The organism is Rhizobium sp. LEGMi-198b (assembly GCF_054114205.1).
Map to the genome: position 1 here is coordinate 458,895 of NZ_JBSYVH010000005.1, position 85,061 is coordinate 543,955.

General features: G+C 56.3%; 73 protein-coding genes and 3 pseudogenes (1 of these 76 only partly in view). 37 read left to right on the plus strand and 39 right to left on the minus strand.

Annotated features, from left to right (window positions below; translation table 11 throughout):
* The 6 genes and pseudogenes from ACXHXG_RS21305 to ACXHXG_RS21330 all read left to right on the plus strand — a co-directional run.
* A pseudogene (locus ACXHXG_RS21305) lies at nt 1-36 on the plus strand (asparaginase); its annotated part reaches 200 nt to the left of the window's first position; the annotation flags it as partial.
* 533 nt (nt 37-569) lie between these two features.
* Complete coding sequence (locus ACXHXG_RS21310; protein ID WP_457900614.1) at nt 570-1,826, plus strand: glycosyltransferase; 1,257 nt, start codon at nt 570-572, stop codon at nt 1,824-1,826.
* 334 nt (nt 1,827-2,160) lie between these two features.
* A complete protein-coding gene (locus ACXHXG_RS21315) occupies nt 2,161-3,021 on the plus strand; it encodes an alpha/beta fold hydrolase (protein ID WP_283060893.1) in 861 nt (286 codons plus the stop codon).
* An 810-nt stretch (nt 3,022-3,831) separates the two neighbouring features.
* The gene (locus tag ACXHXG_RS21320; protein ID WP_457900615.1) at nt 3,832-5,988 is read left to right on the plus strand and encodes a prolyl oligopeptidase family serine peptidase; all 2,157 of its coding nucleotides are present in this window, start codon (nt 3,832-3,834) and stop codon (nt 5,986-5,988) included.
* A gap of 317 nt (nt 5,989-6,305) precedes the next feature.
* Nucleotides 6,306-6,710 (plus strand): DoxX family protein, encoded by a 405-nt coding sequence (locus ACXHXG_RS21325; protein ID WP_457900616.1) that lies wholly within the window; start codon nt 6,306-6,308, stop codon nt 6,708-6,710.
* Nucleotides 6,711-7,335: 625 nt separating this feature from the next.
* Complete coding sequence (locus ACXHXG_RS21330) at nt 7,336-8,349, plus strand: helix-turn-helix transcriptional regulator (protein ID WP_457900684.1); 1,014 nt, start codon at nt 7,336-7,338, stop codon at nt 8,347-8,349.
* Between the two features lie 246 nt (nt 8,350-8,595).
* On the opposite strand, the gene ACXHXG_RS21335 is transcribed toward ACXHXG_RS21330, so the two are convergent.
* Complete coding sequence (locus ACXHXG_RS21335; protein ID WP_457900617.1) at nt 8,596-9,069, minus strand: hypothetical protein; 474 nt, start codon at nt 9,067-9,069, stop codon at nt 8,596-8,598.
* Between the two features lie 534 nt (nt 9,070-9,603).
* On the opposite strand from ACXHXG_RS21335, the gene ACXHXG_RS21340 reads away from it, so the two are divergent.
* Complete coding sequence (locus ACXHXG_RS21340) at nt 9,604-10,524, plus strand: sterol desaturase family protein (protein ID WP_457900618.1); 921 nt, start codon at nt 9,604-9,606, stop codon at nt 10,522-10,524.
* 137 nt (nt 10,525-10,661) lie between these two features.
* Here ACXHXG_RS21340 and ACXHXG_RS21345 read toward each other — a convergent pair.
* A pseudogene (locus ACXHXG_RS21345) lies at nt 10,662-11,041 on the minus strand (transposase); the annotation flags it as partial.
* A 221-nt stretch (nt 11,042-11,262) separates the two neighbouring features.
* Between ACXHXG_RS21345 and ACXHXG_RS21350 the strand changes: the two are divergent.
* The gene (locus ACXHXG_RS21350) at nt 11,263-12,237 is read left to right on the plus strand and encodes a LysR family transcriptional regulator (protein WP_457900619.1); all 975 of its coding nucleotides are present in this window, start codon (nt 11,263-11,265) and stop codon (nt 12,235-12,237) included.
* 539 nt (nt 12,238-12,776) lie between these two features.
* On the opposite strand, the gene ACXHXG_RS21355 is transcribed toward ACXHXG_RS21350, so the two are convergent.
* The 3 genes from ACXHXG_RS21355 to ACXHXG_RS21365 form a co-directional block, all read right to left on the minus strand.
* Nucleotides 12,777-13,190 carry a DUF4168 domain-containing protein gene (locus ACXHXG_RS21355; protein ID WP_457900620.1) on the minus strand — a complete coding sequence of 138 codons (414 nt, stop codon included), beginning with the start codon at nt 13,188-13,190 and terminating at the stop codon, nt 12,777-12,779.
* A gap of 271 nt (nt 13,191-13,461) precedes the next feature.
* Nucleotides 13,462-14,490 carry an LLM class flavin-dependent oxidoreductase gene (locus tag ACXHXG_RS21360; protein WP_457900621.1) on the minus strand — a complete coding sequence of 343 codons (1,029 nt, stop codon included), beginning with the start codon at nt 14,488-14,490 and terminating at the stop codon, nt 13,462-13,464.
* A 214-nt stretch (nt 14,491-14,704) separates the two neighbouring features.
* Nucleotides 14,705-15,817 carry a pyridoxal phosphate-dependent aminotransferase gene (locus ACXHXG_RS21365; protein WP_457900622.1) on the minus strand — a complete coding sequence of 371 codons (1,113 nt, stop codon included), beginning with the start codon at nt 15,815-15,817 and terminating at the stop codon, nt 14,705-14,707.
* Between the two features lie 1,138 nt (nt 15,818-16,955).
* Here ACXHXG_RS21365 and ACXHXG_RS21370 point away from each other — a divergent pair.
* Nucleotides 16,956-17,867 carry a glycoside hydrolase gene (locus ACXHXG_RS21370; protein WP_457900623.1) on the plus strand — a complete coding sequence of 304 codons (912 nt, stop codon included), beginning with the start codon at nt 16,956-16,958 and terminating at the stop codon, nt 17,865-17,867.
* A gap of 265 nt (nt 17,868-18,132) precedes the next feature.
* Here ACXHXG_RS21370 and ACXHXG_RS21375 read toward each other — a convergent pair whose 3' ends face one another.
* From ACXHXG_RS21375 to ACXHXG_RS21385, 3 genes are all read right to left on the minus strand, one after another.
* Complete coding sequence (locus tag ACXHXG_RS21375) at nt 18,133-19,122, minus strand: LysR family transcriptional regulator (protein WP_457900624.1); 990 nt, start codon at nt 19,120-19,122, stop codon at nt 18,133-18,135.
* A gap of 113 nt (nt 19,123-19,235) precedes the next feature.
* Nucleotides 19,236-19,826, minus strand: a complete 591-nt coding sequence (locus ACXHXG_RS21380; protein WP_457900625.1) for a NodA family N-acyltransferase — start codon at nt 19,824-19,826, stop codon at nt 19,236-19,238.
* A 570-nt stretch (nt 19,827-20,396) separates the two neighbouring features.
* Nucleotides 20,397-21,152, minus strand: a complete 756-nt coding sequence (locus tag ACXHXG_RS21385) for an aquaporin (RefSeq protein WP_283060905.1) — start codon at nt 21,150-21,152, stop codon at nt 20,397-20,399.
* Nucleotides 21,153-21,809: 657 nt separating this feature from the next.
* On the opposite strand from ACXHXG_RS21385, the gene ACXHXG_RS21390 reads away from it, so the two are divergent.
* Together ACXHXG_RS21390 and ACXHXG_RS21395 are read left to right on the plus strand one after the other, a co-directional pair.
* Complete coding sequence (locus ACXHXG_RS21390; RefSeq protein WP_283060906.1) at nt 21,810-22,268, plus strand: phasin; 459 nt, start codon at nt 21,810-21,812, stop codon at nt 22,266-22,268.
* A 481-nt stretch (nt 22,269-22,749) separates the two neighbouring features.
* Nucleotides 22,750-23,055 carry a DUF982 domain-containing protein gene (locus tag ACXHXG_RS21395; RefSeq protein WP_457900626.1) on the plus strand — a complete coding sequence of 102 codons (306 nt, stop codon included), beginning with the start codon at nt 22,750-22,752 and terminating at the stop codon, nt 23,053-23,055.
* 111 nt (nt 23,056-23,166) lie between these two features.
* On the opposite strand, the gene ACXHXG_RS21400 is transcribed toward ACXHXG_RS21395, so the two are convergent.
* A complete protein-coding gene (locus ACXHXG_RS21400) occupies nt 23,167-24,423 on the minus strand; it encodes an ROK family protein (RefSeq protein WP_457900627.1) in 1,257 nt (418 codons plus the stop codon).
* A 278-nt stretch (nt 24,424-24,701) separates the two neighbouring features.
* Here ACXHXG_RS21400 and ACXHXG_RS21405 point away from each other — a divergent pair, with 278 nt between their 5' ends.
* The 5 genes from ACXHXG_RS21405 (at nt 24,702) to ACXHXG_RS21425 (ending at nt 30,301) form a co-directional block, all read left to right on the plus strand.
* Nucleotides 24,702-26,168: an ABC transporter substrate-binding protein gene (locus ACXHXG_RS21405; RefSeq protein ID WP_457900628.1), complete on the plus strand. Its 1,467-nt coding sequence runs from the start codon at nt 24,702-24,704 to the stop codon at nt 26,166-26,168.
* A gap of 69 nt (nt 26,169-26,237) precedes the next feature.
* Entirely contained in the window at nt 26,238-27,167 is a 930-nt protein-coding gene (locus tag ACXHXG_RS21410) for a carbohydrate ABC transporter permease (RefSeq protein ID WP_457900629.1), read from the plus strand.
* Between the two features lies 1 nt (nt 27,168).
* A complete protein-coding gene (locus tag ACXHXG_RS21415; protein WP_283054622.1) occupies nt 27,169-27,999 on the plus strand; it encodes a carbohydrate ABC transporter permease in 831 nt (276 codons plus the stop codon).
* A 33-nt stretch (nt 28,000-28,032) separates the two neighbouring features.
* The gene (locus tag ACXHXG_RS21420; RefSeq protein ID WP_457900630.1) at nt 28,033-29,058 is read left to right on the plus strand and encodes a Gfo/Idh/MocA family protein; all 1,026 of its coding nucleotides are present in this window, start codon (nt 28,033-28,035) and stop codon (nt 29,056-29,058) included.
* 76 nt (nt 29,059-29,134) lie between these two features.
* Complete coding sequence (locus ACXHXG_RS21425) at nt 29,135-30,301, plus strand: ABC transporter ATP-binding protein (protein ID WP_457900631.1); 1,167 nt, start codon at nt 29,135-29,137, stop codon at nt 30,299-30,301.
* Nucleotides 30,302-30,728: 427 nt separating this feature from the next.
* Here the strand turns inward: ACXHXG_RS21425 and ACXHXG_RS21430 are convergent, their stop codons facing one another.
* The 4 genes from ACXHXG_RS21430 to ACXHXG_RS21445 all read right to left on the minus strand — a co-directional run bounded on the left by ACXHXG_RS21430 (nt 30,729) and on the right by ACXHXG_RS21445 (nt 34,471).
* A complete protein-coding gene (locus ACXHXG_RS21430) occupies nt 30,729-31,445 on the minus strand; it encodes a GntR family transcriptional regulator (RefSeq protein WP_457900632.1) in 717 nt (238 codons plus the stop codon).
* A gap of 275 nt (nt 31,446-31,720) precedes the next feature.
* Nucleotides 31,721-32,224, minus strand: a complete 504-nt coding sequence (locus ACXHXG_RS21435) for a GNAT family N-acetyltransferase (protein ID WP_457900633.1) — start codon at nt 32,222-32,224, stop codon at nt 31,721-31,723.
* Between the two features lie 212 nt (nt 32,225-32,436).
* Nucleotides 32,437-33,105 carry an HAD-IA family hydrolase gene (locus tag ACXHXG_RS21440; RefSeq protein ID WP_457900634.1) on the minus strand — a complete coding sequence of 223 codons (669 nt, stop codon included), beginning with the start codon at nt 33,103-33,105 and terminating at the stop codon, nt 32,437-32,439.
* 79 nt (nt 33,106-33,184) lie between these two features.
* A complete protein-coding gene (locus ACXHXG_RS21445; protein WP_457900635.1) occupies nt 33,185-34,471 on the minus strand; it encodes a DegT/DnrJ/EryC1/StrS family aminotransferase in 1,287 nt (428 codons plus the stop codon).
* Nucleotides 34,472-35,024: 553 nt separating this feature from the next.
* Here ACXHXG_RS21445 and ACXHXG_RS21450 point away from each other — a divergent pair.
* Nucleotides 35,025-36,128: an ROK family protein gene (locus ACXHXG_RS21450; RefSeq protein WP_457900636.1), complete on the plus strand. Its 1,104-nt coding sequence runs from the start codon at nt 35,025-35,027 to the stop codon at nt 36,126-36,128.
* 22 nt (nt 36,129-36,150) lie between these two features.
* On the opposite strand, the gene ACXHXG_RS21455 is transcribed toward ACXHXG_RS21450, so the two are convergent.
* Nucleotides 36,151-36,447 (minus strand): hypothetical protein, encoded by a 297-nt coding sequence (locus ACXHXG_RS21455; protein WP_283054630.1) that lies wholly within the window; start codon nt 36,445-36,447, stop codon nt 36,151-36,153.
* A 390-nt stretch (nt 36,448-36,837) separates the two neighbouring features.
* On the opposite strand from ACXHXG_RS21455, the gene ACXHXG_RS21460 reads away from it, so the two are divergent.
* From ACXHXG_RS21460 to ACXHXG_RS21470, 3 genes are all read left to right on the plus strand, one after another.
* Entirely contained in the window at nt 36,838-37,278 is a 441-nt protein-coding gene (locus tag ACXHXG_RS21460; protein ID WP_457900637.1) for an MreC domain-containing protein, read from the plus strand.
* A gap of 142 nt (nt 37,279-37,420) precedes the next feature.
* Complete coding sequence (locus tag ACXHXG_RS21465) at nt 37,421-38,014, plus strand: hypothetical protein (protein WP_457900638.1); 594 nt, start codon at nt 37,421-37,423, stop codon at nt 38,012-38,014.
* A gap of 32 nt (nt 38,015-38,046) precedes the next feature.
* Nucleotides 38,047-38,640, plus strand: a complete 594-nt coding sequence (locus ACXHXG_RS21470) for a hypothetical protein (protein ID WP_457900639.1) — start codon at nt 38,047-38,049, stop codon at nt 38,638-38,640.
* A 153-nt stretch (nt 38,641-38,793) separates the two neighbouring features.
* On the opposite strand, the gene hypE is transcribed toward ACXHXG_RS21470, so the two are convergent.
* From hypE to ACXHXG_RS21550, 16 genes are all read right to left on the minus strand, one after another.
* Nucleotides 38,794-39,840, minus strand: a complete 1,047-nt coding sequence (gene hypE, locus ACXHXG_RS21475; protein ID WP_457900640.1) for a hydrogenase expression/formation protein HypE — start codon at nt 39,838-39,840, stop codon at nt 38,794-38,796.
* Nucleotides 39,837-40,994, minus strand: coding sequence for a hydrogenase formation protein HypD (gene hypD / locus ACXHXG_RS21480; protein WP_457900641.1), 1,158 nt, complete (start codon nt 40,992-40,994; stop codon nt 39,837-39,839). Before hypD ends, hypE begins: the two co-directional genes overlap by 4 nt.
* On the minus strand, nt 40,991-41,218 hold the full coding sequence (locus ACXHXG_RS21485) for a HypC/HybG/HupF family hydrogenase formation chaperone (RefSeq protein ID WP_457900642.1): 228 nt from the start codon (nt 41,216-41,218) through the stop codon (nt 40,991-40,993). Before ACXHXG_RS21485 ends, hypD begins: the two co-directional genes overlap by 4 nt.
* A complete protein-coding gene (gene hypF / locus ACXHXG_RS21490) occupies nt 41,209-43,482 on the minus strand; it encodes a carbamoyltransferase HypF (protein ID WP_457900643.1) in 2,274 nt (757 codons plus the stop codon). Before hypF ends, ACXHXG_RS21485 begins: the two co-directional genes overlap by 10 nt.
* A 2-nt stretch (nt 43,483-43,484) precedes the next feature.
* Nucleotides 43,485-44,357: a hydrogenase nickel incorporation protein HypB gene (gene hypB / locus ACXHXG_RS21495; RefSeq protein ID WP_457900644.1), complete on the minus strand. Its 873-nt coding sequence runs from the start codon at nt 44,355-44,357 to the stop codon at nt 43,485-43,487.
* Nucleotides 44,357-44,698, minus strand: coding sequence for a hydrogenase maturation nickel metallochaperone HypA (gene hypA / locus ACXHXG_RS21500; protein WP_457900645.1), 342 nt, complete (start codon nt 44,696-44,698; stop codon nt 44,357-44,359). Before hypA ends, hypB begins: the two co-directional genes overlap by 1 nt.
* Nucleotides 44,691-45,800, minus strand: coding sequence for a hydrogenase assembly protein HupF (locus ACXHXG_RS21505; protein ID WP_457900646.1), 1,110 nt, complete (start codon nt 45,798-45,800; stop codon nt 44,691-44,693). The genes hypA and ACXHXG_RS21505 overlap by 8 nt, the downstream gene beginning before the upstream one ends.
* Nucleotides 45,797-46,195: a [NiFe]-hydrogenase assembly chaperone HybE gene (gene hybE / locus ACXHXG_RS21510; protein ID WP_457900647.1), complete on the minus strand. Its 399-nt coding sequence runs from the start codon at nt 46,193-46,195 to the stop codon at nt 45,797-45,799. The genes ACXHXG_RS21505 and hybE overlap by 4 nt, the downstream gene beginning before the upstream one ends.
* A complete protein-coding gene (locus tag ACXHXG_RS21515; protein ID WP_457900648.1) occupies nt 46,192-46,887 on the minus strand; it encodes a hydrogenase expression/formation protein in 696 nt (231 codons plus the stop codon). The genes hybE and ACXHXG_RS21515 overlap by 4 nt, the downstream gene beginning before the upstream one ends.
* Before the next feature lie 346 nt (nt 46,888-47,233).
* Entirely contained in the window at nt 47,234-47,527 is a 294-nt protein-coding gene (gene hypC, locus ACXHXG_RS21520; RefSeq protein WP_457900649.1) for a HypC/HybG/HupF family hydrogenase formation chaperone, read from the minus strand.
* 145 nt (nt 47,528-47,672) lie between these two features.
* Nucleotides 47,673-48,263, minus strand: coding sequence for a HyaD/HybD family hydrogenase maturation endopeptidase (locus ACXHXG_RS21525; RefSeq protein ID WP_457900650.1), 591 nt, complete (start codon nt 48,261-48,263; stop codon nt 47,673-47,675).
* 1 nt (nt 48,264) lies between these two features.
* On the minus strand, nt 48,265-48,981 hold the full coding sequence (cybH, locus tag ACXHXG_RS21530) for a Ni/Fe-hydrogenase, b-type cytochrome subunit (RefSeq protein ID WP_457900651.1): 717 nt from the start codon (nt 48,979-48,981) through the stop codon (nt 48,265-48,267).
* Nucleotides 48,978-50,768 (minus strand): nickel-dependent hydrogenase large subunit, encoded by a 1,791-nt coding sequence (locus ACXHXG_RS21535; protein ID WP_457900652.1) that lies wholly within the window; start codon nt 50,766-50,768, stop codon nt 48,978-48,980. Before ACXHXG_RS21535 ends, cybH begins: the two co-directional genes overlap by 4 nt.
* Nucleotides 50,765-51,877: a hydrogenase small subunit gene (locus ACXHXG_RS21540; RefSeq protein ID WP_457900653.1), complete on the minus strand. Its 1,113-nt coding sequence runs from the start codon at nt 51,875-51,877 to the stop codon at nt 50,765-50,767. The genes ACXHXG_RS21535 and ACXHXG_RS21540 overlap by 4 nt, the downstream gene beginning before the upstream one ends.
* A gap of 95 nt (nt 51,878-51,972) precedes the next feature.
* Nucleotides 51,973-53,991 carry a flavin-containing monooxygenase gene (locus ACXHXG_RS21545; protein WP_457900654.1) on the minus strand — a complete coding sequence of 673 codons (2,019 nt, stop codon included), beginning with the start codon at nt 53,989-53,991 and terminating at the stop codon, nt 51,973-51,975.
* Nucleotides 53,992-54,707: 716 nt separating this feature from the next.
* Nucleotides 54,708-55,730, minus strand: coding sequence for an L-histidine N(alpha)-methyltransferase (locus tag ACXHXG_RS21550; RefSeq protein ID WP_457900655.1), 1,023 nt, complete (start codon nt 55,728-55,730; stop codon nt 54,708-54,710).
* Between the two features lie 745 nt (nt 55,731-56,475).
* On the opposite strand from ACXHXG_RS21550, the gene ACXHXG_RS21555 reads away from it, so the two are divergent.
* The 3 genes from ACXHXG_RS21555 to ACXHXG_RS21565 all read left to right on the plus strand — a co-directional run bounded on the left by ACXHXG_RS21555 (nt 56,476) and on the right by ACXHXG_RS21565 (nt 59,443).
* Nucleotides 56,476-57,654 carry a cytochrome P450 gene (locus ACXHXG_RS21555; RefSeq protein ID WP_457900685.1) on the plus strand — a complete coding sequence of 393 codons (1,179 nt, stop codon included), beginning with the start codon at nt 56,476-56,478 and terminating at the stop codon, nt 57,652-57,654.
* A gap of 34 nt (nt 57,655-57,688) precedes the next feature.
* Entirely contained in the window at nt 57,689-57,907 is a 219-nt protein-coding gene (locus ACXHXG_RS21560) for a ferredoxin (RefSeq protein ID WP_457900656.1), read from the plus strand.
* Between the two features lie 501 nt (nt 57,908-58,408).
* Nucleotides 58,409-59,443, plus strand: coding sequence for a porin (locus ACXHXG_RS21565; RefSeq protein ID WP_457900657.1), 1,035 nt, complete (start codon nt 58,409-58,411; stop codon nt 59,441-59,443).
* Between the two features lie 117 nt (nt 59,444-59,560).
* Here ACXHXG_RS21565 and hemN read toward each other — a convergent pair whose 3' ends face one another.
* The gene (gene hemN, locus ACXHXG_RS21570; protein ID WP_457900686.1) at nt 59,561-60,907 is read right to left on the minus strand and encodes an oxygen-independent coproporphyrinogen III oxidase; all 1,347 of its coding nucleotides are present in this window, start codon (nt 60,905-60,907) and stop codon (nt 59,561-59,563) included.
* 334 nt (nt 60,908-61,241) lie between these two features.
* Between hemN and ACXHXG_RS21575 the strand changes: the two genes are divergently transcribed.
* Complete coding sequence (locus tag ACXHXG_RS21575) at nt 61,242-61,544, plus strand: omptin family outer membrane protease (RefSeq protein WP_457900658.1); 303 nt, start codon at nt 61,242-61,244, stop codon at nt 61,542-61,544.
* Between the two features lie 138 nt (nt 61,545-61,682).
* Here ACXHXG_RS21575 and ACXHXG_RS21580 read toward each other — a convergent pair whose 3' ends face one another.
* The gene (locus ACXHXG_RS21580; RefSeq protein ID WP_260305697.1) at nt 61,683-62,135 is read right to left on the minus strand and encodes an SgcJ/EcaC family oxidoreductase; all 453 of its coding nucleotides are present in this window, start codon (nt 62,133-62,135) and stop codon (nt 61,683-61,685) included.
* A gap of 391 nt (nt 62,136-62,526) precedes the next feature.
* Between ACXHXG_RS21580 and ACXHXG_RS21585 the strand changes: the two genes are divergently transcribed.
* The 3 genes from ACXHXG_RS21585 to ACXHXG_RS21595 all read left to right on the plus strand — a co-directional run bounded on the left by ACXHXG_RS21585 (nt 62,527) and on the right by ACXHXG_RS21595 (nt 66,383).
* Complete coding sequence (locus tag ACXHXG_RS21585; protein WP_457900659.1) at nt 62,527-63,408, plus strand: calcium-binding protein; 882 nt, start codon at nt 62,527-62,529, stop codon at nt 63,406-63,408.
* A 797-nt stretch (nt 63,409-64,205) separates the two neighbouring features.
* The gene (locus tag ACXHXG_RS21590; RefSeq protein WP_260305698.1) at nt 64,206-65,144 is read left to right on the plus strand and encodes a LysR family transcriptional regulator; all 939 of its coding nucleotides are present in this window, start codon (nt 64,206-64,208) and stop codon (nt 65,142-65,144) included.
* A 189-nt stretch (nt 65,145-65,333) separates the two neighbouring features.
* Nucleotides 65,334-66,383: an AraC family transcriptional regulator gene (locus ACXHXG_RS21595; protein ID WP_457900660.1), complete on the plus strand. Its 1,050-nt coding sequence runs from the start codon at nt 65,334-65,336 to the stop codon at nt 66,381-66,383.
* Between the two features lie 555 nt (nt 66,384-66,938).
* Here ACXHXG_RS21595 and ACXHXG_RS21600 read toward each other — a convergent pair.
* Entirely contained in the window at nt 66,939-67,157 is a 219-nt protein-coding gene (locus ACXHXG_RS21600) for a hypothetical protein (protein ID WP_457900661.1), read from the minus strand.
* A gap of 495 nt (nt 67,158-67,652) precedes the next feature.
* On the opposite strand from ACXHXG_RS21600, the gene ACXHXG_RS21605 reads away from it, so the two are divergent.
* The 5 genes from ACXHXG_RS21605 (at nt 67,653) to ACXHXG_RS21625 (ending at nt 73,537) form a co-directional block, all read left to right on the plus strand.
* Entirely contained in the window at nt 67,653-68,243 is a 591-nt protein-coding gene (locus ACXHXG_RS21605; protein WP_260305701.1) for a NodA family N-acyltransferase, read from the plus strand.
* A gap of 336 nt (nt 68,244-68,579) precedes the next feature.
* A complete protein-coding gene (locus ACXHXG_RS21610; RefSeq protein ID WP_457900687.1) occupies nt 68,580-70,340 on the plus strand; it encodes an acyltransferase family protein in 1,761 nt (586 codons plus the stop codon).
* 94 nt (nt 70,341-70,434) lie between these two features.
* Nucleotides 70,435-70,716 (plus strand): acyl carrier protein, encoded by a 282-nt coding sequence (locus ACXHXG_RS21615; protein ID WP_260305703.1) that lies wholly within the window; start codon nt 70,435-70,437, stop codon nt 70,714-70,716.
* Entirely contained in the window at nt 70,717-71,925 is a 1,209-nt protein-coding gene (locus tag ACXHXG_RS21620) for a beta-ketoacyl-[acyl-carrier-protein] synthase family protein (RefSeq protein WP_457900662.1), read from the plus strand.
* 172 nt (nt 71,926-72,097) lie between these two features.
* Nucleotides 72,098-73,537, plus strand: a complete 1,440-nt coding sequence (locus ACXHXG_RS21625; RefSeq protein ID WP_457900688.1) for an amino acid permease — start codon at nt 72,098-72,100, stop codon at nt 73,535-73,537.
* A gap of 497 nt (nt 73,538-74,034) precedes the next feature.
* Here ACXHXG_RS21625 and ACXHXG_RS21630 read toward each other — a convergent pair whose 3' ends face one another.
* The 6 genes from ACXHXG_RS21630 to ACXHXG_RS21655 all read right to left on the minus strand — a co-directional run bounded on the left by ACXHXG_RS21630 (nt 74,035) and on the right by ACXHXG_RS21655 (nt 80,700).
* Complete coding sequence (locus ACXHXG_RS21630; RefSeq protein ID WP_457900663.1) at nt 74,035-75,576, minus strand: SulP family inorganic anion transporter; 1,542 nt, start codon at nt 75,574-75,576, stop codon at nt 74,035-74,037.
* A 4-nt stretch (nt 75,577-75,580) separates the two neighbouring features.
* Nucleotides 75,581-76,273 carry a carbonic anhydrase gene (locus ACXHXG_RS21635; RefSeq protein ID WP_260305708.1) on the minus strand — a complete coding sequence of 231 codons (693 nt, stop codon included), beginning with the start codon at nt 76,271-76,273 and terminating at the stop codon, nt 75,581-75,583.
* A gap of 404 nt (nt 76,274-76,677) precedes the next feature.
* On the minus strand, nt 76,678-77,823 hold the full coding sequence (locus ACXHXG_RS21640) for an MFS transporter (protein WP_457900664.1): 1,146 nt from the start codon (nt 77,821-77,823) through the stop codon (nt 76,678-76,680).
* A 93-nt stretch (nt 77,824-77,916) separates the two neighbouring features.
* Nucleotides 77,917-78,885: a class I SAM-dependent methyltransferase gene (locus tag ACXHXG_RS21645; RefSeq protein ID WP_457900665.1), complete on the minus strand. Its 969-nt coding sequence runs from the start codon at nt 78,883-78,885 to the stop codon at nt 77,917-77,919.
* Nucleotides 78,882-80,114: an STM4012 family radical SAM protein gene (locus ACXHXG_RS21650; RefSeq protein ID WP_457900689.1), complete on the minus strand. Its 1,233-nt coding sequence runs from the start codon at nt 80,112-80,114 to the stop codon at nt 78,882-78,884. The genes ACXHXG_RS21645 and ACXHXG_RS21650 overlap by 4 nt, the downstream gene beginning before the upstream one ends.
* A gap of 142 nt (nt 80,115-80,256) precedes the next feature.
* A complete protein-coding gene (locus ACXHXG_RS21655) occupies nt 80,257-80,700 on the minus strand; it encodes a pseudoazurin (RefSeq protein WP_260305712.1) in 444 nt (147 codons plus the stop codon).
* 395 nt (nt 80,701-81,095) lie between these two features.
* On the opposite strand from ACXHXG_RS21655, the gene ccoN reads away from it, so the two are divergent.
* The 5 genes and pseudogenes from ccoN to ACXHXG_RS21680 form a co-directional block, all read left to right on the plus strand.
* On the plus strand, nt 81,096-82,712 hold the full coding sequence (ccoN, locus tag ACXHXG_RS21660) for a cytochrome-c oxidase, cbb3-type subunit I (protein WP_457900666.1): 1,617 nt from the start codon (nt 81,096-81,098) through the stop codon (nt 82,710-82,712).
* Between the two features lie 7 nt (nt 82,713-82,719).
* Nucleotides 82,720-83,451 carry a cytochrome-c oxidase, cbb3-type subunit II gene (gene ccoO, locus ACXHXG_RS21665; protein ID WP_260305715.1) on the plus strand — a complete coding sequence of 244 codons (732 nt, stop codon included), beginning with the start codon at nt 82,720-82,722 and terminating at the stop codon, nt 83,449-83,451.
* A 9-nt stretch (nt 83,452-83,460) separates the two neighbouring features.
* Nucleotides 83,461-83,613 (plus strand): cbb3-type cytochrome c oxidase subunit 3, encoded by a 153-nt coding sequence (locus ACXHXG_RS21670; protein WP_104825658.1) that lies wholly within the window; start codon nt 83,461-83,463, stop codon nt 83,611-83,613.
* A gap of 1 nt (nt 83,614) precedes the next feature.
* Nucleotides 83,615-84,478 (plus strand): cytochrome-c oxidase, cbb3-type subunit III, encoded by an 864-nt coding sequence (gene ccoP / locus ACXHXG_RS21675; RefSeq protein ID WP_457900667.1) that lies wholly within the window; start codon nt 83,615-83,617, stop codon nt 84,476-84,478.
* Nucleotides 84,479-84,853: 375 nt separating this feature from the next.
* Nucleotides 84,854-85,061 (plus strand): annotated as a pseudogene (locus ACXHXG_RS21680) (cytochrome c oxidase accessory protein CcoG); the annotation flags it as partial.

Genomic DNA, 85,061 nt, shown 5'->3' on the forward strand with positions numbered 1-85,061 from the left:
GCATTTGCAGATTTCGCCTGCGTCAGGAAACCCTGAACCTCAGCCATGCGAGCCGACCGTTGAATGACGGCGGGGCCGTCCGGTGCAACTGCAACAATGATGTAGTGGGCGCAGGCGAACGGAGGAGCGCTGTTGAGACATGCCGCTCGCGGATTGCACTTATTCAAACAATCAATTTTACGCAGTGTCTCGAAGGCCTTAAAAATCGCGGAACGGACGGAGTTTGAAAGAAGCTTAAGCGGGTCATCGGATCCGCGATCTTGGCGCCGATTGCGGACCTTTCGGCAAGTCACTAGAGACGAGTGTCACTGCGTAAGTTCGCAAGACTATCTTGGCTTTGTCGCAGCCGGGCAGGCGCCTAGGCCTGCCCGGCTGAATGCTGCCGCCTCCGGATGCAATTGAGCTGGGGAATCCTTTCAGGTTTAGGGCAGCGGGTTAGAGCGTGCGCGATGGCGGTAAGGGAACGCCAATTAGCGAGAGGATCCCGCTGTATGCCTCGCAATGAGGTCAGCGTATCGACCCTTTGTTGGTGGCAGATGATTGGTTTCGATCCACGATTGAGGTGAGGCATGTTGTATAGCTTCCTGCTTGCGTCCTGGGGGACGTCGGGTAATCTGGGCCCGTTGCTGACTATAGCTCGACAACTACAAAAGCACGGCCATAGCGTCCGCATCATGGCTGATCCAGAGATGCAGCATGAAGTGGCCGCGGCGGATTTCGATTTCGTGTGCTGGCGTCGTGCCCCGACAGGGACAGACGCGGATCCGACTTGCTTTTCAGACATGCGCGACTGGTTCCAAAAGGCGGTGTTCGGCCCTGCGCCAGCCTATGCAGCCGACGTCCAGGATGAGATCGGCCGCATACCGACGGATGCTGTCATTGCCATCGATATGTTGTTCGGTGCCGTGTTGGGCGCCGAAGCCGCTGGCGTGCCCATCGCAATGTTGTCACCCCATGTGAGCCTTCGCCCTTTGCCAGGAATGCCGCCGGCAACCAGCGGATTGGCGCAGCCGGAGACGCTAGAAGAGCGGATCGCGATCGCGGCGGCGAACGAAAATTGGGCTGGCTTCTTAAACGAATTCCTTTCACTTCTAAACGAGGCGCGTGCCGGCCTCGGTCTGTTCGGTTTGGCCAGGACGGTGGATTTATTTGAGTGTGTCGATCGGCACTTGCTCGCGATCAGCCGGACTTTCGATTTTGCGGCCGACCTCCTACCGGACAACGTTCGTTACGTTGGGCCTCTGCTGGAGCAACCAAATTGGTCAAAGAGCTTGAAGGCACCTTGGCCTTCGGACGCCGATCGACCTCGAGTGCTCGTCGCCTGCAGCTCCGGCGCTCAGGGTCAAGACGACTTGGTCCAACGGATCATTAGCGCGCTGGGTGCGCTGGACGTGTACGCGGTTGCGACCATCGGGCCTCATGTTGAGGCGCGGAAGCTGGTTGCCCCCGCGAACGTGCATCTATTGCGCGGCGCACCGCATGACACAGTGATGAAGGAAGTCTGCCTTTTGATAACGCAGGGCGGCCACGGCACCGTCAGCCGGGGGCTGATAAACGGTCTACCGCAATTGGTGCTCCCCAACGGACGCGACCAAGGGGATAATGCTGCACGAGTTGTGTCGAAAGGAGCTGGTCTACGACTACCCCCGAGTGCTAGCGAAGCTGAGATCGCCCATGCCGTCAGTCGGCTGCTACAGGAGCCCCGCTATCGCGATGCGGCACGCCACTTGGGCGATGGCATTAGAGCTGAAATCGCCGCCTCCTGTCTCGTTGATGAATTGGAGGCTATGGCGGCAAATAGACCCATTGTCGGATCGGCGACCTGATGCGGATGGTCTGACCGTGCATTCGGATTGTTCGAATTCATCATCGGTGCCCTCAGATATCTTCCCTACGGGGATTTAGGCATCGATGTCATTCGTTCGATGCTCCCTACCATGCAAGGCAATCTTCGTCGCCCGCTTGGTGCCGCTCACAGAGTTCATCGTGCTCCAGTGTTGCCCCATTTGCCCCGGGGCATTCTCTAATCGATCACATCAGTTTGCGATCGGCAAACCATTGCCCTTGCGGTCCGACTGCCGTCCGTTGGTTGTTCCACTCTCTTTATGACACACACCATCTACCCGTGGCCGGCGAACCCAGAAAAAGGAGCCGAACCTCATGAATGTAGCCGAATTGAGACCCATCCTGATGAACCGCAGCGGGGTGCGCCTTGCGCACTTCGAAGCAATATCGGCTTCGCCCCTAAGTCCCCCGATCGTCCTCATTCACGGCTGGACCGGCGATCACAGGATATTCGCGCCGCAGATCGAATATTTCGCTAAAAGTCGGCACGTCATGGCGGTAAACCTCCGCGGTCACGGAGACAGCGATGCCCCGAAGCAGGAGTACACGATCGAGGGTTTTGCTGACGACGTAGCGTGGCAATGCGGCGAGCGGAACCTGGAGAAACCGCTGATTATCGGGCACAGCATGGGTGGGTCGGTCGCACTCGAGCTATGCGGCCGCCATCCGGAGCTCGCCTCGGGCGTGGTGATGATCGATTCTATCGTCACGCCCCGGTGGGCGCTACGCGACAGACCTGAAATTGGCGAGTTCCTGGATGAAATTTCGAGCTCAAACTATCGGGAGGTATTGCAGAAAAACGCATGGTCGATGGCCCTCAACTACGACGCTCCTTCCAGGCGCGAGAGTATCCACAACACCTACATCCGCGCCTCGTGCGAGAAGACACCGCAGCATGTGGCCTATTCTGCAATGCGCAATTTCATGCTCGACTATGATGCGTCTCCTGCGGCAACGCGTTGCAAGGCCCCGATGGCCTACATCGCTGCCGATGTCCCGGTGGTGAGCGCTGCATGTGATCTCGACTGGCTAGAGGCTCGCTGTTCCCAGCTTGTTTCGGCCAAGACGCTGTTGGCTGGCCATTTCAACACCATCGAGGTAGCTGACCAGGTCAATGCAATGCTTGACCGCTTCTTAGCAGTCGGCCTTAGGCCGCGCCCCACCACCCGTATGTAACGGATATACATGATAGACTATTCTACGATGCTATACCGACCGAGGACAGCCGAATTCGAGTGGGTCCGCAGTCGCGACCGACACGAAATCTGGCGGGGAATGTGAGCTTCTCAAGGGAAGCGGCGCTTGATCGTCGTGCGCCTCGCTCCCCAAGCGCGCCTTAGACGTGATCTGTGTTTCGATGACGCGCTCTATACCGCGGGTCGAGGGCGACCGCCGCACGCGCATCGCCCACAGCGCACCTGTCTTCTTGTCGTTCAACCGCACACCACCGCCATCATCGCCGCATTTGCGTATTCGCCTAACCTTTCACGCCTCCTTTCGGGCGTGGATCGTCCGCACGTTTCCTGGGCGGCCAGCAAGACGGAAATGGTCGATCTCCGCTCCGCGACCAAGTATGTGTTCGCTCGCCATCACCAGGCAGCGCAATCCCATGCGTCAGGCGGCGCGACCATTCCCGAGAGCCTCGTCGAGGCGCACCTTCCCGCCCCTGCACTCTGTTCGGGGACAACAGCAGGCCTGTTGGCCTATGCGCCCATTCGCCCTGGTGGGAAAATCAGTACGCCGATGATCGTCTCAGGCCGTCTGGAAGTGACATCGCCTGGAGCGGTTGCGACATTGCAGTGCCAGTTATCCTACACGGCCTGGCTGTTCCCCGAGAACAACCCTCGAAACCCTAAGGTCTGTTCAAATGCATCTGATTGGCACAGCTCTTGCTGCGACGAGAAGCGGAGCGGTTCGTTTCAACCGCTTAGACGTTGGATTTCGGCGAGGTAAATCATGCGCGGTACGTTTCTGAGTAGATTGGTTATGGCTACGGCTTTGGCGATGGCATTCATCATGGCGGCTTCTGCCAAGACCCCAATGACCACTGTTGCCAAGCCGATCGGTTCTAACCCCAACAGCGCTCCCAAGGAGGCCGCCGACCCTCGAGCCTATCTGAATGAGATCGACGGCGATAAGGCGATGGTCTGGGTCAAGGCGCATAACCAATCAACCGTCGACAAACTGTCGAAGGATCCACGCTATGGCGAATATCAGGCTGACATTCTGACGATGCTGCACGCCACAGATCGCATTGTTATACCCGGCTTCGCGCATGGCGGCATGATCGACAACTTTTGGCAGGACGGCGTGCACGTGCAGGGCCTCTGGCGGCGTACCAATTGGGAAGCCTACAGGTCTGGAAGCCCGCCATGGCACGTCATTCTCGATGTCGATGCGCTATCGAAACTCGAGAACAAGACCTGGGTGCTCAGAAGTCAGAACTGCATGCCGCCCGTCGGCAATTTTTGCCTGCTTAGCTTGTCTGATGGCGGCAAGGATGCAGATGTGGTGCGCGAATTCGACGTTGCCAACGGCGAGTTCGTTAAGGAAGGCTTCGTCCTGCCCGAGGGCAAGCAGTCGGCGACTTGGGTGGACGAGAACACCATCTACGTGACCCGGGAATGGACGCCAGACGAAGTGACGACTTCCGGTTACGGCTACGTCACCAAGGTGCTGAAGCGCGGCCAAAGCCTCGATCGGGCGGTCGAGATTTTTCGCGGCAACAAGAAAGATGTCTCGTCTGGACGCAATGTGCTGCGGGACATCGATGGCAAGTATGTGATGGACTTCTCATATCGCAGCCTCGACTCCTTCAACACGGAATTAGCCTTTTACCCAAACGGTCACACCGATAAACACAAGATCTTTCTGCCACTCCCGACCACCGCCGCTTTTGGCGGCTATTACAAAGGCCAGGCAATCTATCAGTTGAAGTCGGACTGGGCCTCGGCCGAGGGCACCCTCTTCCACAACGGCGCGATTATCGCTTTCGATCTCCGCGCGGCGCTCGCCGATCCGGCGCGCGTCGAACCACTTGTGCTGTTCATGCCGAATGAGCACCAGTCTGTCCAAGGAATTACCCAGACCAAGAACCGCCTCGTGGTGTCGATCCAGTCGGATGTCAGCAGCGAGGTAAGCAGCTTCGATTTCGGCAAGAATGGCTGGTCATCCTTTAAGTTGGGCCTGCCGGAAAATTCGACCCTGTCCGTGATTTCCAGCGACAATGAGAGCGATCACCTGTTCATATTGTCGGAAGGTTTCCTCGAACCCTCCACTCTTTTTTACGCCGATGCTGCAAGCGGCAACGTCGAGAAGCTTAAGTCGAGCCCGGAACGCTTCGATGCTGAAGACTTGCAGGTACAGCAGTTCTGGGCGACCTCACAGGATGGAACGAAGGTTCCGTACTTCCTTGTGACGCGCAAGGACGTTAAGCTCGACGGCACGAATCCGACCATCCTTTATGCCTATGGTGGTTTCGAAATTTCAATGCGCCCTTTCTATTTGGCATCGCTCGGGAAGCTGTGGCTGGAAAAGGGCGGTGCTTTCGCGCTGGCCAATATACGAGGGGGCGGCGAATTCGGACCGAAATGGCACGAGGCCGGTTTAAAAACCAATCGCCAGCGTGTCTATGACGACTTCCAGGCCGTAGCGCAGGACCTAATCGCGAAGAAGGTCACCTCGCCACCGCATCTTGGGATCATGGGTGGTTCGAACGGCGGCCTGCTGATGGGCGTGCAACTGACCGAGCGGCCCGATCTATGGAATGCGGCCGTGGTCCAGGTCCCGCTTCTCGACATGGTCAATTTCACCCACATGTCGGCAGGAGCCTCTTGGCAGGGAGAGTATGGCAATCCGGACGATCCGGTTGAAGGCGCCTTCCTGCGCTCGATCTCGCCTTATCATAACGTCAGGGCGGGTGTGGCCTATCCGGAACCTTTCTTCGAAACCTCGACTAAAGATGACCGCGTCGGTCCAGTGCACGCGCGCAAAATGGCCGCCCTGTTCGAAGATATGGGTCTGCCTTTCTATTATTATGAAAACATCGAGGGCGGCCACGCCGCGGCCGCCAATCTGCTGGAAAGCGCGCGTCTCCACGCACTCGAATACACCTATATGTCTCAAAAGCTCATGGACAATTAGTGAGCATGGACCCTTCCGATTGAACGGATTTGGGATCTGTTTCGAGTACAGGATCGCACGGATGACGCGTGCTTTTTTGGCGGCGGATCCCGACGACAAAACCCGGTTGTATCAAGCGCAAATCCCTCTTCCCCCCTCGGAAAACCTCTCCGAGGTCCTGGGTGAGTCATCGCCTTACGTCTCGCGACAATTCTCTTGGCACGGAATTTGCGCGATTCGATCAACGCAGATTCATTTCCAACTATCCCGGCGCCGCTGATGCGAGTGCCGATCGATCGTGAATTTACGACGAGACAACTGGAAAACTGGAGACGCCTTTGGAGGATGTTTCAAAACGCGCGCGGACGGCACTTGCTGTCCTCAGAATCGTTACCGCGCTGCTGCTCATTGAACACGGCGCCCTAAAGCTGGTCGGCGTCCCCGCATTTGGCATGGGCGGAGCAGGGGACGGAGGTAATTTATCCACTCTGATGCTGATTTTTGGCCTTCGGGAGGTATTCGGTGGCCTGGCTGTGCTGACTGGCCTCCTGACCAGACCGGTCGCGTTCCTTTTGTCAGCGCAAATGGCCCTCGGCTACTGGACCAGCCATTTCTCGGGCAAGGGCGTCTTTCCCGTGCTTGTCGACGGCGATGATACGATCCTGTTTTGCTTCATATTCCTCTATCTGGCGTTTACAGGACCCGGGGCGTGGAGTGTTGACGCAAGGATGAAACGAATATGAGCGACCCTTCGACACTACAGCTTGATGAGTCATATGTCCGGAAACAGCCATTGGTGACTTGCAGCTTTGGGTCCGAAGTCGGGAAGTCACCGTACATTTGGTCAGCAAACATGCGGAAGAGTAACTAACGACTGACATAAAGAAGCCGCCTTCCTTAATCAGAGCTCTCTTGCAAGTCGAACCTCATCGGCGATAGCGCGCGTCTATCGACATTTCCCGGTTGACAAGGTCGACTGCCTGGGGACATAAAAATAAACGACATTAGGTCGACAATAATAACCGCGAGCGAGGTGAAATGCGTGACCGGCGGATGCTTATAGAGGCAACTTTATCAGGAAAGCATGTTCGCTCTGCTGGCACTGTTTGTGCTCGTAATCAGCTAGCTCATTTAGTCCACGTCCAAGAGGCGAAGAACTGACAAAAGATAGCGAAGGCGGATTTCGTGCCTGCCAATATTGGCGTAAGTGTTGGAAGGGAAACAACCGCCTCGTCACTGGAGGTCTCGAGCAGGTAGCCAAGCAAGTTAGGTTCAATTAAAAAATTGGTTGAACGCAACCTCCATGAAATCCGAGAGGTGATCTTGTATGAACCGGCAGGAACGATCTCGCTGGCACCTGGAGAACACATAATGGAAAACAGCGCCGATGCCGTTTTTCGATATCGCGGCTCTACGTTCGACAGCATGATCGAAACCCTTACGGGAGTATTCGGCACATTCGACGCTGAGCTCGTCAGTCGCTCCCAAGACTTCCATTGGGGGATTGATCTTTCGGCTTGTGAAAGCGCCGTATTGATTACCGGCTCCCATCAGGATGGATTTCAGTTCCGCGCGGAATGGTGTTCTGGTGCAACGGAGCATCTATCGATCGTAGTGCCGCGCAGCGGCGGCATGGGGGTTACATACGGTTCGCGCACCGCCGAGGCTGGACAGGGAAAACTTCTTCTTTATAGGAATTTCGAGCCTGACGGCATCGTAATGCACGGGCAATCCAATCTGATAGATGAGTTGGTGCTTGATTGGTCCTTATTCCAACGGACTATCGGCGAAACTTTCGACTTGCCGTTCAATGGCTCCCTCGACCTCTTGCCTGAGCTGGATCTGTCCACGTCAGTTGGCCGGACGATCGGCAATCTCACGGAAACAATCATCGACGGAATACGCGATAATGGTCCGCTTTTGCAGTCTCCTATAGCGATAGCACATATTACGCAGGCGCTCGCCGATGTGGTAATAAGGATGGTGCCTCATCGGCTATTGCATCTGCTGGATAAGCAACCCAACATGATCGCTCCAAGGCATGTTCGACGTGGGATCGAGTTCATGCGCGCCAATATCAATGAGCCGATTACAATGCCGATGGTGGCGGAAGCAGCGGGTGTTTCCACCCGAGCACTCGAAGCTGGTTTCCGCGCTTTTAAGGACACGACACCCGCAGTATATCTACAGATGCTTCGATTGCGGGCAGCACGGGAGGACCTGCTAGATCCAGAGAACCGTATGCTTTTGAAAGATATCTGCCTGAAATGGGGATTCTTTCAGTTCGGGAGGTTTTCCGCAGTTTATCGGGCGCACTATGGAGAAAATCCGTCTGAAACAAGAAAGCGCGCTTGTGGGTTGCGTTATTTTAGAGCCTCCTGACGAAAAAAGATTGCCCGCAAATGGGATGACCGATTGCTTCTGAACGCGAAACGATTGTGCTGTTCACCCCAGCCTTCTTCATTCTTGCCATCGTTCCACAGCGTTGGAACTCCCGTCAGTGAGTGACAAAAATCAGGTCGCAGAGCCGCCAAGGCCCCAGGTCTACCACGCGCATGTTCAATTTGTGCTGAATGCGCAAGTCGCGGACCACAGGGTTCCTTGATCGTCATGGCGCTTTTGAATGGGCTATGCTTTGATGAGCACAGCCTCCTCCTTGGTCTGAAGCGGGACGGTCGTGCTGTAATATGGCCAGATATACGGTCCCCCGGCCCCCTGGTTCAGGTCTTGGTTGATCGCCTGATAGCCGGCGATATGCGGGGGTGAGGACTGGCCGGTCACGAGTAACTGGAGAGCTGTGATGGGCTGTTTGCCAGGTTCGCCGTTTTTCCAGACCATGTAGATGAACTTTCCGCCTGCGCCTTGTTTCAAATCTTGTCCGGTCCAACTCCAACCAGAGGGAGGGTTCGCTTGCGCTTGACTGTAGGCGACAAAGTCGACCGACGTCACCGGATTCTCTTCGCCTAAGGTGTAGCCGATGTAGATGTACTTTCCGCCCACGCCCGTATTCGTGTCGATCGATAGGAATTCCCATGGCGGTTGATATCTCGGCCCGGGATTGTCGTCGACCTGGTTAGTTAATTGCTTAATGGGCGTAGCCATTAGACTCTCCTTGATTGGTAGAGTGATGAGTTGGTTGAGACTCAGTCCACACGCGCTGAATTGCACAATTCATGCCAAGTAAGAATCTAGCGGACACAACGTATAGGCACGAAATCAGCGTACAGTGTCTGTCGACGCTGCTAGGCTTATCGTTGAATGGAATCGTGCGCCCGTCTGGCTTGGCCGATTGATCGTGCGGGAGGCGCCGCGAACCAGAACCGGTAAAACCGTGCGTAAAAGGCGTTCGCTCTTTGCCTTGCGAGGATTGGAATACCGCCTGCTTTCAAAAAGACCAGGCGGTCCCCTGTCGCGCGGTTTCTGCTAGTCGACTTTTTTACCGGGGCCCCTGATATCTCCGCAGATGGACGGCCCCCGAGTGGCAGAACCAGTTCTACCGCTTTAATTCGAGTTGGACCGTGGATTGGCAAGAGCCATTTGCAAAACGAATTGGTGTTATCCAAACAATAGATTTTCAATCGCTGCCTATATCGCATAGGGCAATTACGTCGTACGCCAATTCGTCGGAGCAATCTAATGCACGTTCTCGATTTTGAGGAGATGGCCCAGTTCTTCGTGAAATCGTTCACGCTAGTTGCGATATTCGCTACCATATGCGTCGTACTCGAGGTGATCTTTCCGGCTTATCGATATAGTTTTGCCTCGTACGTTCGCGGCGTGCGGAATTGGATTATTCGCATTGGATGCGGCGCCGTAATATGGCACTTGTACGCGGTGGGTTTGAAATTGTTAGGGATTAAGCCGCTCCTGACGGTCGATTTTGGTGCCTTGCTTCACTCTAACAACCCAATCATTAACACGGGCCTCGCCATCCTTTCAGGTGTGCTCGTCGCAATAGCCGGTGACTTCTTTTATTACTGGATGCATCGCGCTCAACATGCCGTTCCGTTTCTGTGGCGCCTGCATGCTACCCATCACTCAATTCGTGAACTGTCGGCGTGGAATTGCAACCATCATCTTACCGAGCCATTTGTATACGCATTGTTTGTCACCCTACCGCTTACGCTGATTAACTTTGAATCAGGCGTCGTGCCCGTCGTTGCCATGACGCTGATTACCTTTCAGGCCCACCTTTCTCACTCCAGCACACGTGTCAACCTTGGGCCGCTCCGATACATTATCGGCGACAACAAATTCCACCGCATCCACCACTCGATGGAACCGCATCATCGGCATCGAAACTATGGGTTCTTTACCACCGTATGGGACACGGTTTTCCGCACGGCATATTGGCCAAAAAAGGAGGAGTGGCCGCAAGTTGGTCTCCGAGATCAGCCTGAACCGCTCACTGTACGTGACTATTTTATGTTTCCGTTTGATAAGCGACGTTGGATCAGAGCTAAGGTTGGAAATGGTAGGCCGGGAGTTGAGGCTGGCGGATTGAACGCGGCGGAAAGAGATGGACCTGTTCGTCCGGATAGCAGTTCCGCAGCTTAAGGTTCAAAGAGCTGGGTCTGATCTAATACCCGTTGGCGACAAGCCTTGATGGATTATGCATATGCCTGGCAAGAGCATCTTCCCCGTACCCAACGGCGGCGATGCCGCGATCTCGCACACTACCGTCATCGCGAACCACCCTCTGCAACGAGAGCGAGCGCAACAGGCGTTTTTTTGACCCTGATGCTATCTCGAGCGCTTCCTTGAGGATTTCGCCTTCCATCGTCTTCTTGCCGAGGAGGCGCTGCAGCTCTTTCACCTGGTTTTGAAGCGCCCTGTATTCGGATGCCGGGACGACCTCTTCCTGCGATGCGGTGGCAGTCAGCGCACCCTGCGCTGCAAGCTTGCGCCAGGCGAATAACTGGTTCGGCTAAATGCCATGACGTCGAGCAACGATGCTGACCGTGACATCAGGCTCGTACGTCTCCTGGACTATCGCCAGCTTTTCCGCTGTCGACCAGCGACGGCGGCGCTCAGGGCCGGACAGGATTTCTATCTTCGGATTGTGACTAGTCATAATGGGCACATTACTCCTCACACTTAACAAGTGGGAGATCGTGTCCGGGGATTTATGGGGCCACTACATGCTCCGCCGTATTCAATTTCCCGCTCAATATGCAATTTGCGAAGAAAGTTTCCATAGGGCGTCTTTGCGCTGTGAAAACGTCAATTTGTATTACTAATGAGGAGTACTGATAGGTTTGGATGGCGTACATACACGCTGTGGATAGATAAGACATGCGGTTCAATGGCCTTGACCTAAATCTCCTAGTCGCGCTCGACGCCCTGATGAGCGAGCGTAATTTGACGGCGGCGGCGCGCAGCATCAACCTGAGCCAACCGGCCATGAGCGCTGCCGTCGCCCGATTGCGCACCTATTTCGAAGATGAGCTATTTACGATGGCCGGCCGTGAATTTATCCCCACCCGGCGGGCGGAAGGTATCGCGCCCGCGGTGCGCGAGGCTCTGCTGCAGATTCAGCTCTCCATTATTTCCAGGGAGCCGTTTGACCCGGCTCGGTCGGATCGCCGCTTCAAAATTGTGCTTTCCGATTACGTCACACTCGTGTTTTTCGAAAGGATTGCGGAGCGTGTCGCGCGAGAAGCTCCCGGCATCAGCTTCGAATTTCTTCCCCCCGGCGATGACAATGAGGACCTTCTTCGGCGCGGCGACGTCGATCTTTTCATTCTGCCGGAAATATTTATGTCAAACGTCCATCCCCAAGCGAGACTGTTCGATGATGTCCATGTGTGCGTAGGCTGCACCTCGAACAAGCAATTGGAAGAGCCACTCACATTCGAGAGATACATGTCGATGGGGCACGTTGTGGCCAAGTTCTATACACGGAGGCCCGGCCTCGAGGAATCGTGCCTGCTTGAGTACGGTCGCGAGAGACGTATCGACGTCGTCCTACATGGCTTCAGCATGATTCCATCCATGGTTTTAGGCAACGAGCGCATAGGAACCATGCCCTTGCGGCTCGCGCAGCATTTCGCAAGAACAATGCCGCTGCGCATCCTCGAGCTTCCGCTGCCACGCCACCTTCCGTTCACTGAAGCCGTTCAATGGCATGAACTGCACGATAGTGATCCGGGAAGCGTCTGGATGCGCGAAATGCTGTTTGAGGAGGCGGCCCGCATAGGTTCGCCAATTGCCATGACCGCGCCCCTCAGCAACCCAAACCAACACGAACGTTGTCCGGCGCACCTGTGATCCGAAAACTTCATCTTGCCATGGCGGTTATATGGCTGCCATACGCCCGTTTCCGGCGCCGTGCGTTAATGCTGCCGGTAAGCTTGTCCGTACCCACACGGTCTCGGCGACTGCTTTGACGATATAGAATTAGGTTAACACTGGGGATGTCAGTTCAGCGGGCAGCCGCGGGCGATCATCTCTCATCCAATGACCTCGATTTTTACCGGTCTGTCTTTCGCCCAACGATGTGGGAGATGCGACATGGCCGCGCGAGCTTCAACTGGAATGGTCTATTGGACAGTGGCACTTTGAGCTCCATTAGCAGATCCGGATAATGCACACGCGCGGCCGAAGAGTAGATGATGGAGTCCATCGCTCGTATGGTGAGTTGGCCGCCGGCAATTTGCCGCAGAGTATCTTGTTTGACGTGCTCACTGCCCAGTTGAATCAATGTCGCGGACATCGCCATGAAGAACCCTGGTTAATGCCCGGCAAGATTGTAGCAATCAGCGCAGCCAATGGTGAGTGATCGATTTGGTTGGTAACCGTGGCGTTGCTCACTGCTGTGCGGGCGCGGGTTTCTGCAGTTTCTCCTGAACTTTCTTAACGAGAACAGGATCCTTCTGTGCAGCCGCCAGAATTGCGTTGTATTCGTCCACCGAAATATTGGGAGAGGTCTGAACGGCTTGTATCATCTGTTTCCGCGCCTCGCTCCGTAGCTCTTGCTTCGCTGTCTCATCCGCCGCCGCCTCGATCTTGGTCGCGTACTCCTGCCTGATCTTGTCCACCTGGAGATGCGCGACGGTAAAAGCTTCGATCTTTTCGTTACTAATGGCCGCAGCCACACCATTGCCATTTGGTTGTACTTGGGCGGGTTGCGCCGCTTGCTGCGCCAGCGCAGGATTGCTGAGAAATATCAGGCCCAAAACTGCAGCTGTCAATGATGCGGCAGAGATGTAACGATCGATCATTTTAAATTCCTCTCATGTAGTGCGGGGACAACGCTTCTTTCCCACCGTAAAGCCAACAGCGGCGATATAGCCGGCAACGGTTGACGGGGATTCGGCGACAATTTGGCCTTCAACGCTTGCCGTAGGACAATCGCGAGGCGATCTGCTGACTATGGAGGGCCATTTGCCGAGAACTTTGCCATCATTAGCATATTAACCGGATGCGACGGCGAGGATTGTTGCTTGACATCTCGCATCCAATGGGGCGACCAGCACGGCGCAGGAAGACGCATCAGTCAAGACGAGTCATAAATTCGGATTGAATGGTGGCTGCGGTGTAAAGGGAAGCGTCCAGCGGCAGGGTCCCAAATGCAAGTTGACACAGAAGGTAGTTGGCGCCTGCCTCTTCTATCTGGTTCAGTAACGTTTGCCTCACCGACGCCGCCGACCCTGCGACGCATAACTCATTCTCAACTGCCTCGTCGAAAGTCAGCGGCAGGTTTGGTGGAGTCTGCAGGTCATTTAGCTCGTAAAGAAATTTAAAGCTGGTGAGCCAGTGTTCGTAGGCCGACGCTGCGAGCACACAGGCATCGCGATCAGAACGCCCAATCACGATCATGCGAAGCAATCCACGAAATGATGATTGATCATCTTCGCCCGTGTTCTCTTTTCGATGGGCGCGAAAGGCATCAGTAATTCTGCGGACAGAAGAAGACGGTCCAAGGCAGGCGATGTTTGCGCCATTCGCCGCGGCCCAGCGGGCCGACTCGGGTCTACCTGTGGCAATCCACATCGGTGGATGCGGCCTTTGATGAGGTCTTAGTGTCAGTGGTATGCTGCTCAGCTCAAAATGCTGGCCCTTATGGGATAGCGTGCCGCCTCTCATTGCATTAACAAGAATTTCACTGGCTTCCGCATAGCAGCCTGGTGCCGCGTCAGCACACATCCCGAAATAACTCAATTCGATCGGGAGAGAACCGCGTCCAATCCCGACCTCAACTCTGCCGCCGCTCAATTGGTCCAGCATACAGATTTCTTCAAAAGCCCGCAGCGGATGATAAAGGGGCAGCAGCATGACGAGTGGCCCGATACGAATCCAACGCGTACGCTGTGCGACGCTCGATAAAAACAAATTTGGCGATGGCCCTCTCCCATGCGGAGTACAGTGGTGCTCAGCAAGGTGATAAGCATAAAAACCAAGGCCGTCGCACGCTTCGGCTAACCTTAGGCGATCTGAGTATTGCTGGGCTATGTCGCAGCCGTTGTCGTCCAGATGATCGAAGATGCCGAAGGTCAGATTAGAAGGAATGGCATGTCCCATTCGATTGTCTCCAATGTTTGACGAAAGATGTCGATTCAAGCGATCAAGAGGCCGGTCTATGCTCCAGCCATGGTTCTCCAGGACCAGGCCATCCAAAAGCACTACGGCCAGTACAAATCGCAGATACGGGTTGTTTCGATCTCATTTGGTGCGAAGATCCTGATATCGGCCAGGCAGCCTCGGCTGTCTTTATAGTGTGGGTAAAAAACGAAAATTAGCTGTGCTTGACGGGCTGCATCTTCAGGCTTTCAGAAATGTCAGCGGCGGCTGAAAGGAATGCATCCATTTGGGTTTTTGAACCGATGCTTACGCGAATATAATTTTCCAAGCCGTCATCGGGAAAAACGGCCACAAGTATCTTTTGTCTTCTCAACGATGCTTGCCACCACGTGCCGTTTTGCCCAGCTGGTACGCGAGCAAGTAGGAAATTGGCATGAGAGGGGGTCACCGAAAATCCAAGTTTAGAGAGTGTCGCTGTCGTTCGGTGTCTTTCATCTTTGATATGTTTGTGGTTCTCGGCGTAGGCGGCGCGATGCGAGAGGATACTAGCACCGATCGCGTGGGCGATAAGGTTCATATTGAAGAGATTTTGGCTGCTACGCAGCCTTCCGACAAGTTCAGGATGACCCAAGCCGAAACCAATGCGAATACCGGCGGCGGCGTAGCTTTTAGAAAATGTTCTTAAGACCAGCAGGTTCGAATGGCGATTAATAAGTCGTATAGCATCGTCGGGCGCAAAATCGACATACGCCTCATCCAACACTATCAATCGGTCGGATTGCGCGGCGAGCCTGTCGATCTCGGCTATCGGTACAAAGGTTCCGCTCGGGTTATTCGGATTGGCCAGCAGGATGAACTTTGCATCCTTTGCGGGACCGAGAAGCAACTGCTCTGTGGGCAACGAATAAGATTTGCCCCATCCGATTTCGAGAAATCGAGCACCCTGTAACATGGCCAGTTTGCGGTTGAACGAAAAACCTGGCGACATCATCGCCACGCTGTCACCCGGAGCAAGGAAAGCCCTGTAGATGAGCCCCAGCAGTTCCGACGATCCATTGCCGGCGATCACCTGATCGCAGGAGAGGCCATACGCATGGGCGGCCGCTTCCCGCAAGCAGCGGTTATCATCTTCGGGATAAAGATAATGCCGTTTGAGCGCGGCAATCGCGCTTCGCATCACCAGCATTGGCAACGGAAATGGATTCTCATTCGTGTCCAGCTTAATGCAATTGGCCTCCGGAGCCGGCTGTTTGGGCGGAATAGCGTCTAGCTGTTTCACCGTCTGCGAAAGAGCGGAAAGCACGCCTTGCAGTTTTGCATCAGACATATTTTTTCTCCGTTTCAGTTAGTCGAACCCGCTAGCACGTGATCGGCGGTCCCAGCTGAAGCCAATGTGGCTTCGTTCCGCTTCGTCGAGGGCAGCAACGATCATCCTGTCCGCAGATCGCCACGCACCGCTGACCGTCTAAAACCGCAATTTGCCCAAGCCTTCGAAATAAGAGCGGCGCCTTTGGACCAATCGCCTCTCACGGTGCGATCTCAGGGGCCAATGCTGGCAGCTCGCCCCCGCCGTTTTCGAATGCGGCTAACCGGCCCACAGCGTAAAAAGACAAGTGACGGAACCGCAGGCGGGATCGACAGCGTCGGGACTGGCGGCGACGTGCAACTCGCTTGACTGATCACCACGGAAATCTTCATGCGGGGCCTCCTGGAGAATGAAATTACAAACTGAGAGCTGCGGTCTAGACCTCAAAGACGGCCATGAGAGCGAGATTGATACCGTCGGTCGGCGTATTAGGCATCCTGATCTGCCCATACCGCCGCCGACGAGCCGACCATCGCCCTTGGGATCAATGGGGACATCACTGCCGAGGAGGCTTATCGTCATGTGTACCACCACTGATTAGCATTGCCGGACCACCTTCGGTGGAGCACTTCATCGCCTGTTTACTCTTGATCGGCCCATTGGGAAAATCGATTGATTTGATAGGACTCATCCAAATGCCGGATGGTTCCGGCACGCTTCGCCTCAAAGCGGCGGAATCCATCGACCAGCGCGGCAGGCCACGTCGGTTCGTGCCCGGCTGTCCGAGGCGGCGTCAGTCGCGGTAATGCAATAGACTGCCGCCCCTGGCTCATGAGGGCTCCTCGACTCACCGCCTCTTCGATACGGCAATATTCAAACCATGATCGCCTCGACACTCTACCTCTGAGACTGATGTCGGCCCTACCTCACTGTTTTCACTGGAGGATTATCTTATCGTCGAATTAGGTCATCTCCGGCCGGCTCCGCTCGATGGTGTTGGCACCTTTGGCGGCGCTGGCGAGGAGACCGACCGGCTGGACGCCGCGCAAATGCTCACCACCGCAGACTATCGTCGATAAATATATCCGTCGGTTCTTTCTTGGTATTTGGCACGGCTGTTGCGTCGCGTCTCAGGAAGACAGTGCTTTAAGGAAAGGTCATGATGATTCACGTATGCTCGATGGGGATGGTCCTGTGCGGTGGATATCTTCTTGGTGCATCCGCAGGGGGACTCGGCGGCACTGAGAATGGTTTATCTGCGTCGACATTGTCGATGGCTGATATATCCAATTTCGATACTTTCATAGTTCGCAGCCCACCGCCATCACTCGGCCTGGATCCGTTTTATGCCAAATATGCTGACGCGGCGGGCATACCCATTATCTCATCCGAAAAGGTTCCAGACACGGCACTGTTGATCGCACGTGACATTGTCCTCTACATGTTGTCAGAACGTCGTGATGTCCGCGATGCATTAATCCGGGCTGGGGCGCGGGTCGGCATCATGGCAATTGACGAGACGACGACTGACATTCCCGAGCAGCGGGATTGGCAGAAGCCGACGCTCGATGATCCGCGCCTTACCCCAGACGAGCGGCGAAATTACGCCAGCACGATTGCCAAGATGACTGCCCAGGAATACTGGGCCCAAAGGGCGCGCGGCATGGGCGGGCTCTACACGACGGGGGCCGTGGAAAATTTGATGGGCGTGCCCGGCACGCGGTATTACGGAGGAAACATTCTTGTTCACGAATTCTCACATAATATCTTCAACGCGCTTCGCACGGTGGATCCTGATCTCGTTGCACGAGTTGAAAAAGCCTATTTCCACGCCCGCGAGAAAGGGCTCTGGGCGCGGTCGTATATGGAGAACACCGTCGATGAGTATTGGGCCGAGGGCACGCGGTTCTGGTTCAATACGAATATGGCTTACAGCCATGGTGAACTCACCGTAGCCACATCAGACGACTTCGAGGTTCACGATCCAGAGCTCTATAATATCATGGCTGAAGTCTACCGTCATGATCACCACATTCTGGCGGATGTCTTTTACCGGCATTCGGCAAAGTAACGGCTAACGTCGATCGGCCTCGACAACGGCCGCTGCGCCTTCTGCCTGCAACCGCAATCGCGACCCGAGTTATGGTTGCTCGTCCTTCTTGTCTATCGGAGCGCTGCAATACGAATTTCCGTTCAACTGGAGCATTCATGCTATTCTGCTGCGGCCGGACGCAAACTAACCTTGCCACCGGTTAACGCCGCGGGGGTCGAGCCCTGAAATCGGCTAGTGTAAATTTTAAACTGAAGGGCAAGCTAGATGACTTTTCCGGCCGATATCAAGTTCGCCGATTGGAAGTTGGCCGGACAGGGCTGGTGCTAATCCGGGTAATATGGGGCTCGGCCGCGGCAAGCGGCGAAATCATGCGAGACGCCTCCTTGAATATGAGTTCGCGTATCCAGAGGCTTGCCGGATCACTATTGTGCAGAGCGGGCCATTGTACGGCTTCGGTGAACGGAAGGAGTAGTGGCAGCGGAAGCTCAACGATTTGCAAAGGTATCGTTTTTGCGAAATGATGGGCCAGCCGTAGGGGCATTGTTCCTATACGTTCGTTGCCCGAAACCATCGGCGGAATCATGCTGTAGCCATGTACGACGACGTCGATGCGTCTCTTGTGACCATATTCGAGCAAATACCATTCCTCGATGCCAGGCCTACGGACATTCCCGAACTTGACCACAACGTGTCCCATCGACATGTATTTCTCGAATGTGAGTGGCTCTGCCAGTTGCTTGTTCGAGGTGCAGCCTACGCACACGTGGACATCATCGAACAGCCTTGCTCGGGGCTGGGCCTTCGACGCGAACATTTCCGGCAAAATGAGAAGATCGACGTCGCCGCGCCGGAGTAAATCCTCATTGTCGTCGCCCGGGGGCCGAAATTCGAAGCTGACGGCAGGAGCTTCCCGCGCCGCGCGCTCTACGACTTTCTCGAAAAATACCAGCGCGACGTAATCGGAAAGGATAACCTTGAAGCGACGATCCGATTGGGCGGGGTCAAACGGCTCTCTGGAAATAATAGAGAGCTGAACATGGAGCAGAGCATCGCGCACCGCGGGCGCCAGGCTTTCTGCCCTAGGTGTGGGGATAAATTCGCGCCCAGCTATGGTAAACAGCTCATCTTGGAAGAAGGTGCGCAGCCGGGCGACGGCCGCGCTCATGGCTGGCTGGCTCAGGTTGATGCTGCGCGCCGCCGCCGTCAGATTACGCTCGCTCATCAGGGCGTCGAGCGCAACCAGAAGATTGAGATCAAGGCCATTGAACCGCATATCTCTTCATCCGAGGGTGGCCGGCACGATTCTGCCGATCGCCGGACCATATTGCGCTTGGGACACTGAGCTCCACGAGGAGTCTATGCACTTCCGCAAGCGGTCGAGATAGGTCATAACTCCGGTCCGTTCCGGTCGATCATCGTACCGGCGGGCCAGGCGGAGATGGGCTGTCCAATAGGCAGAATGATGACAAGCGGATCCTCGACACGGGTGGGCGGCAAGTCGATACGCGCGTGTGGCAACGTGGATCGCACGCTCACCTGCGACACAACCGTCAGCGGACTGTGTCGGCCAAATCTTTCAATGTGTTTCCGCAGCTCCGGCCGAACCGTACCGAAGGCGAATGGAACTTGAAACTTCTGCAATGTTGGAAGCATCACCTGGATCGAATGGGCGATGCCGAGCCCCTCAAGATCCGGGCGCACTCCATATAAACCCAGTTCAGCCACCAAAAGATCGACCCCGTCAATTTTGATGAAGCGGCGCAGTAAGCCCAGATGGGCCGCAACACCGATCGAGTCGTACGCGATCGCACGAAGCTCAGGTCTTGCGCCGGCCCAGCTTTGACTGCCTTGGAACGGCTTTGCGTTAAAAGCCCCAGTCGGCCCATATGTCTTTCGAAAGAACTCGGCGAGTTCGACATGATCGGAGAGCTGCAACTCATTTTCCCAGCACAATTTCCACTGCACGTCTGCGCGCATAAAAGACCTCTTTTTTGCCGTTGGCCGGACGATGTGCGGCTTAAGGTTATAATTTATATCGCTAGCCTCAAGCGCAGGTTGTATATCAGCATACGTAAGGCCCGATGGCTTTTCCGCCCAGGCTCACGCTCTTCGTCCTATCGTGCCGGGGCGAAGGCGATATTCCTTGACCCCAGCGGCCAATATCATGAGGCAAACCAAAACTGAAATGGCTTTTCTTCATGGAACTATGAGCAGCATTCATAATGCTCAGTGGAATATTCACATAGGCGAAGCCGTACCGCTTTCAGAGGAATTCCTTGCAGGAGCATCGGCCGCAATATCGATCTGACGTCTGTTTTCGGCCGTCGGACTAGGGTCTGAATATGGACCCAAGTTTTTCAGATCATGGCCGCCGTCTGATTTTCTTCTTGTGAAAGAAGATTGATCGCGCGCCTTTAAAAGCGAAATTGGAAGCAGCTTAGGTGACTATCGACGGGGAGAAACCAATTGACATGTAGCCCCAAATGTAATGGCTCGGGGGCAGGGCGCTTGGCGGTCAAAGGGACGTGAGGCGCGTTCAAATCTGGATCAGGGGCGGGACCGGAAGTGGCGAACTGCATCAGCTCTACTTCGCCCCGCAAGAGTGGTGCCGTTGCGCTTCAGCGGATTGCTTGTTGGTCGAAACGCGAGAACTTCACTGAGTTGCAGAAGGCCCGCCGCGACGGCACCGAGCATTGGTGCAATTATGTAAAGCCAGAGTTGAGCGCGCGCCGTCTCCCCTGCGAAGAGTGCTGGGCCGAGCGACCGTGCAGGGTTTACAGAAGAACCCGAAACCGTAATGCCGGCCAGATGGATCGCAACGAGGGTAAGACCAATCGCAAAACCTGCTACAGTGCCAGAGCCATCCTCGGCCGTGCTTTTGAGAAATACCGTCACGAACAGAAACGTGGAGATGAACTCAAACAGGAACGCAGATCTTGCCCCATAGGCTCCCCAGCCATTTTGAGCGAAACCTTCTACCGCAATGTTGTAACCGCCGACTTTGTCCATTGCTATAACGTAGAGTGTGCCTGCTGCTGCGATAGCGCCCGCACTTTGAGCCAAGACATACGCGACGAATTCCCACAGTCCAAACCGCCGGGAAACGAGAAAACCGAGGCTGACGGCGGGATTGAGATGAGCGCCTGATACTGGACCAATCGCGCAGGCCATCGCTACCACTGTCATCCCGAAGGCAAGAGCAACACCAAGGGGGCCTGCCTCCGAACGCATAAAGAGGAGTGTGCCGCAGCCGAAGAAAACGAGCGCAAAGGTCCCTAGCAATTCGCAAAAATATTTATTCATCCTTAACTCCGTTGATTGCATCCCCGCGCATAGTCGTTGCCATCCTCGACATTCTCGCCGCCGGCCGGGATTTTTGACAGGTTATCTATGCGGTGTTCGCCAGAACCCTTTGACACCCGCAGGATCCATCGTCCGGTTCAGGATCTGCGCCCTCTGTCATTGACTTCGAATTTTGCGACGACCAGCCGAGATCAGAACCAGAGCCTTTGCTGCGGCTTGCTCCCGGCGTCCGCTATAGGCACACAAGTTTCGTGCCAAACAAAAAAATGGTTTTACGGCAAAGCGATCAGACTGATGGTCGCTCTGTCTTTGCGTCCAAAAATGTCTTGAGTCCGACAATGAACGACATAGCAGACGCGCTGCAGTCTGGAGATATGCGCTTCTGGAAGGACCTTTTGAAAGCGTGTGCATAGTTGGCATCGAGTTTGCACGTACTCGTCCTTAGGCGGCAAGACGCAGCCAAGGATAGGACCGGTTTCCAAAACCAGGCGGGTACTGGAGCCAATTTCGGATCTCTCGGATCCGGATTCTGAAAAACGCCGTCAAACCGAGTTCTGCATTCGTGCATGTACAAAGGGCAGGCGATACTCTCAGCGTCAGATTTTTCAAGAATATCGCCGTGCCTAGCAACCAACAAAACGTGAGAAGGAAAACGCTATGACCACCAAGGTTTCAGAAAGGTCCTTTGAAACAATCGAAAATTCAGCATCATCGCCCCTCAAGGTGGCCGATCAAATCGGGGCATCCGTCGAAAAGGGGAACAAGCAGTTGACCGAAGCTTTCTTTAAATTCGCCTCGAGCGCTGAAGAGGCACAGAAAGTGCTCACTCCGATCTTCGAAACCGCAACACTAGTCAGTTACGAATTGTCGCTTAAGTCTGTCGCCGCGTTGCAGGCTAATGCGGTGGCCGGTTTCTCGCATTTGCAAGCGTTGCTGGGCGCGAATTCGCCGTCACAAGTCTTCGAACTGCAATCGGCGTTCCTGCACAAGCGCGTAGACACCAGCATCGAGAATGCCAAGGAATTCCGGGCGCTGGCGAGCAAGGCGGTGGCGGAGATCGCTAAGCCGATCAACAATGCTTTTGACAAATTTTTGGCGGACCTCAGACCGGCATAAATTGGCTGGCCACTGCAACAACGCCTATGGGACCTGTTGTACACTCCGCCCTTAATTAGAAGGAAGACGAGCGGTACCCTACGATCCATTTTGTTCGCGATTTCATCAATCGACGGATCATGATCCAAGCTTCGTTTGGAGGGTCTAAGGACGCTCAGACTGCGAAGGGGCAGTGGAAGATGGTAGTGGCGACTCTCCTCTGCGATTGTCAGTAGGCGCGATCTTAGCAAACGAGCGGTTGGTTGGCTGGACCACGCAAATCACAAAAAGGCTTTGCGATTATTGCCGGCGGCCGCGCCAAGATTTCACGGTATCGCGTCGCATCCTAATAAGCGGCGTTTGCGACCCGCTTGGCTTGAGAGTTGCCTCCTGCTGGCTCGGTCAATGCGGCTTTGCGTCGTCGCGACACTTGAACGCTCGGAAGTTATTCCAATATTTGTTGATGACCACAGGTGACGTTGGAAAGGAAAGGAGGAATAGGATGCCGACAACCGATGTTTCCTGGACTCGTCTGGTCACTATCCGACTGCAGTGCGGTCTTGAGCGGACGTTTGCCGGCGTTTACGACGCCTTGGATTTTCTCGAAAACGAATGGCCATTGCGTTATGGCGAACGCCATCAGCGTGCCATTAAGACCTGTCGCGGTGCCCTTAATGGCGCCGTAGCCGCCGTCGTTGCACGAGAGGCATTCATGGCCGCTTGCCTCGAAGCCGGCATGGCGGCCCCTTTGAAAGCCAAGCCGAACGCCCACGCGGGGCGAGCCCCCCGGCGGGCTCTCGTGCAATGATTTGGATGGTCCCGCGTCGCGTAAGGCGGGACTTGCGACGAGGGCCACGAATTCGGACTCATTGTCGATCGGCGTTCCACGAGCCGTGCGGCCGTTACGACCGTATCCTGCCTAGATGACCAGCTTCAGATGGCTGGACAAGACCAAGCCAGCAGCCCCTCGCAACGCGGTATGACCTTCTCCGATGCCATTCACCGTGATCGAAATCTCCTGGTTCGGCCGCTTCCTGACCAGTCGTTCGACATGCTGCTTGACGCGCCCAGCGGCGTCGGCGCCGCCGCCTGCAATGTCCCCATGCAGGACATAGGAGTTGAGCGACAGGGTTTGCTGCAGGTTGAGGATCCCGAACGCGACGTTTCGGGTATAGCGGTCCAGCAGACCGTTCGCAGCTTCGGAGCCTTCTGCTGCCTCATTGACGAGGCGAGCGCAGGTGACGCTTTCGGGGTCTGCGAAGCCAAGTCGAGCCGCTTCACGCCGCAGCCAGGGTAGGGCGGCGACGGTTTCCCAGCATCCGTGCTTGCCGCAATTGCAGAGGTCGCCATCGATCTGCACCACGGTATGGCCGAGTTCGCCTCCGGAACCGGCAAGCCCCCGGTAGACCCGTCCGTCGATGTAGAAAGCGCCGCCCAAAACCTCCCCGGTGTAGATGGCCGCGAACGTCTGCTGGCCACGACCCGGCCCGAACCACCGGTCGCCAACGAGAAGCGCGCGCGGATGATGGTCGATGACAACAGGCAGTGAGAAATGCGCCTGCAGGATATCGACCAAGGGGAGGCCCGTCAGAACGGGCGCAAGATTGACGGCGAGGATCACCCCGTTGTCGCTGTCGATCATGCCTCCTGAGGCAATACCGATCCCGAAGGGCGCCTGGTGCGCTTGGGAAAGCGTCGCGGACAATGTGTCCTTGATGATTGCCAGGAATACATCCCTGTCCCCATGCGGATCGAATTGCGCCTTGGTGAGCGCTTTGATCTCGCCGCTGAGCGTCACGAGGCATGTCTGGATCCTGCCCGGCAAGAGAAGCACGGCGCCGAGCATTGGGGCTTCAGGATTAAAGTAGATCGGACGCGCCGGCTTGCCGCCCTTGAAGTCGGAAGGCACCGCGTCGCCTTCGACGAGCAGGCGCTCCTCGATCATCGGTTGGACGATCCCCGTGATCGTCGTGCGATTGACGCCTGCCAGACGGGCAAGCTCGGCGCGGCTTTTAGGACCGTTGTCGTACAACGCCTGCAGCACCCGGCCGCGATTGATCTCGCCGAGGGTCGACTGCGAAACGAGTGTTACATTGCCACCTTCGCCAGCAAGCGCGTCCTTGTTGGAGGGACCGCGCTGGCCGAGCGAATAGGATGGCTGATTCTCGAACTTCAACTTGCGTCTCCGATTTGCCAGTCCTGTCTTTCTAGCCTGTGGGCGCTTGCTCGACCAGATGGCGCTTTCCTGCTTACTGCGACCCGATCCGGATAGCTGCGAGGTCACGCGGAACATCAAATCGAGACTTCTTGACAGTATCATAAGTTTGTGCGAAGTACAAACAAACTGCTGGAAAGGCAGATCGAGGGGTAACTAATCGAAATCGAGTTCGGCGCCGAGAATGGCTTCCGTCATCGAATGCGGTTGGAATTTTTAGAACAACTGAGGAGGCACACATGATATTCGATATCGGAAATATGTCGCGCAGGAACATGCTGAAGTCGGCGTCTGTCGCGGCTCTCTTGGCATCAAGCGCAAGCTCTCTGCTCACCCCAAAACGCGCAAGCGCCCAAGGCGCCAAAACCGTGCGCGTTCTGTCGGTCGAAGATCCATTCTTCTTCTCGATGAAGGCCATGATCCCGGAGTTCGAGAGGGAAACCGGCATCAAGGTAGAGCTGGAGAGCCTGTCCTATGACGGGCTACAGACCCGTCTGGTCTCTGCGTTTGTCGCCAAGACGTCGGATGCGGATGTCATTGCGGTTGATCAGATGTGGCTCGGCCAATATCTCGACAACGGCTGGATCATTTCGCTCAACGACTACATTGCCAAGGACAAAGACATCGATCTTGCTGACTTCATTCCCGAGGTTTTGTATTCGTCGAACATGTGGCGCGGGCAGATCGGCACGCTTCCGGTGGCAGCCTATGCGCAGGGCGTGATGTACCGCAAAGATATCTTCGCCAGCTTCGGCATCGCCGAGCCGCCGACCAAGGCCTCCGAGGACTGGACTTGGACGAAGTATGTCGAGACGCTAAAGGCGCTCGAAGGCAAGTCGTTCAACGGCAAGGCGCTGTTCCCGACGGTCGTCTGTGGGTCGCAGCCGTCCCCGATCACGCACATGTTCACACAGCTTTCCGCGAGCCACGGCGCGAGCTGGTTCAAGTCCTTCCCGGGCGCGCCTTGGGATTTCTCGCCGCAGCTCACCGGTCCCGCCTGGGCAAAGTCGGTCGAGGTCTACCGGCAGCTCTACAAGCTCTCGCCGCCTGAGGCGATCAACTATGTATGGTTCGATGCCGGCACCCGTTTCGCCAAGGGCGATATCGGCATGTTCTACTGGTGGACGCCGTACTTCTATCTGGTCAAGAATTTGGGCTACATGACCGGCAAGAAGTCGGACGTCATGGACAGATATGCGACCGCGGCGCTTCCGAAGGCCGAGGGTGTGGCGCAGACGGTCAGCCTCGGCGGCTGGAGCCTCGGTGTTCCCTCCAGTTCCGACCGGCAGGACAACGGCTACGCCTTCATCAAATGGGCGACCTCGAAGGCGACACAGAAGAAGATGGCGCAGTGGCCGGACCTTAATTTCCAGTTCTCGGATTTTGCCCGCAAGTCGCTTTATGAGGACGCAGACGTCAAGGCGATCTACCCCTATCTCGATGTCCAGTACGACATGATGAAACAGGGCAACGGCAAGATCACCCGCCCACCGGTCCCCGGTTACACCGCGGTCGAAAGTGTGCTCGGCCTCACGCTCAACCAGCTTCTGACGGGCAGTGAAGATCCGAAAACGGCGCTGGTGCGCACGAACAACCTGTTCGAAAGCATCCTCAAGGGCAATTTGATGATCCCTTATCAGAAGGAAAGCTATACCGACACGCTCGATGGCGCCAAGGACCTGATCGGTAAGCTCGGCAAGGCGTAATAAATTCTTCTGTTGCCGGCGCGGACAAGATCGCGCCGGCAGTCACGTGTGAAGAACTGGACTTCTACGATGCACGCTCCAACCATTCGCTCGCCGCAGGCGCTTGCGCCTGTCAGGCGAGGCTTCGTACGGCGAAACCTGCCCTATTTCCTGATCGCACCTTCAGTGATCATGCTACTGGCGCTGATCGCCTACCCACTGCTCTTTGCGTTGAAATCGAGCTTCTATTTCTGGAACCTGCAGGTCGGCCCGCAGCCTTTGGCCTTTGTCGGCTTCGACAATTACGTCGAGGCGCTCAATGCCTTCGATTTCCGCGCGGCCCTTACTAACACGCTGATCCTGTCGATCCTGGGCACCGCGATCGAGTTCTCGCTCGGCTTGGCGATTGCGCTCGTCCTGCTCAAAGCGCTTCCCGGCATGAATGTCGTGCGCGCGCTTCTGATACTGCCGACCACCATCGCGCCGATCGTCGTCGGCTTCCTGTTTCGCTACCTCTATGACCCGGGCGGCGGCCTTGTAACTTGGGTTCTGCAGTCGCTCTTACTGCCGGTGCCGGCGGAGGGCATTCTCGGCTCGCCATCGACGGCGCTTGCCGCCATTCTCTTCGTCGATATCTGGCAGTGGACACCCTTCTTCGCCATCGTCCTCTATGCGAGCCTGCTTGCCGTTGCCGACGAGATCATCGAGGCCGCCAGGCTCGATCGCGCATCGGCCTGGACGATCCTGATGCGCATCAAACTGCCGCTCATCCGGCGCACCGCCATCATTATCGTGATGCTGCGTTTCATGCAGATCTTCAACACCTTCGACACCGTGCTGGTGTTGACCCGTGGCGGGCCGGGGACGTCGACGCGCACGCTTGGCTATTCGCTCTACGAACAAGGCCTCGTCAACTTCAATGTCGGCCTTGTCAGCGCTCAGACGTGGATCGCGGTGCTGATCGTCAACATCATCGTCGCCCTCTACGTGTTCTTCGCCTTCCGCAATGAGGAGTGGTGACATGAAAAGCCGCACGACCTTCTACACGGCGCTCACCTATGCCGCCGGCCTATTGTGCCTTGCCGTCTTCATCGGCCCGATCCTGTGGTTTCTGGCGCTCGCGATCCGGCCGGCCGAAACGGCGTTTGCGATGCCGCCGCAACTGACCTTCGAGCCGACGCTCGATGCCTTCCGGCATATCCTCGTCGATCCCGGCACCAATGCGCCGCAACTGGTCAACTCTCTCATCGTCGCGATTGGGGCAGTGCTGCTCAATCTGCCATTCTCGGTTCCTGCGGCTTACGCGCTCTCGCGATTCAAGATGCGCGGCAAGAAGAACATCATGCTCTGGTATCTCGGGCTGTTGATGGCGCCGCCGATCGCTTTCCTGATCCCGTATTTCGTGCTGATCACACGCGTTGGACTTCAGGGCTCCTACTTCTCGATGGTACTGGTTCTCCAGACGCTGACGATCCCGTTTTCGGTCTGGCTTATGAAGAGCTTCATCGATGAGGTGCCGGCGGAGCTCGAAGAGGCTGCCCGCGTCGACGGCGCCCGCTGGTACACGATCATGTGGCGGATCACGCTTCCGATCGTTCGCCCCGGCATCATCGTCACCTCGATGTTCGCCTTCGTCTTTGCATGGAACAACGCGGCCTTCCCGCTGGTGCTGAGCTCGCGCTCGACCGCCACTCTTCCGATCGGGACCCTCGGATACTTCGCCACCAGCGGCGTCACCTGGAACTACATCGCCGCGGCCGCCGTGCTCGCGATGATCCCGCCAATGATCATTTTTCTGGTTTTCGACCGCTACGTCGTCCGTGGCCTCACCTTCGGTTCGGTCAAAGGTTGACCCTTTTCTTAGTTCTGAATGGAGCAATAACGAATGAGCAAACTTCGCATCGGCGTTATCGGCGCCGGCCTTTGGGGCAACAATCACGCCCACACCTTCAACGTCCTGCCGGAGACCGAACTTGTCGGCGTATGCGACCTTGACGAGGGCAGAGCGCTTAAGATGAAGGAGAGTTTCGGCGCGGCGGAAGCGTTCACCGACTATCGTAAGCTGATCGCCAGCGATCGCATCGATGCCGTGTCGGTGGCAACACCCGACTTCACCCACACGCCGATCATCCTTGCCGCACTCAAGGCCGACAAGCATGTGCTCAGCGAAAAACCGCTGGCAACGACCGTGAAGGAAGCAGAGGAGATCGCCGAGACCACCGTAAAGTCGAAGGGCAAGCTGATGATCGACTTCCACAACAGGGTGAATCCGATCCTGGCGCAGGTCCGCGACATGATCCAGGACGGTCAGATCGGGCTTGCCAAACACGGCACGGCGCGGCTTTCAAACACGACCTTCGTTCCGTTCGAGATGCTGAGCTGGGCGGCAAAATCCTCGGCACTATGGTTCTTGGGCAGCCATCTGGTCGACGTGCTACGTTTCATCCTCGAAGACGAAGTTACCCGCGTTTACGCGGTGGCCCGTTGCGGGACGCTGTCTGCCGGTGGCGTCGACACCAAGGATTTCCATGCATCGATCCTCGAATTTTCCAAGGGCACCGTCGTGACCATGGAAAACAGCTGGATCCTGTCCCGCGACAACCCTTCCCTCGTCGATTTCAAGATCGAGTTCGTCGGCGAAAAGGGTCAGATCCAGGCTGATCCCACCCATAGTGGCGGTCTTCGCCGCATTGTCGACGGCGGCATGAAATTCCATGATTACATCGGCATGACGCCGACCGGAGCAACACGCATCGGCGGCTTTGTGCAGGAGTCCATCGCCCGCTTCGTCGACAGCGTCGTGCAGGGCGCACCCCTGCTTGCCGACGCGAATGATGGCCTCGCCAACACCAAGGTTCTCGCAGCGATCGAGGAGTCCGTCGCCAGCGGCAAGGCAGTGACCATCGGCTGATGCCGTGACCAATCCCGTGTGGCGTCCACCCGACCGGATGGACTGCCTCGCCTGTTGATACTGGGAGTAGAACTATATGGCGTCCATGACCTTTGAAGGGATTGGGAAAACCTATCCGGACGGTACCGTCGCCGTTGCCAATGTGAGCTTCACGGTCGGCGACGGTGAGTTCGTCGTGCTGGTCGGACCGTCGGGCTGCGGCAAATCCACGCTTCTGCGGATGGCGGCCGGGCTCGAATTGCTCAATAGCGGCCGCCTGCTTATGGACGATCAGGATGTCACCAACACCGAGCCGCAGGACCGCGACATCGCCATGGTGTTTCAGAACTATGCGCTCTATCCGCATATGACGGTCTACGAGAACATGGCCTTCGGCCTGCAGCAGCGCAAAATGCCGAAAGACAAGATCGAAAAGCTCGTCCGCGAAGCGGCGGAGATGCTCGATCTGACGAAGTATCTGCACCGCAAGCCTGGCGCCTTGTCGGGCGGCCAGCGACAGCGCGTCGCTATGGGTCGGGCGATCGTCCGTCATCCGATGGCGTTCCTGATGGACGAACCGCTGTCCAATCTCGACGCCAAGTTGCGCGTCCAGATGCGCGCCGAACTCAAGCTGTTGAACCAGCGCCTGGGCGTCACCACGCTCTACGTCACCCACGACCAGGTCGAGGCGATGACGATGGGGGATCGGGTTGCTGTGCTGAAGCCTGTCGGCGAGGCAGGGGAAAGCAACCTGCAGCAGATCGACACGCCGCAGCGGCTCTACGACCGGCCTGCCAATCTGTTCGTTGCCGGTTTTATCGGTTCGCCGTCGATGAATTTCGTCCGGACCGACCTTCGGGAGGAGGGGGGAATCTTGCACGGCATCATCTCAGGAACCGATATCACCTTTCCAGTTTCAGCGCGGCCTGCGCTCTCTAACTATGTCGGACGCCAGGTCATTGTCGGAATTCGGCCCGAGATATTTGAGGTGTGTCCCGACTCCGAGACGCTATTCAATGAGCCAATTGCCGTTGTCGAGGCGCTCGGCGCCGATACCTTTGTCTTCTTCGATATTGCCTCGCCGCCCGTCAAAGTGAGCGAGGCAGCAGATTCGGAAGACTTAAGGCAAGGAGGCAGGAGCCGTCTGGTGGCGCGCATCCCTCCGGCGTCAACGCCGTTAATCAGCCAGCGGCTTCCGCTGACAGTCGACCTGAAAAAGCTGCACTGGTTCGATCCGCTGACAGGAGCCGCAATTCGCGACTGATGCGTATGAGAAACAATTGCAATCCTTGCCTCCCAGGGCGCTGGGGCTGCCGTGCGGACCTGTCCGACGGCAGCCCCTTTTTTTAGAAAGGAGCGCAGCTTGACATTTGGTGAGCCGTTCGAGCTGAGACAGGATTCGTTGACGCGGACCAGTCAATCCGCCGAGTGTTCATGACGATCTGGAAGCTTTCGCCCATTGAACGTTCGTGCCTTCGCTGGATATCGCTCGGTTGGAGCGTGTCCGAGATTGCACTGCTAGAGGGTAAGAGTGAAGCTGAAATACGATCATACATAAATCGGGCGCTCGTCTCTCTCGGCGCGACTTCATTGCAGGAAGCGCTCACGAAGGTGGATTGTCCCTCCTGAGCGGCTAAGCAATTACGTTTGGTCACAGGCTGAGCTACTCGACGAGGATCACACTTGCGTATTTACAAACTTCTCACCAGCCGAGGAAAACTTGTCGACCGCTGCCTGTTTAGTTCACGTACGACGCGTGCGAGCGCGTTCTGTTCGAGATCAAGGTGACTCATCAATGCCGATTCCACCGCGCCCGTTGCCTTGCTCAATAACGGCATCGCGTCGATCAGCCTTGCAAGGCTTTCTTCGTAGGAAGGGCCAAGCTCCGAGGTAATTATTTCCATCCGGACAGGACGTGAGCAAAAGCAGAATTTGTCGACAATTCTACAAATTTCGCAATTTGCCGACAGCTGGGCGATTTGGGCAAAGACAGTTTCCGCATGCATCGCGAGGTGGTCGCGGGGCGGCTTGTCACGTTCGCCGTCGGTATCCGGCACATGCGGCCGCATACGCCAGAGCGCGTAGGTGAGGGTTTGACGTGCGATACCATATAAGTCCAACAGTGCTCCCTCCACGAGCGGCCTGGTGAAATAGCCTTTCTGAGGGATCGAAAGAATCTTGCCCTCCGCCGCAAGTCGGATGAGTGCTTCGCGTATCGGCGTCCGACCGAGGTCCAGTTCGCAGGCAAGCTCCTGATCACTAAGATGTTGCACCGGCACGCGAGCATAGCTGTAAAGCAACTGAAGAACCGCATTGTAGGCAGCGTCAGCCTTTGCGGGGACCTGTTCATCAGCGGAAGTTGGAACGGCTATTCCGCGACATTGGAGAGCATGCTCGCAAAGCCACATTTTTGGGTTTCCTCTGTCGGTGCAATTTGAAGAACGGATGACGCTTGGCGATTCAATCGCCACAACGCTTTGGGCTGCTTAAAGGATTCGTGGGAGCGTGATTTTTGAAGGCCACTATAGACGACAGTCTGGCTGAGGTCACGCCTGCCATAATCTGATCCGTCCGAAGCACGATTCATGGCGGTCTCCGATATGTTCACGCGGACAGGTCAGTTGAGTCCCGGAGGAGATTTGGGCACCCGCGGACCAACACCAGGCACCCTGGTTCGTCCGACCTAGACTGTACGTGCGCCGAGCAACATCTTTGTCATTAAAGTTGCATCGCCATAAGGTGTCTGTACGTGGTCCATTTCCGACCAGCCATTCTTCGTGTAGAGGAGCTTTGCGCTCTCGGTGGTGAGATAAAGCCTTTCGTAGCCGAGGCGCAAAGCTTCCTGTTCCAGCCTTTTGACCAGCAATGAAGCTGTACCCTTGTTGCGGTGGAATGGATGGACGTAGAGCGATTTCAGCCACGGCGAAAGATCAGGCCTTCCTTTAAAATCATAATTGGAAAGGCTGATCATCCCTGCGGGTCTCCTATCTTCCAGAGCAACCAAAGTCAGCGGTAGAGAACTTCTTGAGGACGCTTGGAATTCACGCTGCGTCTCCTCGAATGATCCATTGGCCTGACAACCCCATTGCCCAAAGGACCAGCTTGCACAAACCGGAACCAGATCGCGCCAATTCTCCAGATACTCAATCACTATTGGAGCTTGAATGTGTGCTTGCTTTTCAGCCATCGTCTTTTCCTATTTGCCAAGTGCCGGGTGCTTTAGATTGAAGCCTTTCCCAAAGAACCTTGCAGCGGGATGACCCTGACGCTGATTGGAATCCGCAACACAAAAGGGACATTTGGGGTCCTCACTTGCGAAACTCTCCAACGCAAAAGCATTGTGCGCCTTTGGTTCGCCCGTTGCGGCTTCAGCCTGCGGGCGGACCATCGCCCAAACCATCAACCTGCAAGAATTTCTGGCAGCGCCGCCATCTGGCTGAATGTTCTCATGGCGCCTGCTTCCAGCAATTTCTCAGCGTGTCCGACAGGACAATGAGAACCGCCGACGAAACCAACTACCCGCATTTGGGCCGCCACCGCCGCCTGGACCCCGGCAACGCTATCTTCGATGACCAAACACTTGTCCGCCGACGTGTTCATTGTCTCAGACGCAAATAGAAAAAGATCCGGGGCGGGCTTGCCACGTGAAACTTGGGAAGCACTGAATACATTTGGCGAAAAATAATCATAGAGGTCTGTTAGCTTGAGCGCAAAATGCAGCTCCTTCAGATTGCTGCTCGATGCCACGCATCGCGCCACATCAATCGCATCCAGAACTTGATTGACGCCTGAGATGGCTTTGAGATCGCTGGCATACCGTCGGCCAATTTCTGCCATAACATATTCATGATGACCCTCCGGCAAGGACAAGCCAGACTCAGCTTCGATGATTGAATAGGTTTGCCGATCAGTCATGCCTGTGAAGCGACGGTTGTAAGTCTCGGCAGCTATATTATATCCGCGCTCTGCCAGTACTTCGACATGCACCGCGGTCGCAATGATTTCGCTGTCGATTAGGACTCCATCACAATCGAAAATCAAAAGTTTTGGCGTTTTGTACGAGGTCATGGGATTACTCCGTTGTCGTTCAAAAACGACATTGCAAGAGAGCCAGCGTGGAGGTGAGTTTGCTTTAGGCCTCGCTCGCCTAGATGGTTGTGGTGATGCTGGAAATCTTTGGGCCAAACTTGGAAAGAGCCTTCCAGACCCGATGAAACGCTTCTGCGTAAAGTTCCATCACCCCGGCTTCATTGGGTGGCGCGATCTCCGATACGCAAAACATCGTATCCAAGAGTTTGACCGTGTTAGGAAAATCGGCGGCTTTCCAATCCTTGGCAATATTCGGCAGATATTCGAACACAGGCTTCCTGAGCCAGATCAAAACGGGCACCCCCTCCGCCTGCAGGAGTTTGACGACGGTATCCCTTGCCGCCGGACCCGGAGCAAAACCGAGAGCTTCCGGTTCGATGCGAAGTGGAAAGCTGAGCATGGACTGATTGCAGTCAGATGGGTCGAAGAGGGGAAATATACCGGAGAGATCCTGGATCATCTCCCATAGAATTTTTCCATTGTTTCTTCGAATCTGAAGTTGTGTCTCAAGGTGTCTCAATCGCATTTTTGCAATAGACGAAGAGAAGACGTTCGGACGATAGTTATATCCTGCTGAAGACGGCGAAAAAGCCCGATCTCCGTTTCGAGATGAACTCGTCAGCGAAACGCAGTCCACGTGTTCAATTAGATATTTGTCCTCGGTAATCACGAATCCGAGCTCGCCTGCTCCAAGGTGCTTGGCGCCGTTGCCGGACAAAGCGAGGGCGTCTGTATCGATGTATGCACCATTGGCGATCGCTTTAATGGCGCCGATCGATTGGCAGACGTCATCAATCATGGCAATCCCTTGGGCGCGCGCGGCAGACCTTGCATGAGGAACACGAATGTTATTCCCGAAGAGATGGGTGATGAGAACCGCTCCGACGCCGGGTCCGAATCGGTCGGCTGCCGCATCTTGATCGATCCCGGCGAGGTTCATGTCGACGTCAACGAAGTCGGGCTGAAGGCCACTGATCGCAATTGGCCCCACCGCGCCCGGCCAATTTAGCGCCGCGGTCACCACGCGTTCGCCTCTACCTTTAAAATAATCGAGTTCGATATGGATTGCCGCCGTGCCGCTGCCGACCGCGCGCACCTTCCACTTCCCCGTCCAAGTAGCGAGATCCTGCTCCAAATCGGCCACGACCGGGTGATTGACCCGATGATACTTTCCACTGTCTATAACTTCGCGCAGGGCATCCAAATGCTCCGTCTGTGTGGCTGGCCAAGGCGTAATACGCCCGGAAGGAACGATGGGCTCCCCACCAAGGAGAGCGAGATCCTTTTCCCGCCAGTGCCCTCCGGACTCGCAGAGGTCCAGATTATTGCTGGCAAATTCGTTCATTTATTCCTCCGGCGATCGGGTTACGTCGATGTCTGTCGATTTGCTGAAGAGTTCTAGTGTTTTAGCACGCCAAATCAACAGTATTTCTAAAATATATTTAAAAGTATATTTTGCATTGGCGAATATTTCTGTTGTTGGGGTTGGTGTTTCTGAAAATACTTAACCGAAGAATGCGCATATACTCGAAGGATGCTTCTTCGCTGCCGACATGAACATTCGAGCGGCGGTGGAGAAACTCATCTGTGTGATGATTGCTATACCGGCTCCCGGAAGCGTTCGGCAACGACGGCAGGGCTCACGCGGGAGTGGCGTGAAGACAATCGAATTTCGATAAAAGAGAAAGTCGGATCAAATGGAGTCCATGATAAGAAAAACGGAAAAACCATCAATTGCGCGAAATGCGAACACTCGAGATGGATCTGGCAATCGCCTCATCGGGCCAGTCGAGGGGGACCAGAGCGACAGTAAAGGATTGAGGCCAGCTCATCCTCTAATCGCCGCGCGGACGCTCGGGATTGCAAATCGAGGGCGCCTGCTACAGGCCCTGTACGATATGGGCCCTTCCAGCCGCGTCGAGCTTGCGCGTGTCACCGGTGCCAGCCGAGCAACCATCGGCGGCATCGTCCAGCCATTGATCAATCAGGGTATTCTTGCCGAAGGCGACGTGGTACCCGCCAATCGGTCCGGCGGAAAACCCGCTACCAAGCTCTGGTTCTCGAAAGAGGCCAAGCCGATCTGCGCAGTTCGGCTGATGCACGACCGTGTCCACGCATGCTTGGTCTCTCTGGATGGTGAGATCTATGCTCAACACGACGCGAATTTGGCGAAAGATCTGACAGATGCTGCCGATGCTTTTCAGATCGTCAGTGCTTGCATTGAAAAGTCAATCGCCTCTGCCCACCAACCGGTTCTAGGCATCGGTGTGGCGGTTGCCAAAGGGCTCAACCTGGAAACGGGCTCGATCGCGGTTACGGATCTTGCGCCGCACCTTCTTGGATTTCCGATAAAAGCGCAGTTAGCAAAGCGTTTCGGAGTTCCGGCTTGCGTCGACCAAGATGCCAGAGCCTTGCTTGTTGGCGATCGTTGGTTCGGGCAAGGACGTGGACGGAGAAATTTCGCGGTCGTCTACATCGGTCAGTCGTTGGGCGCGGCGCTCTATGTCGATGGATATCCTTATAGGGCCGCAGGAGGTAAGCACTGCCAAATCGGCCATACCATCGTGCAACTCAATGGCCAAATGTGCAGATGCGGACGACGTGGATGTTGGGAAACGATCGCTACACTGCGATGGCTAAGAGGCGAAGCAAAGGCCAGGGGCCTGCCGAATGCTGGCTCGTTGGATGCGAGCCGCTTGGTGTGGCTCGCTGAAACTGGCGTTAAAGGGGCAAAAGAACTGCTTGAAGAGTACGCGTCCAATATTTCTGTCGGGCTGGCGAACCTTCAACAGCTGATGGCACCCAACTGCATCACTTTGCATGGTGACATCGTGCGCGGCGGAAAAATGATGTTAGATCTTATTGGAGAGAGCTTCAGGCAATTGATGGTCAATCCTGCGGATAACGAGATCGTCCTTGCCCTCGGCGATCGGGAGGATGTCGCCGGCCTGCGCGGCGCGGCGGGTCTCGTTATCTGCGAATTGCTGAATTTTATGATCTAAGCAGAGAACTCGGGGGGCAAGGCTAAGAAAAAAACGAGACGAGAACGGACAACCAGATCAAGACGACTCCCAGCAACAGCGCTCGCCTGGCGGCTACGATCTTTTCCTGGCCTTCCTCTGCGACGGGGGTCGTTACAATCCAAGGAACCGAGCCAAGCGCTGCAAAACCGACGAGCGCCAAGATCACGACGATCAAATCGGACCTGTGCCAGCCTCCTGGCTCATACACTCCCCAATAGCCAAGGAACGCCATTCCCACAGCGAACATGGTGGCGGAGGCAGAGCAAAGTCCCGGAACAGAACCTGATGGTGCACGCATTTCGTATCCTCTTTGTCGGTCAAACCAAGGGCGATTTTTATGACGGTGCAAACCGGCTTTGCACATATCTGTCAAGAATCGGGTGCCAGGTGAGGCATCGATCTATTGCAAATGATTTAGGAAAATCCGAACATTGAATGAAGTGACCGATCGCAGAAGCTGGCAGGAGAGCTCCCTTTTTTGGCAGCGTGTGAACGCGGACTAGTCGTGAAACAGACGGTTCGACCTCGCAAGCTCGGCATTTTTTTATTCGATTGTCCGCAGGCTGCCGCTCGCCTTCAGGCACGCTTTTTGACAGGTGCTCTCCAAAAGGCGGGCCACCAACGCAGCAATGTTGACTCTGTCTTTCACTCGGTCGAAAAGAACTCCTGCCGACAGAGGGAGATACTCATGGCTGACGAGAATAATACTGGCGCAATTACCGATATGGCAGGCACGAATATACCGGCAAAAACGCCGGCGCCTAAAAAACAGCGCGCTCCGCGACGCCCGAAAGTAGCTGCTGAGGCAGCGGGTACTACGCAAGTTGCCAAACCCGCGAAGGCGCCGCGAGGTCGCAGGAAGCGTAGCGAACAACCCGCGGACACAAAGTCCGAGCCTGTCGAAATGCAGGTCGCCGACATCTCCGTCAAGGAGAGCACAAAGGATACTGCAGCCAAGAGCACGGCACAGCAGTCCGAGCAAAAAGTTACGACGCCTGTTGTTTCAGCAAGGGACGAGATGGCGGATCTTATTCAGCTGGAAGAAGAGAATAAGCGGCTGCGCAAACTCTTGGCAGAGAAATTGCGTGCGGAAAATGCCGATCTGCGCAAGCGGCTCGGGCTAGATTGATCGCCGATCAACAGCGGGATGGTGGCGAAATCGACCTGAGCTATCCTTCTCGGCAGAAGATGCGTTCGCCGGGCTCGCCTTCCGAGCCCGGTGTCACGCTGCGGCGCTATTTTGGATACGGACTGGTCGAGGTTGAAGCACTATGAAATTACCGTGGAAATTCCTTACTCGATTAACTTCGCGGCGACAGTCCGCCCCCGAAAGCCCGATTGAGCATGGTGTCGACACCGACGCAAGCCAAAGCGAAACACAAGACGTCCCGGAGCTTGCGCTAAACCCACCAGAGCCATCCAGCGGCTCCGAGCCCGATGAAAGCCGATCTATTGAGCTCATAGCGACTGGTTCAAAAGAATTCGAAGGTGAGGTCGAAACTGAGGGTGCGGCACCGGTTGAAGGTGACAAGGTTCAAGAACTGTCGCCTTCTGAGGTCGGGCGGCCGGGCGCTGAAGCCTCTGCGGTGCCGCTTGAAAGCGATACGCGCAATGAGGCTCCAGGCACCCGGCGGACGAAAAAGCCGGCACATGCGAAAAGCGTTCACATTGACGTGACCGCGCAGAACACAGCTGTCGCAATCAATGCTCAAAATGCAAAATCCCCATCGCCTGAGGACGGCCTTTTCGAAGAGGTGGCAGGCCTGGACGAGGAAATCACGCAACTGAGGATTCAACTGGCTCAAAAGCTGCTTTTGCAGAATGATCAGCTTAGAAAAATGCTTGAGCGATTCGACCGATCGTAAATCCTCCTTACGATCTCAAAGATGGGACATATATGAAAACACAGCAGCGAAAATTCGTTGTCGAGCTCAAATCGGCGCGCCGCAGGACAACGATCCAGCCAACTTCCATCTGGGGTGATACCGACCTCAAGGCGCTGGCACGCGAGGCGGAAGCTGACGCACCGCATCTTTTCGAGCCCAACATCGTCTCAGATGTTCCGAAGCATGAAAGCGAGCCGTGGGCGGATCCAAAACCAGAAACTCACCTCAACGACCACGTTGAAACCGGCGACGATCAACGGATTTCGGCGTCCTCTTTCGAAACGGAACAAACGTGCGCGTCTCAGCAGGACAATGGTCCGATCTTCACTTCTGTTTCACCGTTGAAAGACGGCTCTTCCAGGCGGTCTCGAAAGAACACAAAGCGTCGACGTGAAGCGAATATGGATCATAATGCCGACGAAACGACAAGCACGGTCAGCGCCCAATCAAACGCCGGCCACATCGATATCTCAGGCGACGAGCTAATTGCGCTCGAAGAAGAGAATCGACGGCTTAAGGCTTTGCTGATGGAACATCTTCTTCAAGAAAATATGCAGATTCGACAGATGCTCGCGCGATTTAGCGATAACCGCGAGATCTTGTGAACCGATCCAGTTTGCGTGGCAGGGCTTAGATCCCTTCATGACCATCAGGAGGGAGTGCATGCGATTTGCCGCAAAGTACGCATGATAGCTGCACATCAAGCTCGTTGCTGGCTCCGGGCATGCATTCTTGCGCGAAGCGATACACAGCCGTGCTCAGCAGATTCGCGGCAACTGTTCGCCCCATAGCCAATCGACAATGCGACTGCCGCCAAACGACGTCGCCATCTGGACGAAGCAACGGTCGTCAGCCTCGGCATGGCCGATCAATGCGGCCTCAGCACCCAACGGATGCGCGCGCATGACGGCGAGCAGCGCATCCGCAAACTCTGGCGCCACCACGACGACGAGCTTGCCCTCGTTGGCGACGTTGAGCGGGTCGAGGCCGAGCAATTCGCAGGCCGCGGCTACTTCCGGCTTGATCGGAATGGCCTCCTCTTCGATGCGGAAGCCGACATTTGAGGCATTGGCGATTTCGTTGAGTATCGCCGCAAGTCCACCGCGTGTTGGATCTCGCATAAGCCTAATTGACGATCCGGCGACCTCGACCATTGCCGCTACCAACCCGTGTAGCGCCGCGCAATCCGATATGATGTCCGTATCGAAATCCAGGCTCTCGCGCTTCGACATCACAGCGACGCCGTGATCGCCTATCGAACCCGAGATGATCACCGCATCGCCTGGCCGCGCGGCATCGGAGCGCAGGTCGAGACCGGCTCGAATTATGCCGATGCCGGAGGTGGATATGAACACGCCGTCGGCCTTGCCGCGCTCAACCACTTTCGTATCACCAGTGATGATCGGCACACCCGCCTCGCGGGAGGCTGATCCCATGGCTTCTGCAATTCGATTAAGGTCTGCGAGCGGAAAGCCCTCTTCAATGATGAAACCTGCCGAAAGATAGAGCGGGCGCGCGCCGGCCATGGCAATGTCGTTAATCGTCCCATACACCGCAAGCGAGCCAATATTGCCGCCGGGAAAGAACAGCGGCGAGACAACATAGCTGTCGGTGGTCATCACCATGCGCGCTGCCGGAACGGCAAATGCCGACTGATCGTTGCCAGCTCTGAGCCAGTCATTGTCGAAGGCCTTGTGGAAAATGTCCTCGACCAACTGGCCCGTGGCGCACCCGCCCGCCCCATGCGAGAGATCGATGCGTCCGTTCCGGAGGTCGAGCCTGGACCTTTTGGCTTTCACGGTCATGCGACCGTCCTCCAGCTTTCGTCCGCCTTTCCCTGTCTGCGGAAACGGCCGTAGATCCAATGCGCGGCGCAGGCGCCTTCCGACGACACCATGCAGGAACCCATCGGCGAATCGGGCGTGCAGACCTTACCAAACAGCTTGCAGTCGGAGGGCCTCTTTATACCGCGCAGGATGGCTCCGCATTCGCAGGCCGGATTGTCTTGCGCTGCCGGCGTCACCATCTCGAAACGTTTCTCGGCATCGTATTTGTCATATTTGGACCTGAGGCCAAGCGCACTATGGGGTATCGCGCCCAGACCGCGCCATTCGAAACTTTCCCGCAATTCGAAGACGTTTGCGATCTCGCACTTCGCCTTTTCGTTGCCAAGGGTGGTCACGGCGCGGATATACTGGTTCTCGACCTTATGGACGCCGTCATTGACCTGGCGGACCAGCATCAGGATTGAATAGATGACATCAAGCGGCTCGAAGCCTGCCACCACGATCGGCTTGTTAAATTCTTCGGCAAGGACTTCAAATGGCTGCGTACCAATTACCGTGCTGACATGTGCAGGGCCAAGCAATCCGTCGATCTTGATAGGGCCGAGCGGGTGAACGTCGGAGTTTTCGAGAATAGTCTTGATCGCAGCCGGTGTTAGCACGTGGTTTGAGAAGATCGAAAAGTTTGCGAGGTCCTTCGCGATCGCGAACCGCAGCGCCAGCGCCGTCGGCGGCGTCGTGGTCTCGAAACCGATGGCGAAGAAGACGACTTGCCTGTTCGGTTCGGCTTCGGCGATGCTTAGCGAATCGAGTGTCGAATAGACCATTCGAATATCGGCGCCGGCCGACCTCGCCTTGAGCAGACTTAAGCCGTTTGAGCATGGCACACGCATCAAGTCGCCATAGGTGCAAAGCGTGATTTCTGAGCGCATGGCAAGCGCGATCGCTGCGTCGATGCGGCCGATCGGCAGCACACAGATTGGACAGCCCGGTCCGTGAATCATCTGCACATTGGATGGCAGCAGGTCTTCAAGGCCATAGCGCGAAATTGCATAGGTGTGGCCGCCGCAGAATTCCATGAAATGATAGCTGCGCGCCGGATCTACCGCCGCTTCGATCTGGCGAGCAATATCCTTGACGAGCTTGGCATCGCGGTATTCGTCGATATATTTCACGCCGCACCTCCGAGAGTAGCTTCGCGGATCAAGGCAAGGGTCCTCTCCGCTTCTTCCGTGTCGATCTTCGCAAGCGCGTAGCCGACGTGGAGGACGAGATAGTCACCGGGCGTGACATCCTCGACGAGCGCAATCGATATGACCTTAAAGACGCCGTCGAGCCCTACTTTGGCCATGTTGTCTGGCAGCAGTTCCATCACCTGGACCGGTAGGGCTAGGCACATGTCCGGTGCTCCGAGATCCGCGCGCAGTCGTGTTTGATCACGTGCCGCGCATGGGCGGCCTGACCGAGCGCTATGCCCCCGTCATTGGGCGGAACCCGGCGCGGCAGATAGGGCTCAAGGCTGTGGTCGCGCAGGGCGCGGGAAAGACCCTCGGCCAGAACGCGGTTCGTGATGCAGCCGCCGCCGAGCATGATCGTTCGCGTGCCAGCCTTTGATGCACCAAGGGCGGCCCAGTCGGCGAGGCCGCTGATCAGCGTGCCGTGGAATAGGTCTGCGGCCTGGCGGCGGTCAAGCCGCCGCTCGGCCAGATGGACGATGAGGGGTCGGAAATCGAGCATGCCATCGGCAAGCCTGTAGCCTCCTGCAAGACATTGCGGATCATCGGCAAGTGCTTCGAGCTCCATTGCTGCCTGCCCCTCGTAGCTCTGGACGAGGCGGACGCCCGCGATCGCGGCCACCGCATCGAAAAGCCGCCCCAAGCTGGACGTCTCGGTTGGTTGCAAGCCGCGGGCAAACATCGTGTCAAGGTGCGCGACGCCGGGATGCCCAGGCCAAAGCGTGGCCGCAAGGTCGCGGCGGCCGGCGGCCTGGAGCGCGGCAATTCCCATGCGCCAGGGCTCCCGCGCAACCTGGTCGGCGCCTGGCGCCGGCAAAGGAAGAAGCGAAGAGAGCCGCTGCCAGCGAGGGCCGTCGACGACAAGCATTTCGCCTCCCCAACTGCTGCCATCAACGCCATAGCCATGGCCGTCGAGTGCAAGCCCGAGGACCGGCCCGCCGGCATGATGTTCCGCCTCAACGGCCGCGATGTGAGCGAGGTGATGTTGCACAGGCAGAACCGGCAGATCCAAATGTTCCGCTATCCGCGCTGAACGGAAATCCGGATGCAGATCGCAGGCGGCAAATTCCGGCCTGACATCAAGGATAGAGCAGAGATGCTCGAGGGCTTCGCGCTGGAAGCGGATCGCTTTGACACTGTCGAGACCGCCGATGTGCTGCGACAGGAATGCCTCCCGACCCCTTGTTACGCAGATCGTGTTTTTGAGGTCCGCGCCGGTGGCAATCACGCATGGGCCGTCCTCACCGAGATCGACTGGCTCGGGCACAAAACCCCGGGCGCGCCTCAGAAAGCTCGGCGCGCCGTCAATTACCTGCATGACGGAATCGTCAGCACGAATGGCGATGTCGCGGTCATGTGTGACGATCAGGTCGGCAATCCTGGCAAGCCGATGCATGGCATCGTCGTTGTCTGATAGGAGCGGTTCGCCCCCCGGGTTGGCGCTGGTCGCGATCAAAGCGGCGGGAGCACCTGCCGCCTCTGCGGCAACCGCAGCAAACAACAGGTGGTGCACCGGCGCATAGGCGAGCAGCAGACCGACCCGACTAAGGCCCGGAGCAATGAGCTTGGAAAGGTGATCACGCGCCTCGATTAGGACGATCGGGGCGGCGGTCGAGGCGAGCAAATCCTCCTGTGCCCGCGAGGGCCTGGCGAGTAGCCGGGCTGTCTCAATGTCCGGAACCATGATCGCGAACGGCTTCTCGTCGCGCATCTTACCTCGTCTAAGACGATCAATCGCCGTATCATTGCGTGCGTCGCAGAAGAGCTGGAAGCCGCCGATGCCCTTGATCGCAATGATCTGGCCATTCATGAGCCGCGCGGATATCTCAGCGATCGGATGGCTAAGTTGTGGCCCGCAAACCGGGCAGGCGAGGGGCTCGGTATGGAAGCGCCGGCTCTCCGGGTTGCCATAATCTGCGCCGCAGGCGGTGCAGATCGGGAACGCAGCCATCGATGTTTGGGCGCGATCATAGGGGAGGGCACGGGTGATGGTGAAGCGCGGGCCACAATGAGTGCAGTTGACGAAAGGATAACCGAAAAAGCGGTTGTCCGGATCATTCAGTTCGTGCTGGCATTCGACGCAGGTCGCGGCGTCGGCGCCAATGCGCGTGGCGCCACGGCCGCCGACGCTTTGGAGGATTTCGAACACTTCGTCGCCCGCCGTCTCCAGTTCCAGCTTGTCGACGCAATCGACACGGGCAAGCGGCGGCGCCTCTTTCCAGACGCGTTCCGCGAAGCAGTCGACAGCGGCGCCCTCGACCTCGATCAGCACGCCGGCACTGTCGTTGAGCACGAAGCCGGTAAGCTGCATTGTCCTCGCAAGCCTATAGACGAACGGCCGGAAACCCACCCCTTGTACGGCACCGCGCACACGCACTCGCAGCCGCCGGACACGATCTTCCGCCATGGATGCCAAGGCGCGCACCATCGTCAGACTACCTGCGAAGCTTTTGCGACCCGGGCCACCGCACCCTCCAGCCAGAAATAGAACGCTTCCATGCCTTCGCCGCTGCGCGCAGAAACCGTGAGAGTGCGAAGGCGCGGATTGACGCGCAGCGCATTAGCGATGCAGAGCCCGACATCGAAGTCGAGATGCGGCAGCAGGTCGGACTTGTTGAGAATCATCAGATCGGCGGCCGCGAACATGTCGGGATATTTGAGCGGCTTGTCCTCGCCTTCAGTAACCGAAAGCACCACGACCTTATGAGCCTCGCCAAGATCGAAAGCGGAGGGACAGACAAGATTGCCGACATTTTCGATGAACAAGACCGAACCGGGCTCGGGCGCCAGGTCCTCCACCGCGTGGCCGACCATGTGGGCGTTAAGGTGACAGCCCTTGCCGGTGTTGATCTGGATTGCAGGAACGCCGGTCTTGCGGATACGTGCGGCATCGTTGGAGGTCTGCTGGTCGCCTTCAATCACGCTGATCGACATCCGGTCCTTGAGGTCGGAAATGGCGCGCACCAGAAAGCTGGTCTTTCCCGATCCGGGGCTCGAAACGAAATTCAGTACAAAGATGCTGTTGCGGCCGAACCGAGCCCGGTTTTCGACAGCATAGGCGTTGTTTTTTGAGAGGATATCCTTTTCGATCTGGACGATGCGCTCGGGGTTCACGTCCGGGACATGCACGCCGCCAATGAGCTGACCGTGTTGGAGCCCACTGTCTTGCGCATAGTGACGATCATGATGATGTCCATGATCGTGAGGGTGGCCACGATGATGATCATGGCGCTCGCCCTGCGCGCCGGTCTTGCTCTTGCCATCTTCCAACGTTGCCATCTCGCAGCCGCATACCGTGCACATCAGATCACCTCCATGTCTTTGATCCTCAATTCATCGCCCGCCGTCGTCTGCACCCTATACCGCCCGCAGTCCGGGCAGGCGCCGAACCGCTTATCGAGGGGCACCGTCTTCCCACACTCGAGGCACCAGCCCTTGCCGGCGATGCGGGTGATTTCGAGTGTGGCGTGTTCGGCAATCGTGCCACGCCGTACAGCTTCGTAGCAGAACAGAAGCGAATCCGGGTTGATGTGGCTCAAAACACCGATATCGAGGCGGATCGATTTGACTGCGCTTGCGCCATTCAGCTGCGCCATCTCGCAGACGATGGCGATCACGCTCTCCATCAACGACATTTCATGCATGGGCGGCGTCGCGAATGTTAAGCTTGAACTCGACACAGGGATCGAACAGAGCCGCGAGGCGAGAAACCGACCGGGCCGCCGATTCATGAGCACCGATCCGTGATGAGAGAAGGGTTTCGACAAATGGACCGGCCGGATGAAAATTCCACTCGGTCGGGGCAAGGATGCGGTAGGTGCAAAGTTTCCCGTTCGCGTCGATCTCGGCCTGATGATAAAGTCTGCCACGCCCACATTCCACTACGCCAAAGCCGCCGGCGCCGGGCACCGGACCACCGGCCATCAGTTCGGAAGGATCATTATGGCCCTTGGCAAGATGCGCGAGTTGCTTCAAGCAAAGGCCAACGTCGCGTATGCGCGCCATGAAGCGTTGCGCAAGATGCGGATCGTCTGACCTGCTGGTGTCGCAAAGCCGGGCATAAGCACCGGTTTCGACGACCCGACCGTCAAGATGCGGCAAGGCGCAATAGTGGGCATTGTTGCAAAGATGGGCAATAACTTCGGCATCGTCGGCGGCAGTCAGCGGATCAGGACGCCGGCCTGGAAAAGTTCGGTCATTCTTGATATCTCGAAAAATCGCCGCGCAAGCCGTGTCATCCGGCGGAAGGCCGTCGTCTTTGGCGATGCCGAGCCTCTCTGCTGCATCGGCAAGCCGCCGCGCGTTGGCAGCCAGGGCGCTACGGTTTGCTTTTTTCTCTCTCGATTCGCCGATGATTGCCTGCGACGCGGTCAGGGCGCCGCGCAGATATTGGCCCGCCTGAGCCACCAGACCTGCCGACATTGAAGACGGCCAGTGCAAAATCAGCCCCCTCAATGTTTCGAATATCCGTTCGGCCAGCACTCCGGCCATCGCCGTGAACTGCTCCTCGACTGGCATCGGCAGGCCGGCTGCATTCAGTGTGGCAAGGCGCGCGGCCACCGATTGCGAACAGCCACAGAGTGAAAAAACCCGTCCTGCAAGTACGGGCGCCTCTTCGGGTCGGCGGCCGATGAACATGCGTGCCAATTCTTGCGGGCGGTTGACCCTCACTTCCACGAAACGGGCAAGCGCTTGCGACACTGTGACGTCGATCCGGATCGAGCCGGGGCCAAGGAGATAGGTCATGCAGCAAGCTCCCGCGGCGCTCGGATATTCCTCCAAAGCAGATCACGGCGCATGGGGCTGGCGGTTGGAGTGGGCGGCGGCGCGAGCGCAACAATGTTGGAAAATGCGCGCCTAGCCTTCAACGCCGTCCTCATCGTTCCGAACTCAAAGACCATGGAAAACAGCAAGCAGCAATCAACACCGCCAGTCGTCTCGGGTTTGCCGGCGATGAATTCGATCATGCCTGCCTGCTGATTGCGAGCCGTGCCTGCAGCGGGCAAGATCATGAACCATGGCGTCGCGACGATGCCGGTCGTTCGCCCGACGAATGCCAGCAAGCTTGTTTCCGCAGCGCCGAGCGCGGGAACGACTGTCGCCCTTTCCTGAAGGCCGGCGTTCATCGCCAAGTTGGTCATTTGAAATAGGCCTCCTCGACATCACGCAGGTGGGCCGCGGAGTCGCGGAAATCCTCTTCGGTGGCGATGGCGACGGCGGGGATGTCGACGATTTGCAGCATGTCGACAACGATCTTACCCATGTTGTCGTAAAACTGTACGGACCAGACGTTTCGGGCGCCTGCTGCCGCCACGCGACAGGGGCGGTAGCCGCGCGATGTCAATTGTACGGGACCTGCTCCGAGCGTGACCTGCAGGAAATTCACATCCTCGATGCTCATCGGAAACAACGACAAAATGATAACATGCGCCGGATCGCCATCCCGATACTGGACCATGCGATCACCGATCTCCGTCATGAGGGGCATAACGTTCATAGCGCCGGGCGGCGCAGATCCATGTGAGATCAAAGCCGGTAGCGCCGTGCAGGCCCGCCGCACCGCCATGGGAATGGGGGCGACCTCGATATATTCGGCAATGAGGTCGCCGGCGGGGTCGGTAAAGCGGATATGCCAGACGCCGGCCATAATCGCTTCCTGGAACTGCGCCAGGACTCCGGAGGGCAGCGCCGCCACCCCGCACACCTCGCCGTTGCCGAGCGTCTGCGTGATCAATTTCTTATCATCGTCATCGAATTCGAAAATGTCGAATAGCCGCCCCGGCTGGCCGGCCTTCTGCACCGCAAGCGTTGCAACAATGTCGGATATGAGCATTGCGGTTTGCCGGCTTCTGCCGTTTGGGGAGCCAACTCGGTAGGATGGCATTATCTGCTCCAAATCAGCTTGTCATTCATTCTCGCACTTGGGGTTTGCAAGCGCCGTACCACTTGCGGAGAAGGTTGGATCGCATTGATCTGAAGGAAAATTCCGGTCGCGGCCTCATTCGGATGGGCACGCGCGCGCCGATGCCGAGGCAACCCGCAATGTTCAGCACGGAGGCAGTCCGCCCGCAGGAGGCACGTTCGATCCCGTGCATCTCCGGCTGCCGTTGACGACAGTTCACATGAACATGTGGGCGAAAAGGATGAGGAGATTGTATTCGGTAGCGAAATACGAACTGTCAGTTTTCGCGCAAATGAGACGGTAATTCCGGCTCGCGGGAGATAAGATCGGCAAACAGCGTTTCGAATGACCGTCCTTCGACGGCTTCAGCAAGACCGGCCAACGCATCGTCTATCTTGTGTGCTTCGTCGGCATCGAGCACCCGGATGGCAGATCCTAGATGGGTAAGAACGTAGGTCCCAACCGGTTGCGGGCCGACCAGCACCATCGAAATCGCAAAAACGGATCCGTTGCGCTGGCACTGCGCTATAAATTCGCCGCCCGTCACCTGCATCGGAATTCCTATGCACACAAATCAGCTCCTCGATCCGCCTGGGTTCATTGGTATCGGGAACCTGAAGGGTTCCCGTGCGGGTCCTTAGGTTTTGGAAAGATTTGGGCAGCCGGCGAACAGCAACGCAACTGACGACTGCCTCGGTCGCATCGGAAACTCCTCCTCAACCGGTCAATTCGGCCGGATTGGCGCGCCGCTCATAATGTGCAAAATCGATGTCGTTGGCGAGAAGAGCGGGCGCGGCGGCGCGGCGCGAACTGATGGCGACGCCCCATCGCTCCAGGATGCCGGCGGCTACCATTACGGCCGCCGGTATTACCGCTTTGACGGGCTCAGTCACCGGTCCGCCCCAGTTCTCGAGGTCCACCGGTTGGCAGCCGATCAGCGCGAGTCTTGTGGGATAGCGATCGAGAAGGTCGGCAGCGCTTAGAACTTCCTGGAAGCTTGTCTGGTGCAGGCTCATCTTTTTGGCGCCGGTGAATTTCGGCACTTCGTCATTCTCGACGATCTTCAGCGAGCCCGGCGCGAGCCCGTAGTCGACAGCGTCGAAGACAATCAGATGCTCGGCTTCGGTCACATATTGCACGAGATAGAGGCCCTGGGTGCCGCCGTCGAGCACGGTGACATTGGTCGGCACCGCATAGGCCTGGTGGAAGGCTTCGACAGCGCGGACGCCAAAACCCTCGTCCGCCCAGAGGATATTGCCAATACCGAGCACCAGGACGTTCGGTTTGCGAGAATTCGTTTCGTCCATCCTAGTCCTCGTTGTGCTTGGACACCCGCTCGCCCGAAATCATCGACGAAACGATGCTGTCGCGGCTGACGATGTCCTCGCGCACCGCGACATAGATATGGATCATCACGAAGATCAGGATCACCCACATTCCGAGATGATGAAAGCTATGGACTGACTGGCTGTTCGGCGAGAGCCAGAATACCCAACCGAACAGCCTATATCCCCAACTGTCGCGGCCGACGCCTTCGCCATAGAGCGCAAATCCGGTGATCACCATGAATGTCAGCGGCAGCGTGAACATCACGAACATGACCAACTGCGACAGCGGATTGTGGCCGGCATATTTCAGCGGGTTTTGAGTGAGGAACATGTAAAAGCGCACCTCGTGCAGCCATTCCCTCCAGAACCGTCCGCTCCAGAAGGGAACGTAGAAGATTTGGCGTGCATGCACATTGCCGACGAAGACCCAGTAGATTCTGAGGATCAGGGCCACGGCCAGGATCTGTCCGGCGGCGAAATGGGCAAAACGGATATAGCCCATCAGGAAATTGGCGCTCGCCTCGCCGGGTACCGCCGGCAATGGGCTACCGATAAAATAGCCTGTCAGCGCCAGCGCCAGGATGCAGAAAGCGTTTATCCAGTGCCAGAGGCGAACGGGCGCCTCGTAGGCATACACGTTTTCGTGCTCGCAATCGGCCTTTGAGGTAGCAGAGATGCTCATGATCGTCCTTCTCATCTGACCTGGACTTTGGCCATTTCCTGACCGTCCGGGCTCATGATATGCGTCGAGCATGCAAGGCACGGATCGAAGGAATGGAGAGTTCGGAGTATTTCGAGCGGCTGCGACGGATCCGACATCGGCGTGTCGATCAGTGAGGCCTCGAACGCACCGATATTGCCGTTGGGATCGCGCGGACTTCCGTTCCAGGTGGTCGGCACCACGCATTGATAATTGTCGATCTTGCCGCCCTTGATCTTGATCCAATGGGCGAGCGCGCCGCGCGGGGCCTCAGTGAAGCCGACGCCCTTGACCTCGCAAGGCCAGGTCTGCGGCTTCCATTTGTCGATGAAGGCGGTGGCGCTGTCGCCGGCCTTGATGTTGGCGACCAGCTTGTCGTGGAAATGCCGCATCTGCCGGCCCGCCCAAACGGATTCGAGCGCGCGAGCGGCGGTGCGCCCCAGTGTCGAAAATAGCGCCTCAGTCGGCAGGCCGAGGTCCTTCAGGATCTTGTCGATCGGATCCTTGAATTCTGCCTTTCCCTGCGCGTAGCCTAAGACCCAACGGGCAAGCGGGCCGACCTCCATGGCGTGGCCGCGCCAGCGCGGCGCCTTGATCCAAGAATATTTTCCGCCTTCGTCCAGCTCTTGAATGTTGATCTTGGTGCCCTTTGCTTTCGGCCCAAGCTCGTAATGCGGCACGGTGACACCGTCCCAGGGATGCAGGCCCTTGGCCTCGTCCGGATATTCGTACCAGGAGTGACTGACGAATTCCTGGATCTGCTCTGGATCGCAATGGTCGACCGGCAGGACTTCGTTGAAATTGCCGTTAATGATCGCACCGCGCGGAAGCTTCAGGCTCGCCTCTGTGTAGTCATTTGCGTGTTCCGGCACGTCGCCATAGGCAAGCACGTTCTTGCCCGACAACCCGCCGCCGAAGAGCCAATCCTTGTAGAAGGAACCGATCGCCATGATATCGGGCAGGTATACCTTCTCGTTGAACTCGATCAGCTGGTCGATCACCGACGAAATTAGATTCAACCGTTCCATGGTGATCGCGCCGACGGCTCCCGTGCCGTCGAGGTTGATCGGACAGGGCACGCCGCCGACCAGCCAGTTCGGATGCGGGTTTTTGCCGCCGAAGATCGTGTGGATCTTGACGATCTCCCTCTGGAAATCGAGGGCTTCGAGATAGTGCGCTAGGGCCATCAGGTTCGCTTCCGGCGGCAGCTTGTAAGATGCATTGCCCCAGTAGCCGTTCTTGAACGGACCAAGCTGGCCGGATTCGATGAACTTTCTGAGCCGTGTCTGGATGTCTTTGAAGTAACCAGGCGAAGACAATGGCCAATCGGACACCGATTGCGCAAGCGCCGAGGTGGCCTTCGCATCGGCCGTGAGGGCAGACATGACATCCACCCAATCGAGCGCATGCAGGTGATAGAAATGCACGACGTGGTCATGAACCTGCAATGCCAGCTGCATCAGATTGCGGATCGAATTGGCGTTTTCCGGAATGGTTATGCCAAGCGCATTTTCAACCGCCCGCACCGATGTCAGCGCATGGGTTCCGGTGCAGACGCCGCAGATCCGTTCGGTGAACGCCCATGCATCGCGTGGATCACGATTTTTGAGGATGACTTCAATGCCGCGCCACATTGTGCCGGTGGAAACGGCATTGCGGATGATGTTGTCCCCATCGACATTGACCTCGACGCGCATGTGGCCTTCAATGCGGGTTACCGGATCGACCACAAGACGCTTGCCGGAGTTGTCGAGCGCGAAGCCATCTGGCGTTTGGATGGTCATCGTGATCTTTCCTGTCCCTGGCCGTCTTTAGGATCGGTTTTCCCGCGCTTGGCGGTGACCTGCTTGACGGCAGTGATTGCAGCGTGGGCAGCAATCGCCCCACCGACAATGCCAGCTGCGGCCATGCCCACCTGATCTGCAGTAGCTTCCACGCCGAATTGGTTGACCTCGGACAGTCGGGAGTAGAAGCTCCCTGCGTCCCAGAAATTTTGTTCCGAGCAGCCAATGCAGCCATGACCCGACTGGATCGGGAAGGAGACGCCCCCATTCCAGCGAACGGTCGAACAGGCATTGTAGGTGGTCGGGCCTTTGCAGCCCATCTTGTAAAGGCAGTAGCCCTTGCGCGCACCTTCGTCGTCCCACTCCTCGACGAACTGGCCGGCGTCGAAATGAGCGCGCCGATAGCACTTGTCGTGGATGCGCTGCGAATAAAACATCTTCGGCCGGCCCTGATGGTCGAGTTCGGGCAGCTTGCCGAACGTGGTGATGAAGGTGACGACGCCGGTCATCACCTCTGCGATCGGCGGACAGCCAGGCACTTTGATGATCGGCTTGTCGCGGATCACTTTATCGATCGGCGTTGCCTCGGTGGGGTTGGGTTTGGCGGCCTGAACGCAGCCCGAAGAGGCACAGGTTCCCCAGGCGATGACAGCCAGAGCGCCTTCGGCCATCCATTTGAGCTTCTCGACGAAGGGTCGCCCGCCATCGATGCAGAACATCCCGCCTTCGCTAAGCGGCGGATTACCTTCGACGGCGAGAACGTACCTGCCCTTGTACTTTTCCCTGGTCTCTTCGAGGATCGCCTCGGCCTGGTGGCCGGCCGCCACCATGATTGTATCGTCGTAATCGAGTGAAATCATCGACAGGATCACATCCTTGACCAGCGGATGGGCCGAGCGGATGAAGCTTTCCGAGCAGCAGGTGCATTCGAGCCCATGCATCCAGATCACTGGCACACGCTCTTTGGATTCGAGCGCCTCTGCCATTGCGGCCGCCGTATCGGAGCCAAGGCCGAGGCAGGCAGCCGTCAGGCTGCAGAATTTCAGGAAACTGCGCCGGGTTATGCCCTGGCGACGGATAACATCGTAAAACGTTTCGGTCGCGGCCATCTTGCTCCTTTCAGCCTTCCACCAGTTAGGCCGTCTTCCCCAGTGAGAGATTTTAATCCTCGATCTCAACGGGACCTGTGAGTGGTGGCTGCTTTTCAAACCGCTTCAGCCGACGCCTTTGACTGGGCACCGACGTTTCCGATCGTGTGGTAGTCACCGAGATCTGCCTCCTTCGTCTGCTTCCAATAGTCGATAAGACGCCAAGGGCTGTTCGTTACGATCCGCCCCCGGTCGTTGCGGAAATAGGTGGACATGCCGGGATGGCTCCAGATCATCTTCTGGTGCATTTCTTGGATCGTCCGATTGTAGCGTTGATAAACGTCTTGCCTGCATTCCACCTCGGCGAGCTTCTTTTCACCCATCTGACGCAAAACGCTCAGCACGTAATCCAGCTGGCTTTCGATGGTGAAGATGAAGTTCCCGCGATGACCGAGGGCTGTATTTGGGCCGTAGAGCATGAAGAAGTTCGGGAAGCCCGGCACGACGGTACCAAGATATGCCTGACAGTCGTCATCGTTCCAGGCCTCACGTACTGTCACGCCATTGCGTCCGAATACCTGAACTGGAAGCAGGAAGCGTGTGATATCGTAGCCAGAGGCGACGATGAGAACATCTGCTTCATGACTGTCGCCATTTTTCGCTTGGATCGACTTGCCTTCAATCTGCGCAGCAGCGCTGTCCACCAGATTGACTTGCGGCTTAAGAAGGGTTCTGTACCAGCCATTGTCCAGGAGCATTCGCTTGCCGAACGGCGGGTAGTCGGGAATGACCTTGGCCAGTAGCTCCGGTCGCCCTGCCAGCTGTTCTTCGATATATCGAGTACACGTCTCGCGGTGGCCGTCGTTCAGCGCATTCACAGAGCGATCGGGATGCGGCCACGCCGGGTCCTTCTGCAGGGACTCGTGCACTTGACTGTCAAAAATCCAACTGAGCCGCAGCCTGTAGAGCCATTCGTAGTGTGGTACCGCGCGGAGCAAGAACTGCATCGGCTCGGGAACCGGCATAAGAAATTTGGGAAAGGGTGCCGCCCATTGGCGCGATCGCTGGAAGATTGTCAGGGCACTCACCCGATCGGCGATGGCCGGGACAATCTGCATTGCGGAGGCTCCATTTCCGATCACAGCCACGCGTTTGCCGTCGAGGCTAACCCCGGGATCCCAATTGGAGGTGTGCACCACTAGTCCGTCGAAGTCACGCAGGCCGGGAATGTTTGGCCATTTCGGCGTGGTAAATCCGCCCACGGCTGAAATGACCACATCGGTTACAAGGGTTTCTTCCCGCCCGTCTGGCAAGCGCAATCGAGAATGCCAAGTGCGGCTTTCCTCGTCATAACGAGTGGACAGGCATTCCGTATCGTAGCGGATTGAGCTTTCAATCCCGAACTCGCGGGCGACTCGGCTGAGGTATTCATCGATTTCCTGCTGCAACGGGAAGAATTTGCTCCAGTCGCCACTGGCAAACGTGAAGGAGTATAGATGCCCGGGTGTGTCGACCCCGCAGCCAGGGTAGCGATGTGAATACCAGACCCCGCCGGTGCGGGCTTGCTTTTCGATCTGGATGTAGGAAACGCCCAGTTGTCGCAGCCGAACTGCGGCTGCGATACCGGACATGCCGGCTCCGATGACAAGTATGCGGAAATTGTCCGGCAAACACACCGGATCAGGAACCGCGCCTGAATACCTGCGCAGCTTGTGGATCATCATGTCAGCAAATTCCGGCGGAATAGGCTCAGCCTCTGACATGGATAGCATGCGGATCAACTCTTCCGCCGATAAGTCTGCCCTGGCGATGGGAACGCCTTGGCGCCAAGCCGTGATGGCGCTCAGCGCTGCATCGCGAATCTCCGCCTGCAATTCGCTTTGCAGGCCACCGGAGTCGTTGTCGTCCCAGCCGCTTTTGGCGGGAATAAACCGCGGGCTTAGCCAATATTCTCGTCCTGTGAACTGATAAAGCAGGAGCAAGAGGGTCGGGATATTGGCCGAAGGGAGTGCTTCGGCGATTCGCTGGCAAAACTGGTCGACGTCTTCTAAGTGAGCCATGGTTTGGGTTCCTGCGGTTGAAAGGATCTGGACCAATCGGCCAAGGCGTCGCGCCTGGGTGCGATTGCTGTCCAACTTCGCGGGTTCCACGACGGGCGTTTGGTGAGATTCTGCAGCAATTTGGCAAGTATCTAATTCAAAACGCGCCGGACCGGTCGGCATTGATCGCTGCGAGAAAAAAGCCGCTTATGAGGCGCCGTCAGATTAGAGGTTATGACGGTGATGAGGGTTTGCTCGTGCTTCGTCGCGCCTACCCACGCACCACCTGATGCGTCTGCGTGGCCACGGCTCGATATTCCTCGGCGAACATGGCCTGCTTCTTCCGGGTCTGGAGCGTTCTGCTCCTGGCTGACCGGGCATGGGTCCCGGTAGATAGTTTGGTGCTAACATTTCGACATCTCCATGCGGTACCGTCGGACCGCGACGCGTCTGCAAATGCTTCGCAGCAATACGCATGCCAAAGGAAGAAACGTTTTTTAGTTCAGTATAATCGATCAAACCGCCCGGCGTGCATAACCAGCGTTTGTCGCACATCGGACAAGACCAAGCGACCTTGACCTGTTAGCCGCCTGGCGAACGCGAGAGCCTGCTGTCGATCTCCTCGCCGCGACATTGAGTTCGCGGCCGAGCGTCTCGGCCGTGAAAGTTGCCCAGTTCTAAACGCCGACACTCCATCCCGCTATGAATGACAGGGGACCACACTTGCTGCCAGACATGGGCGGAATGGCCGGTTATTGCCAATTACATGTCAAGGCTTGGCTCTTCGCCGACAGCGGCGAAAAGGCTTGTTCTCAGGTCGCCTTTTCCAGCACGTGAATGTCTGAGCCGGCGTCATCTGAAAGCACATCAACCGACATAAGCCCTGCGAGGTTCGCGCATTCCCTGAAGAAATCTTCAGAAAAAGAAAACGAGTTCTTTAAATGCAACCGATCACCATCTTTCAATTCGATGCTTTTTCCGTTGAGCCGAAACGACAAATTTCTATTCACGATCGCGGTGTGGATCACCTGCATGAAGTTGTCGTCGCCTCTTATATCCGCCTCATACTCAAACACTCCCGGATCGAAGTTATCGTCGACGGGTAATTCTGCCTTCATTCGATAGAATACGTTCAGCTGAAATTCTGGATGCGCTTCGTAGTAGGCTTTTGCGACATCCCACCTGAGATCCGAGCCAATTGAGATCGCAAGCCAGCACCTCTCAGCGCTGTTCGATATCCTCCTCAACGCCTGGACGACCGCCTCAACCGGAGGGGCCTCACTTATGGCGGCGGCGAGGTTCCCAAATGTGCGCCCAAACATGACGACCAATGCCGTTTCCTCATCGGAAAAAAAGCGTCGCCCAGAAAATATGTCATCTCGTATGAATTCGATCTTCAGGTCGAACGGTGGCGGCGATCGCTCTATGTCCCCGAGGAACTCGTTCGAGCGATCAACCAGTACGCAACGTGAGGTCTTTCCGCGCAACTCCGTTGCAAGGGGAAGGGTCTTCTGCTGAAATGCCCGCACTGTTCCGGGGCCGAAGTCGAGAATTGACACCCCTTTTTGAGATCGCTCGCCCCGAGGCCATCGGACATACTCTTTTACTCTCTGCTGAAGTTCTTGCGCCAACTTGATCTCGGCGTCCACCATATTGGTTGTCCCGGTATCGCGCGCATTGTTCATCCTTTCGGTTTCAGCCCTTGCCCACAACAGTGCGCCGCTCATCGAATTGCCGTCCCGGTCACGTCCAGTGTGGTGAGCGTATTGTTCGGGACCCAAGTCTGCCGCATATTTTTGCTGAAAAAGCTTCGAACTTGTTTCAAGAAAGCTCACAACTGCTCTCCTCTGTGAGTGGCGATGGAATAGGGCGACAGGCGAAACTTCGCACAGGAAATTCATTCCCCTGCAAGCATTGAAGGCGTGGTTCGTGGCGACGGTCTTCTGCGCCATGCGCATGGCGATGTATTTGCGGCTACCCGCCTACTTGTGGGGCCGATTGTCGGATTTTCCTCAACCAGTAAGTTGGCGGCGGTTTAGGCATTATTCAGGCCAAGCCAGAACATCGTTTTAAAACAATGAAATGATACTCGCGCATCTTTGACGGTGCCGGCGCTGTCGGAAGTGCGACACCGCTACGTCGCGGCGTTTTTTCGTCGACCGCTATGCCAGTTTCTTCCGCGAGCGCGATCGCACTACGTCGATTTTGTTAGCTCCCCGACACAAGCTTGCTCGGATCAAACAGCCGAAGAGCGCCGGGAAGATTGCTTTTCGGCCGACCAACGGACCTGGCATGAATTTTGAAGTCTCTATACGAGGCGATCGGCGCGTCCGGCACGTTTGGGTGGCCTCCTCATTGCGGGAGTGTCGGGTCGCAATCGACCGGACGACCAGATTGCGACTGTCACGAGCTGGAGTTGCCGAATATCGGCAATCTCGCCCTCTTGGCTTTTTGATGGGCAGGTGAACCGCGACAGTGAGACTTCAGCTGCCAAAGAACAACACAGCGCAACGCAGCCGGCCGCCGTAAAGGAGAAATCAACTCGTGAGTGACCCGATTCCAGATCATGTTCCGCGCGAAATGGTGAGCGACTTCAGCTTATTCACGTCACCCGGCATGCAACGCATCCCCAATGGCGATCCCCATGAAGCCGCCGCTCGTGTTCACGCCGGACCTCCAATCTTTTATTCACTCCACAATACCCGTGATGGTCGTGGCACTTGGCTCATCACCCGGGCCAAAGACCAACGCAAAGTGCTGCAGGACCTCGATACTTTTTCCAGCCACCGCAGCCTTTTCGCCTCTGCGCTCGGTGACGACTGGCCGTTGATCCCACTTGAGCTCGATCCACCGGCCCACGGCATCTTTCGCTCCCTGCTTAACCCCCTGTTTTCGCCAAAACGAGTGATGGCGCTGGAACCCTCTATCCGTGCGCGAGCAATCACCATTGTCGAAAAGATCTCCCTGTCGGGCAAGAGCTGCGAGGTGATGAAAGACTTTGCCATTCCCTTCACAGTTGGCGTCATTCTTCAGTTTTTGGGACTATCGGCTGAACGGCTCGACATATTTGTCGGCTGGGCGAAAGGCCTTCTTCAGGGAGACAAGGTCCAGCGATCGGCAGCGGCTCGAGCTATTCTGGAGTTTATCGATGAACTTGCGGCCTTGCGCCGCAAAGAACCGGCCGACGATTTCATGACCTTCGTCGTGCAGGCACAGATTGATAACCGTCCGCTGACCGACAAAGAAGTCCGCGGCATCGGCGTATTATTGTTCGTAGCGGGGCTTCATACGGTCGCAGCCGCGATCGGTTTTGACTTAGCCCATCTGGCACGCAACCCAACGGACCAGAGTTTATTGCGAAGTGAACCGGAACGGATTGTGCTCGCAACCGAAGAATTGTTGCGGGCCTATTCGACCGTACAGATGATCCGGGTGGCCACAAAAGATATCGACTTCGAAGGCGCGCCGATTCGCAAAGGAGATTATGTTTGCTGCGCCGCGATGATTGCCAATCGTGATCCGGCGGAGTTCGAGGATCCCAACGTGATCGACCTTGCACGCGAGGACAACCGCCACACCGCGTTCGCGTCTGGTCCCCATCGTTGTCTTGGTTCGCACCTTGCCCGGCGGGAGATCATCATCGGCTTGGAGGAATGGCTGTCTCACATCCCTCATTTCCGTATCAAGGAAGGTACGGCCCCAATAACCCATGGCGGCCATGTGTTCGGGATCGAGAATCTCGTCCTGGACTGGTCATAACTCGAGCGCCGCTGTGCAGAATCGGAGGTTAGGCATGCACATCATCGTCCACAATGCCAAATGCCATGGGCACGCGCGATGCTGGTCCCAAGCGCCGGAGATCTTCAAGCTGGATGAGGATGGTTATATCCTGCCCGGCAATATCGACGTTGCTGCAGGGAACGAATCTTGCGCATCACGCGGTGCTCGATCATGTCCCGAACGTGCGCTGGAAATCAACCGCTCATCCGATACAGCGCCAGTCATGGCGTGAACTGATGCTTTGGACTTGCAAGGGATGAGCAGACGTTTCGATCGATGATCCACAGTGTTTTCAAATGCCGCTAGCTGCAAACACGGGTCGATGTCGCTGAGCTCTGTCGGCTATGCGACAATGGCGGACTTGCAAGCGAGCTGTTTCAAAAAAGTTACATTGCAAAACAAAGGATTTTTCCTGCGGCATGCATATTGCTGCGAGCCATTTGCGAACGCTTCCCGATCAAAGTTAACAGAGCGGAAATGTCGAAAATGTCAGCAAAATGCTCTCTGCCGCGGCCTAGCTCCTGTCGTCAGATTTCCAGACGCAATGGAGGGATCTGGCCTTGTTTCCAAGGAATAGTCAGACCGAATTGTTCCTTTTGAAAGCGTAGCCAGGCCTGGCCTGCTCAAGGGCGGGAGTGAATCAGAAGCATAGGAATTCGCTTTCAACGACGATTGCTGAGCACGCGTTCAGCGCGCGTGATGAATTCTCGTTGACCTAAACATTGGAGCTTCAGTGAATATCAGACCCATTCTTCTCGGCGCGATTGCAACACTTTCAGTCGCGCCTTCCGTACGCGCTGCCGATCAAGTCGTCGCCATAGAGCCGGAACCGGCTGAACTTGTCCGTATCTGCGATGCCTACGGCAAGGGCTATTTTTATATCCCCGGATCTGAAACCTGCATGCAACTCGGCGGCATGGTCCGCACGCAAGCTTCGTCATACAATCCTTATGCCCCAGTAGAGCCCAGCGGTACCACCTGGCTGACGCGAAGCGAGATCTATGTCAATACGGTGACGGAGACTGAATATGGCCCCCTTAAGACGACGACGACTCTACGGTTCGATTATACGGACGATAGTAACACGCTCGGCGCCGATCTGCCTTTGGCGAATATCTCGCTTGGCGGTTTCCTTGTCGGGCGCGCCGGCTCTCAATACAATGATTGGATCGGCTATGCCGGCAATGTCGTCAATCCGGATGTGATCGGCAATGGCCCTATCAAGTTGAACCAACTTTCGTATTTTTATGACTGCGGCAACGGCATGTTCGGTGTGGTCTCGATCGAAGACAGTTTCTCGACGAGTGTGAATCCTAGCAGCGCAGATCATTATGCGCCGGACGCAGTGGCTGGTCTTGGCTACAAGACTGGTCCTTGGTCGGTAAGAGTTGTCGCTGGTTATGATTCCATTGTCGAGGAGGGCGCAGTCAAGGCTCGTATCGATGCCGATTTTGGCCTCATCAGTGCATTCCTCATGGGAGCTTGGAATACAGATGGCAGCAAGATCAACAAATATGCGAACGGTGACGTTACTGGAAGCAGCGGCGATTGGGCGCTCTGGGGCGGCAGCACGGTCAAGATCAATGATAGGTTAAACTGGAATACGCAGTTCGCATATGCCGACAACAAGACGTTCCAGGCGGCGACAACGGTCGAATGGTTCGCAACCAGAGACCTGAAAATCGAGCCGGAAATATCCTATGTGAACTACGACCGGATCAAGGATGACACTTGGGCCGGCGCGCTTCGGATTCAGCGGTCGTTTTAAGATTTAACCGACGGGGAGGGAGGACGGATGGCCTCCTGCCAAACATCTCGAGAAACTCGTACTCGATAAAGTCCCATGATCGCTGATTAAGCTTGTTTGCCCTTGCTTTTTGACGGCCTAGAGGGGTGGGCGGCCAAGATAAGCATCGAATGCGGAGGCGACAGCGCGAAGCGCAAAGCGACACTCCTGCCGCACACGGACCAAACCGTTGTCGATGTCCACTATCCCGTCCTCAGCCAGAATGTGCAACTGCTTAGCGGAACTGAGTAAATGGATCGGATCAAATCCGTGAGCCGTACAGATTGCTGGTACGTCTGCTTCCAAGTAGCACATGAGTTGCTCGATGATCGCCGCCCGTACGCGATCTTCGACGGTGAGACGATAGCCTTTTGATGTCGCCAAGTGGCCGGACGCAATGGATCGGTTATAAGAGTCTTGTGGGAGTTCGTTTTGAACGTAACCTTCGCCGCAACGACCGATCGCCGACGCGCCGAAGCCGATCACAGTTTGGCGTGTTTCGGCCGAGTAACCAAGGGAATTGCGCCGAAGACGACGAGTCCTCTGCGCCAGCGCAAGCTCATCATCCGGCAAAGCGAAATGGTCGAGCCCGATTTGCAGATAGCCGGCGGCAACTAACGTGTCGGCCATGACTGAGGCCTGCTCGGCGCGCGCGGCTATATCGGGCAATGCTGCCCGGTCAATCAAGCGCTGATTTTTTCTATAGGAGGGAACGTGCGCATACCCGAAAACCGCGAGGCGGTCGGGACGCATCTCAATAGCTAACATCGCGCTCTGGCGACAGGACTGGACTGTTTGATACGGTAAACCAAACATCAGGTCGAAATTGATGCGCCCTATTCCGTGCAGGCGCAGGTTCTGGACGGCAGTCATCACCTGCGCCTCGCTCTGAACCCGGTTGATCGCTTTTTGCACGATGGGATCGAAGCTCTGCACACCGACGCTTGCGCGGTTCACACCGGCTTTTTGCAAGGCTTCGGCCATATCGGTGGTGAACGTGCGCGGGTCGACCTCGATAGCGATGTTAGCCGCTTTCTCGAACGCGAAGCGGCCGCGCAGGAGTTCCATAAGCGACAGGAAGTCTCCTGGCGGCATGATGGTCGGGGATCCGCCTCCGAAGTGCACGTCGCTCACCGGGAGTGCCTGCGGCGCTAGCTCGGCAACCAAGCGGATCTCCTCGCGCAGCACTGCGAGATAATTGATGATCAAATTATCCAGACGAGTGATGCTCGTCGGAAAGCCACAATACCAGCACATCGAGCGGCAAAATGGAATGTGAAGATAGAGCGAAACAGCGTCATCGGTTGACAGGCTCCTCAGCCATTCCTCATAGGTCTCGGCGCCGATTGCTGAGGAAAACTCCTGTATCGTCGGATAGATGGTATACCAAGGTAAATGCGACCCGCTATGTTTTTTCGAGATGAAAGTTGATGACGATGCGCGCAATGACTTTCGTCTCCAGTCCGGCTTGTCGTGTCCAGATTTCACGCGCCGTCTTCCTTTCGGTCAAATGGGATTCTGTGCTTGAGGGGTGCTTTCGCGGCCAGGCATCATGGCTTTCCCGCCGTCTTTCACCGGCAAAAGGCATGCCATTTGAGTTGAAGATCGAGAACTTGGACCGTGAATGGCGGAACGTTTATTGATAGCACGGGGGATTTCGCAACAAGCGCTTCAACTTTGAGGACGGCGAGCGGGTCATCAGTTACGAACAACGCTACCCCGGCGTTTCCTTGGCGCCGAAGCGACCACGAAATACGGAGATTGGACCCTTTCGGCTCTATTGCGTTGCGGCGCCAATGTCGATGCCAACGACGTCGACAATCATTGGCTTCGCAATTTGGATTTCGAGGACAAGTTCGGCGCGCATCCTTTCGTTTCGATCTGCGCCAAGGCCGTCTATCAGATGACGGGCCGCGTCAGCCTCTTCTTTGCCGGCAATTTCGATCAGTACTTTCGCAGGAAAGGCGGATACGACGGAATACGACACGTCGACCAGGCGGCCGAGGTCGGATCTTACAAAGATGGCGCCGGCATGGACCTTTATGCCCTCACCCTGGCAGCCGGTTTCAAGCTCACGTTCTAGCCCGTTGTGACAATCTGGCAATTCGCTTCCGAAGCAAGGCAAGTGATGCTTGATAAGAGTTCTGGCTTGGAATGATGAGCTGGAGTTCATCCCAAGCGGGGTGCTGGCATTCGCCAGCACGCGTAGCTGTCGCCACCCCTAGGTCTCAGGCATCGCTGAGGAGTGATGGGCTGTAATCATCCATTTTCCGTCCATGAACTCATAGGTGTAGGTGTAACGCGCGGGAATTTTGGTGCCGTCGGCGAATGAAAAGGTGTAAATGCCGCTGTCCGTTGCCATGTTACATCCGATCCTAATTACGCGCAGATCGATCGATCCTTTCGGCCGCTTTTTGAGAAAGTGGTCGAAATAAGCGGCTCGCTGCTCGTGCGTCAGACGCGGTGTGTTCGACAGCGTCGGCAGCAGGATCGCATTTTCTGCATAGTTCGCGGCAACTTTTTCGGAATCGAGCGTTCTGAGCGACGCATTCCAGCGATCGAACAATTCAGCAACCTGCTGCTCGGTGATCGGTGCGCAGTTTACAGTCCCAGCGACGGCTTGCTGCAAAGATAAAGTGGAAAGGACCGCCGCGGCGGCAAGTGTAAGACGCATGCTTCATCTCCGGTTTTTAATGGCACGGGTAGGTTCTCGGCAGGGGCTTCTCTTGATTGCTTTCAGCATCACCCGTGTGCCGTCGACGCGCCTGATTTTCGTCACTCTATAGCCCGCCTGATGCAGCACGGCCGTCAATTCGTAAAATCGATTGTTTGGATAACACGCATCAACGCCATCAATTTGCATTTTAAACACCGCGGCCCTCGTCAGAATTGGCGAGCAAGCAAAGACCGTGCCGCGGCGCATATCAGCAAGCTGACTTCAGGGCTGCTTTTGAGCAATGAGGTCTTTCAAAGACAAAGCGTGGCCATTGCAAACTTAACGTTCGAGAACAGGGTGCGCATCTATCCATCGGTGACATGGATGCGACCCATCGAAACAATCAATTATGCTCATGGCGCCACACAGCATCTTATGGCGCTGCATCAAAGGAGTATTTGCGATGGAAAAGTTTTTCCGAGGTAGCGAGAACGCCGATAGCCTCTTTGGCAGCAATGGAGACGATGTGATCATTGATCACGGGGGCAACGACTGGATCGACTCTCGACCAGGCAATGACCGTGCCTTCGGCGGCGAGGGTAATGACCGGATCTTAGGGGGCGCGGGCAATGATCAGGTCTACGGCGAAGACGGCAACGACTATCTCTCCGGCGACAACGGCCGTGATAAACCCCCGATTTTCGGTGAGGACAACGACTATCTCTCCGGCGGAAAAGGCGATGATGTTCTCTTCGTCGGTGACGGCAGGGATTGGCTGAAAGGGGGCGAGGGGCGCGACACGTTCGTCTTCCAGTTCCACAATCCTCAGCCCGGGGACCACAATCCGATGCCAGGGGTGTTCCCGAAACAGGGACTAGACCCGGACATCTCCACCATCCTCGATTTCGATCCGGCGCAGGATACTTTCGCCTTCGACGCGATGGACCTTTACAACGACGGCTTCGGCGCGAATTTCGTCAATCACGCGAGCGTTCAGTCGGGCTTTCCGGTGGACACCTTCTATAGCGGCAAGGCCTCGGGTGCGAACGGCGAGCACGTCGTGGTGATCACTGACCGGAGTTTCGCCGATGGCACTGCCGCCGCACGCGCGATTTCAGGCGAGGCTGCCGGCGACATCCTTGTCTACCACGACAATAAGATGCACACTGCAAATCTCGCCTATGTCACCTCGGAAAACAGCGTGGATCCATTGGTTCATTTGCCTGGTGTGCAGACTGTGGCTGATCTTGCCAATATGCATCTGACAGGGTGGGATTTCACATTCGTCTGATTGCATGATTTGCCACGAATCCTTGCCCCTTTCAGGTGCACCGTTTTGGCTTGTCCGGGAGTTCGCCCCTCGCAGCCCCTCAATTGGGTTTTTGCGGCAGGCATTGCGATATGTCGAATTCCTGAAAGCGAGTTCTGAAGGCCGCGGGTTCTTACCACATGGTCGCGGAGTGCAAATGAACTTTGCAAAATCGCCACGGCCCAAAGGGAGGAGCAAGCCAATTCAGTTTTTTAATGAACTGACAATTTAGCGACCGGCCGCCCGAGCGCGTCCTGTTGCTGCGCGATTTTGCCGGTACGAACGCTGAAGCTGACCGGGCAAGACACGTCGCATGTTATGAGGCACGGCGCGCCTGTATCCTTTTGAAGCACGGTGTCGACATACCTTTCCACTAGCTCGTTCAAAGCCGCGTTCCAGGCAAGTTCGCCTTTCGGGATTAACGATGTGTGAGTTCGGTACCGTCACTGTCGAGCATCTGACACGCGTCCAGTTGGATGTTGAAACCATTTGCGACATCATCAATGTGCCTAAGGGCAACGGCCGGATGGAACCAAAATCAACGCCTGAAGACTGTGAAGCGCGCAACGGCAGGCGGCAGGTCATAATGTCCAAAATGTCAGGTTGCCTACAATCAAAACTAGTCGATTCAATCCCAAGATATCCGGATTACGCATCCAATGGTCTTTGCGATGCTGGTTGATCTTGCTTTGCAACTTCACGACGTCAGATCTGCCCCGCAAACATCGGAACACTACTGTTCTTTTCAACCCTCACGATAATTCTGAGGCTAAATCGGTATGCGTTTCAAGGGTCTTGACCTTAATCTTCTCGTCGCATTGGACGCTTTGACGACTGAGCGTAACGTTTCAGCAGCGGCGTGCAGCATCAATCTCAGTCAGCCTGCGATGAGTGCCGCCGTCCGCCGGCTGCGCGACTATTTCGGCGATGACCTGTTTACGATGCAGAACCGAAAACTTATTCTGACGCCACGTGCGGAAAGCCTCGCCTCCGCGGTTCGAGAGACACTCCAGCACATTCAACTCAACGTTATTTCTGCCGGCAGCTTCGCACTGGACGAACCGGAGCGACACTTCACGATTGCGCTTTGTGATTTCATGACGACCGTGTTCTTCCGGAAAATCATAAAGCGGCTGGCACGGGAAGCTCCCGCAGTCAGTTTCGAGTTGATTCCGCTCCCAGATAACCCGGACCAGCTTCTGCGGCGGGGCAAAGCAGATTTTCTGATTCTTCCGGAATTGTTCATGTCAAGCGCACATCCGAGAGCGAAGCTGTTCGACGAAAAGTTCGTGTCTGTTGGCTGTACGACGAATACGAAGCTATCTCGGCATCTCACAGTCAGAGACTATATGTCGATGGGCCACGTCACGGCTAAGTCTGGGGTTGGCCAACAGCAATCGCTTGAGGATTTTTATCTATCGGAACGAGGTGTCAAAAGGCGTATCGAAGTCGCCGTTCAGAGCTTTGGGATGGTGCCGGCAGCGCTGTTGGGCACCGACAGACTCGCGATTATGCCTCTGCGACTGGTGAAGCATCTCGCACCATCTATGCCCTTGCGGATTGTGGAAAGTCCAATACCTCTTCCAGCGTTCACCGAGGGCATCCAGTGGCCAGCCTCCCATGAAAACGATCCGGCGAGCACCTGGATGCGTGAGATAATTCTGCAGGAGGCGTACCGCATAGCAAGCCCTTCCATGTGTCGCGAAGGTGACACTTAGGAGACGGAAATGAAGTTGAGCCTCCACAAGATTGCCGAGCGGATCGGTCTTTTATGACGACGAACCGCGGACGGACTTCCCTAAGGCCTCACGGGCGTATGAGCCGGGGTTCATTTCCGCGGTGACTAACCGGAAATTAGCGCTCGAAGAATGCAGTATCCAAATTGTAATCACGAACAGGCGTATCGGATGTCGCAAAGCAGTAACCCACATTTGACATTTAGGCGTGATGGATCGTCATTTGATGGCATGATCGAAACACTCGGTACCGCCTTTGGCGAGTATAAAGCCGAGCTTGTCAGCCCCGTCGATGACTTCCAATGGAGTCTTGATTTTTCCACCTGCGACTGTGCCACCGTGATCAAGGGTTTTCATCAACACGAGTTCGAGTTTCAGATTGAGCCTACCATCAACGCAGTGGAGCATTTGTCGATTGTGCTACCGCGTAGCGGCGGCATGGGATTGACATACGGCTCGCGCGAAGCCACCGCTCGACACGGTAAATTGCTCTTATACAACAATCTTGAGCCAGAGAGCGTCATGATGTACGGCCGATCGAACATCATTGACGAACTTTTGCTCGATTGGAATGTGATTCTACAGACGCTCGATCAGACCTTCGAGACGCCATTCAGTGGATCATTGGGCCTTCTTCCGGAATTGGAAATGTCGACGTCAGCCGGTCAAATGATCGGCTCTCTCGCGGAGACCGTCATTCGTGGGTTGCGCGATCCCTCGGTTCGATCCCCAATTGCAATGGCGCATATCACGCAAGCTTTGGCCGACCTGATAATACGCTTTGTCCCTCACAAGCTTTCGCACCTGCTCGACAGGAAGCCCTACATGATTGCCCCGAGGCATGTCCGGCGCGCGATTGAATATATGGAAGCCAATATCAGCCAGCCGATCAGAATTCCGATGGTCGCCAAAGCCGCTGGCGTGTCGACACGCGCATTGCAACTCGGGTTCCGTGCCTTCCGGGAGACCACGCCGGCCGCTTATTTGGCGATGCTTCGCCTGCGGGCGGCGCGGGTGGATTTACTTGATCCTGAGAATGGGCACACAACGAGAGAAATTTGCTTGAAATGGGGATTTCTTCACTTCGGGCGGTTCTCGGCGATGTACAAGGCAAATTACGGTGAAAGCCCTTCTCATACGAGAAAGCGCATCAGGGGTATGCAGCCGCGCTCGCGCCGGCAACAAAAAACTTTAGTGGGCAACTCAATCTCGCAGAGATGATCTCTCGCGCGATAAATGATTAGATGCGCGTGGGCGGCTGGTCGGGCTGCGTCCGTCAGTTTCCCCAACTGCCCTCGTTCTCCCGTGTCATTCGGACCATTGCAAGGTTCCGCTATGACCATCTTCATTTTTTGCCAATGGGATTCCTCCCGCGCCGATTGTCTGATATAGACCGGGCGCCCTGTCGCTGGCGCATCAATGCCATCCGCGTCAGCGCACCCGCCCTGTCATTGCTTGCCACGTGGTAATGACAGGGCAACCTGGTCGATCGAGCGTAATGATGAACAGGGATCCCGGGGACGATTCCCCTGGCCGACCCATCGATGTCGATGGTAATCAATCACGCCGCAGCCGGCGAACACCGGAGTGGATCACAGCGTGCGCCGCTAGCCGCGATCGCATTGCCAGGCCGTCTTGCACTGCCGAGTGAAGCTCGTCCGGGGACAAGAAAACCAAGCCGACGACGTTCTCAATCAGCGTTGCTGAAGATGATTCGTAACGGCAGGCTGTGCCCGCGCGAGGCATTCCGGAGCGAATTGCTGATGTTGCGAGGGCCTAGTCTGGCGCGCCTTCAAGGAGGCCGTCATAGACTTGCATGAGCGCGTTGATGATAGCCTGTCCAAGAGCATTACCTGTTTCGCGGACTGCATCTTCGGTTCCATCACGCGCGGCCTTGGCCAGATCAAAACCCTGTTCACCGACAATCTGCTTGGCAACCTCAATAGCCCAGATGCCAAAGTCACCCCGGTTGTCGATCCTGATGCTTTCTTCCATTCTTCGTCCCGTCCGTTTATGCAAGAGCGCTTTACGCGTCCATTCCCGAAATGGCCAGCACTGCTGACCAATCGCCATCCAGCACTATGATGATTCGAATTAAGTGCGAGCGATTTTTCTCATGTTCACAATGCAAGCGACTTCCAGTCGCTGGCGCATTGAGTTCAACAAGAGTTTAAGTGTCGCGCTTATGGGATGCAACCCATTCATCGCTTGGATGCACCGCATCCAAATAATCGATTTTACGAATTGTGCGCTATGATCCATTAAAGGAACATCGCTTGATCGCTATCAAGTACATTGATGGCTGTCGCAAGCGGTTCGCGAATGGACAGGTATTTGGTTGCAAAGCCCCACAGTCAGGAACCCAGCGCCACGATCGATCCTAATGAGGGCTACAGTCGGCGGCAGACGAATGCCTTTTAGGCGTCCTCAACCCGGTGACTTTCATCGCATAGCTGCTTTTAAAAAACACTCGGAAGAGGAGATTTTTGCATGTGCTCTCAAATGCGGTGGAGACTATGCTGGGAAAGCGAGCTGGAACTCGCCGATCATGTGGAACTCGCCAACTTCTTTCGAACGACCTACGGGCCAACCGGGGCCTTTAATGCAAAACCATTCGAGGGCAGTCAAAGCTGGGCCGGAGCAAGACCCGAGCTTCGCCTCATCGGTTATGACGCTCACGGGATCGCCGCTCATCTGGGACTGCTACGTCGCTTCATTAAAGTTGATGGAATTGACCTGCCGGTAGCTGAGTTGGGATTGTACGGGATACGCACCGATCGCGAAAGACTCGGAATGAGCCATTCAATCCGAGCCATGCTTCCAACCCTCCAGGATCTCGCCGTTCCGTTTGCTTTCGGCACGGTTCGGCCAGAGTTGCAAAGGCATATCGAGAGGTTCGGCCGTTACGGTCCTGTGACGGTTTTTTCGGACGTTCGCGTGCGGTCCACCCTACAAGAGCCGCGTCTCGATAAGCCGCCCACACGCATCGATGACGCACTTGTCGTCGTTCTGCCGATTGGACGATCAATGTCCGATTGGCCTGCTGGCTCGATGATCGATCGCAATGGACCGGAGCTATGACGCGCCTGGCCTGCCAATGCGTCGTATATGTCGAGTGCACCTAGGGCCGCAGCGCGCTCATGAAGTCAGAACCGATCCAGCGCTGGCTTGCTTGGGCAGCCTACTAAACAGTCACCTTTCGGCCAAGTCATCGGTCAATCCCATCAATTGAGAATTACATCAGGTCCTACCGATGCCGCGAGAATTTCGAGCCGATATCCAAGCCCTACGAGGGCTCGCTGTTTTGCTGGTTGTTCTCTATCATGCCCATATTGGGCCGTTCGCAGCTGGTTATCTTGGCGTTGATGTTTTTTCGTAATTTCGGGCTTTCTGATCACCGATCTGATCAGTAGGCAACTGGAGCAGTCGCGGTACAGCTTCTTGGAATTCTACTATAGACGTGCGAAGCGTCTGTTGCCGGCCGCCTACGTCGTTATTGCGCTTACGACGATCGCTGCGCCTCTTTTTCTGTCGGACGTGGGGCTGCGGGAGTTCCGCAATCAGGTGATAGGGGCCCTCACATTTTCCGCCAACATCGTTCTTTGGTTGCAGGCGGACTATTTCGGCCCTGTCGCCGAACGGATGCCCCTCCTGCATTTTTGGTCGCTCTCGATCGAAGAACAATATTACCTGCTGCTGCCTCTCTTCTTGGTTTCGGTTCCCAGGAGATGGTGGCTCGTTGGAATTGCCATGCTCCTTGTCGCCAGCCTGACCCTGTGTGTTTGTCTGGTCACCTGGAACCCCTCGGCTGTCTTTTATCTTCTGCCGACCCGATCTTGGGAAATGGCCATGGGTTCACTCGGGGCTTTGCTTCCCATCAGGCCCTTGGTGTCTGCCGCGCTTGCGAAGTTACGTTTCCCAGCACTCGCGCTTCTCCTCCTTGCCCCGATGGGTTTTGCTCATCCCGTCGTCAATGCCGCTTTGGTTTGCTTGGCCACTCTCGCTCTCCTACGCGCGCCTAACTGGGACAACGCGGTCGTGCGTGGCATGAGGAGGATCGGTGACCTCTCTTACTCGCTTTATCTCATCCATTGGCCCGTGCTCGTCTATGTGAGAGCTGTGTGGTTGGCGGAACCTCCAGCGCTTGCGATCTATGCGGCCGTTGCTTTTTCAATGGTTGGGAGCTGGGCGCTTTACAGGTTCGTGGAGGAGCCATTCCGACGCGGATACGCCATGTCGCGCCTCCGGCTGGTCTCGGGATTGGCTGCAACATCGGTTCTGCTCGCCTCCTCGCCCTCCCTTGCCATTGCCGCGACCGAGAGCAAATCTGATTTCGCCACCATCCGGCGGATCAACTACGGCCTGGGAAGAGCATGTGATTTCAGCCTGGGATCGCCTCCCCAGGAAATCCCCAAGAGCTGCCAGACGGCAAGCAGGCCCGAGCTATTGGTCTGGGGCGATTCTTTTGCAATGGCACTTGTTCCGGGCCTGGCCAAAACAGTTGGCGAAGGCGGCCTTGCCCAGCTCACGATGAGCGGGTGTCTCCCCGCCATTGGCGTTGCTGCTGTCTCGAGGGAATTAGCGTCACCCTTTTCCCTTGCCTTTGCCCAGGATTGCATTGCCTTCAACGACCGCGTTTTGGCCATTTTGAAAAACCGACCGGAGATAAGCACAGTTGTTATTTCAAGCCCTTTCGACACGCCTGTATCGGGTGAATTTATCCTGCTCAAGAGAAATGGTGAGACTTTCACTGAGGGCGAGCTCTCGCTCTATGCAGCCGTTGAAGGGATCAAGGCTCTCGTCGAAGCCGTTCGGGCAACGGGCAAGCGCGTCGTTGTGGTTGCTCCTCCGCCAGTCGGAAACTTCGACATCGGCGATTGCCTGGAGCGCAAGGCGAGGGGGAGCATTATGCTTGGGCGCTACAGCGACTGCAAAATAGATGTGAGTGAATATCGCCGCAGACGCGCCCGCACCCTGGAGCTGTTAAACGAAGCAGCGCTAAAGGCCGACGTAGAAGTCGTTTCCTACCACGACTTTCTCTGCGACGGCACAAAATGCAAAACCGAGATCGACGGCAAATTCCTTTACCGAGATAGCGGTCACCTTTCCTATGAAGGATCTGAGATCATTGCTCGCCAGACAAATCTTGCTGAGAGGCTGATCAGGGCCGCTCGCTAGAGCATTTTGGGCCAATCAAATCCTTCCATTTCGAGGGAGGGGACACGTTCCTGGTGCCACCTGTGCGTCGTAGGAAAAATCGAGAGGAGACAATATGGCAGATCAAATCGCAGATAACGTCATCGCCATGATCAAGAAAAACGCTGCTGCGTATGGCACCGACAGAGATCCCTCCTTGAGCGACGCCGAAATAACGACTGAGACCGAGCTGACCTCGCTCGGTATCGATTCGATAGGACTGGCGGATATCCTCTGGGATCTGGAGCAAGCCTATGACATCGGCATCGAGTTTAACACCGCAGACGCCTGGGCAAATCTTAAAACTGTCGGTGATCTCATTGAAGCCGTCCGCGCTTTGAGAGTAAGGGAGGCTTGAATGGACAGGCGCGTCGTTATCACTGGAATGGGCGGCCTATGCGGACTGGGAACCAACCACACCTCCATCTGGGAAGCAATGCGCGAAGGACGTTCCGCTATCGGCCCAATCGCCAATTCAGACCTTCACGAGTTGAAGGGCATGATCGGCGCCGAGATCAAGGCGCTACCGGAGCATGGCCTAAATTCCAAGCAAACCAATTCAATGGACCGCTTCAGCTTGCTTGCCGTGATTGCCGCACGCGAAGCTGCAAGACATGCCGAACTCTCCATTGACGAAGGAAACACCTATCGCATCGGTGCGATGGTGGGTGTTGGCGTGTGCGGCTGGGAAGCGATCGAAGGAAACTATCGCGCTCTTCTTTTAGATGGCGCTCGGCGGGCTGCCATCCTTACTGCACCCAAGGTTATGCCGAGTGCTGCCGCCGCTCAGGTCAGCATGAGCCCTGGCTTGCGCGGTCCGGTTTTCGGCGTCACATCCGCCTGTGCCTCGGCCAACCATGCCATCGCCTCGGCAGTGGATCAGATCAGGCTCGGCCGCGCCGACGTGATGCTGGCCGGCGGCAGCGAAGCCCCGCTTGTGTGGGGCGTGCTGAAGTCTTGGGAAGCGCTGCGCATACTCGCGCCCGATACCTGCCGACCCTTCTCCGCCGACAGAAAAGGCGTGGTATTAGGCGAGGGCGCGGCAATGGCGGTATTGGAAAGCTATCAGCATGCGGCACGGCGGGGTGCGACGATACTTGCCGAAATCGCCGGCGCTGGTCTTTCCGCCGACGCATTCGACATCGTTGCACCTGCCGTCGAAGGGCCGGTGGCCGCGATGCGCGCCTGCCTTTCTGATGCTGAGCTGAATGCTGAGGACGTGGATTATCTAAATGCGCATGGCACTGGTACCAGAGCCAACGATCAGATCGAAACAGCAGCGATCAAACGTGTCTTCCGACATCATGCCAACTCGATGTCCGTCTCCTCAACCAAATCCGTGCACGCGCATTGCCTCGGTGCGTCGAGCGCGCTCGAGATGATCGCCTGTGTGATGGCTCTGCGCGAAGGCGTCGTGCCGCCGACCGCCAACTACCGCGAGCCGGATCCTGCTTGCGATCTCGATTTTACTCCCAATGTGCCGCGCGAGCGGAAATTGCACGTAGCACTGAGCAACGCCTTCGCCATGGGCGGCACGAATGCCGTTGTGGCATTCAAGCGGGTATAGACCAGGCGTTTTCCTCGCCTTGCCTGTCAATGATGCCGTGCTGAATGTCGGATTTTAGTCGTCTGGCGCGAGCTGTGCCAGTGGCTATCTGACTTGGATGATGTTGTCTGCTGGCGCCCGTGAGCTTTGGCCGATCATCAGCCCGTCGATCATAAACGACGAGAGGTACTCAATGAATATAGCACCACGGAACTCCGTAGATTCGCATCGAAAAGAGGATGATCATCTTGCACGTCACCTTTCCAACCGGCATCTCCAGCTTATAGCCATCGGAGGCGCAATTGGCACCGGTCTTTTCATGGGATCCGGAAAGACCATTTCGCTCGCCGGGCCTTCGATCTTGCTCGTCTACGCGATCATTGGCTTCATGCTTTTCTTTGTCATGCGTGCGCTCGGAGAAATCCTGCTATCCAATTTGGAATATCGTTCGTTTGCGGATTTCGCCGGGGATTATCTCGGGCCCTGGGCGCAGTTTTTCACCGGCTGGACCTACTGGCTTTCCTGGATTGTGACCGGGGTGGCCGACGTTGTCGCCGTTTCCAGCTACGTGTCATTTTGGCTCCCAGACATTGCGCTCTGGGTACCAGCGCTTGGTCTGATATTCACGCTTCTCGCCCTCAACCTGCCGACGGTGCGCAATTTCGGTGAAATCGAATTCTGGTTTGCGCTCATCAAGATTGTCACTATCGTGTCACTCATCCTTACCGGTGTTTACATGCTTTCCAAAGGCTTCACACTGCCCAATGGAAGCACGGCATCGGTCTCGCATCTGTGGCTGCATGGCGGCTTCTTTCCGAATGGCTTCCACGGTTTCGTTGCCGGTTTCCAAATTGCTGTGTTTGCCTTTGCAGGTGTCGAACTCGTTGGAATGACCGCGGCAGAGACCAAAGACTCGGCCCGCAACCTGCCAAAGGCAATCAACTCGATTCCGGTGCGCGTGGCACTCTTCTATCTCGGTGCCCTGTTCGTCATCCTTACGGTCATCCCATGGAATGAAGTCGATCCGAATTCGAGCCCGTTTGTCGCTATGTTTTCGCTTGCTGGACTTGGTATTGCCGCCCATGTGGTGAATTTCGTCGTATTGACCTCGGCGGCATCAAGTGCCAACTCAGGCATATATTCAACATCGCGCATGGTCTACGGACTTGCGACCCTCCGGCTGGCGCCGAGCCTGTTCGGCAAGTTGAACCGAAGGAAAGTGCCGGTAAATGCACTGTTCTTCTCGTGCGTCTTTCTGCTGGCGGGCATCGGACTGCTTTACTCCGGGGATAATGTTATCGAGGCTTTCACGATCGTCACGACGGTTTCTGCGGTGCTTATCATCTTTATTTGGTCGATCATCCTTGCATCTTACCTGCAATATCGCCGCAAGCGGCCTGACTTGCACGAAAAATCCAGCTTCAAACTGCCCGGCGGACGTGCGGCTGTCGCAATGGTCTTCGGCTTCTTCATCTTCATCCTGTGGGCCTTGGCGCAGAAGCCGGACACGGCTATCGCCTTGAAGGTTACGCCGCTGTGGTTCGTATTGCTCGCAATCGCCTATGTAGTAGTCAAAAAGGCACGACGCTCACGATTATCCGTCGAGGGTGGAAATGGTCTCGATCGAATATGACGAAGATTTTCCGCCGGATAAGATGCAGCAAGGCGCCGGTGCGCCCCGCTGGCGCTCAGCTTCTCTGCCTGGTCGCCTTTTCCGAAGACCTGCTTGATCCCTGTAACTCAAGAAAGTGGCAGATGGATTCGACATAGCGTTTCCGGTTCGAATGGCGAGTTTGTAGGAAGAACCACGGATTGTCAGAAACCCGACACGGCCGGCCGCCAATCAAGCAGCGAAGCTCTTCCTTCGCTATCGCGCTCAGAAACGCAGGAAGCGTCGCTCTGCAAACGGACGACAAGCCGGCCTAAGCAATACGAAGTGCAGCGCGCGTTTTCAAATCCAGATGCGACGGTCGCTCCTTTTAAGCCGGGCAGCGCGGACGCACCAAAAAATCTCAGGAGAAACAGGCAAGCTTCTTTAAATCATAATTTGCGAGGCGGTTGATCAAAGGCATAAGATCCGGATGGCCGAGAATGTCTTCGCCCATCCGCTGCTCGGCAGTCCCCTGCGACTTATCCTGCGGGTTCCGCGGTCTCGGCGGTCAATCGCTTGAAGATCGGCACCAAGCGCGGATGACGGCCGGCGGGTGGATGCTGAATATCGACCGTGCGCCCTACTTTTTTCTGCCGCTTAAGCCAATCGCGTAAGGTCTCTGCGCAGGTATGGTCGACATAGTGCAAATCGCTGCTGACGATCCGGACCGTGCAACCAGCTGGAAGCGATTCCAAAGTATTAAGGAGCGCGGGAACATCCCTGCAAGTCGCAACGCCTCCAAGCGTCAGATGAATCGTCTCAGCATCTTCCATTCGATCGATAGCAAGCTTGCGCCGTAGATAAGGAAGGACCTCGAAAATCGAGAGCGTCAAACCTAGAGCCACGCCCACGAGCAAGTCCTGCAAGACGACCATGGCAACGGTCGCAACCCAGATGCCCACGGGCACCCAACCATGATGATCGAAGAGATCGCGCACGTGATGAAGGCTGATCAGCCGCCAACCCGTCACGAGCAGTATTGCGGCGAGCGCCGTCAGCGGCACCATGGAAAGCAATTGCGGCAGCAACACCGTCAGCCCAAGAATCCAGACGCCATGCAGGACTGCCGATGCCCGTGTGCGGGCACCGGCTTGGATATTTGCCGAGGAGCGCACGATAACACCAGTGATCGGTAGACCACCGAGCAGTCCGCAGAACCCGTTGCCAATACCTTGTGCGAAAAGCTCCTTGTTGAAGCGTGTGCTGGCGCCGTCATGCATCCGGTCGACAGCCGCAGACGACAGCAATGATTCAGCACTGGCGATGACCGCAATTACCAGCGTTGTAACGACGATCCCAGGCTGAGCCATATTCGCGAAACTTTCCACCGTCGGCAATGAAATGCTGTTTGCTAGAGATGCAGGAACCTCGACCCTGGCAATCGGTAGCCGCAATGCAGCCGTTAATGTGGTTCCGGTGGCAACGCCTACCAGCGCACCCGGGACCAGCCTCAGCCGGTTGGGCCTGAATTTTTCCCAGCCGATCATCGCGAGCAAGGAAATCAGCCCTACAAGCAGGTCGACGGATTCGCTCGTCAAACCGCCCCCCCAAAGATGTCCGAATGTTCGCTCCATCGCCACGACGTTTTCAATGCCACCCGCAGCCGGTTTGGCCCCCATCAGAACGTGTATTTGTCCGAGGATGATCAGAATGCCGATACCGGCCAGCATACCGTGAACGACAGCGGGCGAGATTGCCCGAAACCATGAACCGATCTTCAGGAACGCGGCAAGGATCTGCAAAAGCCCGGCAACGATCAGGACCGGCCCGAGCATGGCCACTCCATATTGTTCGACAAAGCCGAAGACAACGACCGCCAGACCAGCGGCAGGGCCTGACACTTGCAGGGGCGAACCCGCCAGCAAGCCCACCACAATCCCGCCGACGATGCCTGATATCAGGCCCATGGCAACAGGCACGCCCGAGGCAACCGCAATTCCAAGGCAAAGCGGGATAGCAACGAAAAAGACGACAAGCGACGAGGAGAAATCGCGCGAAAAAGCGAAGTTGTTATTGGTCATGGCCCTACTCCGCTGCAACTGCGGCTGCGACTTGCGGCCGATCACGACCGGTAACGGCAACCGGTAACGGCCCGTCCTCGCGTATCTTTGTGAAGCGAGCGGCCGACCCGTCGTAAACCTCCACCTCGCCGGTTTCGATATCGAAAAACCACCCGTGCAGCGTTATGTCATTGGTCGCAAGTTTGGCTGCGACGGACGGATGTGTGCGCAGGTGGTCAAGCTGAACAATGACGTTCTCCATGGCGATAGCGCGGACCTTCTGACGTTCGGAAAGGTCGGCCGGATAGGCTTGGCAAACGATCGAATGCGCAGCGCAACCATGCTTCAGCCAAGCGGCGACGTTCGGCATGGATTTTAGCAATTCGGGACGGCAGAGGCCTTTCATCGCGCCACAATCGGAATGGCCACAAACGATGATGTCTCGAACCGCGAGAGCTACGACGGCATATTCTATTGCGGACGAAACGCCACCGTTTGCGGTGGAAAATGGTGGAACGATATTTCCGGCATTGCGGCATACGAACAGCTCGCCTGGTCCTGACTGCGTGATGGTTTCTGGCAGGACTCGACTGTCGGCGCACGAAATCATCAAGGCGTGCGGCTGCTGTCCCTCTTGCGCAAGCTTGCGGTAAAGTGCCTGGTAGTTCGGGAACACGGCACCGCGGAAATTCGAGATTCCTTTTAGTAGATCACCCATAGCAAGTCCTCATTGTGGGGGTGGATGGAAGCAGGGCGCGCGCCTGCCTCGGCGGAAATCATTTCGCAACTGCGAGATGGAAGTGTGATAAGCAAAGAGGATGCCAAGGCGTCGATCGCCCCATTCTATATTGTAATAATATGATCCTTGATCACGGCTTGTCGCCTTATCTGCCCGGAAAAGCCCGGTGGACGTCCGCGAGACCGCAATTGCCGGAGCAGGCATCGATTAAAGTTGGTAGTAGGTCCTCAACGGGATGCTGCGATGCGGAATTTTAAGCAACTGCGAAGTTTTCCGTCCTGCTCGATGGAGGCGCAGTGCTGAGATTCGGCGCAATGGCTCCGCGAACGCTCGTAAGAACCACATCGAGCAGGTGGACGCGATCACCCTGCCACACCGCACCATCAATGCGAGCTTCTGACCGACAAGATGGCCGTGGCCAAAGCTATCGCAGCCAGGCCGGCTGCCCCGATCGGCAGCACCGACACGTCATAATTTGCAATAAGCTTGCCGCCGACTACGGCGCCGCCGGCAACGCCTATGTGCATTGCGGTGACATTCGCACCGATGATAATGTCGTTCGGGCTTCGGCCGAGATCCGCAATATAGCTTTGGACGATCGGCGAGATCGACCAGCTCGCGCATCCCCACATTGACAGGCTCGCGAAAAAAAAGATGCTGCTTTCTGACATGCATAACAGCAACGTTGTGACGAGATAGATTGCAGGGCTGGCGACCAGCGCGAGCCGACGACCTGCGACGTCAGAGAGAATACCGGCAAGCACGCCGCCCGCCATGCCCGACGACCCGAAAACCGCGTAAAGAAAGGCCTCCCAATGTGGCCCGAAGAACCCCTTGCTTGCGGCGTAAGAGGTCAAATAACTGAAGAGGGTGAAATGACCTGCAATGAACAAAATGGAAACACACTGCGCCATCATCTGATTGCGATCTCGGAAATGAGCTAGATACAATTTGCCAAAAAGCGAGCGCTTGCTCCTCGACCCGACATTCGGTAGTCGGACGATTACAAGCCATATAGTGACGACAGATAGCCCGATCATCGCAAGGCCTACGGCGCGCCAACCAATCAGATGTGTAATCCAAACGCCCAGAGGCACCCCCAAAAAAAGTGAGCCGCTTATTCCAAGGTACACGGCGGCTATGGCACGAGCTCGGTATCTTTCCGAGACGATCTGAACTGCAGAACCGACGGCGCACACCGATATCTGCGCGCAAGCCATTGCCGTGATGATCCTCGAGGCGCTTATCACGAGCAGCCCCGATCCACCGATCACGACCGCCACATTGCTTGCTGCAAAGATCGATATCGCTGCGACGAGCGTCGGTTTTGGATCGAAACGATAGGAAATCAGTGCAGCGATCGGCGCGAAGAAGGCATAGGTGATCGAGAAAACTGAAATGACGCTACTTGCTTCGGACTCGCTTACTCCAAGGCTGCCGGCCATATCCGGCAGCACCCCGATGAAAACGTTCTCGGCCAGTCCTGTGATAAACACAGCAATAGTGAGTACGAGAATTCGACTATCCATGCCGCCAACCGTGCTGGATTGGCGGCTTCTTGCGCGGTCTCTTTTCCACCAGCTCTGCCCCCATGCTCTCAGCAGTCCTCGTATGCCCTGGTTTCATTTTGTGTTTTGCGAGCCGAGATGGGCTCCTGCCTCAAACCCGTTTGACGTCCTCGGGACCGTTTGCAACGAGATCGGCTGCGTAAAGTACTCGTACTTGGCCGTCAGCACGCCTTGCGTGAACTGAAGCGCATGCTTGCCAAAGAACCACTCTTCAACAGCATAGCCGCGTGTCAGTTCGGTCGGCGAGGTAAGGTTCACTCCGGGCATTGCGATCCGATTGACCGTCGTCGGTCGGACGCATAACATGCTGACGTCCGCAACATGCATCCCGAGCGGGATCTTTTCGAACAAGTCGCAAGGCAGCTCGTCGCTGTTCGACAGGTCGACTTTGGTGAATGGCAAAGGGCCGTCGGGCACTGCCTTTCTGGACACAAATTTTTCTACTGCGTGGACATGCGTCGCAATCCCGGGATGGGAATCCCATTTTGCATAGAAATCAGAGCGTAGTACCTGCCAATCTGCATATAATGATTCAAGATCGCCCCGATCGAATGAATTGGAGTGCCGGCACTCGTACGGAACGGGATACCGGGAAGTGCCGATGATTGTTGTAAAATTGTGAAATCCGCCCTCGTTGGTCCGTTGTCTCAACTCGTTGACCAACGGAACCCACACATCCTTGCTCACAAAATGCAACGAAGAGTGCGCGAGAGCCAGGTCGTACCTCTGATCAGGCACGAAATCCTCAATTCTCCCTTCGATCACATTGATATTCAACGAATGCTTGGCGGTAACCGATCTCAGCTTTCTGACCGCGCTCGATGACGATTCCAAAGCTGTTATCGTGTGCCCCCTGAATGCAAGAAAGAGAGCGTTCCTGCCTTCGCCGCACCCTAGGTCGACGACCGTTGCGTTTCTTGGCAGTTGCTGTTCTACCTCATAGACTTCGATGCTTGGCCCGCCCATTGTCCAGACGTTGGGATCCGAATAACCTCGTTCCCAAAACCGCTCACTGTCATTCATTTCGGGACGTACCTTTCTTCACGGATCTTCACGTGGTCCGAGAAGAGGTGATGGGCTATCAGGTTGCTGTATTTGTAACCTTTCCGGGTCAGGCGGATGGCCCCATCGGACCGCAAATCGATGCAGCCTTCGACTTCCAGAGCATCTATCACTTCCAAAAAATCGGCGCGGAGATCCCGTTTGAAGCGTCGTGAATAATCCGATTCTGAAAGCTGGTTGAGGGTAAGATTGAGTAGAAAATATCTCAAACGTTCTTCGGATTCGTCTAATATCACTCCATATTTCAGCAAATTCCGGCCAGTGAGTTCGAGGTTTGCGTAATCGTCTATGACTTTGCCGACGTTCTTCAGCGCGACAGCATAGTCGAGGCTGTAGTGGTATTTCCCGTTATAACTTCGCGCGCCTGCCCCTATGCCTATCGTCGGAATGCCGAGAAAGTCAGACGTTTCCTGGCTGTAGGCGCTGGTGCCTTCGGGAAGACAGGTAAAACGGGTGAAGGATTCCTGCCGATACGCATTATCCTGCATAAAATCGACATTGCTGTCGTAGATCGCATATTTGACATGGTCTTCCACATATTCCCCAGGTTGCGATCGCTGCTGCTTTTGCACAGCAGTGAGTGGCCGGGTGACCGCCGGGTAGAGCGAAACGGTTGTTGGCCGAAAGGACAAAACCCGCTCCAGCGAGCGTTTCCAACTTTCCTGTGTTTGACGGAAGAGACCGTAGATCAAGTCGAGGTTGAAATTATCAAAACGCGTCCGAATTGCTTCGATGGCGGAAATCGACACAGAAACCGGATATGGACGTCCGGACGCTCTCAGTTCGACGGAATCCATCGTTTGGATTCCCATGCTGATCCGGTTCACGCCCTGGTTCTTCAAAAAATCTAGCAGTTCCCCGGACAGAGTGTCGGGAGAGCCTTCCACGCACAGCTCGGTTGAACGGTCGATATTTGGGAAGCCATTTCGAATGGAGGAGAAAATTTGGGCAAGCTGATCCATGGGCAGGAGAGTCGGGGTTCCGCCGCCGATATAGAGCGATGCCACAGGTCTGTGCCCCGCAAATGTTGCATAAAGGCGTATCTGCCAGCAGATCTTTTCGACATAACGTCGAATAAGATCCTCCGTGTGCCGCGTGGTCAGAAAGAGCGTACAATAGGTGCACCTATATCGGCAAAATGGCACATGTATATATAACGATACCGGCGCCTGGTCGTTTGAATCCCACACATTGCTCAAACTAACGTTTCAAGCTCTTTATATGTCCGTTTTGGGGGGTAGCTATAGACATACGCCTTAAGGTCGCCTTGCCCGATTGCTTCCCGCAGGGAATTTGCAAATGATTGCATGCTCCTTTCTCCTGCGGCCGGCATTATTCGGCAATCTGCGCGAGGTCAGCGTCAAGGCGCTTGCGCACGAGGTTTGGAACGGTTGCAGTCTTAATGGCATCGAGATTGGTCGGGTGGTCGCCAACCTGAACGAGCGCCACCATGCCCATGCCGGCATGTGGCGTGCATTTCACCACATAGGCGCCGGGTATATCGAATTTTGCCCGATATTCTTCGTTTGCTTTGGATTTGAACTCCGGTGCGCCTTTTGGGATCAAACCCTTGAACGTTTCGACATTGTGTCCCTTATCAACCGGAATAAACGTGACCGTGTCGCCTGGTGCTATTTTCGTGAAACCTGGCTCGAAGACCATTGCGCCGTCCGTGCCCTTGTTCACCATCCGAATCTGGTAGTCCGCGGCCAAGGGTGGCGTCGCTGATGTGGCCAGCGCCGCCGTTGCGACGATCGTATAGATTTTCAAACGCATTTCTGATCTCCTTCGCGATAGCCCGATTAACCGGCCCGAAGTTTTAGGCGCGGACCGGCCGACATTCCTTGAGATCGAGCAATCTTTCCTTGAGATCGAGCAATCTTTGATCAAATTCTGCGAAATCATGCGTGGCTGGTGTCCATCCGCGCGCGGATGAGGTCGCTGCGGCAACCACGCGTTCCGGCTCACGTTCTCAATGAGAACACTCCCAACGCGCCTCATCCTCGGGTGATTCAAAGCGCAATGGGATGCAATCAGGGTCATCAAACAAAAATCGCAGCGATCGTTGAGAGAGATCAAGGACTGAGTGCCCCTCACGTGCGAATAGTTCCCCAACTGGCGAGAAAGACGGCCGCCTGTGGCGCGGTCGTCTGCGCTTCGGGAACCATGACATGAATTACACCGCTGAAACCGTGCTGGTTGCGGTCGGGGCTTTCTTGGCACTGGTCGGCGCGGGGGCCTCTCATGATCAGCTTTTTGCAACCCAGATGGGGATCCTGTTCTTCTGTCTGCTTGCGGGCACCGTGCTGCTTTTGCGGCGGATTGATTTTTCCCCCGAGACAGTGAGCGCCAAATCCAAAAACGGAGCCTATTTTGACGAGGTCATCCGCTATGGATTGATTGCGACCGTCTTTTGGGGGGTGATTGGCTTCCTTATCGGTGTCGTGATCGCCCTCCAGCTTGCCTATCCGGATCTGAACGTCGCGCCGTATTTCAACTTTGGCCGGCTCCGCCCACTTCATACCTCCGCGGTCATCTTCGCCTTCGGCGGCAACGGGTTGATAATGACCTCCTTCTATGTCGTCCAGCGCACTTGCCGAGCCCGGCTCTTCGGCGGCAATCTCGGTTGGTTCGTGTTCTGGGGATATCAACTCTTTATCGTCATGGCCGCGACCGGCTATGTTCTCGGGATTACGCAGGCCCGCGAATATGCCGAGCCCGAATGGTATGTCGACATCTGGCTCACCATTGTATGGGTCGCTTATCTTGTCACTTTTCTAGGAACGATCTTGAAGCGCAAGGAGCCGCACATCTATGTGGCGAACTGGTTCTATCTGAGCTTTATCGTCACCATCGCCATGCTGCACGTCGTCAACAATCTGTCTGTGCCGGTCTCTTTCCTCGGCTCGAAGAGCTATTCGCTATTTTCGGGCGTGCAGGGTGCCCTGACACAATGGTGGTACGGCCACAACGCCGTCGGCTTTTTCCTGACCGCCGGCTTCCTTGGCATGATGTACTATTTCGTGCCGAAGCAGGCGAACCGCCCTGTCTATTCCTACCGCCTGTCGATCATCCATTTCTGGGCCCTGATCTTCATGTACATTTGGGCTGGCCCACATCACCTGCATTACACGGCATTGCCCGACTGGGCGCAGACGCTGGGCATGGTCTTCTCGGTGATGCTGTGGATGCCTTCCTGGGGCGGCATGATCAACGGTCTGATGACGCTTTCGGGAGCTTGGGACAAGATCCGCACCGACCCGATCATCCGCATGATGATCGTCGCGATCGCCTTCTATGGCATGTCGACCTTCGAAGGCCCGATGATGTCGGTCAAGACGGTCAACTCGCTCAGTCACTATACCGAATGGACCATCGGTCACGTTCATTCCGGTGCGCTCGGCTGGGTCGGCATGATCACGTTCGGCGCCATCTACTACCTGACGCCAAAGCTCTGGGGACGCGAGCGGCTTTACAGCCTCCGCATGGTCAACTGGCATTTCTGGCTCGCCACGCTGGGCATCGTTATCTACGCGGCGGTGCTGTGGGTCGCCGGCATCCAACAAGGCCTGATGTGGCGCGAATACAATAGTCAGGGCTTCCTCGTCTATTCCTTCGCAGAGACCGTGGCTGCGATGTTCCCCTACTACCTCCTGCGCGCCGTCGGCGGCGCTCTCTATCTGGCAGGGGGAGTGATCATGGCCTGGAACGTCGCAATGACCATCCAGGGGCGCCAGCGCGAGGAAGCCGCGATCCCGAGCGCTTTCATCGCCAAGGCCGCCGAGTGAGATAAACATGTCAATACTCGCCAAACACCAGATCCTCGAGAAAAATGCCACCCTGCTGCTCGTCGGGTCGCTATTGGTGGTCAGCATTGGCGGCATCGTCGAGATCGCGCCGCTGTTCTATCTCCAGAACACGATCGAGAAGGTGGAAGGCATGCGCCCGTACACGCCTCTCGAGCTGGCAGGGCGCAATATCTACATCCGCGAAGGCTGCTACCTCTGCCATAGCCAGATGATCCGCCCGTTCCGAGACGAAGTGGAGCGTTACGGCCATTATTCGCTCGCCGCCGAGTCCATGTATGACCATCCGTTCCAGTGGGGCTCGAAGCGCACGGGACCGGACCTGGCGCGTGTCGGCGGTCGCTATTCCAACGAATGGCACGTCCAGCATCTGTCCAACCCGCGCGAGGTCGTGCCGGAGTCGATCATGCCCACTTATGCCTTCCTCAAGGAGAAGGACGTTACGGTTAAGGATATTGGCATGGATCTCAAGGCTAACGAGGATGTCGGCGTGCCCTATAGCAAAGACATGCTGGCGAATGCGGAAGCCGACATGCGGGCGCAAGCCGATCCGAACGCAAATACGACCGATCTGCTGGCGCGATATCCAAAAGCGAAGGTCGGCGATTTCGACGGCGACCCCACCAGGCTGACCGAGATGGACGCGCTCGTCGCGTATCTGCAGATGCTCGGAACACTGGTCGATTTCTCGACCTATGACGATGCCACCGGTTATCGCTGAGGTGCCTCCATGGAAACATATACTGCAATGCGTCACTTCGCCGACAGTTGGGGACTCCTCGCAATGGCCTTGTTTTTCGTAGGGGCTATCGCCTTCACGCTCCGGCCAGGTAGCCAAAAGATTGCCAACGAAGCCGCTGACATACCTCTGAAGGATGATTGAGATGTCGGACAAACATATAGACGAACTCAGCGGCGTCGAAACAACGGGCCATGAATGGGACGGCATCCGTGAACTCAACAATCCCATGCCGCGATGGTGGGTGTGGACTTTCTATGCCACGATCCTCTGGGCCGTCGGCTATGCCATCGCCTATCCTTCCATACCCCTGATCAGAGATACCACCAAAGGACTGCTCGGCTTTTCGAGCCGCGCGGAACTGCAGCGCGAAATGGACAACGCCAAGGTTGAGCAGGCCCGTCTCGATGTTCGGATCGCCGCGAAATCCGTCGAAGAAATCGACGCCGATCCGATGCTGCGCGAGTTTGCCATCGCAGGCGGCGCCTCTGCCTTCAAGGTCAACTGCGCGCCGTGTCATGGCTCCGGTGCCACCGGCGCTCCGGGGTTTCCCAATCTGAACGACGACGATTGGTTATGGGGCGGCAGTCTTCCCGCCATTCAACAAACCATCGCTCACGGCATCCGCTTCGAGGCAGATCCCGAGACGCACGTCTCTGAGATGCCTGCCTTCGGTGATGTGCTCGAACGCGCGCAGATACGCCAGGTAGCCGCTTACGTTTGGGGCTTGACCGACACAGCTTTCGATCCGACGGCGGCCGACGCCGGCAAGCAGGTTTTCCTCGATAATTGTGCTGCCTGCCATGGTGAAGACGACAGGGGCAAACAGGAGATTGGAGCCCCAAATCTCGCCGACGCGATCTGGCTCAAGGGGAAAGGGGAGCAGGCGATTATCCGCCAGGTGACCCTGCCGAAACACGGCGTTATGCCGGCTTGGTTGGCCCGGCTCGGCGAAACCACCGTGAAGGAGCTGACCGTATTTGTTCATTCCCTGGGCGGCGGAAAATAGAAAAGAAAAATCACGAATTCACGTGCATCACAATCCTCATGGCCGGACGGACGACACGGTCAGCAGTCGATCACAATCTTGTCCATTTAAGCAAGGCGGTTGCGTTCGGGGCAGCCAGAAAACTTGCGCGTCGAACTGAAAAAGTTGGCAGGATTTTGATTTCACTCAACGATTGCAAGCGAGCAAGCTGCTATTCTCCGGCATTGGAGGACGTCCCTTCGTGCTTCGGCTCGTAGTTCCTCCGAGCCACACCCCTCGCGGAGTGTGGCTCTCCTTTTGATTGAGCCGATGGGCTCACTTTTCTCTCCCAGACTTGTGTCAAGAACGCTTGGCTCGTCAAATGCGGGATGAGGATCATCAACAGGATGGCATGCGATGAGCCTCAACATAGCTCCCACGAGAGTTGACGATCGCATCGAACGCTCAGACGTCGACGACGTTGGTGTCCTGCGCAACCGTCAGCCACTCTATGCTGCACGAAAGAAAGTGTTTCCAAAGCGGGCGCAGGGTCGGTTCCGGCGATTCAAATGGATCGTGATGCTGATCACGCTCGGCATCTACTATCTTTCTCCCTGGATTCGCT

Bases quoted from the DNA above. Each gene is read 5' to 3' on its own strand.
- ACXHXG_RS21485 (WP_457900642.1), bottom strand. From the start codon at position 41,218: ATGTGCCTAGCCCTACCGGTCCAGGTGATGGAACTGCTGCCAGACAAC.
- ACXHXG_RS21320 (WP_457900615.1), top strand. From the start codon at position 3,832: ATGGCTACGGCTTTGGCGATGGCATTCATCATGGCGGCTTCTGCCAAG.
- ACXHXG_RS21595 (WP_457900660.1), top strand. From the start codon at position 65,334: ATGTCGCAAAGCAGTAACCCACATTTGACATTTAGGCGTGATGGATCG.
- ACXHXG_RS21465 (WP_457900638.1), top strand. From the start codon at position 37,421: ATGAAATTACCGTGGAAATTCCTTACTCGATTAACTTCGCGGCGACAG.
- ACXHXG_RS21385 (WP_283060905.1), bottom strand. From the start codon at position 21,152: ATGAATAAATATTTTTGCGAATTGCTAGGGACCTTTGCGCTCGTTTTC.
- ACXHXG_RS21585 (WP_457900659.1), top strand. From the start codon at position 62,527: ATGCTCATGGCGCCACACAGCATCTTATGGCGCTGCATCAAAGGAGTA.
- ACXHXG_RS21630 (WP_457900663.1), bottom strand. From the start codon at position 75,576: ATGACCAATAACAACTTCGCTTTTTCGCGCGATTTCTCCTCGTCGCTT.
- ACXHXG_RS21445 (WP_457900635.1), bottom strand. From the start codon at position 34,471: ATGAACGAATTTGCCAGCAATAATCTGGACCTCTGCGAGTCCGGAGGG.
- ACXHXG_RS21470 (WP_457900639.1), top strand. From the start codon at position 38,047: ATGAAAACACAGCAGCGAAAATTCGTTGTCGAGCTCAAATCGGCGCGC.
- ACXHXG_RS21635 (WP_260305708.1), bottom strand. From the start codon at position 76,273: ATGGGTGATCTACTAAAAGGAATCTCGAATTTCCGCGGTGCCGTGTTC.
- ACXHXG_RS21615 (WP_260305703.1), top strand. From the start codon at position 70,435: ATGGCAGATCAAATCGCAGATAACGTCATCGCCATGATCAAGAAAAAC.
- ccoN (WP_457900666.1), top strand. From the start codon at position 81,096: ATGAATTACACCGCTGAAACCGTGCTGGTTGCGGTCGGGGCTTTCTTG.
- ACXHXG_RS21580 (WP_260305697.1), bottom strand. From the start codon at position 62,135: ATGCGTCTTACACTTGCCGCCGCGGCGGTCCTTTCCACTTTATCTTTG.
- ACXHXG_RS21340 (WP_457900618.1), top strand. From the start codon at position 9,604: ATGCACGTTCTCGATTTTGAGGAGATGGCCCAGTTCTTCGTGAAATCG.
- ACXHXG_RS21555 (WP_457900685.1), top strand. From the start codon at position 56,476: ATGGTGAGCGACTTCAGCTTATTCACGTCACCCGGCATGCAACGCATC.
- ACXHXG_RS21645 (WP_457900665.1), bottom strand. From the start codon at position 78,885: ATGAATGACAGTGAGCGGTTTTGGGAACGAGGTTATTCGGATCCCAAC.
- ACXHXG_RS21605 (WP_260305701.1), top strand. From the start codon at position 67,653: ATGTGCTCTCAAATGCGGTGGAGACTATGCTGGGAAAGCGAGCTGGAA.
- ACXHXG_RS21670 (WP_104825658.1), top strand. From the start codon at position 83,461: ATGGAAACATATACTGCAATGCGTCACTTCGCCGACAGTTGGGGACTC.
- ACXHXG_RS21455 (WP_283054630.1), bottom strand. From the start codon at position 36,447: ATGCGTGCACCATCAGGTTCTGTTCCGGGACTTTGCTCTGCCTCCGCC.
- ACXHXG_RS21560 (WP_457900656.1), top strand. From the start codon at position 57,689: ATGCACATCATCGTCCACAATGCCAAATGCCATGGGCACGCGCGATGC.
- ACXHXG_RS21600 (WP_457900661.1), bottom strand. From the start codon at position 67,157: ATGGAAGAAAGCATCAGGATCGACAACCGGGGTGACTTTGGCATCTGG.
- hypA (WP_457900645.1), bottom strand. From the start codon at position 44,698: ATGCATGAAATGTCGTTGATGGAGAGCGTGATCGCCATCGTCTGCGAG.
- ACXHXG_RS21390 (WP_283060906.1), top strand. From the start codon at position 21,810: ATGACCACCAAGGTTTCAGAAAGGTCCTTTGAAACAATCGAAAATTCA.
- ACXHXG_RS21360 (WP_457900621.1), bottom strand. From the start codon at position 14,490: ATGGGACATGCCATTCCTTCTAATCTGACCTTCGGCATCTTCGATCAT.
- ACXHXG_RS21655 (WP_260305712.1), bottom strand. From the start codon at position 80,700: ATGCGTTTGAAAATCTATACGATCGTCGCAACGGCGGCGCTGGCCACA.
- ACXHXG_RS21395 (WP_457900626.1), top strand. From the start codon at position 22,750: ATGCCGACAACCGATGTTTCCTGGACTCGTCTGGTCACTATCCGACTG.
- ACXHXG_RS21540 (WP_457900653.1), bottom strand. From the start codon at position 51,877: ATGGCCGCGACCGAAACGTTTTACGATGTTATCCGTCGCCAGGGCATA.
- ACXHXG_RS21505 (WP_457900646.1), bottom strand. From the start codon at position 45,800: ATGACCTATCTCCTTGGCCCCGGCTCGATCCGGATCGACGTCACAGTG.
- ACXHXG_RS21370 (WP_457900623.1), top strand. From the start codon at position 16,956: ATGATGATTCACGTATGCTCGATGGGGATGGTCCTGTGCGGTGGATAT.
- hypE (WP_457900640.1), bottom strand. From the start codon at position 39,840: ATGACCGTGAAAGCCAAAAGGTCCAGGCTCGACCTCCGGAACGGACGC.
- ACXHXG_RS21315 (WP_283060893.1), top strand. From the start codon at position 2,161: ATGAATGTAGCCGAATTGAGACCCATCCTGATGAACCGCAGCGGGGTG.
- ACXHXG_RS21435 (WP_457900633.1), bottom strand. From the start codon at position 32,224: ATGGCTGAAAAGCAAGCACACATTCAAGCTCCAATAGTGATTGAGTAT.
- ACXHXG_RS21380 (WP_457900625.1), bottom strand. From the start codon at position 19,826: ATGCGCGCAGACGTGCAGTGGAAATTGTGCTGGGAAAATGAGTTGCAG.
- ACXHXG_RS21415 (WP_283054622.1), top strand. From the start codon at position 27,169: ATGAAAAGCCGCACGACCTTCTACACGGCGCTCACCTATGCCGCCGGC.
- ACXHXG_RS21515 (WP_457900648.1), bottom strand. From the start codon at position 46,887: ATGCTCATATCCGACATTGTTGCAACGCTTGCGGTGCAGAAGGCCGGC.
- ccoO (WP_260305715.1), top strand. From the start codon at position 82,720: ATGTCAATACTCGCCAAACACCAGATCCTCGAGAAAAATGCCACCCTG.
- ACXHXG_RS21450 (WP_457900636.1), top strand. From the start codon at position 35,025: ATGGGCCCTTCCAGCCGCGTCGAGCTTGCGCGTGTCACCGGTGCCAGC.
- ccoP (WP_457900667.1), top strand. From the start codon at position 83,615: ATGTCGGACAAACATATAGACGAACTCAGCGGCGTCGAAACAACGGGC.
- hypF (WP_457900643.1), bottom strand. From the start codon at position 43,482: ATGGTGCGCGCCTTGGCATCCATGGCGGAAGATCGTGTCCGGCGGCTG.
- ACXHXG_RS21410 (WP_457900629.1), top strand. From the start codon at position 26,238: ATGCACGCTCCAACCATTCGCTCGCCGCAGGCGCTTGCGCCTGTCAGG.
- ACXHXG_RS21625 (WP_457900688.1), top strand. From the start codon at position 72,098: ATGAATATAGCACCACGGAACTCCGTAGATTCGCATCGAAAAGAGGAT.
- hypB (WP_457900644.1), bottom strand. From the start codon at position 44,357: ATGTGCACGGTATGCGGCTGCGAGATGGCAACGTTGGAAGATGGCAAG.
- ACXHXG_RS21420 (WP_457900630.1), top strand. From the start codon at position 28,033: ATGAGCAAACTTCGCATCGGCGTTATCGGCGCCGGCCTTTGGGGCAAC.
- ACXHXG_RS21365 (WP_457900622.1), bottom strand. From the start codon at position 15,817: ATGTCTGATGCAAAACTGCAAGGCGTGCTTTCCGCTCTTTCGCAGACG.
- ACXHXG_RS21350 (WP_457900619.1), top strand. From the start codon at position 11,263: ATGCGGTTCAATGGCCTTGACCTAAATCTCCTAGTCGCGCTCGACGCC.
- ACXHXG_RS21310 (WP_457900614.1), top strand. From the start codon at position 570: ATGTTGTATAGCTTCCTGCTTGCGTCCTGGGGGACGTCGGGTAATCTG.
- ACXHXG_RS21525 (WP_457900650.1), bottom strand. From the start codon at position 48,263: ATGGACGAAACGAATTCTCGCAAACCGAACGTCCTGGTGCTCGGTATT.
- ACXHXG_RS21640 (WP_457900664.1), bottom strand. From the start codon at position 77,823: ATGGATAGTCGAATTCTCGTACTCACTATTGCTGTGTTTATCACAGGA.
- hybE (WP_457900647.1), bottom strand. From the start codon at position 46,195: ATGACCAACTTGGCGATGAACGCCGGCCTTCAGGAAAGGGCGACAGTC.
- cybH (WP_457900651.1), bottom strand. From the start codon at position 48,981: ATGAGAAGGACGATCATGAGCATCTCTGCTACCTCAAAGGCCGATTGC.
- ACXHXG_RS21430 (WP_457900632.1), bottom strand. From the start codon at position 31,445: ATGTGGCTTTGCGAGCATGCTCTCCAATGTCGCGGAATAGCCGTTCCA.
- ACXHXG_RS21440 (WP_457900634.1), bottom strand. From the start codon at position 33,105: ATGACCTCGTACAAAACGCCAAAACTTTTGATTTTCGATTGTGATGGA.
- ACXHXG_RS21335 (WP_457900617.1), bottom strand. From the start codon at position 9,069: ATGGCTACGCCCATTAAGCAATTAACTAACCAGGTCGACGACAATCCC.
- ACXHXG_RS21460 (WP_457900637.1), top strand. From the start codon at position 36,838: ATGGCTGACGAGAATAATACTGGCGCAATTACCGATATGGCAGGCACG.
- ACXHXG_RS21405 (WP_457900628.1), top strand. From the start codon at position 24,702: ATGATATTCGATATCGGAAATATGTCGCGCAGGAACATGCTGAAGTCG.
- ACXHXG_RS21375 (WP_457900624.1), bottom strand. From the start codon at position 19,122: ATGCGGTTCAATGGCCTTGATCTCAATCTTCTGGTTGCGCTCGACGCC.
- ACXHXG_RS21535 (WP_457900652.1), bottom strand. From the start codon at position 50,768: ATGACCATCCAAACGCCAGATGGCTTCGCGCTCGACAACTCCGGCAAG.
- ACXHXG_RS21355 (WP_457900620.1), bottom strand. From the start codon at position 13,190: ATGATCGATCGTTACATCTCTGCCGCATCATTGACAGCTGCAGTTTTG.
- ACXHXG_RS21425 (WP_457900631.1), top strand. From the start codon at position 29,135: ATGGCGTCCATGACCTTTGAAGGGATTGGGAAAACCTATCCGGACGGT.
- ACXHXG_RS21590 (WP_260305698.1), top strand. From the start codon at position 64,206: ATGCGTTTCAAGGGTCTTGACCTTAATCTTCTCGTCGCATTGGACGCT.
- ACXHXG_RS21620 (WP_457900662.1), top strand. From the start codon at position 70,717: ATGGACAGGCGCGTCGTTATCACTGGAATGGGCGGCCTATGCGGACTG.